Source organism: Bacillus cereus group sp. BceL220 (assembly GCF_051776965.1).
In the GTDB taxonomy this organism is placed as follows: domain Bacteria; phylum Bacillota; class Bacilli; order Bacillales; family Bacillaceae_G; genus Bacillus_A; species Bacillus_A cereus.
Genome location: NZ_JBPWBC010000002.1, coordinates 1 through 115,343 on the forward strand (window position 1 = coordinate 1; position 115,343 = coordinate 115,343).

Consider the following 115,343-nt stretch of genomic DNA (forward strand, 5'->3'; position numbering starts at 1 on the left):
CCGTTCAAATAACGTAGAACGATTTGTATTTTTTCATCAGCTGTAAATTTAGCCATAGAAAAACTGCACCTCCAATTGTTAGACTGTGTCTAACAATTGGGGTGCAGTTCATTTCGATGCTCTACTTTTTTAATGTGGTAAGAATATTAATTGATAAGCAAACAAAATTCCAAATACATATACAAGTGGGTGAACAGCACGGAATTTACCTTTTGCCACTTTCATAAGTGGGTATGAAATAAATCCAAGTGCGATACCTGTTGCGATACTTGATGTAAGCGGCATGCTTAAGATTACTAAGAATGCTGGGAATGCTTCATCAAATGAGTCCCAATCGATGTGGCGAACTGAACCCATCATAAGACTACCAACAATAATTAATGATGGTGCAGTAATAGCTGATACACCAGAAACAGCACTTACTAATGGTCCGAAGAATGCTGCTAGTGCGAACAGAACAGCTACTGTAACAGTTGTTAAACCAGTACGACCACCAGCTGCAACACCAGCAGATGATTCAATGTAAGCTGTTGATGGTGTTGTTCCGAACATAGAACCGATTGTTGCTGAAAATGAGTCAGATAGAAGAGCTCGTCCAGCTTTCGGGAGTTTTCCGTCTTTCATAAATCCACCTTGTTGAGCTACCCCAAGTAATGTACCTGTTGTATCAAATAATGTAACAAGGAAGAATGAAAATACAACGCCGTACAATCCGTAGTTAATTACATCAGATACAGCAGTAATTGGATTTGAAACGATAATTCCTTCTGGTAATCCAGGCATTGATGTAACACCGTTTGAGAATGTTAACTGTCCTGTGAAGAAAGCGATAATACCAGTTAATAGCATACCAATAAATAGTGCGCCATTTACATTTAAAGACATAAGAACAATAGTAATTCCAAGCCCAGCCAATGCTAGTAGAACTGGAGCAGAGTGAAGATCACCAAGTCCAACTAAGTTTGCATCATTTTTTGTAACGATACCTGTTAAACGTAAACCGATAAAGGCGATGAAAAGACCGATACCAGCAGTAATTGCATGTTTTAAGTTTTCAGGAATTGCTTCCATTAATTTTGTACGGAAAGATGTGAATGATAACAAAATTAAAATCATACCTGCTACGAATACAGCAGAGAATGCAATTGCGAAAGTCATGCCTTCATGAGCTTTTACAACAGAGTAAGAGAAGTAAGCATTTAATCCCATACCTGGCGCGATTGCGATTGGTAAGTTTGTAAAGATTGCCATAAATAATGTTCCGACAACAGCAGCGATAATTGTTGCTGTAAATGCTTGTTCAAATGGAACACCTGCATCCCCAAGGATGACTGGGTTTACGACAATGATATATGCCATTGTTAAGAAGGTAATAATACCTGCCATAATTTCAGTTTTAATAGAAGTTTTATGTTTTGAAAGGTTAAACATATAAACATCCTTTCTGTTTACGAATAATTTTCACAACAGTTATATATAATATTCGTTTTTTAACTATTTTGCAATAGTTTTGTATAAAAAGTTTACAACAATTCATATTTTGTGTCTTAAATTCGAATATTAATCGTAACTTGATGTGTGAATTTCAGTTTTTATTATGCACATTATAAGGAAAAGGAGTTGAAAGAAGCTATGCCACAGCAAAAAAACTTTGTAACAATGCCAGCGCAACATCAAAATAAACAGCCTGGTATTGAATCATTAATGAATCCACTTCCGCAGTTTGAAGATTCAAATTATAAAGGTAGCGGAAAGTTAAAAGGAAAGAATGTATTAATTACAGGGGGAGATAGTGGGATTGGACGAGCTGTTTCCATCGCTTTTGCGAAAGAGGGAGCAAATATTGCGATTGCTTATTTAGATGAGGAAGAAGATGCTAATGAGACGAAGCAATATGTTGAGAAAGAAGGTGTAAAGTGTGTATTGTTGCCGGGTGATTTAAGTGATGAACAGCATTGTAAAGAGGTTGTTCAAGAGACCGTCCAGCAGCTAGGTAGTTTACAGGTTTTAGTAAATAATGTCGCGCAGCAATATCCGCAGCAAGGGCTAGAGTATATTACAGCAGAACAGCTAGAAAAAACATTTCGTATTAATATTTTTTCTTATTTTCACGTTACGAAAGCAGCCCTTTCTCATTTGAAGAAAGGGGATGTCATTATAAATACGGCATCTATCGTTGCATATGAAGGAAATGAAACGTTAATTGATTATTCCGCAACGAAAGGAGCAATCGTAGCTTTTACAAGATCACTTTCTCAATCGTTAGTCCAAAAAGGGATTCGGGTAAATGGTGTTGCACCAGGACCGATTTGGACACCGCTTATTCCATCGAGCTTTGATGAGAAGAAAGTCTCTCAGTTTGGGAGCAATGTCCCGATGCAACGGCCTGGTCAACCATATGAGTTAGCGCCGGCATACGTATATTTAGCGTCTGGTGATTCTTCTTATGTTACTGGACAAATGATACATGTAAATGGGGGCGTTATTGTAAATGGATAGTTTTCATTTATAAGAGCAAAGTAAAGCTAATTACAATTATTATGGTGAGCGCTAGGGGGGATATAGGTGAAAAGGGTATGTTTCGTTTTACTATTATTTTTCTTCCTACCGGTTAGTGCTTTTGCTGATACAGATCATTTAATATTAGTGAATCTTACGACAAACCAGTTGTCTTTTTTTGAGAATGGAAATTACACAAAAACATTTCCAGTAACGACTGGAAGAGATCGTACACCTACGCCTGAAGGTAATTTTTGTATTATAACGAAATTTAAAAATAAAGAATACCATCGAAAAAAAATAGCTGGGGGTGCACCGAATAACCCTCTCGGTACGAGGTGGCTTGGACTAGATAAGAATGAATATGCGATTCACGGGACGAACCGGGAATGGACGATTGGAAGTAGGGAATCAAATGGCTGTATTCGTATGCATGACAGGGATATACAATGGTTATATGACCGAGTACAATTACAAACAAAAGTAATCATTTCTCGTTTTCATACGAGCCCCGAATATGAAGCGAATAAGCTTGGTTATCGCGTTGTGAGCTGGAATGGTCGAAAAATAGAAAAAGAACAAATTGGAATACTTACGTTAGTAGACCGCGCGGATATATATTGGCAAGAACCAAATGGACAGTTAACAAAGGTAAAAACTGTATTGCCAAATGAAAGATATCCAGTGTACTCAAAACGAAAAGATGGAATATATTATATAGGAAACAATTCGTATATTATAGATGAAACAGGAGAGAAAATTCGTTACGAGCAAATTCCTTCTTCGATTTTAAGTAATATATATAAACGGAAATACAATGTTCCGTAATGGCTACCGTATTATAGACGGTAGCTTATTTATACTTGGAGTTTAACTGCAACTATTGTATTTTGCTGAATATAATACAGTACAGATAGGGGGCGGTTATATTATGAAAAGTGAATTTGCGTTTAAAGTTTTCTTAGTAACGACCTGTTTATTTATCGTGTATTTATATGCGTTTCTCGTCTTTTCTTTTTATGTTCCATATGTTGATTTAATATTATTCTTCGGATTTATTTGGGCGTTTGTGAAAGCGAGGGAAGGAGAGAAGAGTATATATCGGCGCATTACTTTATGCGGGACGGCCGTTCTCGTTATTTTGTACTTTTTTATTATGCATGATTTTTGGAGAGGGATGTAAAAAAGCATACGATTAATCGTATGCTTTTTATGTTTAATATTTAGGCTTAAATGTATGACAACAAGTCTCTACACTCGTTGCTACAGAACTTTCTAGCGTCTCGTTTGTTAAAACAGCAGCTGTATATGAATCATTTTCAGTTTGACCAGTTTCATCTGCATCAGGCTGAACGATGATCGCACTTGCTTGACAAAAGTTACCTTGTCCCCAAAAAGAACAGTTGGAAACAGAACATCTTACTTCTGGCATAAAACCCCCTCCTTATACATTAGTGTGGGATTTTACGCCCATTTCATGTGTAGAAGGAGTTTCCTTTTCTCGTTACTTTTTCGTTTGCTCAAGCCATTCTTTTAATTTGTCTTTCGGCTGTTCACCACTAATACGGCTCACTTCTTTGCCATCTTTAAAATGAATGATTGTTGGTGTACCTTGAATTTTATATTCATCCCAAGGAGCATCTAATTTTTCAATATCCATAACTTTCATATCAACGTTCAAGTCTTTAGCCATTGGCACTACGACAGGAGATAATTTTTGGCAATGAACGCAAGATGTTTGATAAAAGTATACTGTTTCTTCTTTTTTCTCTTTTAAGTTCTTTTGAAGATCTGAAAGAGAGATTTTATTTGTGTAGTAGTCAGGACCATCTGTTTGACTACCAGTAGCATTATCAATTTTTTGGCTAGTTGAAGCTTTTTTTTCTTCCATTTGTGTTACAGCGAAAATTGCCGCAAACAAGGCGATAATAATACCACCAAATATAAGCATTTTTTTCATTCTTTCATCTCCTTATTTGTTTTTGATGACAATAAAGCTACAAACAGCGATTGTAATAAAGCCGATAAGTGCTAAAAACGGGATTGTCACAAAGCCGAACCAGTTTATGTATTCTCCCGTACATGGTACACGTCCACAAGCTGCCCCAGCAGCTGAAAATGCTGCGACTTTTTGAATTGCATAGTGATATAAAGAAATACAAGCACCAATAGTTGCGATTGGTAAAGAATAAGTTGCGATGCGATAGTCTTTCTTTGCTACAGCGATACCGAGCCATAAAACGAATGGATACATAAAAATACGTTGATACCAACAAAGAACACAAGGCTCAAATTTCATGATTTCGGAAAAATAAAGACTTCCCAGTGTAGCGATAAAAGAAGCTCCCCATGCGGTAAGTAAAGCATATTCTTGCTTTTTTTCTCGTCCCATATTTTATACCTCTCTTATAATAGTTACATACTAAATTATAGTATGAAGTGGTATGGAAAAGAAAGAAAAAATATGTTTATCAATAAAAGTTTTATAAGGAGAAACTTTTATTGATATAAACATTTTAAAAAAGCGCCATTCTCCGGAAGAGAATAGCGCTATATTTTACATTTGAATTTGTTCTACTTCTTCTACATGCGACTTTTGGGATGCATGGTCAATATATTGAAATAGGAGCTGCAATTGTTTATCAACTTCTGGGAGTTCTTTACTGTATTGATAAGCGTGTAAAAAATGCTCAATACGCTTAGAAAATAATTGATCGTTCGTTTGAACCATGAGAACGAGTAATTTATCCCAATTACAGCAATACGTGTAATAGAGAGCTTTATCATAGTCGTTATATGTTTGCACTGTGTACCCTCCTTACCGAGAGTTATATATAGTGTGTGATAAGTAAGGAGAAATACACTTGAAAGAATTTGTTAAGAAAAAAAGTGAATGAAAAGAAAAAACGAGGAGTTTCCTCGTTTTTTAAGCTTTTGGCATTGGCGTAGGTGTTGGTTTACCATAGCCTTCTTTGTATTTATTATCGATATAGTTACGAATTTCAAGCGTTGATTTTCCTTTTTGTTTCATGGAAGCAGATTCAACTGCGATTTCTAGGCAATTGACGCAAGTCGTTGCATGGGAGTCCCAAACAACTTCACCATTCTTTTTAATTTCACGAATAAAGCAGTTTTTATTATTTTTATGTCCTACACTTTCACCGCAACCACAATAGCATGGAATCCAATCTAATAGCTCTGCATTTTGTCCAGCGACAGTGTAGATATCTTTCATTTGTGGATCAAGCTTATCTAGGAAGGTAGGAAGTGTGTCGACTCCTTTTGTTTTCTCTTGAATGTCAGCTTGCTGAGTGTGCGATGCGTGGTCATGTTCTTCTTTTTTTGATTCGGAAGATTTTTGGTCATTTGTACCAGTACTTCCGCATCCAGCAAGAATTAAGCTCAGTACTGCAAGTAAAGAAAATACATACTTTTTCATTCGCTTGTCCCCTTTACAAATGTATTAATCAAATTGTATCAGAGATTACGGTGTATCGGTTGAAGATTTTTTTGACTGATTTTTGAAGCGCCATCTTAGCGAATGGAATAGAAATAAAAGTGGGATATAAGCGTATACAATATACAATCCCGCTTGAGATAGTACAGTATTTAATGCGTTGATACTTTCCCGATTTTTAAAAAATAAAGAAGCTGTAAAAACGATGAAAATAAAAAATGGTAGTGTAAATTTAAATGAAATATGAAAGGAACGCTTCATCGTTTGACATGATGACCAAATAGTTAAACAAAGATTCGGCAAAATTATTAAAAACCAAACAAAAATAATAATATATTCGAACCGCTGAATAAAAGGAACTTTAATTATTTTTAACATCGTTAAAGTAGGCCAAATAGTGTGATTCAATTGTCCTTCACTATAATACATAAATGATACAATAGCTAAAACTACATAAATTAGAGTGCTAAAAACAATCCCTGCGTGAGCCCATCTTTTTAAAGATTTTCCTTTTTCAATAAAGGGATAGAAGATAAGAATTGTTTCAAATCCGAGAAATTCTAATGCAGATTGTTTTGCTGACACAAGTATGTCGAAAGGGGAATGTGTAAAAATAGGTAAAATATTACGAAAATGTGCATACTTCATCGGATAGACTAAAAAGAATACAACGAACATAGGAAGAACAATACCCCAAAAACATATCCCTGTCACAGAACGGAAGCCACCTTTTATAATGTAGTAAGTGACTAACAAAAACATAAGCGTAAGTTTCCATAACTTAATGGTAGGAAAGATCCAAACTTGTATTACTTCCATATATGTACGAAGAACAGTAAGGCAAAATAATAAGCAATAAAGAGTGAAAATTACAGAAAATATAGAGCCAATCCATTTTCCAAAGGTTGTTGTATGAATGCTAATTAAATCTCCGTCTTTTTCAAGCATTTTTAACATACAAAACAGTACAATATGAGTTGCAATACCTGCAATAATAAGAGAAATCCAAGCATCATAACCTGCATTTTTCAAAATTACACGTTGATATCCGAGAATTCCTATTCCGATTTGGAGAGAATGCAATAAAATAAATGCAAAATATGGAGAGACAGTTTTTGTTTTATTCATTGTATTCATTGCTCATTTCACCTCACTATTCCCCGATTCCAGATTGTACAATATTAAGATCTAAATTTATATCCACCGCTACGTTTTGATACATATTTCGAATTTGTTTTATATTCCATTTTCTCGTATGGCTTCTAATTTCATCTCGTATTCCTAAAGGATCAATTTTCTTTTCTTGAAATTGTTTTATTAAATCTTCACAGTCTTTTTCAACATTTCGTTCAATTTGTTTTTTTATATAGTTGATATTTGTTTTTTTTCTTAGATCAATCCAATTTGGAGAGTTTTTAATTAATCCATTTAATTTTAAATGGATTTTTACTTTTGGTATGTCGCCAGTTTGATCTATATCATACTTATTTTCCCCAGCTAAGTTTTGTATAACAACCATACCTTTATGTTTATCCTTTGTTATCGCTGCTTCGTAACGTCCATTTTTCGTAGGGTTAATAAGTAATTTTGCTAAAACAGAATGTCTTTTATCCGTATACATAACGACTTTATCGCCTTTTAAAAAAGCAAGTCCTTTGACAGCGACGGAATGATTATCGTCCATTTTAAGATAAGGGACATAGGCATCACATACAGAAGAGTAGTAATTATATAAAAAAATGTCTAATGCGGTTTGTGGAATATTCTCATTTCGGATATTTTGTTCAAGTAAATCAGCAATGTATAAAGATCCATTTTTTTTTCCGTAATTTAAAAGTTCCTCAGCTGATCCATCTACAATTGCTAGTTGTACATCGCGCCCGATATTTGGGTCACGTTGTAAGTTAGTAATAATCTCTCCCATTCCACGTTCTCCTAGAGCCTTTCCAAATAGGACGACACGCATTTGACCTACAACGACATTGTGAGGTGATTTTGCATTTAATCGTGAAGCGATTGTCTCAAGTGAACGGGCAGATGTTGATTGAGTTTCTGGTTTAGACTTTACACCATGTGTGTACTCTGGGAAGAGAATAGTTCCTTGGAATCTTTTGTTTTTTGTGATGTCAAATCCAGCGACATGAATAATACGCTGCGTATCCACTATATACGTTTGTGTACAGCCAGTTTGTAAAATGAAGAAGATAATGATAATAAGGTGCAATAAAATTTTCTTCATTCATTCTCACCATCACGTTTTTGCTTCGATTTGTTTGGATTATATCGCCATTTTGATTTTGGTCTAAGAAAAGAAGGTCTTTGTGCCGTTTGACTAAATGGTAATCGAAGAAAACCTTCTGCTGTACCTAAACCACGAAATGGATATAAAGGTAACAAATAAGGTGATCCAAGCGATTTTAATTTAATTAAATGAGCTAAAATAAATACAAATCCGACAGCGAGGCCTAATCCTCCGAATGCACCGGCTAAAAGAATAAGCGGAAAGCGTAACAACCGGATAGTAGAAGACATCTTTACTGTTGGTGTTGTGAAAGATGCAAGAGCGGATAAAGCAACTGCAATTAATAAAATTGTACTTGTCAAAGCCGCTTCAACAGATGCTTGGCCAATTACAATCCCCCCAACAATCCCGATTGTTTGTCCGACTTTTGTCGGTAAACGCGCTCCAGCTTCACGGAGCAATTCAATTGTAATTTCTAAAAAGAGTGCTTCTAGAATAGGAGGGAAAGGTACGTTAGCTCTCGAGAAAATAATAGGACCTAGTAAATCGGCAGGGATCATTTGATAATGATATGTTAAAGCCGCTGTATAAATAGCGGAGGAAAAAAGAGAAAATATAGCTCCGAAAAAACGAATAATACGAAAGAACGATCCAATCATCCACGGTAAATAATAATCTTCTGGTGAAATGAAAAAATCCAGTAACGTTGTTGGTCCTGATAAAGCATATGGAGAGCCATCTGTTAAGATTAAAACTTCCCCATTAATTAATGCAAATACAGCTCGATCTAATCGTTCTGTAGGTAATAGAACAGGAAAAGGTGAATTGCTATTATCACTAATAAATTGCTCAATCATAGTTGAATCAAATGGGACATCAAAGTCAATGTCTTCTAGCCGTTGAATTGCGGTGTTGACAAATTGTTCATTTGTAATTCCTTCTATATAAGCAACTGCTACTTTCGTTTTTGATATAGATCCGACGGTAACTTCTTTAAAAATGAGTTGCTCTGTTACGATATTTCGGCGCAATAAGTGGATATTTGTATCAAGATTTTCAACGAAACCGATTTTAGGCCCGATTACACTATACTCATTTTCTGTATCGTTATATAATCGTTTTCCTAAAACAGTACTTTCGGCACGAATTAAAGCATATTGATCAGGATTCGCATTGTTTTTTAATCGTATTAAAATATATCCACCTAATAATTTTTCACGAATATCATCAATAGAAGGGGAGGTAATAATGTCTTCAATAGAGATGATATTACATAAATCAGAGATGTTTTGAATTTGTTCCGATTCCTTTTTTATAGGAGTTAAAATGAATTGTTTAATAATAAGTGCTTCCACGACAGATTTATAATAAAACAAGCACAACGTTTCATCTTTAAGTATGTTATAAGAGACAAAATCGCTTGATTCTTTCATGGTTTGTATAAATTCTGGAATAGAACAAAGTGTTTTTGTATTAGTCTTTTTTGATTTCTTAGATGATAAACCGAACATTTTCTCACCCCTAACATACGTCATTTACTTGTGTTAGTTTTTGGGAAAGACGGAAATTTATACTTCAAAGTTGAAAGTTTATAAAGAAAAGGAAGAGTAGTGAATACCTCTTCCTTTTTAGCGTGTTAATTTGTTTTCTTTTCTTTAATAGACTTCACTAATTTCAACATTTCCGCTCTTATATCTTCTCTTTTTACATTTAATTTTTCGGCAATTTGTTTAATGTCCATTCCATCTTTTTTCATTTTTAATACATCATCAAGAGGGGTATTGCTTTTTTGAGAGATGATTGTTAACACAGTAAGATGACGCAATTTGATGTTATATTCTTTCATTTTTTGTTTTAGCTGATCCGGTGTGGATTTTTGCATAGTTGCTAACTGTTGTAGCAGTGCTTGCTTTGTTTCTTTACTCATATGATGCTTTTTCAGCTTACTTGGATCTACACCGAAATGCTCGGCTGTTTTCTCCCAAGATTTATTTTGCTTATAGTAAGATAAAACACCTTTTATTTCTTGTTTACTGATTCTTGCAATATGAGCAGCTTTCCAAATTTCATGTTTGTTATAGCCGAGTTTTTCTAGCGACTGCATTTCTTCTTCTGAAATTGGTTTATGGTGATGCATTGTTACTTCTTTTGGTGTGGCAGCGGACGTAGGGAAGGTGGATATCCCACATAATAATGCTGCCATAGTCATACTTACCGCGATTTTTTTGTACATGTAAACTCCTCCTAGATGGATAGTGTGGAAAACTGTACACATATCATTTCCATAAAATGTGAAATACTTGTGAACAAGTTAAGTTTTTTTATTCACAGCATGGAATGACGTTTTTAGAAGTTTTCCAACATAAAACATTGATTAATAGTAAAAAACTAAGGTATAATCGAAATTGAAAATCAATATCAATACTGACGATAAACTTATACATATAGATAAAAATAAGGGAGAGATAAATATGACTACATATACTTCCATCGCTAATGTGATTAAAGAAAGGCGCTCTGTTCGTACATTTACAGACAAAGCAGTAGAAAAAGATTTATTAATTGAACTATTAAATGATGCAACATGGGCACCAAATCATAAGCACCGTGAACCATGGAATTGTAAACTATACATCGGAGAAGGCCGCAAGAAATTAGTAGATGCAGTATTAAACTCTTTCACAGAAGAAGAAAGAGCGAAACGCGGTAAAATTTTATCAGATCGTTTTTTAAGCACGCCTGCACAAATCGTTGTATATATAAATGAAGATCCGCGTCAAATTCAACGTGATGAAGATTATGCTGCAACATGTGCATTCATGCAAAACTTCCAACTTCTTGCTTGGGAACGCGGATTAGGTTGCGTTTGGAAATCAGGCGGATTAAACTACAATCCATTATTTATAGAAGGAATCGGTTTAACAAGAGGCCAACGTATCGTTGGAATTCTTCATATCGGCTATTTCGATAAAGCACCAGAAGGAAAAGCTCGTACTCCAATTATGGAGAAGATGGAGATTATTGAAGGTTAATAGATGAGACATTCTCGTTTTTACGAGGGTGTCTTTTTATTATGCAATCAATCCTCATGAAAGCTTGTTCTTCATCATACACTTTCTTAAGGGAAAGTGTAAGGAGGGAAAATAATGAGAGCAAGTGACGATAAAGCACTGCAATATGCGATTGCGGAAATTACGGAAATTGCGACTGGATTTGGGCTTGATTTTTATCCGATGCGTTATGAAATATGTCCAGCGGAAATTATTTATACATTTGGTGCATATGGGATGCCGACAAGGTTTTCACATTGGAGTTTTGGAAAACAATTTTTCAGAATGAAATTACAATACGATTTAGGACTTAGTAAAATATACGAACTCGTTATTAACTCTGATCCATGTTACGCCTTTTTATTAGATACGAACTCTTTAATTCAAAACAAATTAATTGTAGCGCACGTTTTAGCGCACTGTGATTTCTTTAAAAATAATATTCGTTTTTCAAATACGAAGCGAGATATGGTAGAAAGTATGTCAGCGACAGCTGAACGGGTGAAAGCATATGAGCATAAGTACGGAAAAGAAGAAGTAGAAACATTTTTAGATGCCGTACTTGCCATTCAAGAGCACATTGACCCGTCGCTCATGCGTCCCAAACTTGCGTGGAGTATTGATGATTTAGAAGAAGTAGAAAAGAAAAAGGTATCACAATACGATGATCTATGGAATTTAGATGATCGAAACAAAAAGAGAGAACGATCCAATATACGCAAAAAGAAGAAGATCCCACCGCAACCAGAGAAAGACTTGCTCCTCTTTATTGAAGAATATAGCCGTGAACTAGAAGATTGGCAGCGTGATATATTAACGATGATGCGTGAAGAAATGTTATATTTCTGGCCGCAGCTTGAAACGAAAATCATGAACGAAGGCTGGGCATCCTACTGGCATCAACGCATACTTCGCGAAATGGACTTAACCTCTGATGAAGCAATTGAATTTGCGAAATTAAATGCAGGTGTTGTACAGCCATCAAAAACAAGCATTAATCCATACTACCTCGGTATTAAAATGTTTGAAGATATTGAAGAACGTTACAACAATCCAACAGAAGAAATGAAACGACGAGGCGTAAAACCAGGATCTGGCCGTGACAAAATGTTTGAAGTACGCGAAATTGAATGGGACGTATCGTTCCTAAGAAACTACTTAAATAAAGATCTTGTTATGCGAGAAGATATGTACTTATTCCAGCGCCAAGGAAAAGAATATAAAGTAATAGATAAAGAATGGGAAAATGTGCGTGATCAACTCGTAAATATGCGGACAAATGGTGGGTTCCCGTATTTAGTAGTAGAAGATGGAGACTACTTAAAGAACGGAGAATTATACATTAAACATAGTTACGAAGGAATCGAGCTCGATTTAAAATATTTAGAAAAAGTATTGCCATATCTTCATCAGCTATGGGGAAGAACGGTGCATATGGAGTCCATCGTGGAGAGTAAGGGCGTTGTGTTTTCTTATGATGGGAAGATGGTGCATCGGAAGTATGTGTGAGGGGAAGAACGGACATAGGATACTGTGTCCGTTCTTTTTATTTGGAACCAAGTTAAATATGCTATTCTTGAAAAAAGGGAGTTACATAGAGAAATGGAGCGATTAAAATGAGCAAAGTAGGGGTATGTAAGGTTGATATTACGCCGCCTGTAGGTATTGATTTTGTCGGATATCATAGAGAGACAGGAATAAATAATATTGAAGAGCGTATTTATGGGACAGTTTTTGTATTTGAAAAAGATGAACTGAAAACTGTGTTTATAAGTATTGATAATATTGGGATGTTAGTAGAAGATACGAATATGATTCGTGAGCGAGTAGCAAGTAGGCTTCATGTGCCATTTGAGCGAATAACTGTTGTTTATACACATACACACTCTGGGCCGGAAACAGTCGGTGATCATCCTTTAGTAAAGTCGTATAAAACGATTTTAGTAAATAATGTAGTGCATGGTGCTGTTACTGCTAATAAAAACTTGAAGCGATGTGAAGTTGGCTGGAGTGTTACGACAGGTGATATTGGGGTTAATCGAAGAGAGAGAACATCTGATGGAAAAGCGAAGATGGGAACAAATATAGATGGTGTTGTAGATAAACGAATTGGTATGTTAGCAATAAGAGATGCTGAAACGAAGGAGTTATCTGGGGTTTTAGTATTTTGTACTGCGCATCCGAATGTTTTAAAAGGTGATAGTGATGAATTATCAGCGGATTATCCTGGAATGACGAGAGAGATTCTAGAGCAGATAGTGAACGGCCCTGTTATTATCGTTCAAGGTGCCGCTGGAAATGTGAATGCGAAATATCGCGGTTCAAGGGAAGCGTTAAAACAAATGGCTTACATACTTAGTGGACATGTATTAACGATGTTACCAACAGTTACATATAGTCCAATTGTAAAACTAAGGACAGTTTCGAGTATGATGCAAATGAAGTTGAAGGATATTCCTGAATTTGATGAGATACGAAGCATGGCTCGATTAGCCGAGAAGCAGTGGGGCGTGAATACGGACGAATGGCTTACTATCGTATTAGAGAAATATAGGCAAGGTATTCGGCGGTTAAGTATTGATTTAGAAGTGCAATTGTTTCAAGTTAATGATGGTATGTTTTCAGGTTTACCGATGGAACCTTTTTCGGAAACGGCATTAGAAGTGAAAGAGAATCTTCAAAATGAATTAGCTTTCTTTGGTGGATATACGAATGGATATATTGGTTATTTACCAACGAAGGAAGAATTCTCATATGGTGGGTATGAAGTGGAATTAAGCCCTGTTGTGTATGGACCGGTTACGAATTTATTGATGCCACCGGAGGAGAATACTGCGGAGTTGGTTGTGAAGAGAGTTATGGAATTATATAACGTGTAAAAAATATAGTCAGTAGAATAAAATTTAAAGAAATTCATGATTTTTAATACACCTATAGAAAAACGAATCCATTTTGAAAAATATGAATCAAAGTGGATTCGTTTTTTGTTTACCAGACAGGTCGTATATTTGATGATAATTTCTCTGTATTTTCTTTAGTAACGAATGTTGTTAAATCCTCTTTCAGCATTTGCATTCGTTCTGCACCTATGTTTTCAATCCATCGCTGTTCTATTTCAGCTACTATTTCTTCTTTAGCTTTCATTACTGACAAACCACGTTCGGTTAAAACGATGATTTTACCTCTTTTATCAGTAGGATGTGTTTTGCGTGTAACGTAGCCATTACTCTCAAGAGAATCCACCATTTTACTTACAGCTTGTTTGGAAATCCCTAAATACTCAGCTAGCTCTATACCAGTTGCCCCATTAGGGAGGATGCGTTTGAACATAAAACCATGTGCTGGCCTAATATCTTCAAATCCTAATTCACTTAATTTGTCATGTAGCTCAGTGATTAATGTGCTAAATGATAATGATAAAAGCGATGTAAGATCTAACTCGTTAAATGTTTGATCCATGTATATAACCTCCGCACTTGTAGTCAATAAAGTTGACTATATGTAATACTTATTGTACTATACATAATATAGTCAATCAAATTGACTATATTATGTTGGTAGAACAAATAATGATTTATATAATATAGAATCAATGGAGGTTTCACATGGTTAATATCGTGAAAATTAGAGGGAGTGTATTTGCACCGTATGCATCGCTGGAACCTATTAAGGACCCTGCAACAGGAAGAGTGTTTGAATATGCTGGAGATGCACGTGAGTTTACACCACAAGCTGTGAACACAAAGCGTTCAAGGTTAGAACAAGAAGTGAATATTGATTTTTATAAAAGAGAAATTTTCACATATGCAGATGCTTGTATCGTCACCGTGAAGATTACAAATCCAGATGGCTCAATTGAGTATCAAAAGGGAGAAACAAGTACAGAAAACATTGTATGTACAAATATTGTATGGAGTGAAGATGAAGTTTCATTTGAAATGAGAGCAAGTGCAAGTAATCCTTTAAACGCAGCAGCACCTGCAGCTGATTATTTTTTGACTATACGAGCTAATGAAAGTGGTACTGTGAATATTGAAGGTGTACATGATGGTTTCCCTTGCTATGAATTTTATAAACAAGTAGATTTTGGTTCGTTTGAATTGATATACAAACATGATTTCAGAAAAACGGATGATACCCCAGCAGCACTAGCTGGAGAGATGGAATATAGCTTTAAAACGATAAGCTAGCTGTAAATATAGCGCTATTTTTCAGAAGGAAGTAGCAAGCGTAAAAGAGAAAGCTATTTATTATGATAGCGAGATTGTGGGCTGTTTTACTCAAGATTATGCCGTATCTAAAATAAAATTATAGAGGTGTTTCTTATGACTAATATCGTGAAAATTAGAGCCAGTGTATTTATTCCAATGTCTTGGACTGAGGCTAAGAAGGATATGGAAACAGGAAAAGTAATTCAATTCGAAGGTGATTCACGTGAATTCACACCGTATGCGGTAAATGCGATGCGCTCTAGAGTTGAGCAAGAGGTAGTAGTGGATTTTTATAAAGAAGAAGTGTTTTCATATGCGAACACGGGTATTACGACAGAGAAGGTTACGAATCCAGATGGTTCTGTGAATAAAAGAACAGGAAAAGCGAGTACTGAAAATATTGTGTGCACGAATATCGTATGGAATCCTGGTGGTGTGCAATTTAAAATGAGTGCGAGTGCAAGTAATCCATTAAATATATATGCACCTCCTGTAGATTATTTATTACATGTATGTGTGAAAAAGGATGGTAGTATTGATATTCAAGGAGAGCATGATGGATTCCCTTGTTTTGAATTTTATAAGCAAGTAGATTTCGATTCATTTGAAAAAATATATACACATGATTTTAGAGAAACTGGTGATACAGCTGCAGCACTAGGCGGGAACATGGAGTATAGTTTTACAAAGAGATTATAGGAAGTATGAAAATGGAACGATGGATTGCTTCATTCGTAAAGAACTTGGAGATATCTAAGTTCTTTTTTATTTGTTTCAAATTTGTGAAAGAAAGACATATTGATTGAAATTAAATTTTTTATACTCTATCATATACCCATACGGGTATATGTTTTTGTGGTACATGAGAAAATTAAATAATATGGAGGTTTAAAATATGTCCAGAAAAATAGTTGTAGTAGGCGGAGTTGCCGGCGGGGCATCAGTAGCTGCAAGGCTTCGTCGTTTAAGTGAGGAAGATGAAATTATTATGGTTGAACGCGGTGAATACATTTCATTTGCAAACTGTGGATTGCCATATTATATTGGCGGTGTCATTACAGAAAGACAAAAATTATTAGTACAAACTGTTGAAAGGATGTCAAAGCGTTTTAATTTAGATATACGTGTATTGAGTGAAGTGGTAAAGATTAATAAAGAAGAGAAAACAATTACTATAAAGAATGTAACTACAGGTAAAACATATAACGAGGAATATGATGTTTTAATTCTTTCACCAGGGGCAAAACCAATTGTTCCACCTATTCCAGGTATTGAAGAAGCGAAGGCGTTGTTTACGTTACGAAATGTACCTGATACAGATCGTATAAAAGCGTATATTGATGAGAAGAAACCACGCCATGCGACGGTTGTTGGTGGTGGATTTATTGGAGTGGAAATGGTTGAGAATTTAAGAGAACGTGAGATTGAAGTTACTCTTGTAGAGATGGCGAATCAAGTGATGCCACCAATCGATTATGGAATGGCAGTATATGTACATGAGCATATGAAGGTGCACAATGTTGAGCTTGTTTTTGAAGATGGTGTAGATGCATTAGAAGAGAGCGGGACTGTTTTACGTTTAAAAAATGGTTCAATTATAGAGACAGATATGATTATTTTAGCAATTGGTGTACAACCAGAGAGTAGTTTAGCGAAAGATGCAGGATTAGCATTAGGAGTTAGAGGAACGATAAAGGTAAATGAGAAATTTCAAACATCTGACCCATATGTATATGCAATTGGTGATGCGATTGAAGTGAAAGATTTTGTTACAGAAACAGAAACGATGATTCCTTTAGCGTGGCCAGCTAATCGTCAAGGTCGCATGTTAGCAGATATTATTCATGGTCATACGGAGTCTTTATATAAAGGTACGATGGGAACTTCTGTGGCTAAAGTTTTTGATTTAACAGTTGCTTCGACTGGAGTAAATGAGAAAATATTAAAACGATTAAATATACCCTATGAGGTAGTACATGTACAGGCAAATTCTCATGCGGGATACTATCCGAATGCTACGCCAGTGCTAATAAAATTAATCTTTAATAAAGAAAGCGGAAAAATTTACGGAGCACAGGCTTTAGGGCGTGATGGAGTAGAGAAGCGTATCGATGTTATTGCAACGGCAATGAAGGCAAATTTAACTGTAATCGATTTACCAGATTTAGAATTATCATATGCCCCGCCGTATTCTTCTGCAAAAGATCCAGTAAACATGGTGGGATATGCTGCAAGTAATATAGTAGATGGTTTTGTGGACACAGTGCAATGGCATGAAATAGATCACATTGTTGAAAATGGTGGGTACCTTATTGATGTTCGAGAACCTAATGAACTAAAACAGGGAATGATTAAAGGCTCTATTAATATTCCGTTAGATGAATTACGTGATCGATTGGATGAAGTACCAATGGACAAAGAAATTTATATCACTTGCCAACTTGGTATGAGAGGGTATGTTGCAGCGCGTATGTTAATGGAAAAGGGATATAAGGTAAAGAATGTAGATGGTGGTTTTAAGTTGTATGGCACAGTATTGCCAGAACGTGTTGTATATTGATATTTTTCATCTTCTACTTCAAGATTTAGTGGAAGATGAAAATCTATAGATTAAGGTTTTATTTTTTGGTTTGCGAACATATAAGACAAAAATTAAAAATAGGGGTTTACAAAATACCCTATAGGGTATAATATATTGTCATAGGTTATAAATGGTGACATAATGGTAATGAGGTGATTATAGAATGGAATATAATCAAGATATGAAAAATAGATTGAAACGTATTGAAGGTCAAGTTCGTGGTGTGCTTCGTATGATGGAAGAAGGAAAAGATTGCCGAGAAGTTATTACACAGTTAACGGCATCTCGTTCTGCCCTTGATCGTACAATTGGGCTCGTTGTTGGAAAGAATTTAGAGCAATGTTTGCGTGAACAGTTTGAAAGTGGTAATGGTTCAAATGAAGAGTTAATTAAAGAAGCTGTTCAATTACTTGTAAAAAGCCGATAATCTGTCAAACATAATTGTTGACAGATTTTCAAAAACGTTTTAATATACCCCTGCAGGTATATGTATATGGATTGTGGAGGAATCGATTATGAGTATAAAAGTGGATATGAGTTTAGATTGTAAAGGTTTGGCTTGTCCGATGCCTATTGTGAAAACGAAGAAGGCGATAGAAGGATTGGCACCAGGGCAAGTGATTGAAGTTAAGGCAACAGATAAAGGATCTACGGTAGATATAAAAAGTTGGGCGAGTAAAGTAGGACATCAATATATCGGGACGAAACAAGAGGGGGATGTATTGGTGCATTATGTTAGGAAAGCAAACGAGCATGAAGTGAATGAAGTTGTGAAATATCCTCATACAATTACGAATGCAGAATTACAGTCTATATTGTCTCATGGAGAAGAGAGCATTGTATTAGATGTTCGCGAAGCAGCGGAATTTGCTTTTGGCCATATTCCATCCGCCATTTCGGTACCATTAGGTGAATTAGACAGCGCAGTGTTAGATGAGACGAAGCAAATTTATGTTATTTGCCGAACTGGTAATCGCAGTGATATAGCTTGCCAAATGTTGAATGAGAAAGGTTATTTAAATGTGAAAAATGTCATTCCAGGTATGGTAGAGTGGCAAGGGAATATAGAGAAGTAAATTTTTTTGAACGAAAATATACCTATGGGGGTAATTAAATGAATGTTAAACCGTTACAAGCAAAAGATGTGGCAGAGAAAGTTTTATTCGGAGAGTTATTTATTTTAGATGTTCGCAATGAGACGGATTATGAAGATTGGAAAATTGAAGGGAAACAAGTTTCTTCTATTAATAGACCTTACTTTGATTTGTTAGATGGTGTAGATCATATTGTAAGTGAATTACCTAAAGATAAAGATGTTTTAGTAGTATGTGCAAAAGAAGGGTCTTCTATATTTGTAGCAGAGCAATTAACAGAGGCGGGATTACAAAATATTTATTATTTAGCTGGTGGTATGAAAGCTTGGAGTGAATATGTGAAGCCGTTAAAAGTAGGGGATGTACAGGGCGGAGGAAGTATATATCAATTTAATCGTCTTGGAAAAGGCTGTTTATCTTATATGGTTGTTTCTAACGGTGAAGCAGCAGTTATTGATGCAGTAAGAACGGTTGAAGCATATGAGGAGTTTGCGAAAGAGCATGGCGTTACGATTACGAATGTAATGGATACACATTTACATGCAGACCATATTTCCGGAGGACGTAAGTTAGCTGAAAAGGTAGGTGGTACGTATTGGTTACCGCCAAAAGATGCCGAGGAAGTCGTTTTCTCATATGAACCACTTGTAGAAGGATCTGTTATTACGGTGGGGGGTACAAAAATTGAAATTGACGCGTTATACTCACCAGGGCATACGATTGGAAGTACGTCATTCATTGTAGATGATTCTTATTTATTATCAGGTGATATTTTATTTGTAGATTCAATTGGGCGTCCTGACCTTGCTGGTAAGGCTGAAGATTGGGTGAGTGATTTACGAAATACGTTATATACGCTGTATAAGGAACTGTCTCAAGATTTAATTGTTTTACCAGCTCATTATTCAAAAATAAGTGAAATGGATGGAAGAGGCATTGTGAGTGCGAGCTTACAAGAGCTATTTAAAGAGAATGTAGGGTTAAATATTGTTGATGAAATAGAGTTTCGTAAAACTGTGACAGAGAACTTACCGCCACAACCAAATGCATATGAAGAAATTCGTCAAACGAATATGGGGAAAATTCATCCGAGTGTGGAAGAAGAGCGTGAAATGGAGATTGGCCCAAATCGTTGTGCAGTGCATGAGTCATTATAAAAATAACAAATTGGAGGAATTGATGATGAATATAAAACAAGTATTAGATGCGAAAGGTTTAGCATGTCCAATGCCGATTGTAAGAACAAAGAGAGCAATGGATACTCTACAAACTGGAGAAGTGTTAGAAATACACGTAACGGATAAAGGGTCAGTTAAGGATATTCCAGCGTGGGCAAATAAAAGTGGTCATGACATCGTAAAGCATGTAGAAGAAGCTGATGTGCTGAAGTTTTGGATTAAGAAGGCGTAGGAAAAAAATATTGTTATAAATGCAGAGAGGTTGGTTATATGAACACAATATTAAGTACGCTTTTCATTGTACTTGCTGCATGGTTTGTTATTTCACGATTTTTACCAGTGAAAGGTGTGCAAAATATCAGTGGAAAAGAATTAAAGAATATAGTGGAAAAAAAGGGGAAACAACGTATCGATGTTCGTACAGTAGGTGAATATAGAGGAAATCATATGAAAGGATTTCAGAATATCCCGTTAAATGAGTTAGCTAGTAGAGCAAGTCAGTTAGATAAAAATAAGGAAGTAATCGTTATTTGCCAAAGTGGAATGAGAAGTAAGCAAGCTGCAAAGATGTTGAAAAAACTAGGGTTTCAGCAAGTAATAAACGTTTCGGGTGGTATGAATGCTTTGTGAGGAGGGACTTTAAAATGAAAGAAATGACAGCAAAAGAATTAGAAGAAAAATTGTTACGTAAAGAAGCAGTAAATATCGTAGATGTCCGTGAAGTAGAAGAAGTAGCAGAAGGGAGAATTCCAGAAGCATGTAATATTCCGCTAAGGCTATTAGAGTTTCGAATGCATGAGTTGGATAAAAAGAAAGAGTATATTATCGTTTGTCGCTCTGGCGGAAGAAGTGGAAGAGCAGTTCAGTTTCTAGAGAGCTACGGTTTTCAAGCAATCAATATGGTAGGTGGTATGTTAGCGTGGGAAGGTAAAGTCATATAGTGAAGTAAGTGATTTGGGCCTTTTTATAAATAAATAAATACCCCTATAGGTAATTGGAGGGAGAACAATATGGAACAACAGAAGAAAACAACAATCGTTTTATTTAGCGGGGATTACGATAAAGCAATGGCTGCTTATATTATTGCAAATGGCGCAGCGGCGTATGATCAAGAGGTAACTATTTTTCATACTTTCTGGGGATTAAATGCTTTAAGGAAAGATGAACATGTGAATGTAAAGAAAACATTTATAGAAAAAGTATTTGGAAAAATGATGCCACGCGGTGCTGATAAGATGGGATTATCCAAAATGAATTTTGCTGGCATGGGGCCGAAGATGATTAAAGGCATTATGAAAAAACATAACGCAATGCCTTTGCCAGATTTAATTGATTTGGCGAAAGAACAAGGAATTAAACTTGTAGCTTGTCAAATGACAGTAGATTTATTAGGGTTAAAAGAGGAAGAGATTATGGAAGGGGTAGAGTTTGCAGGTGTAGGGGCATATTTAGCAGATGCTTCGGATGGGAATGTAAACTTATTCATTTAAATCACCTTCTTTTTAGAAGGCGGGGGATGTAAGATGAGCTTAGTCGTATTACTTTTTATAATTGGGTTTATAGGATCGTTTATATCAGGAATGGTTGGGATTGGTGGCGCGATTATTAATTATCCGATGATCTTATACATTCCAGTATTGCTAGGATTTACTGGCTATACGTCACATGAAGTGAGCGGTATTACAGCGGTACAAGTATTCTTTGCAACTTTTGCAGGCGCGTGGGCATACCGGAAAAGTAATGACATGAATAAAACGTTAGTTATGTATATGGGAGCTAGTATATTAATAGGAAGCTTCATAGGGAGTTTCGGTGCTAACATATTAGAGGAACATACAGTCAATGTTGTTTATGCAGCATTAGCTACAATTGCAGCTATTATGATGTTTGTACCGAAACAAAATAATAGTGGAGATGTGAAGTATAATAAATGGTTAGCAAGCTTGTTAGCGTTCGTTGTAGGGGGAGCTTCAGGCATTATAGGAGCTGGAGGTTCGTTCCTTTTAGTTCCCATTATGCTAGTTATTTTAAAATTACCACTGCGCATGACGATCGCGACATCTATCGCTATTACGTTTATTTCCTCAATAGGGATTACTACAGGAAAAGTGATTACTGGGCAAGTAGTTATCATTCCAGCTCTAATTATTGCGGTTGCCAGTATATTTGCTGCGCCACTTGGAGCACGAGTCGGGAAGAGGTTAAATCAAAAAGTACTGCAATATGTATTGTCCACTTTAATTGTAGGCACTGCTGTTAAAATGTGGATCGATATGATATCAAAATAAAAGGATGGTGCTGCTTACAGCCCATCCTTTTATTTATTGTCCGTAAACCTAACGGATTATAGTTTTACTTTATGCCCAAATAACTTTCATTAAGTTTTTATATTCGTCATTTGCTAATTTATATAGCATTCTCGTATGTTCAAAGACAAGTGCTGGATTAAAGTTTGGTTCTGAGAATGCAAGAGATGCTGAAATATCAATTGCATTTTGCTTGTTTAATGTGAATTTTGCAAAGCGATAAGATGTGTTTAATTCATTAATAACATGTAAAATATCATTTGTTGATGTTGCATCAGGCACGTGAGCAACATTGAAGCAGTATATATCCACCGTAGGATGTTCGTTTTGGAAAGCAGCGATAAGTTGAATTTTTGCGCCAGCTTCTGTCTCTAATCCTACTGAAAAATGAACAGAGCCATCATTTTCATCTATATTTTCTTCCATGTATATATCGTTGGATTTTAAGTAGTCTTTAAAATCTGAGATGTTATGTTTTACTGCAGCTTTCATATGTATGAGCCCCCTGATAATTGGAATAGATTGCTACTATTTATTATAATTTAAAAATATTAAAAAAGATAGTTAGAAAGTTCTGATTTTTGATTCTGAAGAAATAAAAAGAAGCAGTACTCTACCTCCATAGAGTACTGCTTCTTTACTATTCATTGTCGTTAGACGATGTTTCTGTATCTTCACTGCTATTTTTGTTCTTATTTTTCACTTCATTGTTACTTGATTCGCGTTCACTTGAATTTTCAGACTTAGATTCTTTTGTCTTTTTCGAATCAGAGTCTGAGTCAGACTTTGTATATGCAGGTAGCCCAAGATGAGTACGAAGTTCATTTGTAACATTAGCTAATTCTTTTTTATCTGGATTGTAGTAGTAAGTTCGACCACCACCAGCAGATTTGCTACATGTATCGTCACCTTTTGCCATATAGCAATCATCACCTTGGATTTGTAATTTCTCAATTTCCGAATCCGATCCATATTTATAGAATGAAAGCATATCATCAAATGTTAAGTTTGTAACGAATTGTCCGTTAATATCATCAATGATGTTGCCAACTTTTGTTACAGAACCAACACTTGTTAGTTTCTTTAAAATAGCCTCGATAACGAGTTGTTGACGTTGTCCACGCATTGCATCACTATCGATGTGTCTTGTTCTAGCAAGAGCAAGAGCTTCTTCGCCATTTAACTTTTGAACACCTTTTTCTAGGTGAATTGCCTCAGCATTATCATTGCTATCTTGCTCAGTAAATTCAACTGGTACATCAACTTCAACACCGCCCAAGTCATCGACGATTTTTATAAATGATTTAAAGTTGAATTTTACAAAATAATCGACAGGAACATTCATTAATTTTTCAACTGCATCAATGCTTGCTTGTGGTCCACCATTTTTTCCGTTTTTAGCAGAACCGAATGCATGAGCGTGTGTAATTTTATCTTTTTTCTTTTCTATTGGAATATAAGTATATGTGTCACGTGGGATACTTAATAGTTTAACAGTTTTGCTATCTTTATTAAATGTTGCAAGTAAAAGCGCGTCTGTTCTTATAGCTTCACCATATTCTTTTCCACGGACATCGCTTTCATCAACACCCATTATTAAAACAGAGACATTGTTTGTAATAGGTTTTACAGCCTTATCACGTAAATCAGATTTATCACCGCGTGCTAAATCGTGTGCGGCATTTCGAACAGCAGAAGATGCTTTATTTACTAAAAACCAAGTATAACCGCCGCCTATTAATAAAACGAATAGTATAGCGCTTATAATAATTTTTATTTTTTTCTTATTTTTTTTCGGTTTACTGCGTGTATTTTCTTGCAAAGATGGGTTTTGCTCCATTTCTTGTACTCCTTCATTTGGATTGAAATACGACACTCATATCCACTTATTATAATGAAATTTAGCGAAAAAAAACATTACAAATCATTTACATTTCGTAAAAATTCAATTTATTTATAAAAAGTCAGATTTTCTATATATTATTTTGTAGATGTAGAATAAGTATAAGGGCTATTAGTAGAAATGAAAATATATATTATGAGAAAGCGATAGGGAAGTAAGATTTGTTGAAATATAGCCAAGAAGAAATGAGTAAGCTTACTTATTTCTTCTATATAATAAAGAAGAATTTGACGGATAAAGGAGAGAGCATAATGAATCATACATCATTCCGAGCAATCGTTGTGAACGAAACGGAAAATCATCAGTTTGTAAGAAAAGTTGTTGAGAGAGAAGTAAGTAGTTTACCTGAGGGAGACGTACTCATACAAGTTCATTATTCTTCATTAAATTATAAAGATGCCCTTTCAGCTACTGGTAATAAAGGTGTTACGAGAACGTATCCTCATACGCCAGGAATTGATGCCGCAGGAGAAGTTGTGAGTAGTGAAGATAACTGCTTTAAGGTAGGAGATCAAGTTATTGTAACGGGATATGACTTAGGTATGAATACCTCTGGTGGTTTCGGAGAATATATTCGCGTGCCATCATCTTGGGTCGTGCCTTTACCAGAAGGAATGTCATTAAAGGAAAGTATGATGTATGGGACAGCAGGTTTTACTGCGGCTTTGTCGGTATATAAGCTTATTGGAGCAGGAATCAAGCCTAGTATGGGAGATATTTTAGTAACGGGTGCTACAGGCGGCGTAGGGAGTGTAGCTGTTAGTATATTAAGTAAGTTAGGGTTTAACGTAGTAGGAGCGACAGGGAAAATGGAAGAGGAAGAAATGCTACTACGTCTAGGAGCGAAAAAAGTGATTCATCGCGCGGAATTGAATGATGAATCAGGAAGACCGATGTTAAAAGGGATATACGCGGGAGTTATCGATACTGTAGGTGGACATATGTTAGAAACAGCTTTAAAAACAGTAAAGTATGGTGGTTGTGTAACGACATGCGGTAATGTGGCAGGCCAGGAACTACAAACCACGGTATATCCGTTTATTTTACGAGGTATAAGCCTTTTAGGGATAGATTCCGTGCAATGCCCAGTAGATGTGAGAAGAGATGTCTGGACGCTTTTAGCGAAAGAATGGGGAAATAAAGAATTACTATCTTATACAGAAGAATGTACATTAGAAGAATTAGAGAAGAAGTTTGCACTTATATTGCAAGGAAAGTTAAAAGGAAGAACAGTTGTTAAAATATAATGAAAAAAGAGACGCTTAAGTTAGCGTCTCTTTCTTATTATAATGATTGTTTTAAATTGATTTTTCCTTGTTCGCCTAAAACACCGTCAGCGATATTTACAGCGTGATCGCCAATGCGCTCTAAGTTACTTACCATATCGACGAAGATGATACTTGCATCACCTGAACAGCTGCGTTCGTTTAGACGTAATACGTGACGTTTACGAAGAACACGTTCCATTTGATCGATTTTGCGTTCTTTTGCAATAACAGTTTGAGCTAGTTCAGTATCGAAGTTTGTTAAAGCTTCAACTGCGTCTTGCAGTGTTGAAATCGTTAATTCTAGCATTTCGTTTAATTCAGCTAATGCTTCATCTGATAGTGAAACACGGTTTGAAATTTGGAAATCTACAAGTTCTACAAGGTTTTCTACATGATCACCGACACGTTCAATATCTCCAACAACACCTGCTAAAACAGAATGTTTTTCAGAATCCGTAGGTGAAAGTGGCTTTTCTGATAGTAAAACTAAATACTCGGTAATTTTTTTATCTAAATTGTTAATAGCTCCTTCTAATTGAGTAGCCATGTTTGCGTGTTTTTTGTCTTGTGTATTTAAAAATTGATTTGCTTCTTTTAATCCATGTAATGAGAACTCCGCCATACGGATAATCTCTTTTTGAGCTTCAGTTAAAGCGATGGCTGGAGATTGTTCAATAAAGATTGGATTTAAATGTTGCGGTTTGAAATTAATAGCAGAATCTTCGCCGCGAATAATTTTTGTTACAATCCATGCTAATACTGCAATGAATGGGAACTGAATGATTGTATTTGTTACGTTAAATGTTCCGTGTGCAAATGCAATGGTCATTTCTGGATTCAAGTTTAATGATGTTTGGAAATATTGAATTAAACTTGTAAATGGTACTAATAAAATTGTAAAGATAATGGTACCGATAATATTAAAGATAACGTGAACTAATGCTGCACGTCTTGCTGCAATTGAAGTACCGATTGCTGCTAATACTGCTGTAATTGTCGTACCGATGTTATCACCGAATAATACAGGAAGAGATGCTTGTAAATCGATTGCACCTTGACCGAATAGTTCTTGTAAAATACCGATTGTTGCACTTGAGCTCTGTACAATTAAAGTGAAGACTGTACCGACAACAATTCCTAAAATTGGATTATCACTCATGCTAATCATTAAATCTTGGAATGACTCTAAAGAACGAAGAGGTTTCATACCTGCGCTCATTAATTCTAAACCGAAGAATAGCATACCAAAACCGAATACAACTTGACCTACAGAATGTACTTTTTTATTTTTAAAGAAGAATAGTAAGATTGCTCCAACTGCCATAACTGGGAGAGCATATTCTCCGATTTTAATTCCGATAATAAATGCAGTAACTGTCGTACCGATGTTTGCACCCATAATAACACCGATTGCTTGTCTTAATGTCATAAATCCGGCACTTACAAGTCCGACTGTTAAAGCGGTTGTTCCTGAACTAGATTGGATTAATACAGTAACTAACATACCAGCTAGTACACCCATTAGTGGGTTTGTTGTAAAACGATCTAGAATATCGCGAAGACGATCTCCAGCTGCTTGTTGCAGTCCATCGCCCATGTATTTAATCCCGAATAAGAAAATACCTAATCCACCAATGAATTGGAAGATCATTTCTTGAACATTATATTCCACGCATTCCACTCCTTAAATTTCATGTACGCTGTAATTATTAACTGAACCTTGAGTCACTGTAAACGGTTTGCTAGTAAAATTTACACTAAATTTACAAAGAGATGAAAAGTTTACAATTCTTTAAAGAAACAGCTGTATTTTATTGGTTTTTGTATTTCGTAAATAGTGTTTTTGTAAATAAATCACACTTTTTAGAATAGTATTATTCAATTGTATATCAAGGGAATTGTCTACAAGTTCATTGTATATTTTTTGAGGAAAGTTAAAAAAATATGTAGGGAAATGCATGTAGTTTTATAACGTCAACATAAGGTTTAATATTTATTAAGTAGTCTTTTTTGCAAGAAAAAAAGCCGCTAAATTATCCAGCAGCTTTTTCTGTATTTTTATCTCCGTGCTTTTGTTTTCTTATACTTGTAATGTAAATGAAGAGAAAAGCAATAAGTAATAGCGAAGAATAACGATATACAGTTGCATAGTTTGTAAAATGAGCAATAAATCCAAATATAATAGCTCCAGCGCCGATTCCAAGGTCAAATGCGGAGAAGAATGTAGCCGTTGCTACGCCACGTCGATGCGGTGCTACGCGGTCAATCATCCATGCTTGTAGTGCGGGTTGGATCGCCCCAAAACCACTTCCGTAACATGCTGCAGCAATAATTAAGCTCGGAATTGTCGTCGTATACGACAATAAAATAATACCTGTAAACGTTATAATAACTCCCGGAATGATGACGAATGTATGACCTTTCGCATCATATAGCTTCCCAGAGAATGGACGAGTTACAGCGATTGCTAGTGCGTTACATAAAAAGAAGAGACTAATATCAGCTATGCCGACTTCTGTAGCAAATAGTGTGATAAAACTTCCGATTCCTCCGTACATTAATGTAATACATAATATTAATAATGAAGGAAGTAAAGCTTTACGCTCAATAAATCCATCGAGAAAAGTACTAGATGATTGTTGTGGAGGCTGTTTCGTTTTTTGGATTTGAAGTAGTTTCGTTAATATTAATGAAACAATTGTGCACGATAATGCACATAAAAAAAGAATTGTGAAGTTATATGTTTGCATAAGCCATAGTCCGATAAGTGGACCGAGGGCCATTGCAATTGTTCCAGAAAGGCCAAAATATCCCATGCCTTCTCCGCGGCGAGCTGAGGGAATTAAATCAGAAACGACAGTTCCATATGTAGTCGTTGTAATACCGAAACCAGCTCCGTGTAAAATACGAACAGCAAGCAAGAGAAAGATTGTTGAGGCGAAAAGGTAACTGCCCATAGCGAGTAAACAAATAGCAGTACCGATCATTAAAATGATTTTTTTATTGAATTTTTGCAAGGCATTCCCAGTTAGCGGTCTAACAAAAAGTGCCGCAACGGTAAACATGCCAACAACCAATCCGATATTGGAACTTGTGCCACCAATTTCTTTCACATAAACAGGTAAGGTTGGAATTAACATTTGAAACCCTAAAAACATACATAAGTTTGCAAAAATTAAAGCAACAAACTCTTTTGTCCATAACGGTTCTCGTTTTACGAGTATTGCTTCTCCCATATATTCATCCCCTATATAAAATTTTCTCTTTTCTTTCGAGTATATGTATTGGCCAATGAAACAGTCAAGGAAGGTGTCTTGAAAACGGATAACAATTTTTAAGATGAAAAACTGACAAATTTGTGTAAAAGCTACACAACTATGAAAAAAAGATGTAAAGTATAGATGTATAGACTTGTAGGTGTTAAGAATGATAGAAATTGTTTTTTCTTTAAAGAAAGCGGATTCAAAAGGGTAGTGAACAAGAAGGGGATATATACTTTTTCACTACATATATTTGAAAAGGTTTACAATATGATGAAGAAAGAGGCGTGTACATATGAGACGATTAGGTATTTCTATTTATCCAGAACATTCAACAGTAGAGAAAGATAAGGAGTATTTAACATTAGCAAGTAAATATGGATTTACACGTGTGTTCACATGTTTATTATCTGTGGATGGAGAAAAAGAGAAAATTATAGAAGAATTTAAAGAAACGATCTCTCATGCGAATGCATTAGGGTTCCAAGTATTAGTTGATATTAGTCCATCTGTTTTTGAACAATTAGGTATTTCGTATAATGATTTATCATTCTTCCATGAATTAGGTGCGTACGGTATTCGTTTAGATGTTGGTTTCTCAGGATTAGAAGAATCAATTATGACTTATAATCCGTATGGTTTGAAAATTGAGATTAATATGAGTAATGGTACGAAGTATGTAGATAACATTATGAGTCATAGACCAAATCGTGAAAATTTAATTGGTTGTCATAATTTTTATCCGCATCGTTATTCAGGGTTATCATACGATCATTTCATTAAATGCTCGAAACAATTTAAAGATTACGGTATGAGAACGGCTGCTTTTATTTCATCATTTGATGCAACATACGGACCTTGGCCAGTAACAGAAGGGTTATGTACATTAGAGCAGCATCGTGAATTACCGATGACAACACAGGCGAAGCATTTATTCGCGACGGAATTAATTGATGATGTTATTATTGCAAACGCATATGCGTCAGAAGAAGAATTACAAGCACTAGGTGCATTAAATAAAGAGAAACAAACATTTGATATAGAACTATATGATACAACGACAGAATTAGAAAGAATTATCGTATTAGACGAACCACATTTTTATCGCGGAGATGTATCTGAATATATGATTCGTTCTACACAAAGTCGTGTGAAATATAAAAAAGAAGAGTTTAAACCTCATAATACGCGTGAAATTAAGCGTGGAGATTTATTAATTGATAATGAACAATATGGCCAGTATAAAGGCGAATTACAAATTGCATTAAAAGATATGGTGAATACAGGAAAAACAAATGTAGTTGGTCGAATTATAGAAGAAGAAATTTTCTTATTAGATTATTTACAAGCATGGGATAAATTCGGGTTCACATTAAAGAAATAGAGAGAATATAAAGGGGAAAAACTACTGATTTCAGCAGCTTTTCCCCCTTTATATATAAAGAGCGAGAGGAAGAGCTATGACAAAGGTGCATCAGCGATTAATTTCTATTTTAGAGGAGTTTTTAGAAGAGAAATCGATGTTAAATCGAGCTTTTTTAGCGGGCCGTTTACATGTATCAACGAAGACGATTCAAAAGGATATAAAATTATTAAATGATATATTGGAAGAAAACGGAGCGAAAATCGAATCGCAAAGAGGGACTGGGTACGAATTAGAAATTATACAAACGAAGAAATTTGAAGAATTTTGTGTGAGTCTATTTCAAAAACAGACGGAAAAGATCCCAACTTCTTATGAAGAAAGAATAGCGTATATTCTGCAGCGTGTTTTAACGACAGAGGGATATGTGAAGCTTTCAGAATTAGCAGAAGAGATTTATGTGAGCAAATCAACGGTCAATTTAATTATGAAAGATGTTACAGATATATGTGGCCGCTATAAATTACAAATTGAGAAGAGACCGTATTATGGTATACGTATTGTTGGAGGGGAATTTAATATTCGTTCTTGTTTATCACAATATGGTTTACCGCGTTATGACCATACTCCGTTTCATGAGCAATTTGAGCAGACGGAGACATATTTATCGCTACCTCATATATCACTCATTCGTTCAATTATATTAAAGTATATTGAAGGCGGAACAATATATTTATCTGATATAGAAATTGATAATTTAGTCATTCATATTGCAATCGCATTAAAGCGTTGTCAAAGTCAACATTATATGAAAGAACTGCATGCGGAGCAATCAGAACTTATAATAAAGAAAGAATATACAATTGCGAAGCAGATTTTAGGAGATTTAGAGAAAGAGTTAAAATTTTTATTTCCAGAAGAAGAAGTATTATATGTGACGATGCATTTATTAAGTACTGCTGTTACAACGAGAGATCGCTATGAAAATGTAGAAGAGCTATTAGGAAAAGATATATATGCATTTATGCAACATATTCTTTTTAAAGTAGCGGAAGAACGGAATCTTATTTTTTATTATGATGAAGAATTATTATTTGGATTTGGTATTCATTTAAAAACGTTATTAAATCGTTTGAAGTATAAGTTAAATACGAGAAATCCTCTTTTGGCAGAAGTGAAAAAGAATTATCCATATGCTTTTGAAATTGCGGTTCTTGTTGGAGATATCATTGGTGAATATACGGGTGAATCGATCCCTGAAAGTGAAATTGGTTATATAGCAATTCACTTCGGCGGAGCGATGAGCCGTTTGCAGGAGCAGAATCAAAAGAAAAGATGCTTATTAGTTTGTGCGACTGGTCAAGGAAGTGCACAACTATTAAAATATAAAATTTTATCACAGTTCCGAGATAAATTAGAGATTGTAGGTATTACAGGCTATTATCAATTGAAAGTAGAAGATCTTTATAAAGAAAAAATAGATTGTATTATTAGTACGATTCATATACCGAGTGGCTTGCCTGTTCCAGTTATAAAAGTGAATTCAATATTTGATGATAAAGAGATTAAATCGATTGGTCAGCGGTTGTTTACGCATGTGAATAATAGTGTGCAGCAATATATTAAGGAAGATTTAATCTTTTTAAATCATAGTGCTTCTACGAAAGAGGATGTTATTCAGTTTTTATGTGAGAAAGCTGCTGAGAAACGCTATGTACCAGAAAACTTTTATGCTTCTGTTATGGAAAGAGAAAATACGTCTCCGACAGCGGTTGGGAATTCAGTTGCAATCCCGCATCCGATGCAGTTATTAAGTGAGGAAACTTTTTTGATGTTTTGCACACTTGAAAAGGCTGTTGATTGGGGAGATAAAAAAGTACAAGTAATTATTTTATTTAGTGTAAAGCGCAATAATAATGAAGATTTGCAAAGGCTTTATGATTTTTTATATGATATTATGTCTAGTCAAACTACGATAGAGAAACTTACTCAGACCGAGGTAATTGAAGATTTTCAAGAGATTTTATTATCATTTTGAAAAAGTATATAAAAACTTCCGTTACATAACGGAAGTTTTTTATGTTTAATTGTATGCGTTTTCATAATAAGATAAAAATATAGAAAACATATAGCTTGGGGGAATTTAAAATGGCTGATATGCAAACTCCATTTGCATTAATTTTACATGGTGGCAATGCGAGAAGTGCGGCGCTTGAAGCAATCGCTTTTGCAAGACAAGGAGATTTTGAGAATGCGGGTGAAAAGATGAAACTTGCTAGTGAGGAAATTTCAGCAGCGCATCGTATTCAAACGGATTTAATTCAAGAAGAGGCAAGAGGAAATCATGCAGAAATCAGTTTACTGTTAGTGCACGCACAAGACCATTTAATGAATGCAATTACAGTGAAAGAACTAGCTAAAGAATTTATTACTCTTCATAAACGCGTGGAAGAGAAAGTGACAGTATAAGATGTATATTTTATTATGTTGTGCAGCAGGTATGTCAACGAGTATGGTCGTAAGAAAAATGCAAGAAGAGGCAAAGAAACAGGGGAAGAATTATAAAATTAAGGCGGTTGATTCAGAACTTGTGAAACTTGAAATTAAGGAAGCTGATGTCGTTTTAATTGGTCCACAAGTGAAATATTTATTTCCAGCTGTAGAGTTTCTTGCAAACTCATACAACATACCAGTTGCAATTATAGACCAACGAGATTATGGCATGTGTGATGGTTTGAAAGTGCTTAGGCAAGCAGAACAATTAGTTTTAGCATAATTATATCTTTTTAAATATAAACATTATAATGTTATAAAGTTTATTTCATTCTTTTATAGTAGAGAGAAAGAGGAGGGCTATTGATGAATGGGTTTATGAATTTTATGGAACAAAAGATTATGCCAACAACGCAAAAGATTGCAGGACAACGACATTTATTGGCAATACGAAATGGGGTTATTTCTACATTACCGTTAACGATCGTCGGGTCATTTTTCGTTATCTTTTTAAATTTACCAATTGATGCATATATGGAATGGATTGCACCGTTTCGCCATATTTTAGATATTCCATTCCGATTTACAGTAGGACTAATGGCATTATACGCAGCGTTTGGTGTAGGAGCTTCGCTCGCGAACTTTTATCAGCTCAATCAATTAAGTGCAGGGCTACTATCTGTACTCGCCTTTTTACTAGCATCAGTTGAACCAATTCAAATTACGAAAGCTGTACCAGGTGTTATTGATGCAGGTCGATATATTTCAGTAGGAACATTAAGTGCAACGTCTTTATTCGGCGCAATTGTTACAGCATTAATTGCAGTAGAAATTTATCATTTTATGATTAAGCATAATATCTCAATAAAATTACCAGACAGTGTCCCACCAGCAGTTTCAAATTCGTTTGCAGCATTAATTCCAACATTAGTAGTTATTCTTTTATTCTGGGGCATTCGCTACGGTTTGAAATTCGATGTAAATACAACAATTACATACTTAATCGCACCATTAAAATCAGTACTAGTAGGAAATAACTTATTCGGTGGTTTATTAACAGTATTCTTAATCGTGTTCTTCTGGTCATTTGGTATACATGGACCGGCGATTTTAGGACCAATTATTCGTCCGATGTGGGATTCAGCAATTCTTGAAAATATGGAAGTGTTCACGGCTACAGGAAATGCACATCAGTTACCAAACTTATTTACAGAGCAATTCATTCAATGGTTCGTATGGATTGGCGGATCAGGCTCAACGTTAGCTTTAGTAATTATGTTTATGTTCTCTAAATCTAAGTTCCTAAAAGAGTTAGGTAGATTATCATTCGTACCAGGTTTATTCAATATTAACGAGCCAATTATTTTCGGAGCTCCGATTGTAATGAACCCAATCTTAATTATTCCGTTCGTTATTACACCGCTAGTGACAACGACAGTATCATATTTCGCAGTTGTTTCAGGTATGATTCCACTCATGATGGCGAAACTGCCATTTACGATGTTAGCACCAATTGCAGCGATTATTAGCACGGACTGGACAATTATGGCTGGTGTACTTGTACTTGTTAACTTTGCGATCTCATTCGTTATTTACTATCCATTCTTCAAAATGTATGAGAAACAACAATTAGCAGGAGAGGAGAAAACAGAATGCTCGGAGCAATTATCATCTTAATTACATTCGTGGTCGGACAGTGTATTGCCCATTATTCGAAATGGGTACAAAGTAAATCTTTATTAGTGTTACTACTAGTATCAGTTTTATTTATCGGTTGTTCAATGGGTGCATATGTAATGTTAGGTCTACACTCACCGTACGTAATTATTGTACCGACAATTTTATGTGCAACATGTTTATCTGCAAAATATAGATTTACGAGCATGGCATTAATACAACGTGTGAAGGAGATGCAAAAGCATGGAGCGTAAATTAGGAATTTCACTTTATCCAGAACATTCAACGAAAGAAAAAGATATGGCTTATATTTCCGCAGCGGCACGACACGGTTTTTCAAGAATATTTACTTGTTTGTTATCTGTGAATCGTCCGAAAGAAGAAATTGTAGCTGAATTTAAAGAGATTATCAATCACGCAAAAGATAACAATATGGAAGTTATTTTAGATGTAGCTCCGGCTGTTTTTGATCAGCTTGGTATTAGTTATAGCGATTTATCATTCTTCGCGGAGTTAGGTGCAGACGGTATTCGTTTAGATGTAGGCTTCGACGGGTTAACTGAAGCGAAAATGACGAATAATCCGTACGGTTTAAAAATTGAGTTAAATGTAAGTAACGATATTGCGTACTTAGAAAATATTCTTTCGCATCAAGCGAATAAATCAGCTTTAATTGGTTGCCATAATTTTTATCCGCAAAAATTCACTGGTCTTCCGTACGATTATTTCATTCGCTGCAGTGAACGCTTTAAAAAGCATGGTATTCGCAGTGCAGCCTTTATTACATCACATGTCGCAAACATCGGTCCATGGGATATTAACGATGGATTATGTACATTAGAAGAGCATCGTAATTTACCAATTGAAGTACAAGCGAAGCATTTATGGGCAACAGGGTTAATTGATGATGTCATTATCGGAAATGCTTATGCGAGTGAGGAAGAGTTAGAGAAACTAGGAAACTTAAATCGCTACATGTTACAGCTAAAAGTGCACTTTGTAGACGAAGCGATTGAAGTAGAGAAGAGAGCTACGCTGCAAGAATTACACGTAAGGCGCGGCGACATAACAGAGTATATGGTACGTTCTACAGAAGTGCGTAAAAAGTACAAAGACTATGACTTCCCAGTGCGCGAAAGTGTGCTACAGGAAAGAGGGCAAGTTGTAATTGGTAACAATTCATTTGGTAAGTATAAAGGTGAACTGCAAATCATTCTTAAAGAAATGCCGATAGATGAACGGAAAAATATTGTCGGTATAATTGCGGAAGAGGAGTTATTCTTACTAGATTACGTAGGGGCTTGGACACAGTTTACTTGTGTGGAATAGGGAAGATAGGGGGCGGTCCAAATTTTGGAACGCCTTTTTAATATTAAAGTACTTTTAACGTCAAAATTTGTCGGTAAATCGATATCTCTTGTCGAATCGTTGATATATTGTAAGTTATGATAGATATATTCGAAAAATCGTTGATATATTGTAGGTTACGATAGATATATTTGAAAAATCGTTGATATAATTTCATTTACTATGTCATTTTTCAGTAGTTTAATAGAGTAAAAAAAAGAGCCAGCCTCAACGATGAGACTGACTCTTTTTTTTAACTAGTTTAATACTTTAACTGTAACTGTTTTACGTCCCCAGCTACTTGATGTGCCTTTATCTGGCATTAAAACGTCGATTTTATTACCTTTAATAGCTCCACCAGTATCACCAGCGATTGCTACTCCGTAACCTTCAACCCATACTTTTGAACCTAATGGAATGACACTTGGATCAACTGCAATTAGTTTCATGTTTGGATTAGCTGTTAAGTTGTGGCCTAAAGCTGATTTTACTTGGTCGCCTGCTTTATAACCATTTTCAAGTGGATCTGCTGTATAAGCTGTTGCTACAACACGTAACTCACGAGAAGATGATGGTGCACTTGTTTCAGTTTCTTTTGCAACAGGTTGTTGTGTAGCTGGTTTTTGAGCTTTAGCTGCTTCTTGAGCCTTAGCCGCTTGAGCTTCAGCATCTTCTTGAGCTTTAGCCGCTTCACGAGCTTTAGCTGCTTCTTGAGCTTTAGCCGCTGCTTGAGCTTCAGCATCTGCTTGAGCTTTAGCTGCTTCACGAGCTTTAGCCGCCTCTTGAGCTTTAGCTTCTGCTTGAGCTTCAGCATCTGCCTGAGCTTTAGCTGCTTCTTGAGCCTTAGCTGCTTCACGAGCTTTAGCCGCTTCTTGAGCTTTAACTTCTGCTTGAGCTTCAGCTGCTTCGCGAGCTTTAGTTGCTTCCACTGCTTTAGCTTTTGCTTGAGTTTCAGCTACTTCCTGAGCTTTAACAGCTTCACGAACTTTAGCTGTATCTTGAACTGTAGTTGTTTTTTCAGCTTTAACTACTGGTTGAACTTTAACTGGTGCTTTACCTGTTAAGTAAGGAACATGAACATAAGCTGTTTTTCCGTTATATTCAAATTGAATCCAATCATTTTGTACTTGGTGTGTTGTTTCGATTACATCATCTTTTTTCAACTTACCAAGAATCTCTGAATCTGTGTTTGCACTAGCACGTACATTTAATACGTTTGCTGTTACGTAGTAAGTGTCTTTTGTATAGTCAGCGCTTATGAAAGCTTCTTTACCGCTATTCAATTGAACTTTTGACCAACCATTTTCTGTATGTAAAACATTTACTTTATATCCATCTAATAATTTTCCTACAACTTTTGATTCAGTAGTTGGGTTTTCTCGTACGTTTAGTACGTCAGTCGTTACGATCGTTTCTGCTTTAGCAGATGTTGTGAAAATCCCAAGACCAAAAACCGCTGCTGTTGCTATACCCATAAATTTTTTCATAATAGCCTCCATTGCATTTGTTTTCGTTGACCTCATTATAGCAACCATTATTTTCTTATTTGCGAAAAACATAAAATTACAAAGCTTTCGTAACGGGGCATTAATATTCCGTAACAATTCCATAAATATCCTGATAGCGCTTCCTTGTTGTTTTTTGGCGTATTAGGGCATGTAAAACACAAAATGAGTAGCATTTCAATTACCGTAACATTAATAATGTTACGGTAATATTTCTTGTGGATATCTATAGTGTTACAAAAACAGCGTATTTTACTGTCTGAATGAAAAGATAGTTATGGAATGATAACCTTTTTAGATGTAAAAAGATATAAATGAGGTGAAATTTAATGAAATATCGATATAATTGTTACAAAATCAGTCGAAGCATGGAAAAAATTACGCCTTGATTTTCGTCTGTTACATAGTATTTTTGCAATAATAGGATTAGATAATAGCCTTAGTACCTATAAATAATGAAGAGTATTAGAGTGATAGTTGTAACGTGAAATATATATAATAGAAGAAACTCGATTTAATAGGTAAATAAAAAACGCAGGAGTGTAAACTCCTACGTTTTTGTTTATTCATATCGTAAACATTCAATTGGATCAAGTTTTGCAGCTTTGTTGGCTGGTAGTAGTCCGAATGCAATACCGATTAGCATTGAAATACCTACGGCAAGAAGTCCAAGTTCTTTTGAGACAACGAGTGGCCATCCAGCAAAGATTGAGACGATCCAAGCGAAGAAAATACCAAGCATGAATCCGATGAAACCACCAAGTCCTGTTAAAATACAAGATTCGATTAAGAATTGTGTTAATACTTTACCACGTGTTGCACCAAGTGCTTTACGAATACCAATCTCACGTGTACGTTCTGTTACAGATACGAGCATGATGTTCATTACACCGATACCACCAACAAGTAAGGAGATAGCAGCAATACCACCGAATACCATTTTCATCATACCGATTGATTCGTCTAGTTGTTTCGTAAATTCACCTAAATCTTGTGCTTCGAATTTGTGCTCAAATTTAGGAGCTTTCATTTCGTTTAAGACAGAAACAGCTTGTTTTTCTACACTTTTACGTTCTGTCGGAGAGGTCATTGTTAATCTTACAGAGTCATACTCATTTACTCCTGAAATGACAGGCGCGTTTTCAAGTGACGTATAACCTTCAGGCATAGGCATTCCGAAGTCGTTTTTCGTTTCGTATACACCGACTATTTTATAAGGCTTTCCTTTTATATCTGTGTATTGGTTTGATTCCCAACCACTAAATAATTTGTTGAAAGCTTCTTCATTTAATATAACAGCAGGGATTGCTTGGTTTAGTTCACTGTCATTTAATTCACGACCGTGAACTAATTTTATTTTCGAATCTTTCATAAAGGCGCCTGTTCCACCTTTTAAATCAAGATTTACATCTTTTGAACCAGCAGATGCTTTTACTTTCATACTTACGTCTGGATATACATCTTTAACGCCTGGTACAGTTTGCAGACGGTTTAGCATATCAGGTGTGATTTTGGCACTATCTGTTCCGTAATCAGGGTTGTTGTAGTAAATCGTTACTTCATTATCTTTTCCTTGGCCTAATTCTTTTTTAAACTTTGCGTTTGTACCATCACCCATTGAGATGATAGTAATAATGGCACTAATACCGATAATAATACCTAACATTGTTAAGATAGAACGCATCTTATGAGCAAAGATAGAGGAAAGGGCCATGCGTATATTTTCACTCGTATTCAAAATTAACCTCTCCAATCTTGGACGATATTTCCGTCACGAATTACAATTTGACGTGCTGCAGCTTCCCCGATTTCACGATCATGGGTAATCATAATAATTGTTGAGCCTTGTTTATTTAATTCGTAAAAGAGGTCCATAATTTGTGTGCTTGTTTTCGTATCAAGTGCTCCCGTCGGTTCATCGGCTAAAATGAATTTTGGGTTATTTACGATTGCACGTGCAACAGCGACACGCTGCTTTTGCCCACCGGACAATTCGTTCGGTAAGTGAGTAGCGCGATCAGCTAAGCCTACTTTTGTTAAAGCAGCTAACGAGCGCTCACGTCTTTCTTTTTTATCGACTCCAGCGTAAATAAGAGGTAGCTCTACATTTTGAAGTGCTGTAAGTCTAGGTAATAACATGAAGTTTTGGAATACGAATCCGATTTCTTTATTACGTACGTGTGCAAGTTCTGTTTCAGACATGTTTGAAATGTTTTGACCAGCTAGTTCGTACGTACCTGTCGTCGGTTTATCTAAGCAACCGATAATGTTCATTAATGTTGATTTACCAGAACCAGAAGGTCCCATAATCGAAGTGAATTCTCCTTGGTTCAGTGTTACATCAATTCCGTGTAATATTTGAACGGACTCTGCACCATTTTGGAAGGATTTCGTGATGCCTTTTAAGTTAATCACTGGGCGACAACCTCCATACCATCTTTTAAGTCTTTTTCAGGCTTAGAGATAATTTCCTCTCCTTTTTTCACTCCAGAAACTTTTGCTTCGCTATCAGTCTCGAATTCAACAGTAACTGCTTGTTCTTTCGCTTTACCGTCTTTTACAACGAAGACAACATTTTTGTCACCTTTTTTCACGATACTGCTTTTCGGAACAATTGTACCAGTTGCTTCGCCAGATTTACTTGTTACGTAAACGTGGAATCCGTTTTGTAATTCGTCACTATTATCTAATGTGACAGTGAATTGATAGTTAGAAACAGTTTTATTTTCATCCATGCTCTTTAATGGTGTAGAACCGATTTCTGTTACTTTTCCTGCCCAAGTCTTACCAGCGACAGTTTTTGATGAAACAGTTACTTCTTGCCCAACTTTCATACTAGCAAGCTCATATTCAGAAAGTTGACCTTTTACTTTAAATTGACCAGCGTGACGAAGAGTAACTCCGCTCATACCTGTTTTTTCGTCAGCGGTTTTCACGATATCATCAATTACGCCATCAGCAGGACTTGTTACAGAAAGAGTGTTTACTTTCTCTTTTGCTGTTTTAATCATTTCATCAGCTTTTTCAACTTCAAACTTTTTCATTTCAAGTTGTGATTCTAATTGCCCAACTTCAGCTTCTGATGCTTTTAATGCTTCAGCAGGAAGGCCTGAATTTTTATCTTTTTGTAATTTTTGTTTCGCCGCATCAATTTGTTTTTGGAACAACGTTACTTCTTTTTGTGCGATTTTCTTTTGCATTTCTGCTTCTGTTACCCCTTGTTTAGCAGTCGGGTCATTGTATTTAAATAGAAGCTGACCTTTTTTCACTTCATCGCCTTTTTTTACAGCTAATTCATATGTTCCTTTTGTTGGATCGAATGAAATAGTTTCAATTCCATTTGGAATAACTTCGCCACCAAATTTTTGCGCGTTTTGGATTTGTTTTTCGGTTACTTTATATCCGCTATATGCCATTGCTACATCTGAACCGCCCCCAGCAAATGCAAAGTATGATCCAGCTGCAATTCCGATTGCTACTACACTAGTAATTAACACTTTATTTTTCTTTTTCATCTATTTATCACCTTTTCGTTCGTTTTAGTATCTACATTAAGTATAGAAGAGGTGAAGAATCTGACAAATCGTTTTAGCTTACAATAACCTTACAGTTTTGTAAGGTATGAATATGTAAATGTAAGGTAGAGGTTGTCCTAGTGTAAGCAAATGAATTGACTCGTCGTTTCTTTCTTACAATAATATTGTATGGAGGAAAGGAGGAAGGAAGATGGAAGCTTATTTTAGCGCACACCCATTAAAACCATTTATTCCATACTCAAGGCAACATGCCCTTATATTATTTATTATGTTGGTGGGGATATTTTTTCTGTATCAATACCAAGATGTATTACGTCAAAGTGAGTGGAATATAACGGTTCGATATGCAATTGCATTTTTATTTATAGGTAGTGAAATTGGGCTTCATATGTGGGAGTGGAAAGCGGGGATTTTTGAGCTAGCTACTTCATTACCGTTTGAATTATGTACGATTAGTTTATTATTAGCGTCGATTATGATCGTAACGAAAAGTTACCGCATATATGAGATTGTATTTTTCACGGGAATTATTGGTGCATCACAAGCTATTTTAACGCCAAACTTGCAGTATGCTTTTCCGCATTTTCGTTTCATTGAATATTTTATCGCGCATATATTGCTCATTTGGGCACCACTCTTTATGACTTGGGTGGAAGGATATCGTCCGACAGTACAATCTATTAAACGCACAATGATATTTTTAAACATATTGATTCCAATTGTTTCGTTTGTAAATTACAAAACAGGTGGTAATTATATGTTTTTAGCTCATAAGCCAGAAACAGCTTCATTACTTGATATGTTAGGGCCGCATCCTTACTATATTATTTCATTAGAAATAGCTGCGCTTATTGGATGTTTGGTTTTGTATATGCCGTTTGCGAAAAGAGAAAGGCATGCGCATAAGGAATCACTAGGATCATAGCCTAGTGATTTTTTGTTCTTAAAATATTTACAATTCAGAAAATTAAGAATAAAATTAAGGGGTAAATTATAGAGAGAGAAGGGCGAAAATGGTCAAAAAGGTATTTTTGAATGGAATGGAAGTGACGATTCAATTTCTTATTTCGATTTTGGGGATTATTATTTTAGGGGCTTTGCCGAAATTATTTTATGGATTTAAGGTGGATGTATCAAAGTACATACAGAGTTTAAAAGAAGTGTTTGTGAACTTAATGGATATTTCCAATTTGCAATATGTGAGAGGTAAATTCTTATTTCCACAGTTGTTCGTCCATTATAAAGAAACGATTATTATTTTTTTGGCTGCTTTTTTCATTTCATTATTTGTAGCATTTTGTATCGTTTATGTAATTATGAGTAGTTCACCGCGTATACAACATCGAATTAAATCATTTCTTATCTTCCTAGAATCCATTCCAGATATTCTTCTTATTTTAGTATCACAAATTTTAGTTGTATGGTTTTTTAAACAAACAGGTTTTTTACCTTTTCAAATTGCTTCAATTGGAGGCGAGTCGATTAGAGGATTGCCGATACTTTGTTTGAGCATCCCGACTACGATTATGTTTGTAAAAATGGTAGTGCTTCGTTTTGAAAATGAATTAGAAAAAGATTATGTACTATTTGCTAAGGCGAAAGGTTTGGGGCGTTTTCATATTTTAAATCGTCATATTTTACGAAATGTGTTGCTTAGTACACTTTTCTTTGCGAAAACGAATATCTTTTTTATGTTATCTAATTTATATATTATAGAATGGATTTTTAATACGGGTGGTATTTTCATGTTTTTAAAATCGTACGAAGGTATTAGGGTGGAGGTTTTCATCGTTAGTGTACTGCTTATTTATATTCCGATTTTTATTTTATTTAAATTGTTTCATTATCTCATTCCGGCTGCGATGAAGGAGAGATTATAATATGTGGACGTATATAAAACGTGATAAAAGATTTTGGATAAGCATTGGGTTTCTTCTCATATTAGTTCTTTTGAGCATCGGAAATACGTTATGGAATGATGGACACATTAGGCAAGTTACATTGCAATATGATGCGGATGAAAATCCACAAGTGCCACCGTTTTCACCTTCATTCCAATTTTTACTCGGGACAGATCGGAAAGGATACGACCTTTTACATTTAGTTATTGAAGGCGCGAAGTGGACGATTGGTATATCTATTTTAATTGCGGCACTTAGAATGGTAATAGGTGTGTTCTTTGGTGTTGTACTTGGAACATATGTAAGAAGAGGTTTTTCAAAGATTGAGGCTTTTTTTGATAGTTTCACAGTTATTCCAACAGTTATGATTGCGTATTTTTTTCTTCAATTTGCAAATCTATTTGGAAGCGGGGAGGAAACAACAAGCTTTTTTGAAAGGGCTTCGTTTCAAGTTGTATTACTTGTAATGCTTGTGATGCCAGTTATTGCACTGTATGTCGCGAAGGAAGTTCGTAAATTACAAACGGAAGAATTTGTTGATGCTGCGCGCATATTAGGCGGATCGAGGAGACGTATTGTTATAAAACATCTTTTTCCGCATCTCTATATGACTTTTATACTCGTATTTCTTCAACAGTTTACGCAGACTCTTACTATTTTACTGCACTTAGGATTACTAGAAATATTCTTTGGTGGAACGGTTAATTTTTTAGGGCCGATAGAAGAAATAGAATCTTATACACATGAATGGTCAGGCTTAATTGGAGTCTATTTTAGATCATTAACAGTGCATCCATGGATTCCTCTCGTCCCAATTACATTTTTCGGGCTTACTATTTTTTCAGGAAATATGATTGTGAAAAGTATAGAAGAGGCGATGTTGAAAGTAAGATTAGGAGGAGAGCTAAAGAAGGATGTTGTAGAAGAGGAACAATCTGTTGTGCAGTCGAAAGAAGAGTTATTTACTTTTAAGCATACGATGTGAAAATAAACAGAAGCAAGCATGGATTTCATGCTTGCTTCTGTTCTTTATTTTGTAGAAACTTCACCTGCAGCTTCTGTTTGCGGAATAAAGTATCCAATTATACCACCGATTATTGCTGGAATGATCCAGCCAATTCCTAAGTTATAAAAAGGAATAGTGTGTACGATATTAGCGATAAAACCTGGTATCATTTCCACATTATCAAGTGCATGAATACAGCTAATAATAAATGCTGCGATCATCGCTCCGATGTAGACAGAAGGTTTACGTTTCGTATATTTGTCGATAAATGATACGAAAACTAAAATGATTGTAATTGGGTACAAAATAATTAATACAGGTAGTGTGATTTTAATTAATAAGCTTAATCCTAAGTTTGAAATAACGAAACTAAAGATACAAACGTATAGCACAAGCTTTTTGTATGAAACATTTGTTAGTACTGTTGTGAAGTAATTTGCAAATGCACTTACAACACCAATTGCCGTCGTTAAACAAGCGAAGATAATGGCGATACTTAATAAAATATTACCGCTTGTCCCAAAGAATTGATACATAACAGTAGCTAATAGTTGACCACCGTTTTCGAATTGCCCTAAGTTTCCGTTTGAAGCTCCAATATAACCGAGTAAGAAGTAAACAATTGTTAAGAATAGAGCAGCGATACTTCCGCAAATGATTGTATATTTCGCGATAGATTTCTTCTCTTGTATACCGTTTTGCCGAATTGCATTTACAACAATTGTTGATAGTACGAGAGCGCCAATTGCATCTAACGTTAAAAATCCTTCGAGAAATCCTTTGAAAAACGGGATGTTTTTATAGTCACCGATAGGCTCTGCAAATGTTCCTGGTGAAAGAATCGCTTTTGTTGCCATAATTGCAATAATTACAAGTAAAATTGGCGTTAATATTTTACCGATATGATCTACTAGCTTGGATGGATTTAATGATAAGAAGTAAACGACTGTAAAGAAAATCGCACTAAAAACTAACATAGAATACCATTGATCCGGGAAAAGTGGTGCAATCCCGATTTCATAAGATACAGATCCAGTTCGTGGAATAACAAATAGTGGGCCGATTGAAAGATAAATAATGATAGCGAATACTGCTGCGAATTTTGGATGAACACGGCTCGCTAAAGTGTTAAAACTACCACCAGCAAGGGCAACAGCAACGATAGCAAGTAAAGATAAACCGACGTCTGTAATAATAAATCCTGTAATAGAAACCCACATATTTTCTCCGGAAGAAAGACCGAGAAGGGGCGGGAAAATCATATTACCAGCACCGAAGAAAACTGCGAATAGTAATAAACTAATCGAAAGTATTTGCGCTGGTTTTAAAGTTGTACGCATATAAAGAAAATCCTCCTAATGAGTATTTTTGTCGAAAATTCAAATAATTTGTCGAGTAACTGTTATTATTTTAAAGGTCTGATGACTAGAAAGCAATAGGGAATTTTGAAAAAATTAAAAAATAATGCATTAAATCGAATAAATATACTATTTATATGTTTAATAGGAAGGATTTAACTTTTAACATAAAAAAACACATATCGCTAGGATACGTGTATTAAAAATATATTTTTCTATCGCGTTCTTCTTTTAAAATTTCAACCGCTTCTCGGAAACGTTGTGAATGGACAATTTCTCGTTCGCGTAAAAAGCGTAAACTGTCATTTATATCGGGATCGTCAGATTGGTTAATAAGCCATTGATATGTGGCACGCGCTTTTTCTTCAGCAGCAATATCTTCGTATAGGTCGGCAATTGGATCACCTTTAGCTTGTATATAGGTTGCAGTAAATGGAACACCAGCTGCGTTATGGTAATGAAGTGCGCTGTCATGGTCAACGTAATGAGGGTCGAGACCAGCTGCCTTCATCTGTTCAGGAGTCGCATCTTTTGTCAGCTTATAAACCATCGTAGCAATCATTTCAAGATGTGCAAATTCTTCTGTACCAATATCGGTAAGGAGGCCAATGACTTTATCGGGAATTGTATAACGCTGATTTAAGTAACGTAGTGCAGCAGCTAATTCTCCATCTGCACCACCGTATTGCTCAATTAATAATTTTGCAAGTGCTGGATTACAAGTTCCCACTTTAACTGGGTATTGTAATTTCTTTTCATAAATCCACATAGTTTCTCTCCTTTATATTTGCCATGGCCAAGGACCTTTGCTCCATTCCCAAGGGGCATTAGAATAGCTGTTTCCAAACTGTTGGAGTGGTCCGTATTTTTCTTCCATCTTTTGTTTTAATACTCTCCGCTTATAGGAAAAGTCATTAAATTGATTAATCGCGGCGGTGTCATCTGGATGTGTATCTAAATAAAGAGTGAGTTCAACTAGTACAAAGTCTAATTCTTGAAGCTCCAGTAAAAGCTGATAGTATTCTTCTGGTAGCGATTGATTCACGTCAGTAGTCACCGCCCTTTTTTATAAGGATTTTCATAATAGTCATAAAAAACAGGCCATAAAGTCCCTTTTTGTAGTGCTTCTTTTGGTGTGAATTGAGGCAAGTTTGGCGGTTGAAAGCCTAAAAATAAATTAGGAGGAGTAGAATAATATTTTTTTCCGATAGGAGGACAAGGATCGAGAGGACTATGATAGGGTACGAATGATCTCATATATTTATTCATGAATAAACCTCCTTACATGTTCATTACTACGTATTGTATTCAGACATAATGAGCATTTATGACACATATAAAAAAGTAATAAGTACAGGGGGAATGAATGTGGAGAATGTAAAGAATTTAATCGTGTTAGAAGTAAAGAACTTAAAGGAAACTCTGTATTTTTATGAAGGGATTTTAGGAATCAAGCCTAGTTTAGAAAGACCCCAATTAGATGTAACAGGGGTTTGGTATGATACTGATTCAACGAGAATTAGTTTTGTAATGAATCGTATGTTAGGGGGACGAGAGAAGAGTTTTACGAATTCATGCGCTGGTTTAACATTTTCAATTTCTAACATAGAGAATTTAAAGAAGAGGTTAGTGTTTTATAAAATTGCATATACAGAAAACAAAAGTGAGAAGAGTATTGTAGTACAAGACCCAGATGGATATAAACTTCAAGTGATAGAGAAGGATGAATAAACGGAGGCGATTTAGTGGAGAGGAATTATGAAGAAAGTGCGTTGTTTGAGCATCAATTTTGGCTAAGGGTGCTTACTGATCATTCGCAATTTTTACTTGATGCATTAGCTCCGAAGGAAAAAGAAGATATAAAGAAGGCCACATATTTTCTTGAAACATTTACGAATCTTTTAAATAAAGTTCATAATGTGAATCTCATTGCATTTTCAAAAGAGGCAGAACGAGCCGCAAAGGAAATACGAACGTTTAAATTAAGTATTATACAGAAACAACTCGAGGGAAAAATCACTATTCATTTTACGCCAACTTTCATCAATCATATGGTAAACGAAGTAGAAGAATATATAACGGTGTTAGAATTTTTAAAGAAAGGAGAAGTTCCGCCTGTTTTTCATGAATTACATTACCATCTCGTTTGGTTAACGGATGCGGCTGGTCATGCAGGCTCTATTTCTGGTGGATTAGATCTTGTTGAAAAAAGATTAAAAGAGAAAAGCGAAGATTTTACGAAGCACTTTGAACAATTTTACTTAAAGGCAGTTGAAATGACGGGGTATTTACGGACAGAGCTTCATCATTTTCCTGCATTAAAGAAGTTTACAAAAGATGTTTCACTTGAGTTAAAATTATTTTCGCATTTTCTCCATGAGGTTGAAGAGATGGAGTTATCGAATGAAATATTAAGTGCATTATCTGCTAGAATGGCAGATCATATGGCAAGAGAAGAATGTTATTACTTATTAAAACTAGCTCAATCGTCTGGACTTGAAATGCCAAAATGTAATCCGCTTTAAAGAAAAAAGAGGTCAATTTTATTTGGCCTCTTTTTCTGTTTTATTGTCTCTTATTATTTTTGCTTGTTCAATACTTGCCTGTAATGTCTCCATAATATTGATGATGTTCGGAGCTGGAGAGATTGTTTCGGTTTTTTCCTGTTGTTCAATTTTATTTTCGATTAATTCGGTAAGGGCTTCTTTATACTCATCTGTATACATCTCTTGTTCAAAAGGATTTGTAAGATGGTGGATTAAATTGATTGCTGCTGTGAGTTCTTGTTTTTGAATCGGATAATTTTCGTTACTTGGTAAGTTAGGTGTATTTGTTATATCGCGAATTTCATTAGGGTAGTGAATAGTTTGTAATATAAGCCCATCTTCAAAGTTACGGATAATAGCTAAATGTTGTTTTTTTCTAATGGAAATATGGATAAGACCAAGTTTATTCGTACGTTCAAGAGCTTCTTTTAATAATAAATACGATTTTTCATGTCCTGAGGTAGGGCCTATAAAATAAGAACGATCGTAGAGAACAGAATCAATTTCGTTATTTTGGACAAAAGATATAATACGAATAGATCTTGGTTCGTGAGCTTTTTGCAACTCAGCTAATTCTTTTTCATCCATAATAATGTACTTATGAGGTGCGTATTCATAGGCTTTTACAATATCTTTATCATCAATTTCTTCATCCGTACAATCAGGAGCAAATTTTTTATATTTAATAGGTGTTAAGCATTCTTTATGAAGACTTAAAAATTTTATATCGTTTTCTTCTACGGCACTGTATAGTTTGATTCCTATATTTAATAGTCCAAGTGAAAGGGCACCTTTCCATACGGTATGCAAATGAAGCCTCTCCTTTCATTCAAAAATGATTATGTATATTATGAGATAGTAAGAAATTTCCTATACGTTTTTTGTTTTTACGGAATGTTAAGCAGGAGGATGTGGGATATAAAATATATTGACAAGCCCTCCAAAATATTTTAATGTGATTGTATAAAATTGTGTATATAAAGGGGAGTAACTTATTACAGTAAAGTCGTCATTACAGGGAGAAACCCTCGGCTTTATTGGCAACGTTTCGTTGTTAGTGAGACCTTTACCAGCAATGGTAAAGGCCCCTTATTGTCTTTTTTAGGACCCTTACCATGTTTGGTAGGGTCCTTTTTGTATACAAAGAGAGGAGATATAAAAATGAAAAAACTTATTAGTAGATTAAGAGTTGTATTTCATGTTCGCCGATTTGTTCCATTCCTATTTGACTTTTTCACTTCAAAAGAGGTTTCAATAAAGAAGAAAATTTTATCTATTGCGTTTTTAGTTGGTTATGTTGCGATGCCGCTCGATTTAATTCCAGACTTCCTGCCGTTTATCGGTATTTTAGATGATATTGGAATTGTGTTATTTATTTTGAACCGAATTGTAAAAATGGCGCCAATTCAATTACAAGAAAAGCATAACGTAAACGTAGGATAGGAGTTAAAAATATGGAGCAAATTATTTTAGATATAATCGAGTTTTTAAAGCAGTTTTCTTATTTTGGAGTTGTGTTAGCATTAACGTTTGAATTTATTCCAGCAGAAGTAGTTTTGCCCATGGTTGGTTATTGGGTGTACGAGGGAGATATGAATTTTTGGCTTGCTGTACTAGCTGGAACCCTGGGCGGAACGACAGGACCTTTAACTTTATATGCACTCGGTTATTACGGCGGTCGTCCTCTATTAATAAAATACGGGAAATACTTCTTCATTAAAGAAGAACAAATTCAAAAAGCAGATGATTTCTTTGAGAAATATGGACCGGTTGTAGCATTTGTTGGACGCTTTGTGCCAGGGGTTCGAACGCTTATTTCTGTTCCGTGTGGTATGGCGAAAATGAACATATGGAAATTTAGTATATATACATTTGTAGCAATGTTCCCGTTAACGACTTTGTATGTTTATTTTGGAATGAAATTAGGTCCGCATTGGGAAAAGGCAGCGGACGTTGTTGGACAATATATGTTACCAATATTAGGAGGCGTTATTCTTATCGTTGCTAGTATCTTTGTCTATAAATATATGAAGAAAAGAAATAAAACGGAATCTATTTAGTCATTTGAATATTTTTTGAAAATAGATGAATAGTACAGGCAAAAGACTCTGAGGGACATACACATATAGGGAATATAAAAGAGAGAGGGGAAACAACTATGTCTTGTGAGTGCTCAGGGTCAGCATTAACTTGTTGTCCAGATAAAAATTATGTACAAGATAAAGTGTGTAGTCCGTGGTCTGCTACTGTAGTTGCAACAGCAATTGATAATGTTCTCTATACAAATAATATTAACCAAAACGTAGTTGGTACTGGTTTTGTTAAATATGATGTTGGACCAGGCCCAATTACTGTAGAAGCACTTGATTCTGCTGGGGGTACAATTGATACACAAACATTAAACCCAGGAACGAGTATTGCTTTTACGTATCGTCGCTTTGATAGTATACAAGTTGTGTTACCTGCAACACCTGCTGGAACGTATCAGGGAGAATTTTGTATTACAACACGTTATCCACTTTCATAGCAGAATAGGAGAGGATCGAAATGGGAATGAGAAGTTCCAGTTTGTCTTGTTGTTCTAATAAAACACTTGTGCAAGACCAAGTATGTACAGACTGGTCTATTACAGGTGCTGGTACTCAAATTGTATATACAAATAATATCACGCAAGAAGTATATGGTTCAGGTTACGTGAAATATGATGTAGGAGCCAACCCGATTACAGTTGATTTTTTAGTAGGTGCAACAGTAGTTGATACAATTACTGTACAACCACAAAGCAGTGGTACTTTCACTGTCCGATATTTTACTACTGTCCGAATTACTACGACAGGAACGACTGTTAATCAAGGAGAGTTTTGTATTACAGTACGTTATCCAATCTCATAAAAAGCATACCATGAACGGTATGCTTTTTATATTAAGGAAATAATGAAATTGGTATTCTATAAGCAACATGTAAATTCGCAACAGTACTTGCCTTCTAAATATAGTGAAGGATTACTTGTTATATTGATAATACTGACCGAGTGTAAGTCTTTTCCTGTGTACGATATTGTATTACCAGGAAACACAGTGAAAATATTGGTTACTGTTCCAACGATTTGAATTGTAATTGTTTCGGTGCTGCTAGTACTATTGTAAACCGAGACAGTACCTGATATAAGTAATATCCCATCACTTTGCCATAGTATCATTGATTGTGATGCATCTTTGGCAGATGGGATGGTGTTATTAGTTATGAGGAAATTCCCTGCAAATTCATTTGTTACTCGCTCGCAATTTGGATTTGGAGGAGGGGGCGGTGGACAAGGGTCTGGACAAATAATAGATAAAGGAGCGAAACAACCGATATTTTTTTTATTCTTCAATACAACCCCTCCTTTTAAGTTGTCTTTTACTACTATTAAATGTAAAAGCATGGCCGATGTGTTAAAAAAAGAAGGAAATATTAAAAATTAAGATTGTCTAATAGGCTTAAACCTTAACTTATCATTAGCGTTATAGAAAAGATTATATGTGAATAGTCATAGGAAAAGAATGATCAGACTCTTTTAGACAAAAGGTGGTTGTATACAATAGTACGAGGAATGTTGGACTTAATTTCTAATTAACTGTATATTTACAAAAATCTAATAAAGTTCATTTGTTATTTAAACGACATTAACATGTATTAGATAAAATAGCCCTTGTAATGAATCAATTATTATGAGGAGGATTCACGTGGACAGAAATGCTTTAAGAAAAGTAAAAGGCCTTATTGGATTATTAATGGTTTTTGTATTAGCGTTCGTATCATTTCCGTGGAGTACATCAGTCAAGGCGGAAGAGAAAAAGCAAGAAAAGGCATCAAGTGAGAAGAAGATAGTTTTTCCAGTTGTAAGTGATGTGCATATTAAAAATAGTGGAACAGATGATACGTTTCGCTGGAAAAGAGCGATCGAACAGTTTAATACATTAGCACCGAAGCAAGATGCATTTGTTATTGTAGGTGATTTCACGGATACAGGATCGGTGCAGCAATATGATCGTTTCATGCAAGTGTACAATGAAAATGCAAATAAAGATGCTGTGCGAATGAATTCTCTTGGTAACCATGATTATTGGAACGGTTTATCTGTAGAAGGTGCGCAGAAGCGTTTCTTAGAAAAAACAGGTATGGAATCAATTTATTATCATAAAGTGGTAAAAGGTTATCACTTCCTTGTTATGTCTCCAGAGAATGGAACAACTCATGGCTATTATTCGGACAAGCAAATTAATTGGTTAAAAGAAGAAATGGCAAAAGCGCAAAAAGATGATCCAGAAAAACCGATTTTTGTATTTTTACATCAACATATTAAAGATACAGTGTACGGTAGTCATGAATGGGGAACACAAGATAGCGCAAAAATTAATGCAGTATTAAAGGAATATCCACAAGTTATTACGTTTTCAGGTCATTCGCATTATCCGTTAGACGATCCAAGATCGATTCATCAAAAAGACTTTACATCAGTTGGTACATCTTCAGTAAGTTATATGGAAGTTGAAGGTGGTAAAGTACAAGGGAATATCCCGCCAGGAGCTAGTACGTTAAGCCAAGGTTTATTAGTAGAAGTAGATGATAAAGAAGTAACGATTAATCGTCGTGATTTCCATACGAATTCTTGGACAGGCGAGCCTTGGAAAATTAAATTACCAGCAAAGAAAGAAACATTTACACATGTAGAAGATCGTGATAAAGAAAAGCCTTACTTTGCTAAGGATGCAAAGCTTGCTGTATCAAATGTAACAGAAAATGCGGCAACAGTAACATTCCCGCAAGCATTGGACAACCTTCTTGTTCACTCTTACCGTGTACAGGCTAGAGATAAGCAAACGGGTGAAATAAAAAATAAATTGTTAGCATTCTCAGAGTTTTATCGTGATCCAGTGCCAAAAGATCTTACGTTTACGCTTGCAGGGTTAGATGGCGGGAAAACATATACACTTGAAGTCGTTGCGATTGATTCATTTGGCAATGAAACCGCGCAGCCGTTAACTGTGGAAATTACTACGAAAAAAGATAATATTGACCCGAATGTGAAAGTACCAAAAGCTGATGTTTTCGATGTAAACTTTGCAGATGGTACATTTAAAGACAATTCACCATTTGGTACAAAAGGTGATGTGAAGGGCAATGTGACTATTGAATATGATAAAGCATTGAAAAAGAATGTTATGAAGTTAAACGGACAATCTAATACATTTGGATACCTTCCATTTTCAGCAGCACAAAAAGAGAAAGTAGCAAATACATTTACGCTAGAAACGGTATTTTCAATGAATCAAATCCGTGGTCAAGGTATTTTGCAAAATACAGAGAGCGGCGGAATTGGATTTGAGTCTACAGGAAGTGGATATGTTGAATTATGGGCTCAAATTGGCGGCAGCTATAAACGTGTTGGAGTTCAATTAGAAGCGAACAAAACGTATCACTTAACAGGAACGTATAACGGAAGTGAAGTGGCAATTTACGTAGATGGTAAAAAAGTAAATAGCCAGCCAGCTACTGGGAAAGTGTATCATCCAAACGTACCATTTGCATTTGGAGCGGATCCTGATAGTAACGGAAATGGTGGTATTCCGTTAAATGGACAAATTGCGCTTGCGAAATTATATAGTAAAGCGTTAAGTTCTTCAGAAGTATTAGCAGCGTACAATGAGTTCTCTAACCGTACGAAGTTAGAGCAAGTAACTGCGTTATTTGAAGAGCTTGGAAAAGTAAAGGAAGTGCTAGCTGGTACGTATGAATTTGGTGATAAACCAGGTCAATATTCAAAGGAAGCATTTCAAGAACTAGAGAAAAGCTATAATAATGCAAAACAAGTGTTTGAAAATGTAGGGAGTACGGGAGAGCAAATCGTTCAAACATATAACGAATTAAAAACAGCTAATGCAACATTTGTACAATCTAAAGTAGTAGAACAACCGAAAACACCGAAAGAAAAATTACAAATCAATATTGAATCTGCAAAAGTAGTAGTGAAAAAAGCGCAAGATGCAAATGTAACGGACGGTTCAGTGAAAGCATTGAGTCAAAAAATTACAGTGGCCGAAGCTGTAGTGAAAGATGTAAAAGTAAAAGATGCACAGGTAGAAACGATGAATCGTACTTTAGAGTATACGATTTCACTTGTTGAAAAAAGCATAAACAAATAAGAGAGAAGAAAAGAAGCTTATCATGATAGGCTTCTTTTTTGTTATACTAAAAGTAGTATAGAATGAAGGAGCGAATAATTTGGAACAGAAAAAGCTAAAAAGAATTCTTGAATATGTATGGATTGCGGTTGTGCTCCTTGTAGGATATTATTTCTTAAAAGAGAAAAGTATTTGGGTTTTATTTTTAATGACTTTCTTATTAGCAGGACTAGGAACGTTATTTATTAACTTTTTCTTTGATAGTTTGAATGCCTGGAAGAATAAAAAGAAGGGAACGAAGTAAAGGAGGGAATATATGCAAAAGTGGAAGCTCATATATCAGGTGATTATTTTCCTATTACTTGTAGGTATTGGAATTGTTAAATACGCAACGCCAATAGGAAATTGGGCATGGTTTACAGCTTGCATTGGCATATTTTTCATTTTACAGTCGTTAACGAAAAAATATAATAGTACAGAAAGATAGCTCGCCGTTTTATCGGCGAGCTATTTTGTTATGCTTTTTTCTTTTCATCATTCGTTTTTTCGGTAGCTAAGTGACTATGCTTTCTAGAGTAGAAGAAATAGAAGCATAAGCCGACTATAAGCCAAACGGCAAAGCTAATCCATGTTGTTTTAGACAAATTGATCATTAAATATAAGCAGCAAAGAATCGCGACAACTGGTAATACAGGTACGAAAGGTGTACGGAATCCACGTTTTAAATCAGGATGTGTTTTTCGTAAAATAAGTACAGCGCAGCAAACGAATGTAAAGGCTGTTAACGTACCGATGTTTACTAAATTCGCTAGCAAATGTAAATCTAAAAGTCCTGCTAATAAAGCAGCAACAACGCCAGTAATCCACGTATTTAATAAAGGGATTTTTACTCTTTTATTTACACGTGCTAGCGCTTTTGGAAGTAGACCGTCACGGCTCATTGCATACGAAACGCGAACTTGTCCATACATAACGACTAAGAGAACGGTTGTCATTCCAGTCATCGCTCCAACAGCGAGTAGTCCTGCAATTGTGTCCTCACCAACGAAATGCAATGCAAATGCAACTGGATCAGAAACGTCTAATTGCGTATAAGGAACCATACCTGTTAAAACGAAAGATACAATCATATATAAAACAGTACAAATAAGAAGAGAACCGATAATACCAATTGGTAAGTCACGCTGCGGTTTTTTCGTTTCTTCTGCAGCGGTTGCGATTGCATCAAATCCTAAGAAGGCGAAGAACACAGTGGCAGCCCCAGTAATAATACCGTCGTATCCGAATGGGATGAACGGTGTCCAATTTTCAGGTTTTACATATTTTGCACCTGCTACGATAAAGGCAATGATAACAGCTAGTTTAATAAGAACCATAATATTATTAATGCGTGCACTTTCACGTATACCAAAACTTAAAAGGCCAGTAATAAGAAGTAAAATGCAGACAGCTGGTAAATCGATGAGACCACCTTTTCCTACGCCGGGGGCCGAGGCGATTATGGCGGGCAGGTGTATATTGAACCCTTGTAGTAATGATTGCAAATAACCAGACCAACCGACAGCTACTGCTGCAACGGCAAGTAAATATTCGAGCATTAAACACCATCCGACGATGAAGGCGACGACTTCTCCGACTGTCATGTATGCGTAAGTATACACACTTCCTGAGACAGGAATAGAAGAAGCAAATTCAGCATAACAAAAGGCTACACAAGCACAAGTAAATGCAGCAATAAGAAATGATAGCATAATACCAGGACCAGAATGTTTTGCTGCAACAATACCTGTTAATACAAAGATCCCTGTCCCAATTACGGCGCCGATCCCTAAAAACGTTAAATCGAGTGCAGTTAATGTTCTATCTAGCTGCTTTGGTGATTCAGTACTAAGCGCTTTTTTTCGTAATAATGACTTCACTTTGGACTCTCCCCCCGTTTTTTCATTTCCATAACTGCGACTATAGTATGAGCCCATTAAAAAAGAGTAAGTAAGTGGAGGTGCAGTTATGGTATGTAGTTTTTTAAAATTGCTGGATTAATCTTAATATAATTCAGAATATTTTGTCAAATAAAAATATGACAAATAAAATGCGGATCAATAGGGGAAACTACTTGCAGAAATGGACGGGGGTTAACGACCCACTGATTAAAGTTAAAGTAGGAGCAGATGCTATGTTATTTTATTTTGAACTTGTCGTCATTTTACTTTGTACGAAATTAGCTGGTGACATTAGTGTGAGACTGGGTCAGCCTTCTGTACTTGGTAAGTTAATTGTTGGTATTATTATCGGTCCGGCTGTACTCGGTATTATTAATAGTTCTGAACTAATTGATGAACTGAGTGAGATTGGTGTTTTGTTACTTATGTTTATGGCGGGACTTGAAACAGATTTAGAAGAGTTAAATCGGAATTTGAAATCGTCATTTGCAGTAGCGGCTGGTGGAATTATTTTTCCTTTCATCGGTGGTTATGTAACAGGATTGCTGTTTGGATTAATGCAGTCCCATGCCATTTTTTTAGGATTATTACTTTGCGCAACATCGGTTAGTATTACGGTGCAGACGCTACGTGATTTAGGGAAAATGAATACGAGAGAAAGTACAACAATTTTAGGTGCTGCCGTATTTGATGATGTCATTGTCGTTATTTTATTGGCATTTGTAATGAGTTTTTTAGGAACACAAGATGTGAATATAACACTTGTCATTGCAAAGAAAATTATTTTCTTTGTAAGTATTGTTTTTATTGCTTGGAAAGTCGTTCCTTGGATTATGAAAATGCTTGTACCGCTTCGTGTAACAGAAGCGTTAATTAGCGCGGCTCTTATCATTTGCTTTTCTTTTTCTTATTACAGTGAAATGATGGGAATTGCAGGTATTATTGGAGCATTTGCAGCAGGAATTGCTATTTCTCAAACAGAGTATAAGCATGAAGTGGAACATAAAATTGAACCGATTGCTTATGCAATATTTGTTCCAGTATTCTTCGTAAGTATCGGAATGGAAATTACATTTCAAGGTATTGGAAGCCAGCTTTGGTTCATTATTATTATGACCCTCATTGCAATTTTCACAAAGTTAATTGGATCAGGTTTAGGAGCGAGATTGACAGGTTTTAATCTCCAATCTTCTATTAGTATTGGCACGGGGATGGTATCACGTGGTGAAGTAGCACTTATCATCGCAGCAAATGGACTTACGGCGAATTTATTAGCGAAAGAAAATTTCACAGCGATTGTTATTGTTGTTATATTGACGACGATTATTACACCGCCACTTTTGAAGAAATATTTTGTATAGAGAGGAAGGGCTTATCTGATGTAGGTAAGCTCTTTTTTTATTCCCAAAAGCAATGATCATATAGTATGAAGGGTTTGTAATTATGGTAAAATCTATGTATGTGATATGACAAGGAGAGGGAAGTGTGAAGATTACGAAGGAGAAGGTTATCGGTGTAATCGTACTTATTGCAGTATGTATACCATTTACTGCATGGAAAGAATCAAAAGTGAAAGATTTTCCGGTTTCTATTTTTTCGTAAGAAGCAGATGGTGAGTACGGTCAGAAGCTGAAATATACTGCTTTTTTACCTGATGTTGCTATTTGGATGAACGGTTGGGAAAAGAAGTGGACAGAAGGGGAAAGAACTGTTTATCAAAAAGGGAATCGCATTGTAAATGTGTTTCATCCTCCTGGCGATGATGGTTATTACCTTCTTGAAGCAAGAGAAAATAAGTGAACGCAACCGTAAGAAGTGGAGGTTAAATAGTGAAAGCTTCAACATTACTATTTAAAATTGAAAGTAATATGGATCAATTTTCACCAGCTGAGAAGAAGGTTGCCATGTACATAATGGAGAATGCAGAAATTGTACCGAATTTAACGACGAAAGAAGTGTCAACGAATGCAGGCGCAAGTGAAGCGAGTGTCGTTCGCTTTTGTAAATCGATTGGAATCGGAAGTTTTAAAGCATTTAAGATAGCACTCGTTCGTGAATTAACGATTGCTGATTATAATATTAACGATTTTTCAGTGATGAATACAGAAGATGGACCGTATGATTTATTTAATAAAGTTACTTATGTGAATAAAGCTGCAATTGAGGCGAGTGTTACTGCAATAGATAAGAGGGAACTTGAGAAAGCTGCAGATCTTATTGTAAATGCGAATAAAATTATATTTTACGGAGTAGGCGGATCAGCTACGCCAGCAATGGACGGGGCTTATAAATTTACGCGGCTTGGATTTACAGCGATGATGCTATCTGATTTTCATATGATGTTGCCACTTGTGACGAATTTAAAAGAAGGCGATATATTTGTTGCGATTTCAACATCTGGTCGAACGAAAGATGTGCTTGAAATGGCGCAGTATGCAAAGAGACAAGGTGCAACTGTTATTGGAATTACGAAATTAGATCAATCATCACCCCTATATAAAGAAGCGGATATTCGCCTTTGTATGCCAGATGTAGAACAAGATCATCGTATTGCGAGTATTGCTTCGAGAATGACACAATTGAATATGATCGATGCTTTATATGTGATTACTTTCAATCGAATTGGTAATAAAGTATTGGATCAATTTATGGAGACGCGAGAAGAAGCGTTGCGGTTACGGAAGTTAAAGTAGAAGAAAAGATGAGGAGACTCATCTTTTTTATTATCTTTGACACAAATATGTCATTCTGTGAAATTTTATTTCATAAAATAAGAAAGAGTTATTGATTTTTAGTTTCTTAAAGTTATAATAAAAGTGTGAAATATAATTTCAAAGAGGGTGGCAATATGTTAGAAAATTTATCGACAGAACATCGTAATGAGAAAACAATGAATCTGGATGAAATGAGCATAAAAGAAGTGTTACACAGTATGAATGAAGAAGATCGAACTGTTGCGTTAGCAGTTGAAAAAGAGATAGAACAAATTGAAAAGGTTGTACAGACTGTTATTCAATCTTTTGAAGAAGAGGGACGCTTAATTTACATTGGTGCTGGTACGAGTGGTCGTTTAGGTATTCTAGATGCAGTGGAATGTCCGCCGACATTTGGCACGGATGATAAAATGGTGCAAGGATTTATAGCAGGTGGATTGAAAGCGTTTACTAAAGCGGTGGAAGGTGCCGAAGATCGCGAAGAGTTAGCAGAAGAAGATTTAAAAAGTATTGGATTAAATGAGAAAGATACAGTGATTGGAATTGCTGCAAGTGGCAGAACTCCTTACGTAATTGGCGGCTTGAAATACGCACAGAGCGTAGGAGCGAGTACAGCGAGTATTTCTTGTAATAAAAATGCTGAAATAAGTAAATATGCAAAGTTAAATGTGGAAGTAGAGACAGGTGCAGAAATATTAACAGGATCAACGCGTTTAAAAGCTGGTACAGCACAAAAATTAGTGCTGAATATGATTTCAACAGCTTCGATGATTGGTGTAGGAAAAGTATATAAAAACTTAATGGTAGATGTTCAATCCACAAATGAAAAGTTAGTAGAACGGTCAAAACGAATTATTGTGGAAGCAACAGGCGCTAGTTATGAAGTAGCGGCAGAGTATTATGAAAAGGCAGAACGTAACGTAAAAGCTGCCATTGTTATGGTGTTGTTGCGGTGTGAGTATGGGGAAGCACTGGAGAAACTAAAATACGCAAAAGGGTTTGTGAAGAAAGCACTATAAAGTAATAGGGAGGGGGATTCTATTATGAAGAAAGAAGAGAGAATGGCCAAGGAAATTTCGGAGCAACTTGGGGGAATAAAAAATATTCGTAGTATTGCTCATTGTATGACGAGACTACGTTTAACGCTTCATGATGAAAGTAAAGTAAATATGGACCTTTTGAAAAAAGTTGAAGGCGTTATGGGTGTTATAGAAGATGAGACGCTTCAAGTTGTCGTTGGTCCAGGAACAGTAAATAAAGTAGCAGCTGAAATGGAAGGTTTGACAGGACTACGAATTGGTGAGGTAGCAGATCATCACCTTGAAGATATTGGGCAAGAGATGAAATCAGAGATTAAGAAGAAAAATAATACACCGGTGAAAAACTTTTTACGAAAAATAGGAAGTATTTTCATCCCATTAATTCCGGGGCTTGTTGCGTCAGGAATTATAAACGGGGTTGCTAACTTTGCGAAAAATGCTGGTGCTGATCCAAATGCAACGTGGTTACAAATGTTACTACTCATTGGCGGCGGTATCTTTACATTCTTAGGAATTTTAGTCGGCTGGAATACAGCGAAAGAATTTGGCGGGACATCGGTTCTTGGGGCAATTGCTGGTATTTTAATTTTCAATCCGGCGATGGCAAACGTAAAATTGTTTGGTGAAGCATTAGTGCCCGGACGGGGCGGATTGTTTGCAGTTATTTTTGCAGCATGGCTTATGGTTGTAGTGGAAAGACAAGTTCGAAAAGCAGTGCCAAATGCAGTTGATATAATCGTGACACCACTCATTACTGTATTAGTTGTAAGTATCGTAACGATGTTAGCCATTCAGCCATTAGCAGGTTTCTTATCAGATGGTATTACGAGCGGAATTAATGCTATTTTAAATATTGGCGGAGCATTTGCTGGCGCAGTACTTGCGGGAACATTTTTACCTCTCGTTATGGTCGGATTGCATCACGGTTTAACACCAATTCATATGGAATTTATTAATCAAACACACGTAACACCTTTATTACCAGTGCTCGCAATGGCTGGTGCTGGCCAAGTGGGCGCAGCAATTGCGATTTATGTGAAAACAAAAAACAAACGACTTCGTAACGTAATTAAAGGTGGATTGCCAGTTGGCTTTTTAGGAATTGGTGAGCCGTTATTATACGGGGTGACATTACCACTTGGGAAACCGTTTATTACTGCTTGTTTAGGAGCGGCTGTCGGTGGTGCATTCCAAGCAGTTATGCAAACAGCTTCTCTTGGAATTGGCGTATCAGGGCTATCTTTAATTCCGTTAATTGCTGACAATAAATATTTACTCTATTTCTTAGGTTTAGTAATTGCATATGCTTTCGGATTTATCTTTACGTACTTCTTCGGATTTAAAGAAGAAATGGCAGAAAACATATAGAGAAAGGGATTCCTTTCTCTTTTTCTATTAATAGAAAGGGAGATTTATATGATCGGAGTTTCCATTTATCTTTCAAAAGAACGAGTAGAGAAACAAGAAGAGTGGCTAAAAGTAGCGAAGGAAAATGGGTTTACATCTATTTTTACATCACTGCACATTCCAGAAGATGATCCAAATATGTATAAAGAGTTAATTCAAATATTAGGGAAACAAGCTCTTGCACATGAAATGGAGTTAATGGTTGATGTTTCTCCAAAATCGTTACATCATTTAGGGCTAACATATGAAAATGTGGAAGAACTATTGGACTGGGGCATTACCGGTTTAAGAATGGATTACGGCATTGCGCCAAAAGAAATTGCAAGCGTATCTCATAAGATGAAAGTAGCTTTAAATGCGAGTACGATTACAAAGCCATTTTGGAAAGAATTATTTGCAGAACATATAAGAGTAGAAAATGTAGAAGCGTGGCATAATTTTTATCCACGTCCAGAGACAGGACTAGCAAAGTCCTTCTTACAAAAACAAAATCAATATTTACAGAAGTGCGGAATAAAGACGATGGCATTTATTCCAGGAGATGCGGAAAAACGTGGTCCGTTATATGAAGGGTTACCAACGTTAGAAAAACATCGCAATATGCGGCTGCTTGAAGCGTACTTAGAACTTGTTCAAGATTGTGGTGTTGATAAAGTATTGATTGGAGATATAAGCGCAAGTTTGGAAAGTATGCAAGAATTAGCTAGTGCGAGTAGAGGGATTATTCCATTGCGTTACAAATCATTTATAACTGATAAAGAAGTATTAAAAGTGGTGGAGCAAGTGCATACAAATAGACTAGATCCGGCTCGTGATGTTATTCGATCTGTAGAATCAAGGGAAGGAAATAGAGTGGTTTTACAGCCGATGCATACAATTGTAAGAAAGAAAGGCAGCATTACAATTGATAATGAATTGTACGGTAGATATGCAGGGGAGATGCAAGTTGCTACACATGATTTACCTGTAGATGAGAAAGTGAATGTTGTTGGAATAGTTGTGGAAGAGGACGTTTCTTTACTGCCTTATATTGGCGCTGGAAAAATGTTTCAACTTTTTCTATGCGATAGAATAAAAGCTTGAATTAGCGCTATTTTGTAGGAAAACATTATCCGTAAAACGGATAATGTTTTTTGTTTTCTTTAAAAAAGTATTTGACGAATGAAATAAAATACCGTATTGTTTTGACTTGTAAATAAAAGTTCACCATAACAAAACAAAAAGGAGAGTTCAAAATGAATCAATATATTGGGAATTTAATTATTCGTATCGTGTTAGGAGTTACGTTCTTTGCACACGGTTTAGCAAAGTTTCAATCAGGTATCGATAACGTAGCAGGATGGTTTACAAGCATCGGTTTACCAGGTGGTCTTGCATACGGCGTAGCAACAGTTGAATTAGTTGGTGGTATATTATTAATTATCGGTTTAGGTGTACGATATGTAGGATTGTTATTCGCTCTTATTTTAGCTGGAGCTATCGTAAAGGTAAATGGAGCAGCAGGTTTATTAGGAGATGGAAAGAATCCAGGATATGAATTAGATCTTGCATTATTATCAATGGGTGCGTATTTATTCGTAGTAAAAGCAGAAGGATATGTAGATCGTTTCTTAAAAGAAAAAGTAATGAAAACGAAGTAAATTTTATTTATAAATGTTGACTTGAAGAAGTATTGTAACTATAATGATTACAACAAATAAATTAAGAGTAAAACAATTTAAATATTTTTTTACACAAGATGTAACTATATAGGTTACATCTTGTGTAAAAATAAATAAACGGGAGGAAGTAATATGCCTAAATCAAATTTAGAAATTATTCAAAGCACGTATGAAGGATCAGCTTCTTCGAATGCAAAGCATTTAGCAGAAGCCTTCTCTGAAAAAGTGGAATGGACAGAGGCAGAAGGTTTCCCATATGGCGGAACATATAAAGGCGTAGAAGCTATAATGGAAAATGTATTTAGCCGTTTAGGATCAGAATGGGATGATTATAAAGCAAGTGTAAATACATATCATGAAGTAAACGGAAAAGATGTAATTATTGCTGAAGGTATGTATTCTGGAGTTTATAAAGAAACCGGAAAATCATTTGAAGCAGAATTTGTTCATGTATGGCAACTTGAGAACGGAAAAATCGTGAAGTTTAAGCAATATGTAGATAGTCATATTGTTAGGGAAGCGATGAAGAGATAATGCTTTTTAAATGGATCGTAGGTATATGCATTACAATTATAGTAATTTTCTCGTCTATAGTTGGCGGAAAGAAATTGCTTGCATATGTGGAAAAAGAAAATAAAAATATTCAAATCGAGCGAGCGGCAAACGAAAAAGAGAAAAAAGCTGCAGAAGAAGCCCCGCAAATTAGTGAAGGTGAAATTATTTCTACTATGCATAAAATGGTGCACCAAAAGGTAAAATCCTCTGAAAAATGGGGATTTGTAGAGATGACAAAAAAGGAAATTTCTAATGTAAAAAGGGATATTGAAAATAGTACAGGTTTTCAATATAAAATGAAGTTATTTTCTATTATAAATAGATGGGAAAAAGGAGATTTTTCTCAAACTGTTGAGGAGCATAACTTTTTATGGAGCCTTCAAGGTGGAGATACTGGTAAGGCGACGGAACGTTTATTGCCAGAAGAGGAAAAGCAGTATATAAAAGAAATGAAGAGTAAATAAAAACATCGCCAACCCAGATGACGATGTTTTTTCATTAAGAATGTTTTCGCATTAAAGCTCTAGTTGGCTGAACAGCGACAGTTTTGAAATGAGAAAATAAATAACATCCTGTTACAACGACAATTGTTCCTAAAATTTGTATCCACGTTAATTCTTCTCCGAGGAATATGAATGCTAAAATGGCTGTGAAAATTGGATTGAAGTTTAGAAAAATACCTGATGTAGTTGCACCTAATTTTTGTACACCAATATTCCAAAATACCATACAAAGAACTGTCGAAATAAGCCCGGTATATAAAAGTGATGTGATGAAAGAAGTATTTATATTTGAAACAGTGAAGCTACCTATGTTAAACGGTAGTAATAAAATAACGCCGAAAATACCAGAGTACAACGTTGCCATAAGTGGTGTAGTTGTTTTTGTTGCCCATTTACTACAAACAGAATAGATTCCCCAAATACAAACTGCTGCAATCATCCATAAATCGCCACTATTAAAATATAGTGAAAATAAAAGCGAGAAATCCCCTTTTAATAGGACGAGGATAACCCCGAAGAATGAAAGAATCATGGATAGGATTTGGAGTGTATTTACTTTTTCTTTTAGAAATAATACTGAAAATAATGCGATTGAAATTGCATTCAATGTAGAGATAAGACCTACATTCGTAGCGGATGTTTTTTCTAATGCTAAAAATTGAAAGATGTTAAAAAGAGCGACCCCTGAAATTCCCATCAATATTAAAGGAAGTATTGCGGTACGTGGTGGAAGGATTTTCTTTTCTTTAAACCATACCATTGGTAATAAACAAACAATCGCAATCATCCATCTTAAATTTGTCAGTGTCATCGGCGATGCATGATCGACGAGTGATTTTCCAACGACAAAATTTCCTCCCCATAATAAGCTCGTTAGTAATAGTAAAAAGACGTAAAAATAAGGCATGCTAAAATCCCCTTTTTTGTAATCAATACGAATTGTAAATAATTTTAGCATTTTTCTTTATTGTGTAATATATTCTTTTGTATAATGGTTAAAACTCGATAAAATATTTAGTTATGAATGATATTTACGGAATGATATTCAGTTTTGTGTAAGGTATAAGGTGTTTTTTCGAATAATCATCGGTAAGAAAAAAAGGGGGAATTGTAATGGAGTCGTCTGTTATTAAAGTGTTGGATGATTTGGATGTACAAATTTTAGATATATTGCAGAAGGAGTCACAAGTAAGTAATGCAGAGCTGGCACGTCGCGTTAATTTATCACCGGCTGCGATGCATGCAAGAATAAAAAGATTGGATGGGGAAGGTTTCATCGATAAGCAAGTTGCGATTTTAAATCAAGAAAAGCTTGGATTTGATTTATTATGTTTTATTTTTATGAGTACAAATATTCATCAATTTGACAAGCTGGAAGTGTTGGAGAAAGAATTAGAATCGATGCCGGAAGTGTTAGAATGTCACTGTTTAACAGGAGAGTACGATTATTTATTAAAGGTTGCAAATCGTGATCGTAAAGAACTGGAGCAGTTTATTAGAAAGTTGAATAAGCTTGGTATTACAAGGATACAGACAAGTTTAGCACTTCGTGAAATTAAATATTCGACGGTATTGCCGATACGAAATGAGGAACCGAGCATCGATTAGATTGCTTGGTTTTTTGTTTGTATAAACTGATTGACGAGGAGAAAAGAGAGATGTATTATTATATAAAATTATGAATTAAAATTCATTTAAAGTTATAAATATTAATATTGAAGGGCAAGGGGATGTAATATGAAAATCTGTAATGCGGTGACGAGTGATGTGAAAGAAATTTATAGTCTTATTGAGGTTTATGCAAAAGAGGGAGTTGTTTTACCACGTTCTCTTTTGTCTCTTTATCAATATTTGCAATGTTTATATGTTATGAAAGAAGACGAGAGAATTGTTGGAGTTGCTGGATTGCATGTATTAGGAGAAGATCTTGCAGAAATACGATCGTTAGTAGTTTCGCATACATATGCAGGGAAAGGGATAGGGCGTATGCTCGTAAATCATGTAATGGAGGAAGCTACGAAAATAAATGTAAGAAGAGTAATTTCCTTAACATATGAAACAGTATTTTTTCAAAAGTGTGGATTTGATTTTATAAATAAAGAAGCGTTGCCAGAGAAAGTATGGATTGATTGTAGATATTGTCCAAAGGTGGATTATTGTGATGAAGTGGCGATGGTGCGGTATGTTGGATGAAAATTTTATAGAGAAAAAGCTCCCACTATTATTTACATATATAGTGGGAACATATATTTCCATAAGAAATGGACAGGTTATTAAGAATTTGAATTCTTTTGTCTCACGGCAAAATTATAAAGTGGATCTTTAAGTTCATAGTTATATGTTAAGCCGTCGACAATTCCTACAACTTTATCATTATCATAAAGATCGAGCATAAATTGTGCCATTTGTTTTGCAGTGTGGAATTTTGGTACAACATTATCGTATTGGAATTCATCAATATCAAATGAACGTTTCGCAAATTCTGTTTCAGTTGCAGCAGGAGCTAAAACTTTTGCTTGCAGTTTTGCGCCTTGTTCTTTCAGTTCGTGAGACAGCCCTTCTGTAAATGCACTTACATAGAATTTCGTAGCGCAATACGTAACAGCATCAGCAACAATTGTGTATCCGCCGCCCGATGAAACGTTAATAAGCTGTGTTCCATCAACCATTGAATAATCTCGAACGAAAAGAGAAGAGAGTATTGTTAGTGCTTCTATATTTACATGTAACATCGTTTCGATTTTATTTAAATTTTGTTCAGCAATTGAGGCGAAATTACCAAAACCTGCGTTGTTAATCCATGTTTCAATTTGAAAAGCTTGTAGGCTTTCATAAAGTTTATAAACATCTTCAGTAACAGATAAATCAGTTCTTCGAATGACAACATCCAACTCCGGATGCATTTCGTTAATTTTCAATTTTAATCCGTTTAATTCTTCTTGTCTTCGAGCTACAAGTACTAAATTTTTTCCGCGAGATGCAAATGCTAAAGCTGCTTCATAACCAATTCCGGAACTTGCGCCAGTAATAACCGTGTATTTCATATAAAATCCCCCTAAATTCAAATTCATTTATGGTTAGATTGTATTTGTTAGAGTATACTCTAAGTCAAATGTTTTTTATAAATTTGATACGGTTATAAAATATAAGAGAGTAAGCATGTGAAGGGAGTTTTAGTATGTACACAATTAGCGAGGTAGCAAAATTATTAGGCGTGAGCACACATACACTACGTTATTATGAAAAGGAAAATATATTAATTGCAAATCGTGATACAAATGGAAATCGACTTTACGAAGAGTCACATATAAAGTGGTTGCAGTTTGTAATGAAATTAAAACAAACGCAAATGCCAATAGCGAAAATAAGAGAATACGCTAGATTATATACAGAAGGGGAGCATACAACAGAAGCTCGTTTACAGCTCCTAGAAGATCATAGGAAATCTATTCAGATTCAAAGAGAAAACTTAGAAGTTACAGAGAAGATGCTTGAGAATAAAATTAGTGCATACAAAAACTCATTGGAAAATAAATAGATGGTTGTTATGTGATGAAAAATGGATTTGATCTATGAGTATTTCATCATAGTGTACGGACAAATAAAAAAGAGCAGCTAGCAAAAGCTAACTGCTCCATTCAAGGGATCTCTCCAAGGGGGAGTGGAGAAAATATTATGTTACTAGCAGTATTAACAGATTATTGAGAAATATACAAATCGGATGAAAGAAATTTTAAATAAACTTTCGGCATTGACAGTTTTTAAAATGTTCATGTACAATATATATGAATGACATTCAGTCATTTTTATGTGACAGGATGCAGTTAGCTTAGAAGTGGAACAAATACAATGGTAAATGAGGATGATAGTTGTTTTTATATAGTATTGATGAAAGAGTATATTTTTTTAAAACAAAATGACTGATAGTCAGTCATAAGAGGTGAGAGGTATGAAAAATAGAGCTTGGTTATATGTCATATTAACATGTATCTTTGAAATTTTTTGGGTGTTTGGTTTTAATACGGCTAATACTTGGTGGCATTGGATTATTATTTTAGGAGTTATTGCTATTGATTTTCACTTCCTTTCTAAAGCGTGTGAACATCTTGCAACAGGGACTGTATATGCTGTTTTCGCCGGAGCTGGTACGGTAGGTACTTTCTTAATGGATGTATTTCTTTTCGGTGGAAGTTTCAGCGCAGGCAAACTATTCTTCATTCTTATGGTAGTAGCCGGCGTTATCGGTTTAAAGCTAGCTGATAATAAAGAAGAAACTGTGGAAGGAGCTGCTTAAAAATGGGTTGGTTTTTCGTATTTTGTGCTGCAATTAGTGAAATAGTCGGTGTGATAGGACTTAAAATGTATAGTAAAGATAAGACATTGGCCAATGGTGCGATTTATATAGGCGGGTTTGCTACATCCTTCGCATTTTTGTATACTTCCTTCTTATTTTTACAAGTAAGTGTCGCGTATGCGGTTTGGATTGGTATCGGAACAGCAGGTGCAGTTTTGTTAAACATGTTCTTGTTTGGTGAGTCGAAAAGTAAAGCGCGTATCATTAGTGTGTTTCTTATTGTATGTGGAGTGACAGGATTAAAGGCACTTTCTTAAAGATATATTGTATTTTTATCTCCTAATTGTTTATTAGGAGATTTTATTATAAAAAAATGATTTCCTCTTAGAGTTCACTATCATTGACAGTACAATCGATTATCTTATAAAATGAGTGACAGTCATTCAATATGCGTGTGAAAGGGTTTAGATGATGAATAAAAAAGAGAAAATTGTCTATGCAGCTATTGAAGTGTTTCAGGAAAAGGGCGTCGAAAAAACGAAGATTTCTGATATCGTGAAATTAGCTGGCATTGCGCAAGGAACTTTCTATTTATATTTTCCTTCTAAGCTATCTGTTATGCCTGCAATAGCAGAAGTGATGGTTGAAAAGATGATACTTGCAGTGAAAGAGAAAGTACAAAAAGATGTACCTTTTTCAAATAAAGTGGCACAAGTAATCGATGCGGTGTTTCAATTTATAGAGGAATACCGTGAAATACAAGCTTTAATGTATGCGGGTCTTGCATCTACAGAACATATAAAAGAGTGGGAAGCTGTGTATGAGCCTCTTTATATGTGGTTAAGCGAATTTTTAAGTGAGGCGAAAGAAGCTGGTGAAATTCGTGATTCGGTTCACGCAGAACGAACAGCGAAGTTATTTATCGCTCTTGTTGAATCAGCAGCGGAACAAGTTTATTTATATGATCATAAAGATGATGATCAAGTCGAGCTACAAAAGGCAGAAGTACTAGATTTTTTAACACATGCACTACATATAAAGAAGTAGTAAGATGAACCTGTCTGAAAAGGTAGGTTCATTTTTGAGGAAAACTGAATGATAGTCATTCACCTAATGCTTATGTATGTGTGGAAGGATAGAGTGAAATTCTAATGAGTGGAGGCATCCTCACTCATTACTAGCCCGCAAAGAGCAGGATAAAGAAAAAGCTTCTTGGGCATTATTTTTTGAGAGGAACTTACGGGAAGAGGTGTTAAAAAGTGAAGAAACCGATAAAAGAACAAAAGATGGTATTGGTCATTCTTTTGAGTAATATATTTATCGCTTTTCTAGGGATTGGATTAATCATTCCGGTTATGCCGTCCTTTATGAATGATATGCATTTAACAGGGAAGACGATGGGCTATCTCGTTGCAGTGTTTGCAATGGCACAGCTCATTACTTCACCTATTACAGGCCGGTGGGTTGATCTTTACGGTAGGAAGAAAATGATAATCATTGGATTATTTATTTTTGGTGTTTCAGAGCTTCTTTTTGGATTAGGAAAAGATGTATGGATGCTTTATGTAGCAAGGGTATTAGGCGGAATTAGTGCTGCTTTTATTATGCCTGGTGTTACGGCATATGTTGCGGATATTACATCTATTCAGGAACGTCCAAAGGCGATGGGATACTTATCTGCGGCTATTAGTACTGGATTCATTATAGGGCCTGGAATCGGCGGATTTATTGCAGAATACGGTATACGTGTGCCGTTTTTCGTTGCAGCAGTAATTGCTTTTATAGCATGTGTGATTTCGATTTTTATTTTAAAAGAACCGTTAACGAAAGAAGAACTTGCAGAGATTTCTTCTAATACGAAAGAATCAAGTTTTATTGGTGATTTAAAGAAGTCATTACATCCAATGTATGCAATTGCATTTATTATCGTATTTGTACTCGCATTCGGATTATCAGCGTATGAAACTGTGTTTAGCTTATTCTCAGATCATAAATTTGGTTTCTCGCCGAAAGATATTGCAGCAATTATTACAATCAGTTCAATCTTTGGGGTAGTTGTGCAAGTATTTATGTTTGGCAAATTGGTAGACATGTTCGGTGAGAAAGTATTAATCCAAATATGTTTAATTGTAGGGGCAGTATTAGCATTCGTCTCAACTGTAGTCTTTAATTATTGGATTGTACTTCTCGTTACTTGCTTCATTTTCTTAGCATTTGATTTACTTCGTCCAGCTTTAACGACGTTTTTATCAAAAGCAGCTGGAAAAGAGCAAGGATTCGTTGCTGGGATGAACTCGACTTATACGAGTTTAGGAAATATAGCAGGACCAGCGATGGGCGGAATATTATTTGATATGAACATTCATTATCCATATGCATTTTCAGGCGTTGTTTTAATAGTTGGTCTCGCTATTACATTTATGTGGAGAGAGAAACAGTTGGCTGAAAGTTTTGCTAAGTAATAAAACCCCTTACGACGGTAAGGGGTTTTTGTTTTATCCTGATTAAAGTTTCATTTTATAAACTTAATCCAAACCGTTTTAATTCAATAAAAATCCCCTCTAATTGCTTTCCTTTATCCGTTAATGTGTACTCTACACGAGGCGGAACTTCTGGATATACTTTTCTCGTTATAATGCCTTGAGACTCTAATTCTTTTAGTCGAAGCGATAATGTTTTTGGACTAATACCATCCATTGATTTTTGTAAATCACTAAAGCGTAATGTTCCTTCGATAAGAAGATCACGAATGATTAAAAACGTCCATTTTGTACTAATTACATCAAGCGTTTTAGCGATAGGACAAGGTATGCCAGGTAAACCTTTCGTTAATTCAATTGGATCTATATTGTTCATGGAACTAGCCTCCATAAAATTTTTTTGGATGAATTTGCTTTATAGTATCACAAAACTATACTTTTGGTAACTATATGAAAAAAATATCACTACTTCCATAAAGGAAGTTATTGCATATACAATAGCAATACGAAACAAAGAGGATTTATATAAGGAGGTGGTGATTTCCATGGGGATAAAAAAGTTATTTGGATTTCTTAGTTTGTTTGTTATTTGTATTGTGCTTGTAGCATGCGGTGTGGAAGAGAAAACTGAAGTCCAGTTATTAAAAGAAATGCCAAAGCCAAAAGCAATGACAATTGATCCCTCACTAAGTAAAAAAGAAGCGACAGAAATGGTTCATGCGGCGCAGCGTTTTTATGCATTTTGGGATACAGGTAAGGAGGAACTTATTCCGCAGACTGTTACTAAAGATTTCTTCGATAATACATTGCCGAAAGGGCGACCACAAGGCATTGAAGGATTAAAGTTTGCAGCGCAAAATTTTCGTAAAGTTGTGCCTGATATACATTGCGAGATTGAAGACTTATTAGTTGTTGGAGGTAAAGTAACAGCCCGTCTTTCTTTTACAGGAACGCATAATGGTAAGGAAATTAATTTTTTTGCAATTGATATTTTACATGTGAAAGACGGAAAGATAACGGAAGATTGGCATTTAGAAGATAATCTTACACTACAGCAGCAACTCAGCTTAATAGCTGAAGAGTAGATCATATTGGGGAGAGGAAAGCGATGAAAAATATATTTATTATAAATGGACATGAAAAATACGTTACAAAGGAAGGACGATTAAATAAAACGTTAGTAGATCATATGGTTACTGTATTAGGCGAGAATCATTATGTGAAAACAACAACGATTCAAGATGGGTACAATATTAAAGAAGAACAAGATAAATTTTTATGGGCAGATGTTGTTATTTATCAAACACCGATTTATTGGTTTAGTGTACCAGGTTTATTTAAAACGTATATGGATGAAGTATATGAATACGGTTTGTTCTTTAAAGGTGCAGATGAATACGGAACAGGTGGTTTATTAAAAAAGAAATCGTATATGTTCTCTACAACTTGGAATGCACCTGAAAAAGCATTTGGAGATAAGACGAAGTTCTTTGAAGGAGAAAGTTTAGAATCAGCGCTTAGTCATTTACACCGCGTGCAAAAGTTTCTCGGTATGAGTCCGTTAAAGAGTTTTGCTTGTTATGATGTGGTGAAGAATCCGGATATAGAGAAGTATTTAGGGAACTTGAAGAATCATTTAGAAGAAGTTATTCAATAATTAGAGTCATCCCCGTATTTAATGCGGGGATGACTCTATCCATAACTTCGTAAAATTTGCCCAGCTGAATGAATCAGTTGTTACGTTTTTTTAGGAAGGGTGATATGTTATTCTTTTTAAAACGGATCAACTTCAGCCAAATCAGGGTTAGCATTCGGATTTGTTAATAAGGTTTTCAGCTCACCTACTTCAGAGAGCGCAACGAGGATATAACCACTAATAAGGACGACGAGTCCGATGACCCTTAATGTTTGCAGTGTAATATCACGGCTATTGTTTTCGGAGTTGTCTTGGGGCGTTGAAGGTGGATTGTTATTCATAAATAAGGCTCCCATCTTTTGTATTTATATATGTGCGAAATCATTATTTAACTTATGGATAGGAATTATATAGTCATTTTCACTATATGAGAAATGCCTATGAAAAGTGATAAGGAATTTTGGGGCGAGAAAAGGGGGGAATCCAAAAGATTATTAAAACTGAACTTTTGGATTCCCCCCTTTTTTATTTATCCTGCTATTTGTGGTGGTCGGATTTCCTGTAAACGACCAGTTGACTCATTATTTTCATGTAAATACAAGGTTAGTTAACCAAAGTAGTTATCCTAATATACGCAACGATTCTTCAATAAACGCTGGGATGTCCTCTGGCTGTCTACTTGTTACTAGCTGATTTTGACATACGACAACCTCTTTGTCATGAAAGTTCCCGCCGGCATTTTTCAAATCGACTTCAATAGATTTATATCCAGTTACATCGCGTCCTTCAAGTGTTTGTGCAGTGATGAGTAGCTGAGGTCCGTGACAAATAGCGAAAACAGGTTTTTCCGCATCCATAAATGCTTTACTAAAGCGAACAAAACGTTCATCGGCACGAAGTATATCTGGAGAAAATCCACCCGGTATGAAGAGGGCATCAAAGTTCTCTGGAGAAACATCATCAATACTTTTATCAATCACGACTTCACTTTTTCCTTGCTTACCGTGTACCGTTTTCCCTTTTTCCATTTCAATAGTTGTGAATTCATATCCCTTTTGTTTAAAAGCTTCTACTGGCTCTGTGTATTCTGTATCCTCGAAATAATCCGTTATTAAAATAGCAATTTTTTTACTCATTCTAATCCGCTCCTTATATTATATTATCGGCTCCAGAATCTTCCTTGGGCAATGCCTTCTATAAATGATTCAATTGAAGTATTTGTTAAGTTGTAAACTCCTGCTTCATCCAGTTTAATCTTACTATGGTCCAAAGCATGAGGATTACTAAGGACATGAGCTATCGGTTTAAAATGTTTAAAAGTAGTTTCTGCAAATTCTAAAACAGGGGGTTGAATGACAGACTCACTACTAAACACTAATACTGCATCAAAAAGGGAGGAGTCTGTTGTTGTATAAGTATCAGTTACTTTAATGGAATCATTGAACTGATAAATTTTATTATCTATGATGCTATAGTTAATACGATGCTGTGCAAAAGCTTGAATCCATTCGGACAGAAGGGAGACACTTGGGTCACCATTTAATAGAATTGCAACATTTTTGGAGTCAGCTTTAAAAATAGTGTTAGACATACTTAGTGCAGGTGATTTTGCATCTGAATTTACTTCGTGATTTTCCTTAGGTAAAGGAGATCCAATAATGTTAGCGACTTCTTGTGCTAATTGACGATCGACGTGGTTTAGGAGAGCAATTACATTTGCCTTCACCATGTCTGATTTACACTTCCCAACTTCGAAGCAAAAAGCTTCTTTTATGTGCTGCTTTTCAATAGGGCTCATACTATTGTAGAAAAGTTTAGCCTGAGAATAAAAGTTAAGAAAGCTTTTACTGCGACCTCTAATTTTATGCCCATCAATCTTTTCTTGATAATGTTCATATCCTCCTTGTTCGGCTTGGACGGTTGCAGGTTGATTGTTATTTAATCCATTAGGATGATAGCTTGTTTGACCGCGATGAATCTGCATTTGATGCATACCATCACGTTGATTATTATGAAAAGGACATACGGGCTGATTGATAGGGATTTGATGGAAATTAGGGCCCCCTAAACGAGATAATTGTGTATCTGTATAGGAGAATAATCTTCCTTGCAGAAGAGGGTCATTTGAAAAATCAATACCTGGTACGACATGACCAGGGTGAAAAGCTACCTGCTCTGTTTCAGCAAAGAAGTTATCAACATTTTTGTTCAATGTCATTTTACCAACTAATTTTACGGGAACTTCTTCTTCTGGCCATAATTTCGTTGGATCTAAAATATCAAAATCAAATTTATGTTCATCTTCTTCTGGAATTAACTGTAATCCAAGCTCCCATTCAGGATAATCCCCTTTTTCAATTGCTTCGTATAAATCTTGACGATGAAAATCAGGATTTTTCCCAGCAATCTTTTGAGCTTCATCCCATACTAATGAATGAACCCCGAGGGTAGGTTTCCAGTGAAATTTTACGAAATGGGCTTTTCCTTCTGCGTTAATGAGTCGAAATGTGTGAACTCCAAAACCTTCCATCATTCGTAAACTACGTGGAATAGTTCGGTCGCTCATTTGCCACATGACCATATGAGTGGACTCAGGATTATGCGCAACAAAGTCCCAAAAGGTATCATGAGCGCTAGCTCCTTGAGGAATATTATTATGTGGTTCTGGTTTAACTGCATGGACAAAATCAGGAAATTTAATGGCATCTTGGATAAAGAATACTGGCATATTATTACCCACTAAATCATAGTTTCCTTCATCTGTATAAAATTTTGTGGCGAATCCGCGTACATCTCTTACTGTGTCATTGGATCCTTTAGAACCTTGAACGGTTGAGAACCGTACAAATACAGGTGTTTTCTTTGAAGGATTAGTAAGAAAATCTGCTTTCGTATATGCTTCTAACGATTCATAAAGCTGAAAATAACCATGAGCGCCAACTCCGCGTGCATGAACAATCCTTTCAGGAATTCGTTCATGATCAAAGTGGGTCATTTTCTCGCGAAAGTGGAAATCTTCTATTAAGGTTGGGCCTCTTAAGCCCATCTTTAAAGAAAATTCATCTTCAGCTATTTTTACTCCTTGGTTTGTTGTTAAAGCATGTTTGCGTTGATTGTCGGTAACATGGTGCTTCAATTGCTCCATTTTTTTATTCACAATATAGGCCCCTCCTTTACGCTGTTAATTTAATAGATACCCTTTTTATTAGGACGTAAACATGTATTATGATTTTTGTATGTAAAAATCATAATTAAACCCTAAAACATCAAGGGGAAGAAAGGGAGTTTGTATAGCACTCTATGCTTAAGAAAAACAGGAGTAACATACCTAAAGTTTGTAATTAAGTATGAACGATAGGTTTAACATTAAAAAATAAAAAAGCCAAGGAGATAATTTATTTTCTCCTTGGCTTTTAAGATAATTCTTTTCGTTAAAATGCGGAAATTCTTTGCTTCGTTTTTGGTACAATAATAAATTTGATCCAGAGTAACCCGACAATCATAATGATAAGGCTATGTAAAAATTGACCTGTAGCAATGAGTATAACAATTGAAAATACAATGAGTTGAATACTTAGCAATATAAAGATTAAGCTAAGAAACTGCTTCATCCTTTCTTCAGTATGGATTGGATATAATGCTACAATAATATTTCCCGAAAAATATTTCCATAGTGAACGAAGCTGCATAGAGATCATATATAGAACGATGTAAGTGATAGCGCCTTTTACGTATATATTTGGTATGAAATATAAGGCGAAAGCACTGATCAATCCTAAGCGAATATATATACCGAAATAATCATTTCCACGTAAAAATGCTAGTGTATGTAAGTAGAAGAAAGTTGCTCGTTTTTTATGTAATAAAGGTTCAATCCAATTTGTAAGCCATTTTCTTTTATTTACTTGTTTATTCAGTTGCGGAACATCTGTAAAAATGCTAGCAAATTGATAAAAACGAACGTTCATTTTTTCTTCTTGCTCGATTATGTAATCCCACGGTATTCGTTTTGTAGGCTGTTTTTTCGTATATAGAAGTAGGAAAGCAAGTAGTAAGAGTAGTCCGCCCAATATGAGAACATTTGCGGAATAAAACAGCATGAAAACGATTAGGGCGTTACAAGTAATACGAATGATTAGCCATATGTTTTTTTCGTGACTATCACGCCACATCCAATGTATGTACATGTTCCAGGCTTTCGTAATCATTAACATGATAAAGATTGTACATAAAAAAGGAACCGTTAATTGCAATGATTGCATAGCAAGTGGAACGAGAATAAGGAACGTAAATAACAATGGGAAAAGCTGAATGATGTAATTGTATAGAAGAGATTTTTTGAAATAAGATGTTAATTTCTCTTCTAGTGCTAGTAAATAGACAGCATCAGGTTTTTGAATAAATGTACGGATAGGGCATCTCGTTATAATGAATGTAAGTACAATCGTTATAATTATTAAAGATATTCCTTTAGAAGGAGATGCTTTTAGAAACTGAGCATAATAATATGCACCAACGCATGAAATAAAGATAAAGCTATATAGTAAACCGTTAATCATACGTGCAAAGTATGTAATGATATTTTGAATATGTTGTTGGAAGCGACTGCTCCATAGCGATTCGATTGACATGTTTTTCACCTCTTTGTTCTATTATATATGTTTTACAAAAGAAAAAACGAGCAAATTGCGTTATGCAACTTGCCCGTTTTTCTTTTCGTTATTTTTTTTCTGATCACGATTCATTAATGGATAGAAAGCAAATCCGATTACGAATAAACCAATTCCGAGAAGGAACGTTTTTATATCGGATGCGCCGGTTTTAATAACCCATAGTGCGTAGCAAAGTGCGATAACTGCGACTATGCCATCTGTAATTCTTGCCCGCATTTCATTTTTATATGTTTCACCAGTTGCGACTAGTTTTAACTGGAAGATTGGTGAAACGAGATATGGAATGAGGTAGGCCAGTGTCGATACGGTAATAACGAATGTATAAGCTTCCGCAATGGTTCCTGATAATGTTGAGAATAGGAATACTTGCGACATAATGTTTGTTAATCGTAATGAGTAAATTGGACTTCCTTTTTTATTTGTTTTCGTGAAGAAGGAAGGGAAGAAACCTTCTTTTGCTGCTTGATAAGGTACTTCTGAGCTTAATAAAATCCAGCCTAAGATAGAACCGAACAGGGAAGTAAGAGCAAGTAATGCCATCAGTTTCCCGCCGCCATGACCCATTGCAGCGTTTAATGCATCTGCTAATGGACGTTCAGAAGCTTGTAATTTATCAACGTGAAGTACACCCATTGTTAAAATTGTAATTCCTAAGTAAATTGCAACTGTAATAAGTAATCCAGCAACTGTTGCACGTTTTACCGTTTTTGGAGAAACAGCACGGTTTGATAAAAGAACGGCTGATTCAATTCCGATAAACGCCCAAAGCGTTGTAAGAGCAGCTAAATTTACTTGTGAAAGAAGACCATGTGATACACCTGATTTATCAATCATCGGCGTGTACCATTGTCCAAACTTAGAAGCTTCGAATGCAAATAACGTAACGACGATGAATAAAAGGAATCCAGTTACTTTCGTTGTTGTTGCTAAGAAGTTTAGTTTTCCAGCTCCGCTTACACCATTTGTTAATATAATATGAGTTCCCCAAAGTAAGATGGAACAAATCGTAAATGTAATTAGTTTTCCGACTTCTATGTTAAAAGAACCGATTGAAAATAGTAGTCGCGTATCTTTCATAATTGGGAAGAAGAGTGATAAATATCCCGCAAATGATGTAATGATGGCAACGTTACTTGCCCAGTTTGCAACCCAATATCCCCATACCATACTGAATCCAGCCATTTTTTTCTTTTTTGGTGTTGAGAATAAAGCATATGCATGACTTTGTGGTCCTGTCGTTAAATCAGGACGACGAATTGCTAAATTACCGAAAACAAGAGCTAGCATTAAAACACCAAACCCTGTTGTTAACCAAGCTAAAGTGACACCGAGTGGGCTTGCTGTTTGTGCCAACGTACTTGGCACCATGAAAATACCAGCGCCAACCATGTTACCGACAACGAAAGCTGTTAGTACCCAAAAGCCCCATTTTTTTTGTTGCATAGAAAATACCTCCAAAGTTAGTATAACCAAGTCAAGCGAGGAGATATGTATGTCTTCCTGAGTCAGGAAGAGAAGTCCCAAACAAAACAAAAAAAGCACGTAATCTGCCGCTACATGCTTTCTATCTTATAAGAAACCCACGACATACCTCTCGATAGCTCTCCACAAACGAAACGTTTGTGACAGTTCTGCACTTATTAAATGCAGACCCAGCAAGTGTGCATGGTGGACACGACTTACTTCGGCAACCATTCCTTTCTCATTCCTTCATCAATGCCACTACATCTCCCGAAATGATACTCTTAATGATTGCAACCTCTACCTCACCGAGATACGAATGAGGATTTAAATATTAAATTAACGTCTTTAAGAGTAACAAATGAATTTTTATACGTCAATGGATATAGTAATAATCAGATTATAGAGAAGAGTTTGTGATTAAAAATAAGAGGGATTGTTATGTGATATTTGAATTTTCGTAATATAATACATGTTATTGGCGCTAGATGATTGAAAAGGGGATGAAATAAATGTCTGTTTGTCATAAACATTCAGTAATAGGTGTGTTAGATTCGGGAGTTGGGGGATTAACAGTTGCGAGCGAAATTATAAGACAATTGCCTAAAGAGAGCATTTATTATATTGGTGATAATAAGCGTTGCCCGTATGGGCCAAGAAGTGTAGAGGAGGTGCAATCTTTCGTATTTGAAATGGTTGAGTTCCTCAAACAGTTTCCATTAAAAGCGCTAGTCGTAGCATGTAATACTGCTGCAGCTGCTGCATTGACTGCGCTGCAAGAAGCACTTTCCATTCCAGTTATTGGCGTTATACATCCAGGAGCAAGAGCGGCAATTAAAGTAACAAAGAAAGAGAAGATCGGAGTAATTGGAACTGTAGGTACGATAAAATCTAATATGTACGAAAAAGCATTACACGAGCTTGATACATATTTGGAAGTGCATAGTCATGCGTGTCCGACTTTAGCTACAGTTGTAGAAAATCGATTAGAAGATATAGCATATGTCACGCAGCAAGTGAAACAAGCGTTACTTCCATTAACGAAAGAAGATATAGATACGTTAATTCTTGGGTGTACGCATTATCCACTTCTAGAGTCCTATATAAAAAAGGAACTAGGAGAAGATGTAACGATTATTAGTTCTGCAGAAGAAACAGCGATAGAGTTAAGTACCATTTTACAGCACAAAGGAATTTTGTCTGACAATCTGAATCCGAAGCATCGCTTTTTTACAACGGGATCTGTTTTATCATTTGAACATATTGCTGAGCGATGGCTAGGGTATCAAATTTCTGTAGAATGTGTGGATTTACCCGTAAAGAATGCTCGTATCTGTAATTAGACTGTATTAAAGTACTTTTTGTTCAATAAATTAGGTTAGTTGCATAAGAAGGAAAAAATGCACTTTTAATTGAAAGGATTAAGGTCATTTCAATTAAAGGGGAGATTGGATTATGGAATTATCAAGATCTCAATTATTTGCTTTAGAGTATATTTCAAAATATGCAGAGAACGAAAAACGTGAGGCTAAAGCAACGATTAATCATATACTTAAAATGTCTAATATTACAGATGAAATATTTGAAGAAGCTGTCGCTAATTTAAAATCTCATGCAAGGATTGCTTTACACTTTCATCCAGACAGACTTGATTTGAGTATGAAAAGTGTTGCTGAAGCATTGTTTGAGCAAGGAGTATATAAAAGTCAATTTGAAACATTACTATCTAATGGAAGCGTATCTGCTTACCCTGGTGGTGAACGTGACCTTTGGGAAAAGAGAATATTTGGAGGGGCATATCAATTAGAAGGCGTAACGAATGAGCAACGGCCAAAATACGGAGCGCTAAATTTAATGTTACATCCAGATGGGCCGGCTCCGCGTTTTGGTTCATGTTATTTTCTTTTATCTCCAAAAGTTTCTTCGCGCTCTACATATACGTATTTAGATTCGCATCAAGATCCGAAAGAAAAGGGGACTTATGAGGAGTTTGATATGATTTTAGCTGCTCTTTTGGAAGAGACATTTGTAAGAGATTTTGCAATTGGTGAAGGAAATTTGACTCCAACAATATTAATTAATCATTTACTGGCTAATCTGAAAAGGCCGTTTATAGATTTAGTAAGCAAAGAGCCAGCCCGTAATCTTAATCATTATATTGAAGCGCAGATTCATGGAGAGATTTCTCTTAAAGAAGACGTAGAGGTGCTTGTTGCAGATCCTTCATTTAAGGGTACGGATGTAGGAAGAGTTTTAGAAGAAATTTGCCTGAAGTATGCTATTGATTTGTATTGGCACATCGGTTTTGTACTTATGGTAGACGAAGTTCCGATGGCTTTTAGAGGTTCAAAAATGCCATCTTTAGCAAGACGCATTGCAAGGAATCATTGTATCGATGCAAATATAATTGGCTCTGCTGTAGTGGATTTGAAACGCAATCCATTATCTTGGAGTGATCGTGGCACTTATGAAGAAGTGCTTCAGGAATTAAAATTATTATGGCATGTTTTAGTTCGATTTGGAAAACCAAATCGGAAGTAGAATGAAATACTCCGTTTTTCGGAAGTATTTATATAGAAAAGAAGCTGATTTAAAAATAAATCAGCTTCTTTTTATAAGATTAAACTAAGTTTAATACAGTTACTTTTTCACGTGTCATAGACTCAAGGCTCTTACGAATACCTTGTGCGCCCATACCTGAACCTTTTACACCGATGAATGGGAAGTGATCAGGGCCGCGCTCTGTACGTCCGTTAATTTGAACAGAACCAGTTTCGATTTTGTTAGCAATTGCAAATGCTTTGTTAATGTCTTTTGTGAAGACACTTGCTTGTAAGCCGAACTCTGATTTGTTAGCAATTTCAATTGCTTGCTCGTCTGAAGAAACACGGATGATTGGAAGGATTGGGCCAAATGGCTCTTCCCAAGCAACTTTCATTTCTTCTGTTACGTGGTCGATTAATGTTGGGTAAATTAAGTTACGCTCACGTTTGTTACCGATAACGATTGTAGCACCTTTTTCAACAGCATCGTCAACTAAGCCTTGAACGAAGTCAGCAGACTTGTCGTCGATTAATGGAACGATTGTGCTGTCTTGTTCTGGAGATCCAACTGATAGTTCAGCTACTTGCGCTTTTAATAAGCTAACAAGCTCGTCCGCTACGTTTTCGTGTACAAGTACACGTTTAATAGCTGTACAACGTTGACCAGAGTAAGAGAATGCACCGCTTACGATATGGTTTGCAGCATCTTGTAAGTCAGCATCTTCACGAACGATACCAGGATCTTTACCACCAAGTTCTAATACAAGTGGAATCATTGAAGCTTTTTTCGCTAAATGTTTACCTGTGTTTGTACCACCTGTGAACGATACCATATTGACGCCTTCGTGTTCTACTAAGTAGTCACCAATTACAGAACCGCGTCCTGTAGCTACGTTTACAAGACCTTTTGGAAGGCCGGCTTTGTGAAGTGCTTCAACCATTTTAATACCACTAATTGCACCTTGAGTTGCTGGTTTGAAAATAACAGCGTTACCCATAATTAATGCTGGTGCAAGTTTTGCAGCAGATAAGTTTACTGGGTAGTTAAATGGTGCGATTGCTAATACAACACCAAGTGGTGCGCGTTGGATGATCGCAAGTTTCGATTTCGTTCCGCCAGGGAAGCTATCGCCCATCATGCTTTCTCCGTGCATATGTAAAGCTTCTTCGATCGTGTAACGAATGAAGTCAGCTGTACGAACAACTTCTTTCTTCGCATCTTTATAGCCTTTACCGACTTCTTTCATAATGATATCGGCAATTTCATCCTGCATATTTACGAGCTCATCAGCCCATTTATATAAGTATTTTGCGCGATCTTGTAGGGAAGCTTCAGCCCATGATTTTTGAGCTTCTTTTGCAGATGCAATTGCTTCATCTACTTCTCCGCGAGTAATTGCTTGTACTTGTCCAATTACTTCGTGTAAGTATGGAGATGGAATTTCGATTGTTTCTCCTGAAGAGCTTTCTCTCCATTCTCCGTCTAAATAAAATTTGTACGTATTGCTAGTTGTCATGATTAGTCCTCCTAAAATAGCAACTTGTAAGAGTGAGTATAAGGTGATTGTAGGGGGTTTGATAACATTTTTCAAATGAAATGTTTGTGAAAACGATTTCTTATTCTTTTTTTATTTTGTATGCCCTTTCTTACAGAACATTCTTTTATTTCAAACTGGTTTATTATGTCATGAACCATTTGCATTTTCGTGCATTTTACTTTATGTGTAAAAAAACAATTGACAGAATACTCAATAAAGTTGTAAGATTATAAATGGAAAATAAATGAAGGGGGTGTGCGTAATGATTGTAATCGTAAATGTAATGAGCTTAGCTCTGTTAAATGGCAGAAAACATTTATATCATTACGCAACCCGTGCGGATATATAGGGCATCTTTGTCTTATAAAAAGCGTACGTTGCGTATATCGTAACGTACGCTTTTTATGCATTCCTGTGCATATCGTCAAGCGGCGGTATGCTTTTTTTTTGTTTATTTTCCATGTTACTATATAAAATTTTGGAAGGTGGAAAAATGTGATGAGATTGTATGGGTTACGAAATGTAAATGTGATGGGTTTGGATAGCGGATAAAGAAATGAGAAGTAAACGAGAACGAGAAGGGAGAGGTTACATTGTTATCAGTATTACTAAAGTTAAAATGGTTTTTTAAAGAGCACTGGAAGAGATATAGTATTGCCATTGGAGCTCTTTTAATTGTGAATATAGTTGAAGTTATTCCCCCGAAAGTGTTAGGGGTTACGATAGATAACATAAAAACAGGAACGTTATCGAACGAAGCAATTATGCAATCTATTCTCATTTTAATAGGGGTTACGATCGTTGGATATGGCCTCACTTTCGTATGGCAACATCAATTGTTTGGCGGTGCATTTGTACTGGAGAAAACGATGCGCTCTAAATTTATGGGGCATTTACTTAAGATGACGCCGACTTTTTATCAAAAAAATCGTACTGGCGATTTAATGGCGAGAGCAACGAATGATTTAAAAGCAATCGCTATGACAGCTGGTTTTGGTATATTAACGCTCGTGGATTCTAGTTTATATATGCTTACGATCGTTTGTATGATGGGTTTTACAATTAGTTGGGAGCTTACATTTGCAGCGCTTATACCGCTTCCAATTATGGCGTATGCAATGAATATATATGGAAAGAAATTGCATGAAAGATTTACAGTTGCGCAAGATGCGTTCGGTGATATGAATGATAAAGTGCTTGAATCAATCGCTGGTGTGCGCGTTATTCGTGCATACGTACAAGAGAATGCAGACGAGGAAAGATTTCATCATTTAGGAGATGACGTCTACGAAAAAAATATGAAGGTAGCGAGAATTGATGCATTATTCCAACCAACTGTGAAAATGCTTGTCGGTCTTAGTTATTTAATCGGTTTAGTGTACGGTGCATACCTTGTGTTCCAGTCAAAGGTGACGCTTGGTGAACTCGTTTCTTTTAACGTGTATTTAGGGATGATGATTTGGCCGATGTTTGCAATTGGTGAATTAATTAATGTTATGCAAAGAGGAAATGCTTCGCTTGACCGTGTGAATGAAACGTTAGCGTATGAGCCAGATGTAAAGAATCCGAAACATCCAAAGCTTGTGCAAGAGCCGGATTATATTCAGTTTGATGATGTGTCTTTCTCATATCCTTCATCAACTGAAGAAAATTTAAAAAAGGTTTCTTTCACATTAAAGCAAGGAGAAACGCTTGGGGTTGTCGGAAAAACAGGAAGTGGGAAAACGACGCTTGTACGTCAACTTCTTCGTCAATATCCGCTTGGAGATGGAGATATTGCAGTCTCTGATGTGACGTTAGATAACATAGCGAATGAAAATGTACTCGGATGGATTGGGTATGTACCTCAGGAACATATTTTGTTCTCAAAAACAGCGAGGGAAAATATTTTATTCGGAAACCGAGAAGCGAGTGAAGAAGAACTCGAGAAAGCGATTGAAATCGCGGCGTTTACAAAGGATTTAGAGTTTTTACCAGAAGGTTTAGAAACGCTCGTTGGAGAGAAAGGTGTTTCTTTATCAGGTGGACAAAAGCAAAGGATTTCAATTGCGCGAGCTGTTATTCAAAATCCAGAAATTTTAATTTTGGATGATTCTTTATCAGCTGTAGATGCTCGTACGGAAGCAGCGATCATTGAAAATATAAGAACGGAAAGAAGCGGAAAGACGACGATTATTACGACGCATCGTTTATCTGCAGTGCAACATGCGGATTGGATTCTCGTTATGGATGAAGGCGCAGTTATGGAAGAAGGTACGCATGCTCAGCTTATCCAGAGCGGAGGCTGGTATGCTGAACAGTTTGAAAGACAACAAGGTGAAAGTGAAAGTGCGGATAGTGGGGTGAAAATATGAGCGTTTCAAAACGATTGTTTCAATACGCGATGAAAGTGAAAGGGACGATTTTTGCAGCGATGGCGATGTTATTTATTTTCGTCATTGCAGAGCTTGCTGGTCCTTTCGTCGCTAAAACGATGATTGATGATCATATCGTCGGGATAGAGAAACCTTGGTATGAAACAGAAAAGAGTGAAGAAGCTGTTTCATATAATGGCGCGTTTTATAAGCGAAGTGATCGCTTTGAACAAGGCGAGACAAAAGGTAAAGAAGTACGCGTAATGCAAGTCGGTTTTCAATATTACTTTGTACCGAATAAAGTGAATATTGAAGGATCACGTACTGTAAAAGGGGATATGATTACCGTTCAAAATGGTAAGGCGGTGCAAGTGTATAAAGCGAAGGCATTAACGAAAGAAGAAGTGTTTGCGTTTTATAAACCAGAAATAAACCGTCTATTATTACTTGGTGGTGGCTATTTCGCTTTATTAGTAGTCGTATCATTATTTGCATACGGAAAGCAGTTCTTTTTGCAGAAGGCAGCGAACAAAATTATTCAAATTATGAGGGAAGATGTTTTTTCTCATATTCAAACGTTGCCGATTCGGTACTTTGATCATTTACCGGCGGGGAAAATTGTTTCGCGCGTGACGAATGATACAGAGGCCATTCGTGATTTATATGTAACGGTACTTGCAACATTCGTTTCTAGTATCATCTATATTATTGGGATATTTGCTGCACTATTTTTACTAGATGTGAAGCTCGCTTCACTATGTTTATTAATTATCCCAATTTTAATTGTTTGGGCGATTCTTTATAGAAAATACGCGTCTGTATACAATCATAAAATGCGCTCTCGTTTATCTGATATTAACGGAACAGTGAATGAATCCATTCAAGGGATGCCAATTATTCAAGCGTTCCGTCAAGAGCGTGAAACGAAAAAAGAATTTGAAGAATTAAATGGCGATTATTTTAAGTATCAAAATAAAATTTTAAATTTAAATGCAGCAACTTCGCATAACTTAGTAGCCGTATTAAGAAATATCGCTTTCACAGGAGTGATTTGGTATTTCGGAGGTGCGTCATTAAGTGCTACAGGTATTATTTCACTTGGGGTACTGTATGCGTTCGTCGATTATTTAACACGATTATTCTCGCCAATTACGAATATGGTGAACCAGCTTGCCAACTTAGAGCAAGCGCGCGTTGCATCAGAACGTGTCTTTGAATTGTTAGAGGAAAAAGGGGAAGCGGTAGAAGAAGAACGTATGCCTCGTTTAAAAGGAAATGTAAAATTTGATAATGTATCATTTTCTTATAATGGAAAAGATGAGGTGTTAAAAAATATTTCTTTTGAAGCGAAACAAGGCGAGACAGTGGCACTTGTCGGTCATACTGGATCAGGAAAAAGTTCTATCATGAATGTACTCTTTCAATTTTATGAGTTTGAAAAAGGAAGGCTTACGATTGATGGTCACGATGTAAGAGAAATGCCGAAACAAGCAACTCGTGAGCATATGGGAATCGTATTGCAAGACCCGTTTTTATTTAGCGGGACGGTCGCTTCCAATGTAAGCTTAGAGAACGAAAAAATTTCAAAAGAGCGTATCATAAAAGCATTGCATGATGTTGGTGCTGAAAGATTTGCAAACAATATAAATGAAGAAATTACAGAAAAGGGAAGTACGCTTTCCACTGGAGAACGTCAGCTTATTTCATTTGCTAGGGCGCTTGCTTTTGATCCAGCTATCTTAATTTTAGATGAAGCAACGTCTAGTATTGATACAGAAACAGAGGCGATGATTCAACAAGCACTAGAAGTTGTGAAAAAAGGAAGAACGACATTTATTATTGCTCACCGTCTTTCAACGATTAAAAGCGCAGATCAAATTATTGTGCTCGATAGAGGAACGATTTTGGAAAAAGGGTCTCATGATGAACTAATGAAAAAGCGTGGGCGTTATTATGATATGTATAAAACGCAAATGGAAGGCAATCAGAGTGCTTAATAGGTATGGAGGAGAACTTGTGATTTTCACAAGTTCTTTTTTATTGATGAACATGTCGACTCTTTAGCGAATTACGACAGTTAAATAAGAAGTATTGTTTTACCTTTTTCTTTATAAATGCTATATTAAAAAATGTTACTTATTTTTTGTATGTAGCGTTATTTTTCCCTTTTGTTTGATTATGAAGAAAAAGGATAAACTAAATAAGAACATTTTCATTGAAAAATTGTTCAAGATTGCATACAATCAATATAGTTTTTAAATTCCTATCAGAATACTTGGAGGATTACAATCATGAAGAAATTATTTTCAGTGCTTGCAGTAACTACATTAGCGATCGGGATTGTAGCCGGCTGCGGTAAAGAAGAGAAAAAAGATACAGCTAGTCAAGATGCGTTACAAAAGATTAAACAAAGCGGTGAACTTGTAATTGGTACAGAAGGTACATATCCACCATTTACGTTCCACGATTCAAGCAATAAATTAACTGGATTTGACGTTGAACTATCGGAAGAAGTTGCAAAACGTTTAGGTGTAAAGCCTGTATTTAAAGAAACACAATGGGATAGCTTACTTGCTGGCCTAGATGCAAAACGTTTCGATATGGTTGCGAACGAAGTTGGTATTCGTGAAGATCGTCAAAAGAAATATGATTTCTCTAAGCCATACGTTTCCTCTTCAGCGGCATTAGTTATTGCAAAAGATAAAGATAAGCCTGCTACATTTGCTGATGTAAAAGGGTTAAAAGGAGCACAATCTTTAACGAGTAACTATGCAGATATCGCTAAGAAAAATGGTGCGGAAATTATTGGTGTAGAAGGATTTAGCCAAGCGGCAGAATTATTAGCTTCAGGACGCGTTGATTTTACAATTAATGATAAGTTATCAGTATTAAATTATTTAGAAACGAAAAAAGATGCAAAAATTAAAATTGTAGATACAGAAAAAGAAGCTTCACAAAGTGGATTCTTATTCCGTAAAGGTAGCGATAAGCTTGTACAAGAAGTAGATAAAGCGTTAGAAGATATGAAAAAAGACGGTACGTATGACAAAATAACGAAAAAATGGTTCGGTGAAAATGTATCTAAGTAGTGCATTGGTTTCAGATCGATTGTCTACTTGGACAGATATTATGCAGTCTTCCTTCATGCCTATGCTGAAGGAAGCTGTTTTTACAACAATTCCATTAACGCTTATTACATTTATTATCGGGATTATACTGGCAACGTTAACAGCGCTCGCACGTATTTCTGGTAGTCGTATTTTACAATGGATTGCTCGTATCTATGTATCTATCATTCGCGGAACGCCACTTCTTGTACAATTATTTATTATTTTCTATGGACTTCCAACTCTTAATATTGAAGTTGAGCCATATACAGCAGCAGTTGTTGGATTTTCATTAAATGTCGGTGCATATGCATCGGAAATTATTCGTGCTTCTATCCTTTCCATTCCGAAAGGGCAGTGGGAAGCAGCTTACACAATTGGGATGACATACCCGCAAGCGTTAAAACGTGTTATTTTACCACAAGCGACGCGTGTATCAATCCCGCCGCTTTCAAATACATTTATTAGCTTAGTGAAGGATACTTCATTAGCATCGTTAATTTTAGTAACAGAAATGTTCCGAAAAGCGCAGGAAATTGCGGCGATGAACTACGAATTTTTAATTGTTTATTTTGAAGCAGGTCTTATTTATTGGGTTATTTGTTTCTTATTATCAATCGTACAACAGATGTTAGAAAAGCGTTCAGAACGCTATACGTTAAAATAATCCTTTTACAAAAGGAGTTTTTGTTTTTATGATTTCAATTCAACATTTACAAAAAAGTTTCGGAGATAATACCGTACTAAAGCATATAGATTTAACAGTTGAGAAGGGCGAGGTTGTTGTTATTATTGGGCCGTCTGGATCTGGTAAAACGACATTCTTGCGTTGTCTCAACGTACTAGAAACACCGGATGCTGGTAATATTAGCATTGGTAATAAAGAGCTTAATTTCGCTCAAAAAGTATCGAAGAAAGATATTGTAAATCTTCGTACACAAACAGGTATGGTCTTCCAGCACCATAACTTATTCCCTCATTTAACAGCACTTCAGAATGTAATGGAAGGGCTCATTACAGTGAAAAAAGTAGGGAAAGAAGAAGCAAAGAAAAAAGCAAACTATTTCCTTGAAAAAGTTGGTTTAGCAGATAAAGTGGATTTATATCCATTCCAATTATCAGGTGGACAACAACAGCGCGTTGGAATTGCGCGTGCGCTTGCGATGGAGCCAGAAGTGTTACTATTTGATGAGCCGACTTCAGCGCTTGATCCTGAACTCGTTCAAGAGGTTTTAAAAGTTATGAAAGAACTTGCTAAAGAAGGCATGACGATGGTTATTGTAACGCACGAAATGCGTTTTGCACATCAAATTGCCAACCGTGTTATTTTCATGGATGGTGGTGTCGTTGTCGAACAAGGTACACCAGAAGATGTATTTACAAATCCAAAAGAAGAACGCACGAAAAAGTTTTTACAAATGTTGCAGTAAATTAAGAAAGGTCTCAGGGTATATGCCCTGAGACCTTTTTGCCATATATATTTATTTTTGGAATCCGCCAAGGCTTTGTTCAGCCATTGCAACTAGACGTTTTGTAATTTCTCCACCAACTGAACCGTTAGCGCGAGCCGTAGAATCTGCTCCTAATTGTACACCAAATTCTTGAGCGATTTCGTACTTCATTTGATCGATTGCAGCTGTTGCACCTGGTACTACTAATTGATTTGAAGAATTTTGGTTTGCCATAGGAATATATCCTCCTTAGAGTTATAAAAATTTTTTTTGGTTGGACTAGCTGGAGTTGAACCAGATTATCGCCCCGGTTGGCGCTAATCCATCGGTAATTAAGTTTGTACTCATAGTATGGATGTTACCTAGAAAGATATACAAAATAATAATTTGTAAATTTTGTCAAAAAAACGTATTGATTTCGTAAATTATGAAATAAGAGTAATCGTTGTATTTTTAAGAAAACAGGCCAAACTAAGGAGGATATTAAATATAATTTTCTCATTGTAGCCTGCTACTTGTAGGCTAATCATTAGCTTCTTATTTATGATTTATTGAAATGAAATCGGTAGCAACTTCATAGTTCTATTTTTAAGTAGGGATGGAGTGAGTGACCGCTCCTATGCATGGGTAGGTGCTCTCTTCAATCTAAAAAAGAGAGGTTTTAAACGATAACGTATGGAGGAATCATGATGGGGATTTGCCCGCTTTGCAACGCATTAGAATCACAAACATATTCTTGTCAAAATTGCCAAAGTATACTCCAAGATTATGGGAAGTCTGTAGATTACATAGACGATTATAGTGCCTATATGGATCAAGAATTATTAAGTGCAGTAGATGGTTTAACGCATAATAATTCAAATGAATATTGCAATCATGTTTTTTATTGCGGAGTATGTAACGTGGAAACTGAGGTTGTAGTGAAACTTGTGTAAATAGAAAACTTCCACCTTATTATCTAGGTGGAAGTTTTTGTTTTTGTATTTGTGAGTGAATCATAGGAGAAGGGATATGTTCGGTGTTTGATGAAGCCCCTGATTTTATTTGAGACATTTTTTCTTTTGTATCACGTAAAGAATGTTCAGTTAAGTAGACGGCATATTCGTAAAATAACTGGCGCGTCAGTTCACTTTGCTCTTTTAATTTTTTATCTTGGAATACAGTTCGCCCGGGTTTAGAGTTGGCTTCAAAGAGCCACGGATTTTCCTTTGTGTCTAAACCGATATCAAAACCGATTTCTCCAATATTTCCGGTTACTTGTTCATCGAGCGCGTAACTTATTTGTAAGGCAGTATGTTTTAATTTATTTTCAATTTGAACTTGTTTCGTTGAATCTGGAAAAAGCTCTTGTAGCAATTTTGTATCACCGCCGCTATTTACGTGCGTTGTTAAACTGCCTTTGCCGGCAATTTTGGCGACGATTGCACTAACTATCCAATTACCGAAATGATTTTTATTTGTATGAATGCGGAAATCAACAGGTTGCCCATCGAAGCGAAGTAACGAAATACCTTGCTGTACGATAAACTTTTTTAAATCATGTCCTTTTAATACGTGGTTTAGAAGAGTTTCTAATGATTGATACTTTCTTAGTTTATTTTCTTCATTTTCGCGATAACGACAGTAGTAGCAATTCTCTGTTTGAGAATAAAATATTTGATGAATATTTCTACCAAAGCTCCCGTGTATTGGTTTCATGTACACAGATTTATACGTGCCAAGAAACCGTTCTACTTGTTCAAAATGCTGAAATGCTTCTGTGTTTGGTAATAAGGGTCTAATTGATTCGTCTTTCATAAGAAGTTGATGAACTTCCCATTTGTTGAAAAAACCTGGGTTAAACCATGGAATGGAGTAGTCTTGTTCTAACTTTCTTTTTGCTCTGACGATTGGTTTATAATTTTCCGCTTGTCGATTCGGTAATCGATCGTAAATGACATTTGGTAAAGGGACCTTTTTCTTTATCCATTGTTTCTCTTGAAAGAAATATCCTTCAATCGTTTCTTCTTCCCAGTTTATATGTTGAACGCCAAAGACGAATACGAACGGTCGTAATGAGAATGGTGGTGTTAACAACTCACTGAGAGCAATTGAACGATTTCCTAAAGGGTTAGAAGAATCATCGTTAAAGCCAGTTGTAAAAATGCCGATTAATGGTCCGAAAATAATTGTTTGGTTTTGTGTGAATGCATGAATAGTAGTGGATTGAGGTAGTAAAAGTTTTTCGGCAATATGTTTTCCGATAATAATTTCGCGAGTAAAGGAATAATGAATTTTCACCTCTTCACTTGCAAGGTGACGTATACCGAAGGAGAGGGATGTAATAGGTGGTGTAATAGAAAAAACGTAAGGTAAAGTAATGCTATTTGGATGTTCATCTGAAATGTTTAATGTATATATATGTTCTTTCAAAATAGGTTTACCTCCTTTCATTATGGTGTAAAGCGACTGAATTTAAGTGGTCCGTGAAATATCTTTTCAGCTAATGAATCACTATGACGAATGTATTGTTCGTAAGAAGGGATCGTGTTGACATACATAAGCCAGATTGCACCTTTTTGATCCATAATTGTGGAAAGTTCTAGTTCAAATAACGAAGAATAAGACTGATCTAGTGTTTGGAATACTTCATTTATAATGTCATGTAAAGCGTCGTGCAATAGTTGCACACCCGTACTAGATAGTACGTATTTAATTTTTGAAAATGAATGCAATGAATCATCGTCCGTTGCTGAGGGTAAAAGTTGATTAGGAAATGAGCTTTTTTGTATAAATTGACCGATAACAGTCCAAGTTTGTTCTTTGTTTTTTTGCAAAATGGTTCGAATGTGGAGTGGATATGTTAATTGATTTGGTGGTTGTAGCATAGTGTGCGCTATGTAACGGGATGAACGTATGTTAGATTTACACCAAGATATAAATTCGTCTGTCCGTTTGATTGTAATAGAAGTATGGTATTTTTCATTTACTGTATCGATATGAAACGTTTTATTTTTGTAAGCAATTCGATATAAGTTATCCTTAGAATGTATATTAGTGGGGCGTATAATAATATCTTTAGTTTTTAACAACAGTTTGAAAATGTTTTGTATCGTTGCAATTTCAAATTTTGGTATATAAGGAGACAGTTTTTTATTAGTGAGAAATAAATCATGTAGTTCACTTAAATTAATAAGTGTGTTATTTAAAAAGGTAGTGGAAGGACGATTGTGCAAAGAGTGAATAATTGATTTTGCTTTTTCAAAGTCTGTTTCCTCGTGAAAAGAATAACGATCATATATATAAGAAGGAATAGGGAATGTTTGCTCTTTCCATTTTCCTGTATCTGTATCGTAAATAAGACCAGAAATAAGGTCTGTTTTAGGATCAATACAAAATGGCGTAAACTGGGCAACGACATTATGATAAAGCCGAGCGCGTTTAGCGATTTCGGTGTAATACGTTTGTTCGTAATGAAATTTAGAAGCTAAAAGACCGAGAACCAACGAAATCACTCCTTTACTACTATTTGCATAATAGGCGAAGCTATATATTGCAAATACGTTTTTATACCATTATACTTTTGTCCGTATGATGATATGCTATAGTTTTGGAGAAGTGAAAGGTTGATTGTAATGAATATATGGTTAAATATGTTAACGACGACAGGACTCGGAGCAATTATTGGGGGATATACGAATCATTTAGCGATAAAAATGTTATTTCGTCCTCATCGTCCTATTTATATCGGAAAGTTTCAAGTTCCATTTACACCAGGGTTAATTCCGAAGCGTCGTGATGAACTTGCTGTTCAATTAGGAAATATGGTTGTAGAACATTTGTTAACACCAGAAGGAATTGGAAAAAAGCTAACAAATGAAGAGTTTCAAAAAGGTTTAATTCACTGGGCGCAAGTGGAAGTGGATAAAGTAATTACGAATGAACAATCACTGCGACATATGTTAGAAAAATGGAATGTAGCGCATGTAGAAGAAGAAGCGACTCGAAAAATCGAACATGTTATTACAGAAAAAATTCATGCATTTTTAGCAGAGTATTATACATATACATGGGAACAGGCTTTACCTCATTCTGTAAATGAAAAAGTAGAGAATGCGATTCCGAATGTCTCGGCGTTTATTTTAGAGCGAGGAATTAGCTTTTTTGAAAGTGAAGAAGGTAAAGCACGTCTTTCAAAAATGATTGATGATTTCTTTGCTTCTCGCGGAACGCTACTTAACTTAGTCGGAATGTTTTTAGGAAATGTAAGTGTAGTGGATCGTGTGCAGCCAGAAGTTATTAAGTTTTTAGGTCAAGATGGTACAAAGCAGCTTTTAACTGACGTACTGCAAAAAGAGTGGGAAAAGTTAAAAGGAAGAGATGTAAAAGAATTAGAAGCATTTGTAGAGAAAGAAATGATTGTAAGCGCCGTGCTGTCAGCAGTTAAAGTAGAGGAAACAGTGAGTAAGTTTTTAAATCAATCTGTTCAGCAAGTATGTGAGCCGGTTCGAGAAACAATTATTGAAAAAGTGGTTCCAAGTGCAGTAAAGAAAGGCTTGAAGTGGGGAACAGAAAACGTAGAGAGTATACTAAATAATCTACACCTTGCGGAAATTGTCCAGCAAGAAGTGTCTACATTTTCAACAGAAAGATTAGAAGACTTAGTTCTGTCTATTACGAAAAACGAATTGAAAATGATTACGTATTTAGGAGCATTATTAGGTGGAATGATCGGACTCGTACAAGGATTGTTACTATTGTTTCTTAGATAATAAGGTGAGTACATAGAAATAAAAGTGAAATTTCTTCACATCTCTTGCATAGTTTGATATGGTAAGAAGAGGTGCGTATGTAAATGCACTGAAAAGGCAGTGCGAGTGAAAAGCGCTAGCCTTCTAAAGGAGGAAAAATAAAATGACAAAGAACATTCATGATGTTGCATATGAATTACAAAAAGCAATCGCTGAAAACGAAGACTTCAAAACTTTAAAAGAGAGCTACGCAGCAGTTCAAGCTGACACAGCTTCAAAGAACTTATTCGATGAGTTCCGTACAATGCAACTTAGCCTACAACAAAAAATGATGCAAGGCCAAGAAATCACTGAAGAAGACAACCAACAAGCACAAGAAGTTGTAGCTCGCATTCAACAAGATGCTAAAATTACAAAATTAATGGAAACTGAGCAACGCCTAAACGTTGTAATCGGTGACGTTAACAAAATTATCATGAAGCCACTTGAAGAATTATATAGCGCGCAACAACAAGCGTAATAGTGGAAGACGCCCCTAGTTTAGGAGCGTCTTTTTTGTTGTAGAAAAAGGCTTATATTTGGAATAAGGGGAACTGTACGTTTTATATTATATATCCGAATAATTCATGTTCGGTAAAGCGTAATCAATTTTTGATGAAATATGAATAAACTTTCATTAGTATTAACTAAGGTTTTTCTTTAAAATTACATATTAGGACAAGGAGGAAGGTGAACTGTGAGGCATTGTATCGAGTTAAATCACTTTAAATATGAAATATCATTAAAAAAGTTGGTACATGTGATGATGGAAAGTGATTTTTTATCAAAATTCTGAGCTAGTAGGAATTTTACTTATAAATGAGTCGGAAATTAGGATAAATACTATTAGTATTACAACTAACAAAGTAGAGATTTATAAAATGAATGATGAATTCTATCTAACAAATGTGAATGATAATGTGAAAGTTATTCTATATTAGAGGATAACTATATTTTTGTGCTTATAACCGTTAAATGAAATGTGTATGCTTTAATTTATGATGACAAAATGTAGAAAATGGAGTTATTGCTGTAGTTAAAAAGGAGTTTTGTACAAAAGTGATTCGAGTATTTAAGTATGAATATCAATTGATTGTAACGTTACTATCGCTTAGTTTATTTAGTTATTTTGCAATCGAAATTATGTTATATCCTAGGGTAGGGATTGAGATAGAGCATCAAGAAAATCATTTGGTGATTAATAATATTGTGAAAAATAGCTGGGCAGCAGAACAAGATCTAGCAGTCGGGGATATTATTGAAAAAATAGATGGGATTCTCCCTGATGATAACTCTAATATTTCATTATATGGTGCTACTGAAAGGGTAAAGAAAATTACAATGAAGAAAGGGGGAACAATAGAAGAATATAAAGTAGAGTATAATCCGTACGATAAGCAATTGGTTTATCATCTTTTTTTACCAACTGTGTTTTATCTAACGTGTTTTTTTGTGGCTACATATATTTTAATACGTGCTCCATACTTGAATGCAGGAACGAAAGATTTAATCTATTTTCTGCATTGTTTAGGAATGAGTTACATTAGTATTATGGCGGGGTTACGAAAAGATTCAATAGCGTATATTGTAGTTGCTATTTCTTTAACGTACTCAGTTGTCTTTTTTATAAAATTTATGGACATGTTTACGAAAAACTTGAAGATAAGGTTTATAACAAAAACAAAATTAATCTACATAAATATAATAGCGTTTATTTTAGTTTGTTTAACCATTTTTATTTATTTAAAATATAATGATTTATCGACGAGTTATATTATATTGTTAAGTTCTGTTTTGTTTTTATTAACAGTATATGTATTGTTTAGATTTTATTTTAAAAGTAGAAAAAGTTATTATTTTAAGTTTATAAGAGTTATTATTATGAGCACAATCATATCAGCCATGCCATTTATATTCTTATTTTTAATTCCTAATTTGATAAATTACAAAGAAATAATAAGTGTCGAGACGACAGCGATCTTTTTTTTATTGGTTCCAATTTGTATTTTTTATATGATTATTGAAGGGAAAATATTTGATTATAATTTTGTTATTCATAGAGTTCAATATTATGCTTTACTGTCGATATGTCTAACGGGTTTCATCGTTATACTAGGGATTTTAATTTTCCACAATACTAGCGATAACATATTAGATGTTATTCGATTTGCTGGTATTTTGTTTGTTTCGTTAATGCTTTCTTGCTTTATAAAGGATTATTTGGATTTTAAATTAAGGAAAAAATTATATCATTCTCAGAAAAATTATCAGTTTAGTTTACATAGATTTTTACATCAGGCAAAAAATGAATATAAGTTTTCAAACTTAATTGTTAGCATAAAGAGAGAAATCAATGATGTATTAAGAATAGAAGAAATATGCTGTATTGAAGTGAGTAAAGGGGATAATTCGCTCCAAATTATTGGGGATGGATATGTTTCTGAAGATGTGCTAAAGCAATTGAATGGATATCAGTTAGAGACATATACTGTTGGTTCCATTATACAATTAAAAGATCATTTTGTGTTTGTTTTGTCCATTTCAGCAAAAACAATGATTATATTGTTATGTAAATCTAATAATAGGAGAGGTTTGAACATTCAAGAAATTGGATGGTTAGAGACATTGTGTAGTTATGCTGATTTATTATTAGAATGCTCATATCAAGTGGAAGAATTAGTGAATCAGTTGCAAACGATAAATGAACCGAAACAGCCTCCAATTTGGCTTTCAAAGTTACTATTTAATTTGTCTGAAAAAGAGCGGACAAATTTGGCGAGTGATATTCATGATGGTGTATTACAAGACCAAATACGCTTGTCTAGGAAATTAGAGGAATATCATAAAGATATTCCAGATGTCGATATGAAAAAAATAATTAACGAAGTATATGAAGATGTCTTAGATCATATTTATGTCATTCGTGAAACATGTAATAACTTACGTCCTCCATTTCTATATGAATTAGGTTTGAAAAAAGCATTATTAGATTTATTTAAACAAGTAAATCTTAAAGCTACATTTTTCTTCTATTATGAAATTCAAGATAATATTATTCTACCTAATGTAGAATATGAACAAGCAATTTATAGAATTATTCAGGAGTTATTAAATAATGCACTAAAGCATTCAAAAGCTTCTAAAGTTACTATTCGATTATATGAGCAAAATGGATATTTGAATTTAACTTATGATGATGATGGGATAGGAATGGGGATAGATTTAGACGAGTTAAATCATTCTTATAGTAGTTTAGGTTTATCCGGGATTGTAGCTAGAATTCATAGTTTAGGTGGAGAAATGTCAATAGATTCAAAGGTGAATAATGGATTAAAGATTAAAGTTAGTATGAAAATTGATTAATTGATTCAATCTTTAGATGTGGAAGGGATGAAAAAATGATTTCTGTTCTTGTTGTAGATGATCACGTTGCAGTTGGCCTAGGGACTAAAGCATTAATTGAAAGATATGATGATATAGAGGCTGATGTTTTCCATGATAGTGAAGAAATAAGAGAAGTTATGCATAATAAACAGTATGATGTATATTTAATAGATTTACAAATGCCAAAAATAAATGGTTTAGAGCTTTCTAAATATATACTTAGTGTGCAACCAGAAGCAGCTATTCTTATTTTTACAGGATTTGATGTGCTTGCACATTATAATTTATTAATAGATAACGGAGTACTTGGTGTATTAAGTAAAACTTCTTCTGAGAAAGAAGTGGTAAACGCAATCCGCCATGCAGTGAAAAAAGAAGTAGTTCTTTCTCATCAACTTGTAAGACAGTTAAGGATAGTAGAAAATGCATCTAATATAAATGTAGAAGGCGAAATGAAAAATATAATTTCTTTAAATGATGAAGAGAAGATGATTCTAGTTGAAGTTGGTAAAGGAAAAACAAATAGAGAGCTTGCCGAAATATTAAACTTAAGTCAAAGATCGGTAGAATATAAATTGACCGACATATTTCATAAGTTACAAGTTTCATCAAGAATGGAAGCAGTACAAAAGGCGAAAGAACTATGGTTTATTCCAACTATAAATTTTTAATGTAGCTCTTTATTAAGTTGCGGTATTCACGCAAGAAAAATGCGTGAATACGAGAGGAATGTTCGGTGATATAAATGGAAGAATATAGTATAGTTACATTAAAGGCAAAATAAACTCGCGAGGACTAACAGCTTAATATATTGCCTTTTATTAGGATGTATAGTCGTATTCAAGTATATACTAATTAATAACAATCAATATAAATAGAATTATTTGAAAGACAGTCAATTATTTTAAGACACGGTAAAAAATTGCTGTAATAAGTTATTAGTATTGCATTGTTAAAAGAGTAATTTAGGGTTGAGTTACTCCAATTGATAAAAATCCTATACTTTGTCAATATAGTGATTTTATCGTCCATTATTTGTTGTTATTTTGCGTTTGTTGTTTTTGCTTGGGCCTCCTTTAAGGAGGCCTTTTTTTATGGGAAACGGATGAAGTGCATCCTTACCCATAATAAAGCTTCTTTAAAATCTCCATATGTTGGTGACTATTTTAAAGAGGAATGTATGATCTAACATGTATTATCACTTACTGAAATACTCAGTTTTAATGTTCTTTTCCTTCAAAAACTCTTCAATTTCTTTTTGCTTCCTACCATTAACTTTCTCAAAGCGCTTTGTAAAAGAGAAATCAGTTTTGAATAAGTTACCATCTTGAGCGAATTTTTCTATTTCCTGATCTAATTCTACTGAAAGTGCTGTAGATGCTGAAATATAATTATGAATTTCCTTCGAAGGCTGTTTGTAATCAGCAGGAATCGTATTGTTACTAATAAAATGATGGAAGTTCGCATCGTTTTGTTGAGCTAAATCTATTAGTTTTTGTAATTTATTCCGGTCGGACTCAGTAACCTTCTCGTCAGACATGGCTGACGAAAGTGGAACGATATTTTCGTCTAACTCTCCGCTATAATTTAAATAACTTTTTATATTTTGTTTCATTTCGTCTTCACTAATAGTTTCGTTTTTCTTTGAGGAACTAAATATATTTTCTGGAACTTTAATAGCAACATCTTTGATAGATTGTACATCATTTTTTTCTTTAGGCTGTACACTGTTTGAACAAGCTGATAGAAATAAAATTGTAAGTAACGTGAGTAGGTATAAAATATACTTTTTCATATTAATCTCCTTTTACATTCATTAGTATCTTTGTAAAATAGCTAAATTCCATTTTAAATACTTAACTAAAAGTGAGTATATATGTTTTATCATTTGATAAGATATGACGGATATTAGTAAGCCGATGCAAAAGGCTATGAATACATTGTAAACATCGGAATAACTGATTTGATGAAACCCTTTAAAGAATCCTAATCCTATTAATAAGATAGGTGAAATAATTAATAACGGAGTGGCAATTATAAGTGCTAGAAGAAGCGGTAATAGAAAGAGTAATAGGAAAAAGGCGATAATGATACATATAAAGTTTAAAACACTTAAGCTCATAACAGAAAACAGTGCTGTCATAATATTTTTTAGGCTGCGCCTATTGTCAGCGTTACTTATTACATATGAAATATTAAGTTCTTTAGCGATAGTTTTAGGGTTTCCTAGCTTTTTAGAAATTTCCTCTTCAGATATTCCATCTTGTTTACCACTAATAAAATGATTTTCGTACTCCGAGATAATATCCTCTTTTTCTAAATTAGGCATATTCCGTAGGGAAGAACTAAGTTGCTCTAAAAATTCATTTTTGTTCATAACAATCACTTTCCTTTATAAAATGATGAATTATGGCTGAAAATCCTATCTTTTTTCTAAACAGCACACTCAATCTATATCTACTTTTTGAAAGGAGATATACTAATTGTGAATAACATTCCAAATAATGGGCATTCCATTATTTACAAATATATCACTTACTATTGTTCTTTGCAAGGTACTGTCAGGTTGTTAATAATATGCATAGAAAGAAGTGTTTTTGTACATTTTTAGAAGAGATATAAAAATGTTATTTTAAGATAAACAAAAGGTTGTAAGCGCATTCTTTAAAACTTGTCAAAATAATGTCAAATTCATATTGTTGGAAAAATAATGCATTTGTAATATAATGATAAAGATACTTCACCAGCTTAATTAACTAGGTGAAATTAAAATCTTTATTACACACATTATGAAACAAAGGGTAACTAACTGTTACGATTTATTTAACCAATTATAACGAAAGTTAATTAAATATATCAGTAAGCCCTGCTAGTCAAGTAATTGGCTAGTAGTGAGGGTTAACTGCGGGCAATCCCTAAAGCTGATTGAACTACAACGTGGCTAGAAATAGCGAGCGTGAATGTCGCGAAAGCAGAAAAAATCAATCAGATGATGCAAGGTTAAATCCTAAACATTAGAACAATGGGTCTTCCGCCTCGAATCATCTAAGTCAAAATGGATAAGATGAACGTTCAACGACTATCTCGTATAACTGACGAGAGTACATCACAAGCCTATGGTGGTGGAAAAATCCTCTATCTCTAAAGAGATAAACATATAGTCTGCGCTCATGTGAAAATATGAGAAGTTCATAAGAGAACTGGCTAAGGAATTGCGCCCTTAGTTGAACGAGATAAATTTAATCAAATCTATCAAACCTCATTGAATCTATCGAACGCATGTGCTATTGTGGGTTCAATGAGGTAAGAATAATAATGAAATTTTCACGAGTTAGTCAAGTATCAGAATTAACAGGTTTGCATCCGAGTAGTCTTACGAGAATGCTGGTGGAACACGCTACTATTCAGAAGAACAAATCTTTCATTAAAGGAGTTACATTCTGATGATATTGGCGAAGAAAGTCAGACTAATTCCAACGCCTGAACAAGAAAAAGTGCTTAGAAACCATGCTGGTGCTGCAAGATTCGCTTATAACTATTGTAAAAGAATGAGTGATAGGTATTATAAGCTATTTGGAAAATTTGTTTCACAGTTAGCTTTACAGAAACGATTTACAAAGATCAAGAAGCGAAAGAGATATGAGTGGTTAAATGACATCAACGCACAAGTTCCCAAACAGGCTTCAAAAGATTTTGATACGGCGAGAAAAAATTCGTTCAAAAAGTACAAAAATGGTTATCACACTTCTTATAAATCCAAAAAAGATTTAATGCAAGGATTTTATGCCAATTATGAAAGACTGATTATAGGAAAGAAAGTCGTTCATATTCAGTCTATTGGAAAAGTGAAAACAAGCCAACAACTACCAAGAAATAAAAAACCATCCAATCCAAGAGTTACCTTTGATGGTCGTCACTGGTGGATGAGTGTAGGGTTCCAAGAAGATTTTGAATCCCAAGAACTAACCAATGAGTCGATTGGTGTGGATGTTGGTTTAAAAGAGCTTTTTGTAGCTTCTAATGGTACGAAAGAACGAAATATAAACAAAGATGCTAAGGTTAAAAAGCTTTTGAGAAGGAAAAAGTCAGCACAAAGAGATATGTCTAGGAGATTTAAAAAAGGTGTAAAAATTCAATCTGCCGGATATGAAAAAGCGAAAGCTGAGCACCTGCGGTTATCTAGGAAAATTACGAATATCCGAAATAACCATATCCATCAAGCAACAGCTAAATTGGTGAAAACCAAACCAATGAGGATTGTTGTGGAAGACTTATCTATCTCAAACCTGTTAAAAAACAAAAAACTATCGAAAGCATTTTCAGTTCAAAAATTAAACTTCTTCTTTCAATGTTTATCATACAAGTGTGAGAAGTATGGCATTGAGTATGTAAAAGCTGATAAATGGTTCGCTTCAAGCAAGATTTGCTCATGTTGCGGCGTAAAATACGACCATTCAGTTCAATCAGAAGGGCAGTGGAGTTTAAAGATTCGTGAATGGTGTTGTGCTTCATGCAATAGCCATCACGATAGGGATGTAAATGCTGCGATAAATTTATCAAGATGGGTAAAATAAATGCTTGATAATAGGAGGTAACGATACTGCCTCGTGTGGAGTGTTATACCCCTCGTCCCTTCGGGGTTGCGAGAACACGATGAAGCACTAACTTTTGTAAATTTAATTGAATTGTATAGATTTAGTTAAGTTTATCGTATCGGATGATTAGTTTTGAGTACAGGTGTAAAAGCAAACGACGTGAAGACAAAAACAAAAGGAGCAGATCTTGTTGTTGATTGTTTAATTAAACAAGGTGTTACACATGTTTTCGGTATTCCAGGAGCAAAGATTGACTCTGTATTTGATGTATTGCAAGAAAGAGGACCAGAGTTAATCGTTTGTCGTCATGAACAAAATGCAGCATTTATGGCAGCTGCTATTGGTAGATTAACAGGGAAACCGGGCGTATGTCTTGTAACTTCAGGACCAGGGACATCAAATTTAGCGACAGGTCTTGTTACTGCGAATGCGGAGAGTGATCCCGTTGTTGCTTTAGCTGGTGCAGTACCGCGTACGGATCGATTAAAACGTACGCATCAATCTATGGATAATGCTGCACTATTCGAACCAATCACAAAATATAGCGTAGAAGTAGAGCATCCTGATAATGTGCCAGAAGCACTTAGTAATGCATTTCGAAGTGCGACTTCCACAAATCCGGGAGCTACTTTAGTAAGTCTTCCGCAAGACGTTATGACTGCGGAAACAACTGTAGAGTCTATCGGTGCGCTTTCTAAGCCACAGCTTGGAATCGCTCCCACAAATGATATTACATACGTAGTAGAAAAAATAAAAGCAGCGAAATTACCAGTTATTTTACTCGGTATGAGAGCAAGCACAAATGAAGTGACGAAAGCTGTTCGTAAATTAATTGCGGATACAGAACTTCCTGTCGTTGAAACATATCAAGCAGCTGGTGCGATTTCACGTGAGTTAGAAGATCATTTCTTCGGCCGCGTTGGATTATTCCGTAACCAACCAGGTGATATTTTACTAGAAGAAGCAGACCTTGTTATTTCTATCGGTTATGATCCAATCGAGTATGATCCAAAGTTCTGGAATAAACTTGGCGACAGAACGATTATTCATCTTGACGACCATCAAGCAGATATCGACCATGATTACCAACCAGAGCGTGAATTAATTGGTGATATTGCCTTAACGGTAAATAGCATCGCGGAGAAATTACCGAAACTTGTATTAAGTACGAAATCAGAAGCGGTATTAGAACGATTACGCGCAAAATTATCAGAACAAGCAGAAGTTCCAAATCGTCCTTCAGAAGGTGTTACGCATCCACTTCAAGTGATTCGTACACTTCGTTCTTTAATTAGTGACGATACAACCGTTACATGTGACATCGGTTCCCATTCTATTTGGATGGCGAGATGTTTCCGTTCTTATGAACCACGTAGATTATTATTTAGTAACGGCATGCAAACGTTAGGTGTTGCACTTCCTTGGGCAATCGCAGCTACTTTAGTAGAACCAGATAAAAAAGTAGTTTCCGTATCAGGTGACGGTGGTTTCTTATTCTCAGCGATGGAGTTAGAAACGGCGGTACGTTTAAATTCTCCAATCGTCCATCTTGTTTGGAGAGACGGCACATATGATATGGTTGCATTCCAACAAATGATGAAATACGGCAGAACATCAGCTACAGAGTTTGGCGATGTTGATCTTGTGAAATATGCGGAAAGTTTCGGGGCGTTAGGTCTTCGTGTTAACACGCCTGATGAATTAGAAGGTGTGTTAAAATCCGCGCTAGCAGCAGATGGTCCTGTCATTATTGATATTCCAATTGACTATCGTGACAACATTAAATTAAGCGAAAAATTATTACCAAACCAATTAAACTAATGGAGGCAGATTTGAGATGACTGTTGCGCAATTAATTGATATTGATGCAAAAAAAACGAAAACGAGTAATGAAGTATATCAAACATCTACAATGCTTGCGCTATTAGATGGTATATATGATGGTGTGATTAGCTTTGAAGATTTGAAAAAACATGGTGATTTTGGCATCGGCACATTTGATCAATTAGATGGTGAAATGATTGCATTTGATAATGAATTTTATCATTTACGTTCAGACGGTTCAGCAGAAAAAGTAGAACCAGAAGAAACAACACCATTTGCGACTGTAACGTTTTTTGAAAAAGAAATGAGTTATACGGTAGAGCATCCGATGAATCGTGAAGAAGTTGAAGCATTATTACATGAATTAATGCCAAGTAAAAACTTATTTTACGGTATTCGAATGGACGGTACGTTCCGTGAAGTAAGAACGAGAACTGTTCCAAGACAAGAAAAACCGTATACACCGCTCGTTGAAGTGACGAAATCACAACCAATCTTTTCATTTGAAAATACAGAAGGTACGCTTGCTGGATTTTGGACACCAGATTATGCGCAAGGTATTGGTGTAGCTGGATTCCACTTACATTATATTGATGATGAAAGAAGCGGGGGTGGACATGTTTTCGACTATGTTATAGAAAACTGTACGATCCAAATTTGTCAAAAAGCTCATATGCATTTAGCACTTCCAGAAACAGCTGATTTTATGGCGGCTGAATTATCAAGAGAAAACTTAGAGGATAATATTGCAACTGCGGAAGGTGCAGAGTAAAAGGGAAAGACTGTTCCATTTTGGAACAGTCTTCTTTTATTCGTAATGTTATTATTTGTCGATAAATCGATATTTCTTGTCGAACCGTTGATATATTGTAAGTTATGATAGATATATTTGAAAAATCGTTGATATTGATTATTTCTTTGAAACAAACGGATGTCCCTCATAATAAAAACGCCACGGATAATGTACAGCTTCTTCTGCATAGTCGATATTAATACGAGGTCCTGCTGCTATTTTATATTGTGATGATATGTGTTCATCTTTTGGGACGAGTTCAATATGTAATGTGTCACTTTGTAATGATAAGCCTCGTTCTTCTAAAGTAATTCCGAGTGCACGGCATAGTTTGCCAGGACCGCTTGTTAAGTTTTTATATTGCGCTTTTGTAATGTCTGTTTTGTTGTAGCGCGCTAGTTTTATTTCTTCAATACCGTCTACTGGCTCAAGGGCTCGAATGAGAACACCTTGCGGGGTGCCCACTGGCGCCGTAATAACGTTAAAACAATGGTACATACCGTAAATTAAATATACGTAAGCATGCCCTGGTGCGCCAAACATAACTTCTGTGCGATCTGTCCGTCTGCCGCCGTAACTATGTGCGGCCTTATCATCTGGGCCTTTATATGCTTCTACTTCTACAATGATTCCGCTTCGCTTTATTCCGTCTACAATATGAACAAGTTTTTGCCCGAGTAATTTTTTTGCGACTTCTAACGTATCGCCTTCATAAAAAGAAGGAGGTGCCTGCATTGTACTATCTCCTTTGCTAAGTGTATATGTATATAGTAAACCAAATTTTCAGTAGTAATTCTAACTCGTTCTATTTATCGGGTGTATTTCATAAATTATGGATAGAGTACAACAGCGAAGAGGGGGAGTGCGACATGATTTATCGCTTACTAGCTCTTAATATAGATGGGACACTACTATACAACAATGGAAAAATTGCAAAAGGATTAAGAGAAACAATTGAATTTGTGAAAAGAAAAGATGTATACGTTACGTTATTTACGAGCCGTAATTTTCAATCCGCTCATAAAGTAGCAAAGGCGTTAAAATTAGATTCTATATTAGTGACACATGGTGGTGCTTTCGTTTCAGCAACGTTAGATAAGCCGTACGTTCAAAGAAGATTATCTGAAGAGAAGACTTTTAACATTGTGCAAGTGTTAGAGCACTTTGATTGTAACGTACGTATTTCTCATGAACGGTTTTCGATAGGAAATCGTGAGAGAAATACACCAAACTTAATTGCGCGCACTGTATTATCAAGCGCAGATCCGTTATTTTATCCAGTTCAATTTGTAGATTCGTTAGGTGACGCGCTTCGTGACCATCCGGTAGCGGCGCCAAAAATTGATGTTCTTTTCCAAAGTAAAGGTGAAAAAGAACGCGGGCTAAATACATTAAGAAAAGCATTCCAAGACGTAGAGTATGTTGAATGTGATTCAAAACGAATAGAAATCTTGCCGCAAAATGTATCAAAGTTACGCGGATTACAATTGCTTGGAGAGCATTTAAATATTTCGCTAAATGAAATGGTTGCGATTGGAGATAGTATGGAAGATTTAGAGGTTATTGAAAACGTGGGACTTGGTGTAGCGATGGGGAACGCGCCTGTAGAGTTAAAGCAAGCAGCAGATTGGATTACACGTTCAAATAGTGAGAACGGTGTAGAGTACATGATTAAAGAGCATTTCCGTAAGCAATTCCCGCTTCCGTTTTTGAAGAATCATAAAAATACACCGAAACGATGAAAGAAAAACGTAGCTTTTTGGCTACGTTTTTTTGTTGAGCTTATTAAAAGGAATGAAAACGTTTTTAAATGTTAATTGTGTATAAAATCCATACAATTCACTTGAATCCTTTAGAAAACTAATGTAAAGTGAATGATGTTGCCAAAACAGTTACACCACATGAAATATTCTTCAGATTAATTTTATTGGGCTCCCATACGTAAAAGTATTTCCGCATGACAGTTTAGTTCACGTATTATTTCAAAAATGAATTGTAGTAATTTTATTAAGTAGTTGTAACGTTCCTTTGTTTTATTTAAATGGATTATTTTAAGTTAATGTGAGTAAGACCTGGTACATATGAAATGTGCTTCTTTTTGTGATTTTAGGAAGTTTAAAAGGGGGAATGAAATTCTTGAGGAAATCATTTAATCAAAAAATTAAAAAGTTAAGTAGTAGTTTAATAGTTGTATTACTAATATGTATGAATTTTTTAATCCATTTACCATTTAAAGCAGAGGCAGCTACAACAGAATTAAAAGGTTTAGGTGATGTATCTTATTACAACGCCATCATTTTTGGAGATCATAGTGCAACGAGTGCAGATATTGAAGGTGCGATGGCTGTTCAGAAAAATATGAACGCATCAAGTTATACAGTCGTAGCGGCTGCAACTGGAGCAAATAACTTAGCTGGAGCAACTTGGGTAGATGAAGGATATCCATCATTATTACTAGGCGGTCAATTTACGAAAGCGGGAGCAGGACAGGTAATTATTCAAGATGGAACAGTGGCGATGACAAAAGACGGTGACCCAGATGGCGCAATGAAAACGTCATATGACCGTATCTCTTATAAAGAGCAAGCGGAGATTGATGCTAAGTTTAAAGAATTTAGAAAAGACGTTGATGGTGTAATTGGGGATGCAAGTAAACTACACACTGATAAGCCAAAACCTAATATGAGCTTTGGAATCGGTGAAGATGTAAACAACCCTAATATTTATGTCTCTTCAGGCCAGACGGGAAAGAAAGCATTTGATGTAAAAGACGTTTTTCTTCCGAATGTAGAGAATAAAGACTTTATTGTTATTTATTCAGATGCAGAAGAAGTGAGCTTTGGTGGCGGTGCAATTTTGTATGATACAAGAAATACTGGGATGGCGACGGATTTAATTAATACATCTCAAGCATACGACCCTAATTCATCTTTTACTGAGTTAGCTAGTAAGGTAATTTGGGTATTTCCTAATGCTACAAAGATAACAACTAAAGGTTATGGTGTAGTAGGTAGTGTGTTTGCACCTAATGCAGTTGTAGAAACAAAAGGTGGTTCTATTAATGGACAAGCCTATGTTGGAGGATTACACCAAAGAGATGGTTTTGAGGTTCATAACTTTAAATTTAACTGGCCAAAGTGGAATAAACCAGCAGCCGAAAAAGGACATTTACAAATTAAAAAAGTTGATGAAAATGATAAAAACATTGTTTTAAAAGACGCAAAATTTGATGTTATAGACAAAGATAATAACGTTGTGGCTACTGTTACAACAAACGAAAAGGGTATTGCGGAAGTTAAAGATTTACCACTTGGTGACTATTTTGTAAAAGAAATAAGTGCACCAGAAGGATATATAAAAGTTGATACACCAGTCAAAGTAACAATTGATAATACAAACGTAATTGAACTTGTTATGAAGAATACGAAAAAAGTAGAGAATGGCCAATTTAAATTATTGAAAAAAGATAGTGAATCTGGTCAACTTCTACCAGGTGCAAAATTTGATGTTATCGATAAAGATGGGAAAGTTGTGGAAACAATTGTTACAGATGATAAAGGTGAAGCCTTATCGAAACAACTTCCAGTTGGAAGCTATACATTAAAAGAAGTAGAAGCACCGAAAGGATATGAATTATCATCTAGTTCAGTTTCTGTTGATGTAGAGGCTAATAAAGTAGTGACTGTAGATGTAGTGAATAAAAAGATCCCCGAAAAAGTAACAGGTCAATTTGAAATTGTGAAAGTAGATGCGGAAGATAAAACGAAAGTATTATCAGACGCAGAATTCGAAGTGTATAAGGATGGTAAAAAAGTAGATACGTTACGAACAGATAAAACAGGTAAAGTAATTTCTCAGAAATTAGAACCAGGAACATACAAATTAAAAGAAACGAAAGCACCACAAGGATATAAGTTGTTAAAAGAAGAAATTGAAGTCGTTGTGGAAGCGGACAAAGTAGTAGAAGTACAAGTAGAAAATGCAAAAGAACTAGGAAGCTTACAAGTAATCAAAAAGGATGCGGAGAGTGGAAAAGTTCTAGCAGGTGCAGAATTTAAACTGAAAAATGAAGCTGGTCAAGTAGTTGGAGAAGCGAAAACAACGAATAAAGACGGTGTTGTGAAATTCGAAAACTTAGTGCCAGGAAAGTACACGTTAGAGGAAACGAAAGCGCCAGAAGGTTATAAAGCGCTAGAAGTGACAGTAGAAGTGAACATTGTAGCGAACGAAGTAGTAAAACAAGAAGTTACGAATGAAAAAGTAACGGGTCAATTTGAAATCGTGAAAGTAGATGCGAATGATAAAACGAAATTGTTATCAGGTGCAGAATTCGAAGTGTATAAAGGTGGTAAGAAGGTAGCGGAACTGAAAACAGATGAGAGTGGAAAAGTGATGTCACCAAAATTACCGTTAGGTGAATACACAGTGAAAGAAACGAAAGCACCAGCGGGCTACAAGCTTTCAAATAAAGAATGGAAAGTAACAATTCAAAACGAGAAAGAAGTAGTAAAAGTAGAGGCAGAAAACGAAATAATCTTAGGTTCTCTACAAATTATTAAAATGGATGATAAAGATCAAACGAAACGCTTAGCAGGCGCAGAATTTACATTGAAAGATGCGAGAGGAAATGTTGTAAAAGAAGGAATTACAACAGATAAGTCTGGAACGGTTAAAGTAGACGGACTTGTGCCAGGTGAATATACGTTAGAAGAAACAAAAGCACCAGAAGGTTATGAGTTAACAAAACAAATAATTCATGTAACAGTTGACGGTGAAAAAGTTATTGATGTAAAAGTAACGAACGGTAAGAGCCTTGGGCAATTCGAAATCGTAAAAGTAGATGCTCAAGATAAAACGAAAGTATTATCAGATGCAGAATTCGAAGTGTATAAGGATGGTAAAAAAGTAGATACGTTACGAACAGATAAAACTGGTAAAGTAATTTCTCAGAAATTAGAGCCAGGAAAGTACAAATTAAAAGAAACGAAAGCACCACAAGGATATAAGTTGTTAAAAGAAGAAATTGAAGTCGTTGTGGAAGCAGACAAAGTAGTAGAAGTACAAATAGAAAACGCAAAAGAACTAGGAAGCTTACAAGTAATCAAAAAGGATGCAGAGAGTGGAAAAGTTCTAGCAGGTGCGGAATTCAGATTGAAAAACGAAAGTGGTCAAGTAGTTGGAGAAGCAAAAACAACGAATAAAGACGGCGTTGTGAAATTCGAGAGCTTAGTGCCAGGAAAGTATACGTTAGAAGAAACGAAAGCACCAGAAGGTTATAAAGCGTTAGAAGTAAGAGTAGAAGTAAATGTTGTAGCAAATGAAGTAGTAAAACAAGAAGTTATGAATGAAAAAGTGAAAGAAGAAATTACAGGTCAATTAGAAATTACAAAGGTAGATGCTAATAATACAAATAAAACATTAGCAGGCGCAGTGTTTGAAATTTGGAAAGACGGAATAAAAATCGACACATTAACAACAAATAAGAGCGGTAAAGCGACTTCTAAGAAGTTAGAACCAGGAGATTACACTTTAAAAGAAATCCAAGCGCCAGAAGGATATACTTTATCCGATAAGGAAATGAAATTTACGATTTCTAATGAAAAAATTGAAGTTGTAAAGCTTCAAATTACAAATAAAAAAGATACAGATAAAGATCCGGAAAAACCAGGTGAAGGAACAGAGAAGCCTGATGAAGGAACAGAAAAACCAGGTGAAGGAACAGAAAAACCAGGTGAAGGAACAGAAAAACCAGGTGAAGGAACAGAAAAACCAGGTGAAGGAACAGAAAAACCAGGTGAAGGAACAGAAAAGCCAGGTGAGGGAGTAGAAAAACCTAATTTACCAGAAAAAGGACAAGGTTCTTCTAATAATCAACAACTTCCAGCTACAGGACACAATACGAATTACGTTCCATTCATCGGTTTTATGCTTCTGCTACTAGGAATACGTTTAAGATTCATGGCTAAAAATAGTTAAAAGATGTATAAAAGGCATCAGAGATATATAATCTCTGATGCCTTTTTAAGTGAATACAGATAAAATGAAAATATCTATATGGAATGATAAATATTTTAAGCTTCAATTACGTTAAGCATTCTGTTTATAAATGCAGCTGCGTGTGCACGTTGTGATGGTCCTTTTGGTACGAATTGATTAAATTCATTACCTTTTACAATTCCATATCCATACACTCTTTGTACTTCTTCTTTAGCGTAAATTAAGTTTTGGTCTACGAATGGTAGTTCAACTTGTTTTGCAAAAATACCAGCGTGTTTTAGAGAACGATCGATCATAATAACAGCTTCTTCGCGTGTAATTGTAGTATTTGGATCAAATGTATTATCACCACGTCCGCGGATTATACCTGCGCTTGCTGCACGATTAATACCGTCTCTTAAAGATGGGTGTACTTGTTCTAAGTCTGTGAACTTAGCATTTCCACTTGGTAATTGTAAAGCACGAGTAATTAATGTAGCAAATTCAGCACGCGTTACAAGACGTTCTGGGAAGTACTTGCCGTTCCCTTCTCCTTGCATAATGCCTCTAGCTGCTAATTGACGAATGTCTTGTTCATACCATCCACCTGTAATGTCATCAGTTACGGGATTTTTTTGGTTTTCCTTATAGTATGTTTCAGTTCCTTTTAAGAAAGCATTCCATTGTCCGCGTTGAATCATAAACGCAGGGCAGTTTTTTCCTGACCAAAATTGATGTTTTTGGACCTTATCTAGAGAAATATTTAAGTCGTTCATTAAATAAGCTGCCAATTTACGGGCATTTTCTACCGCTTTTTCATAGTTTCCATCTTGATTAACGGCAATTTCAATTCCGATAGATTCATAGTTTCCAGTTTTATTTCCAGCATGCCATCCAACTTCATTTACCGGAAGATGTTGATAAATTTCTTTATCATCTACTGTGAAATGCCAAGATGCGGCGCGATCAGCTGTTCCGCGTGCTTGGTTATCTAAGAATTTTGCATGATTTAGAGCATTAGCACCTTTCGCTGTATTAGCCGTTTCGTGAATCGTAATATATTTAGGTACCATCGGGTAGCCAGGGCGAATATCGTCATTTCCTTTTGGGACAATCATTTCTTTAAATGTAACGCCATAAATATTGTTTGTTTGTAGAGCTTCCGGAGCTCTCAATAAACTATTTTTAGCAGTACGACTGTTTTTTAGTAATGAAGCTTTTGTACCTTCAAATGTAGCAGAAGGTGCATAAATCCATTTTGCTGTTTCGTTTATTTGGACTTTAAACCAATTTCCAGCTTGTTCAGTAGGAGTAATGACTTGTGGCTCTAGTTTCCCTTCTTCTTTAAACGATTGGAACGGAAGGGCATGTATGGAAGCTTCTTCTTTTACGATTAATTTTTGGTTAGATAGTTTATGAATCTCTTGAACTTCTAAGCTATTATCATTGTTATCTATCCATCCAGCGCCAGTTGGCGTCGTTATGTAGTAAGCATTTCCTTTTTTCTTTGTCGCCGTTACGACTTGTTCTGTAATCTCGATATTCGATTTGTTTTTTAAATCATTCGCGGTATATAATGAATGTTTTTTTGAAGTGTATAGTAGGAATTGGCCAGTAACCTCGATATCTTCTTCATGAGTACTATGCTCATTAACATGCTCCTTAATACTTTTAAAAACTTGATCCTCCGTATATACTTCGGCGGATTTTTCAGCACTCTCTGCAAATGAATAAGTAGGTGCAAGAACAGTTTGTAATGCAAGAGAGAGAGTTAATACACTATAAAATTTCTTTTTCATATTTTTTTTAACACATTAGATTATAAAATCTAGTGTTAACATTCCTCCTTTATATATTGTATTTTCGCTATGTAACGATTTTTTGTACTAATAAATTTTAACAAGAGAAAATCATGATGTCTATATACATGAGCGATATTCATAAAAAGAATTATTTGAAAAAATGTAAGAGAAACAGGTAAAACCTTCTGTATTGACCTGTAAACGCCCTTCAAGTAAACTAAAGAGAGTTTGCAAATGAAAAGGTGATAATGTGTTAATTTCAATTAAAACGTTACAAGATGATCGTTTTTTACGTCCGCTACAAAATATTGGCGGCTTATTTTTTGAAGATAGTACGATTGGATTTGAACAAGAGGAAGCGAATCTGATCGTTGATATACACATTGAGGATAATGTGAAAGCATCCGCTCGATTAACGGATGTTAGCACAGGAAATGTGTATGAAGAAACATTCTCGAAAGATTTATCTGCTTTCACAGATGAAAAAGAGCGTATGAAGCAAGTGAAGCACGTTGTTTCTTATGTATATCTTTCTGTTCTTCAGCAGTTAACTGGACTTGAACAAAGCTGGGGTATTTTAACGGGAGTACGTCCGACGAAACTTCTTCATAAAATGCTTCAAAATGGTATGTCAAAAGAAGAAGCGCATCAAGAACTTCGTGAAAGTTATTTAATTCATGAAGAGAAAATTGAACTTCTTCAGCGTATTGTTGATTGCCAATTAGCAGTTGTTCCGGATTTATACCGTTTGAAAGAAGAAGTAAGTATTTATATCGGTATTCCGTTTTGCCCAACGAAATGTGCATACTGTACATTCCCGGCTTATGCGATTAATGGACGCCAAGGGTCTGTTGATTCGTTCTTAGGTGGTTTACATTATGAAGTTCGTGAAATTGGTAAGTTTTTAAAAGAAAAAGGTGTGAAAGTTACGACGATTTATTATGGCGGCGGTACACCTACAAGTATTACAGCAGAAGAGATGGATATGCTGTATGAAGAAATGTACGAAGCGTTCCCAGACGTGAAAAATGTACGTGAAGTAACAGTTGAGGCAGGTCGTCCAGATACGATCACGCCAGCAAAGCTAGAAGTGTTAAATAAATGGAACATTGACCGTATTAGTATTAATCCGCAGTCATATCATCAAGAGACACTAAAAGCAATTGGACGTCATCATACTGTAGAAGAAACAATTGAGAAATACCATTTAGCTCGTGAAATGGGAATGAACAATATTAATATGGACTTAATTATTGGTCTTCCTGGTGAAGGGTTAGATATCTTCAAGCATACGTTAGATGAAACAGAAAAGTTAATGCCAGAATCATTAACAGTTCATACGTTATCATTTAAACGTGCTTCTGAAATGACGCAAAACAAACGTAAATATAAAGTAGCAGGTCGCGAAGAAATTACAGCGATGATGCACGAAGCAGAAGAGTGGACGCAAAAGCATAATTACGTACCATATTACCTATATCGTCAAAAGAATATTTTAGGTAACTTAGAGAACGTTGGTTATGCAATGCCGACGCAAGAAAGTATTTACAACATTGTCATTATGGAAGAAGTACAATCAATTATCGGACTTGGTTGCGGTGCATCAAGTAAATTTGTTCATCCGAAGACGGGGGCAATTACGCACTTCGCGAATCCGAAAGATCCAAAATCATATAACGATGGCTTTGTAAAATATACAGAAGATAAATTGAAAATTTTAGAAGAGCTATTCGCATAAGAAGAAAGAGGTTGTTCCGAGTCGGAACAACCTCTTTTTATCCTGCAGTAACGGGGGCCGATTATATCTTGTCAGTTTTTGTCGGTAAGTCGATATATTCGAAAAATCGCCGATATAATTTCATTTACCGTCTAGTGGTATCGTATGTAAAACTATGTCGATAATAATCAGAAAAATTAGTCAAAACATTGAAGGACAATGTCTACTTATAGACGAAATGATAGATTTATGAAAGAGAAAAGGGGGAAATTGTTGGCATGTACATGACGATAGGGAGAATTTTTGATTTATCTGTTGGTAAGTATACGAATAAAGAGGCGTTAGTGGAACCTGAAAAAAATATTCGCTGGACATATAAACAGTGGGATGAACAAATAAATAAAACGGCACACGCTTTATTAGAAGACGGAGTAAGAAAGGGAGATACAGTATCTGTTTACTTATATAACTGTCATGAATTTGTAAACGTTTACTTAGCTTGTGCGAAGATTGGTGCAATTTTTAACCCGATTAACTTTCGCTTAAAGGCGAAAGAAGTATCTTATATTCTTCAGGACGCATCCTCGAAAGTCGTTGTCTTTGAAAAAGCAGTTGAGTCAACTGTTGCTATAATTGAAAGAGATTTTCCAAATACATCTTTTTGGTCTATAGAAAACGACAAACCTTCCTATGCAAGTTCCTACCATGAAAAAGTGAATGCAGCATCTTCTGAGAAAGTAAATATCGAAATTGATGAAATGGATTTTTGTTCTATGCTTTATACGAGCGGTACGACAGGTCATCCGAAAGGCGTGTTACATCGTCATCGTGAAATGGCTGAGCATAGTATGATTTGTACGTATTTCCTAAAATATAATAGAGATAGCGTTGGGCTTGTTGTTGCGCCTTTATATCACTGTGGTGAATTAAATGCCGGAATCATACCACGCATTCAAGTTGGTGGGAAGAATATTATTTTACATCATTTTGATACAGACACAGTATTACATACGATTCAAGAAGAAAAGATTACGACGTTCTTTGCAGCACCGACGATGTGGAATATGTTGTTGCAAAAAGATTTAACTCAGTATGATTTAACTTCAATGAAAATCGGTATATATGGCGGAGCGGCAATGGCACCGGCGTTAGTGAAGGAATGTAAAGAACGTCTTTATAT

The 115,343-nt window shown here is 35.4% G+C and carries 117 protein-coding genes, 1 pseudogene and 1 riboswitch (1 of these 119 running past the window's edge); of the genes and pseudogenes, 76 read left to right on the top strand and 42 right to left on the bottom strand.

What is annotated here, in order from left to right:
* Positions 1–129: 129 nt before the first annotated feature.
* Positions 130–1,431 carry an NCS2 family permease gene (locus ACS2FK_RS04855; protein ID WP_000482716.1) on the bottom strand — a complete coding sequence of 434 codons (1,302 nt, stop codon included), beginning with the start codon at positions 1,429–1,431 and terminating at the stop codon, positions 130–132.
* A 201-nt stretch (positions 1,432–1,632) separates the two neighbouring features.
* Between ACS2FK_RS04855 and ACS2FK_RS04860 the strand changes: the two genes are divergently transcribed.
* The 3 genes from ACS2FK_RS04860 (at position 1,633) to ACS2FK_RS04870 (ending at position 3,682) form a co-directional block, all read left to right on the top strand.
* Positions 1,633–2,499, top strand: a complete 867-nt coding sequence (locus tag ACS2FK_RS04860) for an SDR family oxidoreductase (RefSeq protein ID WP_063546498.1) — start codon at positions 1,633–1,635, stop codon at positions 2,497–2,499.
* 66 nt (positions 2,500–2,565) lie between these two features.
* Positions 2,566–3,327, top strand: a complete 762-nt coding sequence (locus ACS2FK_RS04865; protein ID WP_000831960.1) for a L,D-transpeptidase — start codon at positions 2,566–2,568, stop codon at positions 3,325–3,327.
* Between the two features lie 103 nt (positions 3,328–3,430).
* Positions 3,431–3,682, top strand: coding sequence for a hypothetical protein (locus ACS2FK_RS04870; RefSeq protein WP_000834195.1), 252 nt, complete (start codon positions 3,431–3,433; stop codon positions 3,680–3,682).
* A gap of 33 nt (positions 3,683–3,715) precedes the next feature.
* On the opposite strand, the gene ACS2FK_RS04875 is transcribed toward ACS2FK_RS04870, so the two are convergent.
* The 9 genes from ACS2FK_RS04875 to ACS2FK_RS04915 all read right to left on the bottom strand — a co-directional run bounded on the left by ACS2FK_RS04875 (position 3,716) and on the right by ACS2FK_RS04915 (position 10,431).
* Entirely contained in the window at positions 3,716–3,931 is a 216-nt protein-coding gene (locus tag ACS2FK_RS04875) for a DUF1540 domain-containing protein (RefSeq protein WP_001115481.1), read from the bottom strand.
* Positions 3,932–4,003: 72 nt separating this feature from the next.
* On the bottom strand, positions 4,004–4,459 hold the full coding sequence (locus ACS2FK_RS04880) for a thioredoxin family protein (protein ID WP_016082775.1): 456 nt from the start codon (positions 4,457–4,459) through the stop codon (positions 4,004–4,006).
* 12 nt (positions 4,460–4,471) lie between these two features.
* Positions 4,472–4,891: a disulfide formation protein C gene (locus ACS2FK_RS04885; RefSeq protein WP_000532267.1), complete on the bottom strand. Its 420-nt coding sequence runs from the start codon at positions 4,889–4,891 to the stop codon at positions 4,472–4,474.
* 165 nt (positions 4,892–5,056) lie between these two features.
* Positions 5,057–5,305 (bottom strand): YhdB family protein, encoded by a 249-nt coding sequence (locus ACS2FK_RS04890; RefSeq protein WP_001195459.1) that lies wholly within the window; start codon positions 5,303–5,305, stop codon positions 5,057–5,059.
* A 120-nt stretch (positions 5,306–5,425) separates the two neighbouring features.
* Complete coding sequence (locus tag ACS2FK_RS04895) at positions 5,426–5,938, bottom strand: PCYCGC domain-containing protein (protein WP_000761026.1); 513 nt, start codon at positions 5,936–5,938, stop codon at positions 5,426–5,428.
* 45 nt (positions 5,939–5,983) lie between these two features.
* Positions 5,984–7,093 carry a GerAB/ArcD/ProY family transporter gene (locus ACS2FK_RS04900; protein ID WP_001095035.1) on the bottom strand — a complete coding sequence of 370 codons (1,110 nt, stop codon included), beginning with the start codon at positions 7,091–7,093 and terminating at the stop codon, positions 5,984–5,986.
* A 16-nt stretch (positions 7,094–7,109) separates the two neighbouring features.
* Positions 7,110–8,195 (bottom strand): Ger(x)C family spore germination protein, encoded by a 1,086-nt coding sequence (locus ACS2FK_RS04905; RefSeq protein WP_000722252.1) that lies wholly within the window; start codon positions 8,193–8,195, stop codon positions 7,110–7,112.
* Entirely contained in the window at positions 8,192–9,709 is a 1,518-nt protein-coding gene (locus ACS2FK_RS04910; RefSeq protein ID WP_000467487.1) for a spore germination protein, read from the bottom strand. Before ACS2FK_RS04910 ends, ACS2FK_RS04905 begins: the two co-directional genes overlap by 4 nt.
* Positions 9,710–9,834: 125 nt before the next feature.
* Entirely contained in the window at positions 9,835–10,431 is a 597-nt protein-coding gene (locus tag ACS2FK_RS04915) for a hypothetical protein (protein WP_000276982.1), read from the bottom strand.
* A 238-nt stretch (positions 10,432–10,669) separates the two neighbouring features.
* On the opposite strand from ACS2FK_RS04915, the gene ACS2FK_RS04920 reads away from it, so the two are divergent.
* The 3 genes from ACS2FK_RS04920 (at position 10,670) to ACS2FK_RS04930 (ending at position 14,127) form a co-directional block, all read left to right on the top strand.
* A complete protein-coding gene (locus ACS2FK_RS04920) occupies positions 10,670–11,230 on the top strand; it encodes a nitroreductase family protein (protein WP_000214818.1) in 561 nt (186 codons plus the stop codon).
* Between the two features lie 114 nt (positions 11,231–11,344).
* Positions 11,345–12,757, top strand: a complete 1,413-nt coding sequence (gene spoVR / locus ACS2FK_RS04925; protein WP_001202719.1) for a stage V sporulation protein SpoVR — start codon at positions 11,345–11,347, stop codon at positions 12,755–12,757.
* A 107-nt stretch (positions 12,758–12,864) separates the two neighbouring features.
* A complete protein-coding gene (locus tag ACS2FK_RS04930) occupies positions 12,865–14,127 on the top strand; it encodes a neutral/alkaline non-lysosomal ceramidase N-terminal domain-containing protein (protein WP_063546500.1) in 1,263 nt (420 codons plus the stop codon).
* Between the two features lie 109 nt (positions 14,128–14,236).
* Here ACS2FK_RS04930 and ACS2FK_RS04935 read toward each other — a convergent pair whose 3' ends face one another.
* Positions 14,237–14,707 carry a MarR family winged helix-turn-helix transcriptional regulator gene (locus tag ACS2FK_RS04935; RefSeq protein WP_063535698.1) on the bottom strand — a complete coding sequence of 157 codons (471 nt, stop codon included), beginning with the start codon at positions 14,705–14,707 and terminating at the stop codon, positions 14,237–14,239.
* 146 nt (positions 14,708–14,853) lie between these two features.
* On the opposite strand from ACS2FK_RS04935, the gene ACS2FK_RS04940 reads away from it, so the two are divergent.
* From ACS2FK_RS04940 to ACS2FK_RS04990, 11 genes are all read left to right on the top strand, one after another.
* Positions 14,854–15,438, top strand: a complete 585-nt coding sequence (locus ACS2FK_RS04940; RefSeq protein ID WP_063546502.1) for a DUF3238 domain-containing protein — start codon at positions 14,854–14,856, stop codon at positions 15,436–15,438.
* A 135-nt stretch (positions 15,439–15,573) separates the two neighbouring features.
* Positions 15,574–16,158, top strand: coding sequence for a DUF3238 domain-containing protein (locus ACS2FK_RS04945; protein WP_000182102.1), 585 nt, complete (start codon positions 15,574–15,576; stop codon positions 16,156–16,158).
* A gap of 196 nt (positions 16,159–16,354) precedes the next feature.
* Positions 16,355–18,019: a CoA-disulfide reductase gene (gene cdr / locus ACS2FK_RS04950; protein WP_063546504.1), complete on the top strand. Its 1,665-nt coding sequence runs from the start codon at positions 16,355–16,357 to the stop codon at positions 18,017–18,019.
* A gap of 184 nt (positions 18,020–18,203) precedes the next feature.
* Positions 18,204–18,467 (top strand): metal-sensitive transcriptional regulator, encoded by a 264-nt coding sequence (locus ACS2FK_RS04955; RefSeq protein WP_063546506.1) that lies wholly within the window; start codon positions 18,204–18,206, stop codon positions 18,465–18,467.
* Positions 18,468–18,555: 88 nt separating this feature from the next.
* Positions 18,556–19,116, top strand: coding sequence for a sulfurtransferase TusA family protein (locus ACS2FK_RS04960; protein WP_000023953.1), 561 nt, complete (start codon positions 18,556–18,558; stop codon positions 19,114–19,116).
* A gap of 38 nt (positions 19,117–19,154) precedes the next feature.
* Positions 19,155–20,291, top strand: coding sequence for an MBL fold metallo-hydrolase (locus ACS2FK_RS04965; RefSeq protein WP_063546508.1), 1,137 nt, complete (start codon positions 19,155–19,157; stop codon positions 20,289–20,291).
* A gap of 22 nt (positions 20,292–20,313) precedes the next feature.
* Positions 20,314–20,544, top strand: a complete 231-nt coding sequence (locus tag ACS2FK_RS04970; RefSeq protein ID WP_014481958.1) for a sulfurtransferase TusA family protein — start codon at positions 20,314–20,316, stop codon at positions 20,542–20,544.
* A gap of 38 nt (positions 20,545–20,582) precedes the next feature.
* Positions 20,583–20,942: a rhodanese-like domain-containing protein gene (locus ACS2FK_RS04975; protein ID WP_063546510.1), complete on the top strand. Its 360-nt coding sequence runs from the start codon at positions 20,583–20,585 to the stop codon at positions 20,940–20,942.
* A gap of 14 nt (positions 20,943–20,956) precedes the next feature.
* The gene (locus ACS2FK_RS04980) at positions 20,957–21,253 is read left to right on the top strand and encodes a rhodanese-like domain-containing protein (protein WP_000661802.1); all 297 of its coding nucleotides are present in this window, start codon (positions 20,957–20,959) and stop codon (positions 21,251–21,253) included.
* Between the two features lie 69 nt (positions 21,254–21,322).
* A complete protein-coding gene (locus ACS2FK_RS04985) occupies positions 21,323–21,802 on the top strand; it encodes a DsrE/DsrF/DrsH-like family protein (protein WP_000437741.1) in 480 nt (159 codons plus the stop codon).
* Between the two features lie 33 nt (positions 21,803–21,835).
* Positions 21,836–22,600 (top strand): sulfite exporter TauE/SafE family protein, encoded by a 765-nt coding sequence (locus tag ACS2FK_RS04990; protein WP_000060742.1) that lies wholly within the window; start codon positions 21,836–21,838, stop codon positions 22,598–22,600.
* Positions 22,601–22,669: 69 nt separating this feature from the next.
* Here the strand turns inward: ACS2FK_RS04990 and ACS2FK_RS04995 are convergent, their stop codons facing one another.
* Positions 22,670–23,110, bottom strand: coding sequence for a hypothetical protein (locus ACS2FK_RS04995; protein ID WP_000642361.1), 441 nt, complete (start codon positions 23,108–23,110; stop codon positions 22,670–22,672).
* A gap of 148 nt (positions 23,111–23,258) precedes the next feature.
* Positions 23,259–24,458, bottom strand: coding sequence for an LCP family protein (locus ACS2FK_RS05000; protein ID WP_000437406.1), 1,200 nt, complete (start codon positions 24,456–24,458; stop codon positions 23,259–23,261).
* 314 nt (positions 24,459–24,772) lie between these two features.
* Here ACS2FK_RS05000 and ACS2FK_RS05005 point away from each other — a divergent pair, with 314 nt between their 5' ends.
* Complete coding sequence (locus ACS2FK_RS05005; protein WP_063546512.1) at positions 24,773–25,768, top strand: YhdH/YhfP family quinone oxidoreductase; 996 nt, start codon at positions 24,773–24,775, stop codon at positions 25,766–25,768.
* A 37-nt stretch (positions 25,769–25,805) separates the two neighbouring features.
* On the opposite strand, the gene ACS2FK_RS05010 is transcribed toward ACS2FK_RS05005, so the two are convergent.
* The gene (locus ACS2FK_RS05010; RefSeq protein ID WP_023521221.1) at positions 25,806–27,461 is read right to left on the bottom strand and encodes a Na/Pi cotransporter family protein; all 1,656 of its coding nucleotides are present in this window, start codon (positions 27,459–27,461) and stop codon (positions 25,806–25,808) included.
* A 361-nt stretch (positions 27,462–27,822) separates the two neighbouring features.
* Complete coding sequence (locus tag ACS2FK_RS05015; RefSeq protein ID WP_000503254.1) at positions 27,823–29,025, bottom strand: MFS transporter; 1,203 nt, start codon at positions 29,023–29,025, stop codon at positions 27,823–27,825.
* A 319-nt stretch (positions 29,026–29,344) separates the two neighbouring features.
* On the opposite strand from ACS2FK_RS05015, the gene ACS2FK_RS05020 reads away from it, so the two are divergent.
* The 7 genes from ACS2FK_RS05020 to ACS2FK_RS05050 all read left to right on the top strand — a co-directional run bounded on the left by ACS2FK_RS05020 (position 29,345) and on the right by ACS2FK_RS05050 (position 35,911).
* Positions 29,345–30,433 carry a DUF871 domain-containing protein gene (locus ACS2FK_RS05020; RefSeq protein ID WP_001253350.1) on the top strand — a complete coding sequence of 363 codons (1,089 nt, stop codon included), beginning with the start codon at positions 29,345–29,347 and terminating at the stop codon, positions 30,431–30,433.
* 76 nt (positions 30,434–30,509) lie between these two features.
* Positions 30,510–32,450: a BglG family transcription antiterminator gene (locus ACS2FK_RS05025; protein WP_063546514.1), complete on the top strand. Its 1,941-nt coding sequence runs from the start codon at positions 30,510–30,512 to the stop codon at positions 32,448–32,450.
* Between the two features lie 110 nt (positions 32,451–32,560).
* Positions 32,561–32,881, top strand: coding sequence for a PTS lactose/cellobiose transporter subunit IIA (locus ACS2FK_RS05030; protein ID WP_000774624.1), 321 nt, complete (start codon positions 32,561–32,563; stop codon positions 32,879–32,881).
* A gap of 1 nt (position 32,882) precedes the next feature.
* Positions 32,883–33,188 (top strand): PTS sugar transporter subunit IIB, encoded by a 306-nt coding sequence (locus ACS2FK_RS05035; protein WP_000275645.1) that lies wholly within the window; start codon positions 32,883–32,885, stop codon positions 33,186–33,188.
* An 83-nt stretch (positions 33,189–33,271) separates the two neighbouring features.
* Positions 33,272–34,582 carry a PTS sugar transporter subunit IIC gene (locus ACS2FK_RS05040; RefSeq protein WP_001013042.1) on the top strand — a complete coding sequence of 437 codons (1,311 nt, stop codon included), beginning with the start codon at positions 33,272–33,274 and terminating at the stop codon, positions 34,580–34,582.
* Positions 34,558–34,836: a hypothetical protein gene (locus ACS2FK_RS05045; protein ID WP_000900046.1), complete on the top strand. Its 279-nt coding sequence runs from the start codon at positions 34,558–34,560 to the stop codon at positions 34,834–34,836. The genes ACS2FK_RS05040 and ACS2FK_RS05045 overlap by 25 nt, the downstream gene beginning before the upstream one ends.
* Entirely contained in the window at positions 34,826–35,911 is a 1,086-nt protein-coding gene (locus ACS2FK_RS05050; protein WP_063546516.1) for a DUF871 domain-containing protein, read from the top strand. Before ACS2FK_RS05045 ends, ACS2FK_RS05050 begins: the two co-directional genes overlap by 11 nt.
* A gap of 275 nt (positions 35,912–36,186) precedes the next feature.
* On the opposite strand, the gene entC is transcribed toward ACS2FK_RS05050, so the two are convergent.
* The 4 genes from entC to ACS2FK_RS05070 form a co-directional block, all read right to left on the bottom strand.
* Positions 36,187–37,539: a cell wall-binding protein EntC gene (gene entC / locus ACS2FK_RS05055; protein WP_063546519.1), complete on the bottom strand. Its 1,353-nt coding sequence runs from the start codon at positions 37,537–37,539 to the stop codon at positions 36,187–36,189.
* A 457-nt stretch (positions 37,540–37,996) separates the two neighbouring features.
* The gene (locus ACS2FK_RS05060; RefSeq protein ID WP_015406456.1) at positions 37,997–39,148 is read right to left on the bottom strand and encodes an ABC transporter permease; all 1,152 of its coding nucleotides are present in this window, start codon (positions 39,146–39,148) and stop codon (positions 37,997–37,999) included.
* Between the two features lie 26 nt (positions 39,149–39,174).
* On the bottom strand, positions 39,175–39,849 hold the full coding sequence (locus ACS2FK_RS05065) for an ABC transporter ATP-binding protein (protein WP_000609100.1): 675 nt from the start codon (positions 39,847–39,849) through the stop codon (positions 39,175–39,177).
* The gene (locus ACS2FK_RS05070; protein WP_000728804.1) at positions 39,846–40,949 is read right to left on the bottom strand and encodes an efflux RND transporter periplasmic adaptor subunit; all 1,104 of its coding nucleotides are present in this window, start codon (positions 40,947–40,949) and stop codon (positions 39,846–39,848) included. The genes ACS2FK_RS05065 and ACS2FK_RS05070 overlap by 4 nt, the downstream gene beginning before the upstream one ends.
* A 211-nt stretch (positions 40,950–41,160) precedes the next feature.
* Between ACS2FK_RS05070 and ACS2FK_RS05075 the strand changes: the two genes are divergently transcribed.
* The 3 genes from ACS2FK_RS05075 (at position 41,161) to ACS2FK_RS05085 (ending at position 43,856) form a co-directional block, all read left to right on the top strand.
* Positions 41,161–41,895: a YwaF family protein gene (locus ACS2FK_RS05075; protein WP_000388700.1), complete on the top strand. Its 735-nt coding sequence runs from the start codon at positions 41,161–41,163 to the stop codon at positions 41,893–41,895.
* Positions 41,896–41,983: 88 nt separating this feature from the next.
* Positions 41,984–42,850, top strand: a complete 867-nt coding sequence (locus ACS2FK_RS05080) for an ABC transporter permease subunit (protein ID WP_000239687.1) — start codon at positions 41,984–41,986, stop codon at positions 42,848–42,850.
* A 1-nt stretch (position 42,851) separates the two neighbouring features.
* Complete coding sequence (locus tag ACS2FK_RS05085) at positions 42,852–43,856, top strand: ABC transporter permease (RefSeq protein WP_000269935.1); 1,005 nt, start codon at positions 42,852–42,854, stop codon at positions 43,854–43,856.
* A gap of 44 nt (positions 43,857–43,900) precedes the next feature.
* Here the strand turns inward: ACS2FK_RS05085 and brnQ2 are convergent, their stop codons facing one another.
* The 4 genes from brnQ2 to ACS2FK_RS05105 form a co-directional block, all read right to left on the bottom strand.
* Positions 43,901–45,217, bottom strand: coding sequence for a branched-chain amino acid transport system II carrier protein BrnQ2 (gene brnQ2 / locus ACS2FK_RS05090; RefSeq protein WP_063546521.1), 1,317 nt, complete (start codon positions 45,215–45,217; stop codon positions 43,901–43,903).
* A gap of 217 nt (positions 45,218–45,434) precedes the next feature.
* The gene (gene cotJC, locus ACS2FK_RS05095; protein ID WP_000265278.1) at positions 45,435–46,004 is read right to left on the bottom strand and encodes a spore coat protein CotJC; all 570 of its coding nucleotides are present in this window, start codon (positions 46,002–46,004) and stop codon (positions 45,435–45,437) included.
* A 12-nt stretch (positions 46,005–46,016) separates the two neighbouring features.
* Positions 46,017–46,280, bottom strand: a complete 264-nt coding sequence (locus tag ACS2FK_RS05100; RefSeq protein WP_001076510.1) for a spore coat protein CotJB — start codon at positions 46,278–46,280, stop codon at positions 46,017–46,019.
* Positions 46,281–46,288: 8 nt separating this feature from the next.
* Positions 46,289–46,504, bottom strand: coding sequence for a spore coat associated protein CotJA (locus ACS2FK_RS05105; protein ID WP_001046257.1), 216 nt, complete (start codon positions 46,502–46,504; stop codon positions 46,289–46,291).
* A gap of 48 nt (positions 46,505–46,552) precedes the next feature.
* Between ACS2FK_RS05105 and ACS2FK_RS05110 the strand changes: the two genes are divergently transcribed.
* On the top strand, positions 46,553–46,966 hold the full coding sequence (locus ACS2FK_RS05110) for a VOC family protein (protein ID WP_120460775.1): 414 nt from the start codon (positions 46,553–46,555) through the stop codon (positions 46,964–46,966).
* A 14-nt stretch (positions 46,967–46,980) separates the two neighbouring features.
* A complete protein-coding gene (locus ACS2FK_RS05115; RefSeq protein ID WP_000440990.1) occupies positions 46,981–47,760 on the top strand; it encodes a DUF2935 domain-containing protein in 780 nt (259 codons plus the stop codon).
* An 18-nt stretch (positions 47,761–47,778) separates the two neighbouring features.
* Here ACS2FK_RS05115 and ACS2FK_RS05120 read toward each other — a convergent pair whose 3' ends face one another.
* Complete coding sequence (locus tag ACS2FK_RS05120; RefSeq protein WP_063546525.1) at positions 47,779–48,591, bottom strand: non-homologous end joining protein Ku; 813 nt, start codon at positions 48,589–48,591, stop codon at positions 47,779–47,781.
* Between the two features lie 351 nt (positions 48,592–48,942).
* Here ACS2FK_RS05120 and ACS2FK_RS05125 point away from each other — a divergent pair, with 351 nt between their 5' ends.
* From ACS2FK_RS05125 to ACS2FK_RS05140, 4 genes are all read left to right on the top strand, one after another.
* Positions 48,943–49,224 (top strand): YkvA family protein, encoded by a 282-nt coding sequence (locus ACS2FK_RS05125; protein ID WP_000733842.1) that lies wholly within the window; start codon positions 48,943–48,945, stop codon positions 49,222–49,224.
* Between the two features lie 11 nt (positions 49,225–49,235).
* Positions 49,236–49,841 carry a DedA family protein gene (locus tag ACS2FK_RS05130; protein ID WP_000435017.1) on the top strand — a complete coding sequence of 202 codons (606 nt, stop codon included), beginning with the start codon at positions 49,236–49,238 and terminating at the stop codon, positions 49,839–49,841.
* Between the two features lie 98 nt (positions 49,842–49,939).
* Positions 49,940–50,308 carry a DUF3992 domain-containing protein gene (locus ACS2FK_RS05135; protein ID WP_001277540.1) on the top strand — a complete coding sequence of 123 codons (369 nt, stop codon included), beginning with the start codon at positions 49,940–49,942 and terminating at the stop codon, positions 50,306–50,308.
* A 20-nt stretch (positions 50,309–50,328) separates the two neighbouring features.
* A complete protein-coding gene (locus ACS2FK_RS05140; RefSeq protein WP_000525819.1) occupies positions 50,329–50,673 on the top strand; it encodes a DUF3992 domain-containing protein in 345 nt (114 codons plus the stop codon).
* Between the two features lie 56 nt (positions 50,674–50,729).
* Here ACS2FK_RS05140 and ACS2FK_RS05145 read toward each other — a convergent pair whose 3' ends face one another.
* Positions 50,730–51,113, bottom strand: coding sequence for an S-Ena type endospore appendage (locus ACS2FK_RS05145; protein ID WP_230387347.1), 384 nt, complete (start codon positions 51,111–51,113; stop codon positions 50,730–50,732).
* Between ACS2FK_RS05145 and ACS2FK_RS05150 the strand changes: the two genes are divergently transcribed.
* The 4 genes from ACS2FK_RS05150 (at position 50,998) to ACS2FK_RS05165 (ending at position 54,433) form a co-directional block, all read left to right on the top strand.
* Positions 50,998–51,246 (top strand): hypothetical protein, encoded by a 249-nt coding sequence (locus tag ACS2FK_RS05150; protein ID WP_003269593.1) that lies wholly within the window; start codon positions 50,998–51,000, stop codon positions 51,244–51,246. The two genes, ACS2FK_RS05145 and ACS2FK_RS05150, sit on opposite strands and share 116 nt — an antisense overlap.
* Positions 51,247–51,507: 261 nt before the next feature.
* The gene (locus tag ACS2FK_RS05155; protein WP_000375665.1) at positions 51,508–53,967 is read left to right on the top strand and encodes a LamG-like jellyroll fold domain-containing protein; all 2,460 of its coding nucleotides are present in this window, start codon (positions 51,508–51,510) and stop codon (positions 53,965–53,967) included.
* Between the two features lie 79 nt (positions 53,968–54,046).
* A complete protein-coding gene (locus ACS2FK_RS05160; protein ID WP_000435797.1) occupies positions 54,047–54,250 on the top strand; it encodes a hypothetical protein in 204 nt (67 codons plus the stop codon).
* A 12-nt stretch (positions 54,251–54,262) separates the two neighbouring features.
* Entirely contained in the window at positions 54,263–54,433 is a 171-nt protein-coding gene (locus ACS2FK_RS05165; protein ID WP_001174839.1) for a hypothetical protein, read from the top strand.
* A 28-nt stretch (positions 54,434–54,461) separates the two neighbouring features.
* Here ACS2FK_RS05165 and ACS2FK_RS05170 read toward each other — a convergent pair whose 3' ends face one another.
* Positions 54,462–55,922 carry an amino acid permease gene (locus ACS2FK_RS05170; protein WP_153592908.1) on the bottom strand — a complete coding sequence of 487 codons (1,461 nt, stop codon included), beginning with the start codon at positions 55,920–55,922 and terminating at the stop codon, positions 54,462–54,464.
* A 101-nt stretch (positions 55,923–56,023) separates the two neighbouring features.
* Here ACS2FK_RS05170 and ACS2FK_RS05175 point away from each other — a divergent pair, with 101 nt between their 5' ends.
* The 9 genes and pseudogenes from ACS2FK_RS05175 to ACS2FK_RS05215 all read left to right on the top strand — a co-directional run bounded on the left by ACS2FK_RS05175 (position 56,024) and on the right by ACS2FK_RS05215 (position 63,727).
* Positions 56,024–57,247 carry a cation:proton antiporter gene (locus ACS2FK_RS05175; protein WP_063546527.1) on the top strand — a complete coding sequence of 408 codons (1,224 nt, stop codon included), beginning with the start codon at positions 56,024–56,026 and terminating at the stop codon, positions 57,245–57,247.
* 124 nt (positions 57,248–57,371) lie between these two features.
* Positions 57,372–57,686 (top strand): annotated as a pseudogene (locus ACS2FK_RS05180) (outer surface protein).
* Between the two features lie 29 nt (positions 57,687–57,715).
* On the top strand, positions 57,716–58,579 hold the full coding sequence (locus tag ACS2FK_RS05185; protein WP_000648170.1) for a MurR/RpiR family transcriptional regulator: 864 nt from the start codon (positions 57,716–57,718) through the stop codon (positions 58,577–58,579).
* Between the two features lie 155 nt (positions 58,580–58,734).
* Positions 58,735–59,619 carry an N-acetylmuramic acid 6-phosphate etherase gene (gene murQ, locus ACS2FK_RS05190; RefSeq protein WP_063546529.1) on the top strand — a complete coding sequence of 295 codons (885 nt, stop codon included), beginning with the start codon at positions 58,735–58,737 and terminating at the stop codon, positions 59,617–59,619.
* 24 nt (positions 59,620–59,643) lie between these two features.
* Positions 59,644–61,008, top strand: a complete 1,365-nt coding sequence (locus ACS2FK_RS05195) for a PTS transporter subunit EIIC (RefSeq protein ID WP_063546531.1) — start codon at positions 59,644–59,646, stop codon at positions 61,006–61,008.
* Positions 61,009–61,056: 48 nt separating this feature from the next.
* On the top strand, positions 61,057–62,130 hold the full coding sequence (locus tag ACS2FK_RS05200) for a DUF871 domain-containing protein (RefSeq protein WP_063546533.1): 1,074 nt from the start codon (positions 61,057–61,059) through the stop codon (positions 62,128–62,130).
* Positions 62,131–62,282: 152 nt separating this feature from the next.
* Positions 62,283–62,687, top strand: a complete 405-nt coding sequence (locus ACS2FK_RS05205) for a DoxX family protein (protein ID WP_001077751.1) — start codon at positions 62,283–62,285, stop codon at positions 62,685–62,687.
* Between the two features lie 153 nt (positions 62,688–62,840).
* Complete coding sequence (locus ACS2FK_RS05210; RefSeq protein ID WP_063546535.1) at positions 62,841–63,242, top strand: nuclear transport factor 2 family protein; 402 nt, start codon at positions 62,841–62,843, stop codon at positions 63,240–63,242.
* Positions 63,242–63,727, top strand: a complete 486-nt coding sequence (locus tag ACS2FK_RS05215) for a PRK06770 family protein (protein WP_063546537.1) — start codon at positions 63,242–63,244, stop codon at positions 63,725–63,727. The genes ACS2FK_RS05210 and ACS2FK_RS05215 overlap by 1 nt, the downstream gene beginning before the upstream one ends.
* Positions 63,728–63,761: 34 nt before the next feature.
* On the opposite strand, the gene ACS2FK_RS05220 is transcribed toward ACS2FK_RS05215, so the two are convergent.
* Complete coding sequence (locus ACS2FK_RS05220; protein WP_063546539.1) at positions 63,762–64,673, bottom strand: DMT family transporter; 912 nt, start codon at positions 64,671–64,673, stop codon at positions 63,762–63,764.
* A gap of 206 nt (positions 64,674–64,879) precedes the next feature.
* Between ACS2FK_RS05220 and ACS2FK_RS05225 the strand changes: the two genes are divergently transcribed.
* A complete protein-coding gene (locus tag ACS2FK_RS05225) occupies positions 64,880–65,374 on the top strand; it encodes an Lrp/AsnC family transcriptional regulator (protein ID WP_000446097.1) in 495 nt (164 codons plus the stop codon).
* 129 nt (positions 65,375–65,503) lie between these two features.
* Positions 65,504–65,959 (top strand): N-acetyltransferase, encoded by a 456-nt coding sequence (locus ACS2FK_RS05230; RefSeq protein WP_063546541.1) that lies wholly within the window; start codon positions 65,504–65,506, stop codon positions 65,957–65,959.
* Positions 65,960–66,039: 80 nt separating this feature from the next.
* On the opposite strand, the gene ACS2FK_RS05235 is transcribed toward ACS2FK_RS05230, so the two are convergent.
* Positions 66,040–66,810, bottom strand: coding sequence for an SDR family NAD(P)-dependent oxidoreductase (locus ACS2FK_RS05235; protein ID WP_000878082.1), 771 nt, complete (start codon positions 66,808–66,810; stop codon positions 66,040–66,042).
* A gap of 134 nt (positions 66,811–66,944) precedes the next feature.
* Between ACS2FK_RS05235 and ACS2FK_RS05240 the strand changes: the two genes are divergently transcribed.
* The 5 genes from ACS2FK_RS05240 to ACS2FK_RS05260 all read left to right on the top strand — a co-directional run bounded on the left by ACS2FK_RS05240 (position 66,945) and on the right by ACS2FK_RS05260 (position 70,522).
* Entirely contained in the window at positions 66,945–67,304 is a 360-nt protein-coding gene (locus ACS2FK_RS05240) for a MerR family transcriptional regulator (protein ID WP_000288069.1), read from the top strand.
* Positions 67,305–67,715: 411 nt separating this feature from the next.
* Entirely contained in the window at positions 67,716–68,060 is a 345-nt protein-coding gene (locus ACS2FK_RS05245) for a DMT family transporter (protein ID WP_017656912.1), read from the top strand.
* A gap of 2 nt (positions 68,061–68,062) precedes the next feature.
* On the top strand, positions 68,063–68,377 hold the full coding sequence (locus ACS2FK_RS05250) for a DMT family transporter (RefSeq protein ID WP_000539671.1): 315 nt from the start codon (positions 68,063–68,065) through the stop codon (positions 68,375–68,377).
* 151 nt (positions 68,378–68,528) lie between these two features.
* Positions 68,529–69,107: a TetR family transcriptional regulator gene (locus ACS2FK_RS05255; protein WP_043924626.1), complete on the top strand. Its 579-nt coding sequence runs from the start codon at positions 68,529–68,531 to the stop codon at positions 69,105–69,107.
* 212 nt (positions 69,108–69,319) lie between these two features.
* Positions 69,320–70,522, top strand: coding sequence for an MFS transporter (locus ACS2FK_RS05260; RefSeq protein WP_000742955.1), 1,203 nt, complete (start codon positions 69,320–69,322; stop codon positions 70,520–70,522).
* Between the two features lie 55 nt (positions 70,523–70,577).
* Here ACS2FK_RS05260 and ACS2FK_RS05265 read toward each other — a convergent pair whose 3' ends face one another.
* Complete coding sequence (locus tag ACS2FK_RS05265; protein WP_023521247.1) at positions 70,578–70,916, bottom strand: winged helix-turn-helix transcriptional regulator; 339 nt, start codon at positions 70,914–70,916, stop codon at positions 70,578–70,580.
* A gap of 169 nt (positions 70,917–71,085) precedes the next feature.
* Between ACS2FK_RS05265 and ACS2FK_RS05270 the strand changes: the two genes are divergently transcribed.
* Both ACS2FK_RS05270 and ACS2FK_RS05275 read left to right on the top strand, forming a co-directional pair.
* Complete coding sequence (locus ACS2FK_RS05270; protein ID WP_063546543.1) at positions 71,086–71,625, top strand: ester cyclase; 540 nt, start codon at positions 71,086–71,088, stop codon at positions 71,623–71,625.
* Positions 71,626–71,648: 23 nt separating this feature from the next.
* Positions 71,649–72,197 (top strand): NAD(P)H-dependent oxidoreductase, encoded by a 549-nt coding sequence (locus tag ACS2FK_RS05275; RefSeq protein WP_063546545.1) that lies wholly within the window; start codon positions 71,649–71,651, stop codon positions 72,195–72,197.
* A 116-nt stretch (positions 72,198–72,313) separates the two neighbouring features.
* On the opposite strand, the gene ACS2FK_RS05280 is transcribed toward ACS2FK_RS05275, so the two are convergent.
* From ACS2FK_RS05280 to ACS2FK_RS05300, 5 genes are all read right to left on the bottom strand, one after another.
* Positions 72,314–72,517, bottom strand: a complete 204-nt coding sequence (locus ACS2FK_RS05280; RefSeq protein ID WP_016078064.1) for a hypothetical protein — start codon at positions 72,515–72,517, stop codon at positions 72,314–72,316.
* A 279-nt stretch (positions 72,518–72,796) separates the two neighbouring features.
* Complete coding sequence (locus ACS2FK_RS05285) at positions 72,797–73,312, bottom strand: type 1 glutamine amidotransferase domain-containing protein (RefSeq protein ID WP_000037532.1); 516 nt, start codon at positions 73,310–73,312, stop codon at positions 72,797–72,799.
* 23 nt (positions 73,313–73,335) lie between these two features.
* Complete coding sequence (locus ACS2FK_RS05290; RefSeq protein WP_063546547.1) at positions 73,336–75,333, bottom strand: catalase; 1,998 nt, start codon at positions 75,331–75,333, stop codon at positions 73,336–73,338.
* 274 nt (positions 75,334–75,607) lie between these two features.
* Positions 75,608–76,807: an ABC transporter permease gene (locus ACS2FK_RS05295; protein WP_063546549.1), complete on the bottom strand. Its 1,200-nt coding sequence runs from the start codon at positions 76,805–76,807 to the stop codon at positions 75,608–75,610.
* A 60-nt stretch (positions 76,808–76,867) separates the two neighbouring features.
* Positions 76,868–78,292, bottom strand: a complete 1,425-nt coding sequence (locus ACS2FK_RS05300; RefSeq protein WP_001186292.1) for an amino acid permease — start codon at positions 78,290–78,292, stop codon at positions 76,868–76,870.
* A gap of 147 nt (positions 78,293–78,439) precedes the next feature.
* Positions 78,440–78,621, bottom strand: a riboswitch (Lysine riboswitch).
* A gap of 201 nt (positions 78,622–78,822) precedes the next feature.
* On the opposite strand from ACS2FK_RS05300, the gene racE reads away from it, so the two are divergent.
* Complete coding sequence (gene racE, locus ACS2FK_RS05305) at positions 78,823–79,653, top strand: glutamate racemase (RefSeq protein ID WP_000109671.1); 831 nt, start codon at positions 78,823–78,825, stop codon at positions 79,651–79,653.
* A 112-nt stretch (positions 79,654–79,765) separates the two neighbouring features.
* Positions 79,766–80,851, top strand: coding sequence for a DUF3626 domain-containing protein (locus tag ACS2FK_RS05310; RefSeq protein WP_063546551.1), 1,086 nt, complete (start codon positions 79,766–79,768; stop codon positions 80,849–80,851).
* Between the two features lie 79 nt (positions 80,852–80,930).
* Here ACS2FK_RS05310 and gapN read toward each other — a convergent pair whose 3' ends face one another.
* On the bottom strand, positions 80,931–82,370 hold the full coding sequence (gene gapN / locus ACS2FK_RS05315) for an NADP-dependent glyceraldehyde-3-phosphate dehydrogenase (RefSeq protein ID WP_000213616.1): 1,440 nt from the start codon (positions 82,368–82,370) through the stop codon (positions 80,931–80,933).
* A 614-nt stretch (positions 82,371–82,984) separates the two neighbouring features.
* Here gapN and ACS2FK_RS05320 point away from each other — a divergent pair.
* From ACS2FK_RS05320 to ACS2FK_RS05340, 5 genes are all read left to right on the top strand, one after another.
* Complete coding sequence (locus ACS2FK_RS05320; RefSeq protein ID WP_063546553.1) at positions 82,985–84,745, top strand: ABC transporter ATP-binding protein; 1,761 nt, start codon at positions 82,985–82,987, stop codon at positions 84,743–84,745.
* Positions 84,742–86,742, top strand: a complete 2,001-nt coding sequence (locus tag ACS2FK_RS05325) for an ABC transporter ATP-binding protein (protein ID WP_063546555.1) — start codon at positions 84,742–84,744, stop codon at positions 86,740–86,742. Before ACS2FK_RS05320 ends, ACS2FK_RS05325 begins: the two co-directional genes overlap by 4 nt.
* 294 nt (positions 86,743–87,036) lie before the next feature.
* Entirely contained in the window at positions 87,037–87,834 is a 798-nt protein-coding gene (locus ACS2FK_RS05330) for an amino acid ABC transporter substrate-binding protein (RefSeq protein WP_000732858.1), read from the top strand.
* Complete coding sequence (locus ACS2FK_RS05335) at positions 87,821–88,519, top strand: amino acid ABC transporter permease (RefSeq protein ID WP_000281502.1); 699 nt, start codon at positions 87,821–87,823, stop codon at positions 88,517–88,519. The genes ACS2FK_RS05330 and ACS2FK_RS05335 overlap by 14 nt, the downstream gene beginning before the upstream one ends.
* 28 nt (positions 88,520–88,547) lie before the next feature.
* Complete coding sequence (locus ACS2FK_RS05340; RefSeq protein ID WP_000623598.1) at positions 88,548–89,282, top strand: amino acid ABC transporter ATP-binding protein; 735 nt, start codon at positions 88,548–88,550, stop codon at positions 89,280–89,282.
* Positions 89,283–89,333: 51 nt separating this feature from the next.
* Here the strand turns inward: ACS2FK_RS05340 and sasP are convergent, their stop codons facing one another.
* Positions 89,334–89,537 (bottom strand): small acid-soluble spore protein, SasP family, encoded by a 204-nt coding sequence (gene sasP / locus ACS2FK_RS05345; protein ID WP_000013339.1) that lies wholly within the window; start codon positions 89,535–89,537, stop codon positions 89,334–89,336.
* Positions 89,538–89,992: 455 nt separating this feature from the next.
* Here sasP and ACS2FK_RS05350 point away from each other — a divergent pair, with 455 nt between their 5' ends.
* Positions 89,993–90,238, top strand: a complete 246-nt coding sequence (locus ACS2FK_RS05350; protein ID WP_000510477.1) for a hypothetical protein — start codon at positions 89,993–89,995, stop codon at positions 90,236–90,238.
* 19 nt (positions 90,239–90,257) lie between these two features.
* Here the strand turns inward: ACS2FK_RS05350 and ACS2FK_RS05355 are convergent, their stop codons facing one another.
* Positions 90,258–91,715, bottom strand: coding sequence for a YheC/YheD family endospore coat-associated protein (locus ACS2FK_RS05355; RefSeq protein WP_000658108.1), 1,458 nt, complete (start codon positions 91,713–91,715; stop codon positions 90,258–90,260).
* Positions 91,716–91,735: 20 nt separating this feature from the next.
* A complete protein-coding gene (locus ACS2FK_RS05360; protein WP_063546557.1) occupies positions 91,736–92,788 on the bottom strand; it encodes a YheC/YheD family endospore coat-associated protein in 1,053 nt (350 codons plus the stop codon).
* A 129-nt stretch (positions 92,789–92,917) separates the two neighbouring features.
* Between ACS2FK_RS05360 and ACS2FK_RS05365 the strand changes: the two genes are divergently transcribed.
* The 4 genes from ACS2FK_RS05365 (at position 92,918) to ACS2FK_RS05380 (ending at position 98,127) form a co-directional block, all read left to right on the top strand.
* The gene (locus tag ACS2FK_RS05365; RefSeq protein ID WP_063549258.1) at positions 92,918–94,054 is read left to right on the top strand and encodes a DUF445 domain-containing protein; all 1,137 of its coding nucleotides are present in this window, start codon (positions 92,918–92,920) and stop codon (positions 94,052–94,054) included.
* A gap of 142 nt (positions 94,055–94,196) precedes the next feature.
* A complete protein-coding gene (locus tag ACS2FK_RS05370; RefSeq protein WP_000164614.1) occupies positions 94,197–94,553 on the top strand; it encodes a YlbF/YmcA family competence regulator in 357 nt (118 codons plus the stop codon).
* Between the two features lie 578 nt (positions 94,554–95,131).
* Positions 95,132–97,435 carry an ATP-binding protein gene (locus ACS2FK_RS05375; protein ID WP_063546559.1) on the top strand — a complete coding sequence of 768 codons (2,304 nt, stop codon included), beginning with the start codon at positions 95,132–95,134 and terminating at the stop codon, positions 97,433–97,435.
* A 35-nt stretch (positions 97,436–97,470) separates the two neighbouring features.
* Positions 97,471–98,127: a response regulator transcription factor gene (locus ACS2FK_RS05380; protein WP_000626498.1), complete on the top strand. Its 657-nt coding sequence runs from the start codon at positions 97,471–97,473 to the stop codon at positions 98,125–98,127.
* Between the two features lie 527 nt (positions 98,128–98,654).
* Here ACS2FK_RS05380 and ACS2FK_RS05385 read toward each other — a convergent pair.
* Together ACS2FK_RS05385 and ACS2FK_RS05390 are read right to left on the bottom strand one after the other, a co-directional pair.
* Complete coding sequence (locus ACS2FK_RS05385) at positions 98,655–99,251, bottom strand: NDxxF motif lipoprotein (protein WP_063546561.1); 597 nt, start codon at positions 99,249–99,251, stop codon at positions 98,655–98,657.
* A 21-nt stretch (positions 99,252–99,272) separates the two neighbouring features.
* Positions 99,273–99,833, bottom strand: coding sequence for an HAAS signaling domain-containing protein (locus ACS2FK_RS05390; RefSeq protein WP_063546563.1), 561 nt, complete (start codon positions 99,831–99,833; stop codon positions 99,273–99,275).
* Between the two features lie 938 nt (positions 99,834–100,771).
* On the opposite strand from ACS2FK_RS05390, the gene ACS2FK_RS05395 reads away from it, so the two are divergent.
* From ACS2FK_RS05395 to alsD, 4 genes are all read left to right on the top strand, one after another.
* Positions 100,772–100,900, top strand: coding sequence for a hypothetical protein (locus ACS2FK_RS05395; RefSeq protein ID WP_000672787.1), 129 nt, complete (start codon positions 100,772–100,774; stop codon positions 100,898–100,900).
* Positions 100,900–102,030: an RNA-guided endonuclease InsQ/TnpB family protein gene (locus ACS2FK_RS05400; protein ID WP_063546565.1), complete on the top strand. Its 1,131-nt coding sequence runs from the start codon at positions 100,900–100,902 to the stop codon at positions 102,028–102,030. The genes ACS2FK_RS05395 and ACS2FK_RS05400 overlap by 1 nt, the downstream gene beginning before the upstream one ends.
* Positions 102,031–102,183: 153 nt before the next feature.
* Positions 102,184–103,872 carry an acetolactate synthase AlsS gene (alsS, locus tag ACS2FK_RS05405; RefSeq protein ID WP_063546567.1) on the top strand — a complete coding sequence of 563 codons (1,689 nt, stop codon included), beginning with the start codon at positions 102,184–102,186 and terminating at the stop codon, positions 103,870–103,872.
* Between the two features lie 16 nt (positions 103,873–103,888).
* Positions 103,889–104,647, top strand: coding sequence for an alpha-acetolactate decarboxylase (alsD, locus tag ACS2FK_RS05410; protein WP_000215018.1), 759 nt, complete (start codon positions 103,889–103,891; stop codon positions 104,645–104,647).
* Positions 104,648–104,785: 138 nt separating this feature from the next.
* Here alsD and ACS2FK_RS05415 read toward each other — a convergent pair whose 3' ends face one another.
* The gene (locus ACS2FK_RS05415; RefSeq protein WP_063546569.1) at positions 104,786–105,403 is read right to left on the bottom strand and encodes a DNA-3-methyladenine glycosylase; all 618 of its coding nucleotides are present in this window, start codon (positions 105,401–105,403) and stop codon (positions 104,786–104,788) included.
* A gap of 134 nt (positions 105,404–105,537) precedes the next feature.
* Here ACS2FK_RS05415 and ACS2FK_RS05420 point away from each other — a divergent pair, with 134 nt between their 5' ends.
* Positions 105,538–106,410 carry a Cof-type HAD-IIB family hydrolase gene (locus ACS2FK_RS05420; RefSeq protein ID WP_000640419.1) on the top strand — a complete coding sequence of 291 codons (873 nt, stop codon included), beginning with the start codon at positions 105,538–105,540 and terminating at the stop codon, positions 106,408–106,410.
* 394 nt (positions 106,411–106,804) lie between these two features.
* Positions 106,805–110,644 (top strand): SpaA isopeptide-forming pilin-related protein, encoded by a 3,840-nt coding sequence (locus ACS2FK_RS05425; RefSeq protein ID WP_438899336.1) that lies wholly within the window; start codon positions 106,805–106,807, stop codon positions 110,642–110,644.
* A gap of 95 nt (positions 110,645–110,739) precedes the next feature.
* On the opposite strand, the gene ACS2FK_RS05430 is transcribed toward ACS2FK_RS05425, so the two are convergent.
* Positions 110,740–112,443, bottom strand: a complete 1,704-nt coding sequence (locus ACS2FK_RS05430; RefSeq protein ID WP_063546573.1) for an S-layer homology domain-containing protein — start codon at positions 112,441–112,443, stop codon at positions 110,740–110,742.
* A gap of 253 nt (positions 112,444–112,696) precedes the next feature.
* Between ACS2FK_RS05430 and ACS2FK_RS05435 the strand changes: the two genes are divergently transcribed.
* Together ACS2FK_RS05435 and ACS2FK_RS05440 are read left to right on the top strand one after the other, a co-directional pair.
* Positions 112,697–114,184 carry a coproporphyrinogen III oxidase gene (locus tag ACS2FK_RS05435; RefSeq protein WP_000908776.1) on the top strand — a complete coding sequence of 496 codons (1,488 nt, stop codon included), beginning with the start codon at positions 112,697–112,699 and terminating at the stop codon, positions 114,182–114,184.
* Between the two features lie 257 nt (positions 114,185–114,441).
* Positions 114,442–115,343, top strand: partial view of a fatty acid--CoA ligase gene (locus tag ACS2FK_RS05440; protein ID WP_063546575.1) — the 5' portion only. 655 nt of this gene lie beyond the right edge of the window; only the first 902 of its 1,557 coding nucleotides appear in the window; it begins with the start codon at positions 114,442–114,444; its stop codon lies off the right edge, out of view.

Excerpts from the sequence above, each read along its gene's own strand:
- ACS2FK_RS04855 (WP_000482716.1), bottom strand. The coding sequence starts at position 1,431 with ATGTTTAACCTTTCAAAACATAAAACTTCTATTAAAACTGAAATTATG.
- ACS2FK_RS04860 (WP_063546498.1), top strand. The coding sequence starts at position 1,633 with ATGCCACAGCAAAAAAACTTTGTAACAATGCCAGCGCAACATCAAAAT.
- ACS2FK_RS04870 (WP_000834195.1), top strand. The coding sequence starts at position 3,431 with ATGAAAAGTGAATTTGCGTTTAAAGTTTTCTTAGTAACGACCTGTTTA.
- ACS2FK_RS04875 (WP_001115481.1), bottom strand. The coding sequence starts at position 3,931 with ATGCCAGAAGTAAGATGTTCTGTTTCCAACTGTTCTTTTTGGGGACAA.
- ACS2FK_RS04880 (WP_016082775.1), bottom strand. The coding sequence starts at position 4,459 with ATGAAAAAAATGCTTATATTTGGTGGTATTATTATCGCCTTGTTTGCG.
- ACS2FK_RS04885 (WP_000532267.1), bottom strand. The coding sequence starts at position 4,891 with ATGGGACGAGAAAAAAAGCAAGAATATGCTTTACTTACCGCATGGGGA.
- ACS2FK_RS04895 (WP_000761026.1), bottom strand. The coding sequence starts at position 5,938 with ATGAAAAAGTATGTATTTTCTTTACTTGCAGTACTGAGCTTAATTCTT.
- ACS2FK_RS04900 (WP_001095035.1), bottom strand. The coding sequence starts at position 7,093 with ATGAATACAATGAATAAAACAAAAACTGTCTCTCCATATTTTGCATTT.
- ACS2FK_RS04905 (WP_000722252.1), bottom strand. The coding sequence starts at position 8,195 with ATGAAGAAAATTTTATTGCACCTTATTATCATTATCTTCTTCATTTTA.
- ACS2FK_RS04910 (WP_000467487.1), bottom strand. The coding sequence starts at position 9,709 with ATGTTCGGTTTATCATCTAAGAAATCAAAAAAGACTAATACAAAAACA.
- ACS2FK_RS04915 (WP_000276982.1), bottom strand. The coding sequence starts at position 10,431 with ATGTACAAAAAAATCGCGGTAAGTATGACTATGGCAGCATTATTATGT.
- ACS2FK_RS04920 (WP_000214818.1), top strand. The coding sequence starts at position 10,670 with ATGACTACATATACTTCCATCGCTAATGTGATTAAAGAAAGGCGCTCT.
- spoVR (WP_001202719.1), top strand. The coding sequence starts at position 11,345 with ATGAGAGCAAGTGACGATAAAGCACTGCAATATGCGATTGCGGAAATT.
- ACS2FK_RS04930 (WP_063546500.1), top strand. The coding sequence starts at position 12,865 with ATGAGCAAAGTAGGGGTATGTAAGGTTGATATTACGCCGCCTGTAGGT.
- ACS2FK_RS04935 (WP_063535698.1), bottom strand. The coding sequence starts at position 14,707 with ATGGATCAAACATTTAACGAGTTAGATCTTACATCGCTTTTATCATTA.
- ACS2FK_RS04940 (WP_063546502.1), top strand. The coding sequence starts at position 14,854 with ATGGTTAATATCGTGAAAATTAGAGGGAGTGTATTTGCACCGTATGCA.
- ACS2FK_RS04945 (WP_000182102.1), top strand. The coding sequence starts at position 15,574 with ATGACTAATATCGTGAAAATTAGAGCCAGTGTATTTATTCCAATGTCT.
- cdr (WP_063546504.1), top strand. The coding sequence starts at position 16,355 with ATGTCCAGAAAAATAGTTGTAGTAGGCGGAGTTGCCGGCGGGGCATCA.
- ACS2FK_RS04955 (WP_063546506.1), top strand. The coding sequence starts at position 18,204 with ATGGAATATAATCAAGATATGAAAAATAGATTGAAACGTATTGAAGGT.
- ACS2FK_RS04960 (WP_000023953.1), top strand. The coding sequence starts at position 18,556 with ATGAGTATAAAAGTGGATATGAGTTTAGATTGTAAAGGTTTGGCTTGT.
- ACS2FK_RS04965 (WP_063546508.1), top strand. The coding sequence starts at position 19,155 with ATGAATGTTAAACCGTTACAAGCAAAAGATGTGGCAGAGAAAGTTTTA.
- ACS2FK_RS04970 (WP_014481958.1), top strand. The coding sequence starts at position 20,314 with ATGATGAATATAAAACAAGTATTAGATGCGAAAGGTTTAGCATGTCCA.
- ACS2FK_RS04975 (WP_063546510.1), top strand. The coding sequence starts at position 20,583 with ATGAACACAATATTAAGTACGCTTTTCATTGTACTTGCTGCATGGTTT.
- ACS2FK_RS04980 (WP_000661802.1), top strand. The coding sequence starts at position 20,957 with ATGAAAGAAATGACAGCAAAAGAATTAGAAGAAAAATTGTTACGTAAA.
- ACS2FK_RS04985 (WP_000437741.1), top strand. The coding sequence starts at position 21,323 with ATGGAACAACAGAAGAAAACAACAATCGTTTTATTTAGCGGGGATTAC.
- ACS2FK_RS04990 (WP_000060742.1), top strand. The coding sequence starts at position 21,836 with ATGAGCTTAGTCGTATTACTTTTTATAATTGGGTTTATAGGATCGTTT.
- ACS2FK_RS04995 (WP_000642361.1), bottom strand. The coding sequence starts at position 23,110 with ATGAAAGCTGCAGTAAAACATAACATCTCAGATTTTAAAGACTACTTA.
- ACS2FK_RS05000 (WP_000437406.1), bottom strand. The coding sequence starts at position 24,458 with ATGGAGCAAAACCCATCTTTGCAAGAAAATACACGCAGTAAACCGAAA.
- ACS2FK_RS05005 (WP_063546512.1), top strand. The coding sequence starts at position 24,773 with ATGAATCATACATCATTCCGAGCAATCGTTGTGAACGAAACGGAAAAT.
- ACS2FK_RS05015 (WP_000503254.1), bottom strand. The coding sequence starts at position 29,025 with ATGGGAGAAGCAATACTCGTAAAACGAGAACCGTTATGGACAAAAGAG.
- ACS2FK_RS05020 (WP_001253350.1), top strand. The coding sequence starts at position 29,345 with ATGAGACGATTAGGTATTTCTATTTATCCAGAACATTCAACAGTAGAG.
- ACS2FK_RS05025 (WP_063546514.1), top strand. The coding sequence starts at position 30,510 with ATGACAAAGGTGCATCAGCGATTAATTTCTATTTTAGAGGAGTTTTTA.
- ACS2FK_RS05030 (WP_000774624.1), top strand. The coding sequence starts at position 32,561 with ATGGCTGATATGCAAACTCCATTTGCATTAATTTTACATGGTGGCAAT.
- ACS2FK_RS05035 (WP_000275645.1), top strand. The coding sequence starts at position 32,883 with ATGTATATTTTATTATGTTGTGCAGCAGGTATGTCAACGAGTATGGTC.
- ACS2FK_RS05040 (WP_001013042.1), top strand. The coding sequence starts at position 33,272 with ATGAATGGGTTTATGAATTTTATGGAACAAAAGATTATGCCAACAACG.
- ACS2FK_RS05045 (WP_000900046.1), top strand. The coding sequence starts at position 34,558 with ATGCTCGGAGCAATTATCATCTTAATTACATTCGTGGTCGGACAGTGT.
- ACS2FK_RS05050 (WP_063546516.1), top strand. The coding sequence starts at position 34,826 with ATGGAGCGTAAATTAGGAATTTCACTTTATCCAGAACATTCAACGAAA.
- entC (WP_063546519.1), bottom strand. The coding sequence starts at position 37,539 with ATGGAATTGTTACGGAATATTAATGCCCCGTTACGAAAGCTTTGTAAT.
- ACS2FK_RS05060 (WP_015406456.1), bottom strand. The coding sequence starts at position 39,148 with ATGGCCCTTTCCTCTATCTTTGCTCATAAGATGCGTTCTATCTTAACA.
- ACS2FK_RS05070 (WP_000728804.1), bottom strand. The coding sequence starts at position 40,949 with ATGAAAAAGAAAAATAAAGTGTTAATTACTAGTGTAGTAGCAATCGGA.
- ACS2FK_RS05075 (WP_000388700.1), top strand. The coding sequence starts at position 41,161 with ATGGAAGCTTATTTTAGCGCACACCCATTAAAACCATTTATTCCATAC.
- ACS2FK_RS05080 (WP_000239687.1), top strand. The coding sequence starts at position 41,984 with ATGGTCAAAAAGGTATTTTTGAATGGAATGGAAGTGACGATTCAATTT.
- ACS2FK_RS05085 (WP_000269935.1), top strand. The coding sequence starts at position 42,852 with ATGTGGACGTATATAAAACGTGATAAAAGATTTTGGATAAGCATTGGG.
- brnQ2 (WP_063546521.1), bottom strand. The coding sequence starts at position 45,217 with ATGCGTACAACTTTAAAACCAGCGCAAATACTTTCGATTAGTTTATTA.
- cotJC (WP_000265278.1), bottom strand. The coding sequence starts at position 46,004 with ATGTGGATTTATGAAAAGAAATTACAATACCCAGTTAAAGTGGGAACT.
- ACS2FK_RS05105 (WP_001046257.1), bottom strand. The coding sequence starts at position 46,504 with ATGAATAAATATATGAGATCATTCGTACCCTATCATAGTCCTCTCGAT.
- ACS2FK_RS05110 (WP_120460775.1), top strand. The coding sequence starts at position 46,553 with ATGAGCATTTATGACACATATAAAAAAGTAATAAGTACAGGGGGAATG.
- ACS2FK_RS05125 (WP_000733842.1), top strand. The coding sequence starts at position 48,943 with ATGAAAAAACTTATTAGTAGATTAAGAGTTGTATTTCATGTTCGCCGA.
- ACS2FK_RS05130 (WP_000435017.1), top strand. The coding sequence starts at position 49,236 with ATGGAGCAAATTATTTTAGATATAATCGAGTTTTTAAAGCAGTTTTCT.
- ACS2FK_RS05135 (WP_001277540.1), top strand. The coding sequence starts at position 49,940 with ATGTCTTGTGAGTGCTCAGGGTCAGCATTAACTTGTTGTCCAGATAAA.
- ACS2FK_RS05140 (WP_000525819.1), top strand. The coding sequence starts at position 50,329 with ATGGGAATGAGAAGTTCCAGTTTGTCTTGTTGTTCTAATAAAACACTT.
- ACS2FK_RS05165 (WP_001174839.1), top strand. The coding sequence starts at position 54,263 with ATGCAAAAGTGGAAGCTCATATATCAGGTGATTATTTTCCTATTACTT.
- ACS2FK_RS05170 (WP_153592908.1), bottom strand. The coding sequence starts at position 55,922 with ATGGGCTCATACTATAGTCGCAGTTATGGAAATGAAAAAACGGGGGGA.
- ACS2FK_RS05175 (WP_063546527.1), top strand. The coding sequence starts at position 56,024 with ATGACAAATAAAATGCGGATCAATAGGGGAAACTACTTGCAGAAATGG.
- murQ (WP_063546529.1), top strand. The coding sequence starts at position 58,735 with ATGTTAGAAAATTTATCGACAGAACATCGTAATGAGAAAACAATGAAT.
- ACS2FK_RS05195 (WP_063546531.1), top strand. The coding sequence starts at position 59,644 with ATGAAGAAAGAAGAGAGAATGGCCAAGGAAATTTCGGAGCAACTTGGG.
- ACS2FK_RS05200 (WP_063546533.1), top strand. The coding sequence starts at position 61,057 with ATGATCGGAGTTTCCATTTATCTTTCAAAAGAACGAGTAGAGAAACAA.
- ACS2FK_RS05205 (WP_001077751.1), top strand. The coding sequence starts at position 62,283 with ATGAATCAATATATTGGGAATTTAATTATTCGTATCGTGTTAGGAGTT.
- ACS2FK_RS05210 (WP_063546535.1), top strand. The coding sequence starts at position 62,841 with ATGCCTAAATCAAATTTAGAAATTATTCAAAGCACGTATGAAGGATCA.
- ACS2FK_RS05215 (WP_063546537.1), top strand. The coding sequence starts at position 63,242 with ATGCTTTTTAAATGGATCGTAGGTATATGCATTACAATTATAGTAATT.
- ACS2FK_RS05220 (WP_063546539.1), bottom strand. The coding sequence starts at position 64,673 with ATGCCTTATTTTTACGTCTTTTTACTATTACTAACGAGCTTATTATGG.
- ACS2FK_RS05225 (WP_000446097.1), top strand. The coding sequence starts at position 64,880 with ATGGAGTCGTCTGTTATTAAAGTGTTGGATGATTTGGATGTACAAATT.
- ACS2FK_RS05230 (WP_063546541.1), top strand. The coding sequence starts at position 65,504 with ATGAAAATCTGTAATGCGGTGACGAGTGATGTGAAAGAAATTTATAGT.
- ACS2FK_RS05235 (WP_000878082.1), bottom strand. The coding sequence starts at position 66,810 with ATGAAATACACGGTTATTACTGGCGCAAGTTCCGGAATTGGTTATGAA.
- ACS2FK_RS05240 (WP_000288069.1), top strand. The coding sequence starts at position 66,945 with ATGTACACAATTAGCGAGGTAGCAAAATTATTAGGCGTGAGCACACAT.
- ACS2FK_RS05245 (WP_017656912.1), top strand. The coding sequence starts at position 67,716 with ATGAAAAATAGAGCTTGGTTATATGTCATATTAACATGTATCTTTGAA.
- ACS2FK_RS05250 (WP_000539671.1), top strand. The coding sequence starts at position 68,063 with ATGGGTTGGTTTTTCGTATTTTGTGCTGCAATTAGTGAAATAGTCGGT.
- ACS2FK_RS05255 (WP_043924626.1), top strand. The coding sequence starts at position 68,529 with ATGATGAATAAAAAAGAGAAAATTGTCTATGCAGCTATTGAAGTGTTT.
- ACS2FK_RS05265 (WP_023521247.1), bottom strand. The coding sequence starts at position 70,916 with ATGAACAATATAGATCCAATTGAATTAACGAAAGGTTTACCTGGCATA.
- ACS2FK_RS05270 (WP_063546543.1), top strand. The coding sequence starts at position 71,086 with ATGGGGATAAAAAAGTTATTTGGATTTCTTAGTTTGTTTGTTATTTGT.
- ACS2FK_RS05275 (WP_063546545.1), top strand. The coding sequence starts at position 71,649 with ATGAAAAATATATTTATTATAAATGGACATGAAAAATACGTTACAAAG.
- ACS2FK_RS05280 (WP_016078064.1), bottom strand. The coding sequence starts at position 72,517 with ATGAATAACAATCCACCTTCAACGCCCCAAGACAACTCCGAAAACAAT.
- ACS2FK_RS05285 (WP_000037532.1), bottom strand. The coding sequence starts at position 73,312 with ATGAGTAAAAAAATTGCTATTTTAATAACGGATTATTTCGAGGATACA.
- ACS2FK_RS05295 (WP_063546549.1), bottom strand. The coding sequence starts at position 76,807 with ATGTCAATCGAATCGCTATGGAGCAGTCGCTTCCAACAACATATTCAA.
- ACS2FK_RS05300 (WP_001186292.1), bottom strand. The coding sequence starts at position 78,292 with ATGCAACAAAAAAAATGGGGCTTTTGGGTACTAACAGCTTTCGTTGTC.
- racE (WP_000109671.1), top strand. The coding sequence starts at position 78,823 with ATGTCTGTTTGTCATAAACATTCAGTAATAGGTGTGTTAGATTCGGGA.
- ACS2FK_RS05310 (WP_063546551.1), top strand. The coding sequence starts at position 79,766 with ATGGAATTATCAAGATCTCAATTATTTGCTTTAGAGTATATTTCAAAA.
- gapN (WP_000213616.1), bottom strand. The coding sequence starts at position 82,370 with ATGACAACTAGCAATACGTACAAATTTTATTTAGACGGAGAATGGAGA.
- ACS2FK_RS05325 (WP_063546555.1), top strand. The coding sequence starts at position 84,742 with ATGAGCGTTTCAAAACGATTGTTTCAATACGCGATGAAAGTGAAAGGG.
- ACS2FK_RS05330 (WP_000732858.1), top strand. The coding sequence starts at position 87,037 with ATGAAGAAATTATTTTCAGTGCTTGCAGTAACTACATTAGCGATCGGG.
- ACS2FK_RS05335 (WP_000281502.1), top strand. The coding sequence starts at position 87,821 with ATGTATCTAAGTAGTGCATTGGTTTCAGATCGATTGTCTACTTGGACA.
- ACS2FK_RS05340 (WP_000623598.1), top strand. The coding sequence starts at position 88,548 with ATGATTTCAATTCAACATTTACAAAAAAGTTTCGGAGATAATACCGTA.
- sasP (WP_000013339.1), bottom strand. The coding sequence starts at position 89,537 with ATGGCAAACCAAAATTCTTCAAATCAATTAGTAGTACCAGGTGCAACA.
- ACS2FK_RS05350 (WP_000510477.1), top strand. The coding sequence starts at position 89,993 with ATGGGGATTTGCCCGCTTTGCAACGCATTAGAATCACAAACATATTCT.
- ACS2FK_RS05365 (WP_063549258.1), top strand. The coding sequence starts at position 92,918 with ATGAATATATGGTTAAATATGTTAACGACGACAGGACTCGGAGCAATT.
- ACS2FK_RS05370 (WP_000164614.1), top strand. The coding sequence starts at position 94,197 with ATGACAAAGAACATTCATGATGTTGCATATGAATTACAAAAAGCAATC.
- ACS2FK_RS05380 (WP_000626498.1), top strand. The coding sequence starts at position 97,471 with ATGATTTCTGTTCTTGTTGTAGATGATCACGTTGCAGTTGGCCTAGGG.
- ACS2FK_RS05385 (WP_063546561.1), bottom strand. The coding sequence starts at position 99,251 with ATGAAAAAGTATATTTTATACCTACTCACGTTACTTACAATTTTATTT.
- ACS2FK_RS05390 (WP_063546563.1), bottom strand. The coding sequence starts at position 99,833 with ATGAACAAAAATGAATTTTTAGAGCAACTTAGTTCTTCCCTACGGAAT.
- ACS2FK_RS05395 (WP_000672787.1), top strand. The coding sequence starts at position 100,772 with ATGAAATTTTCACGAGTTAGTCAAGTATCAGAATTAACAGGTTTGCAT.
- ACS2FK_RS05400 (WP_063546565.1), top strand. The coding sequence starts at position 100,900 with ATGATATTGGCGAAGAAAGTCAGACTAATTCCAACGCCTGAACAAGAA.
- alsD (WP_000215018.1), top strand. The coding sequence starts at position 103,889 with ATGACTGTTGCGCAATTAATTGATATTGATGCAAAAAAAACGAAAACG.
- ACS2FK_RS05415 (WP_063546569.1), bottom strand. The coding sequence starts at position 105,403 with ATGCAGGCACCTCCTTCTTTTTATGAAGGCGATACGTTAGAAGTCGCA.
- ACS2FK_RS05420 (WP_000640419.1), top strand. The coding sequence starts at position 105,538 with ATGATTTATCGCTTACTAGCTCTTAATATAGATGGGACACTACTATAC.
- ACS2FK_RS05430 (WP_063546573.1), bottom strand. The coding sequence starts at position 112,443 with ATGAAAAAGAAATTTTATAGTGTATTAACTCTCTCTCTTGCATTACAA.